At 44.3% G+C, this 87037-nt stretch carries 64 protein-coding genes and 1 tRNA gene; 38 read left to right on the top strand and 27 right to left on the bottom strand.

Features of this window, described 5'->3' with window-relative positions:
• Positions 1–54 precede the first annotated feature (54 nt).
• From D2U88_RS12865 to D2U88_RS12855, 3 genes are all read left to right on the top strand, one after another.
• Complete coding sequence (locus D2U88_RS12865; protein ID WP_119640974.1) at positions 55–1875, top strand: hypothetical protein; 1821 nt, start codon at positions 55–57, stop codon at positions 1873–1875.
• An 11-nt stretch (positions 1876–1886) separates the two neighbouring features.
• The gene (locus tag D2U88_RS12860; RefSeq protein ID WP_147378587.1) at positions 1887–2444 is read left to right on the top strand and encodes a hypothetical protein; all 558 of its coding nucleotides are present in this window, start codon (positions 1887–1889) and stop codon (positions 2442–2444) included.
• A gap of 155 nt (positions 2445–2599) precedes the next feature.
• Entirely contained in the window at positions 2600–3157 is a 558-nt protein-coding gene (locus D2U88_RS12855; protein WP_119640972.1) for a hypothetical protein, read from the top strand.
• A 520-nt stretch (positions 3158–3677) separates the two neighbouring features.
• Here the strand turns inward: D2U88_RS12855 and D2U88_RS12850 are convergent.
• Positions 3678–4286, bottom strand: coding sequence for a superoxide dismutase (locus tag D2U88_RS12850; protein WP_119640980.1), 609 nt, complete (start codon positions 4284–4286; stop codon positions 3678–3680).
• Between the two features lie 114 nt (positions 4287–4400).
• Between D2U88_RS12850 and D2U88_RS12845 the strand changes: the two genes are divergently transcribed.
• The 4 genes from D2U88_RS12845 to D2U88_RS12830 all read left to right on the top strand — a co-directional run bounded on the left by D2U88_RS12845 (position 4401) and on the right by D2U88_RS12830 (position 13012).
• Positions 4401–7529 (top strand): UvrD-helicase domain-containing protein, encoded by a 3129-nt coding sequence (locus tag D2U88_RS12845; RefSeq protein WP_119640971.1) that lies wholly within the window; start codon positions 4401–4403, stop codon positions 7527–7529.
• Positions 7530–7540: 11 nt separating this feature from the next.
• On the top strand, positions 7541–8734 hold the full coding sequence (kbl, locus tag D2U88_RS12840) for a glycine C-acetyltransferase (RefSeq protein WP_119640970.1): 1194 nt from the start codon (positions 7541–7543) through the stop codon (positions 8732–8734).
• Between the two features lie 123 nt (positions 8735–8857).
• Positions 8858–10216 (top strand): OmpA family protein, encoded by a 1359-nt coding sequence (locus D2U88_RS12835; RefSeq protein WP_119640969.1) that lies wholly within the window; start codon positions 8858–8860, stop codon positions 10214–10216.
• Between the two features lie 66 nt (positions 10217–10282).
• A complete protein-coding gene (locus D2U88_RS12830; RefSeq protein WP_119640968.1) occupies positions 10283–13012 on the top strand; it encodes a PD-(D/E)XK nuclease family protein in 2730 nt (909 codons plus the stop codon).
• Here the strand turns inward: D2U88_RS12830 and D2U88_RS12825 are convergent, their stop codons facing one another.
• From D2U88_RS12825 to D2U88_RS12815, 3 genes are all read right to left on the bottom strand, one after another.
• Positions 13013–13720, bottom strand: coding sequence for an SDR family oxidoreductase (locus D2U88_RS12825; protein ID WP_119640979.1), 708 nt, complete (start codon positions 13718–13720; stop codon positions 13013–13015).
• A gap of 80 nt (positions 13721–13800) precedes the next feature.
• A tRNA-Ala gene (locus D2U88_RS12820) sits at positions 13801–13874 on the bottom strand.
• A gap of 56 nt (positions 13875–13930) precedes the next feature.
• The gene (locus D2U88_RS12815; protein ID WP_119640967.1) at positions 13931–14728 is read right to left on the bottom strand and encodes a universal stress protein; all 798 of its coding nucleotides are present in this window, start codon (positions 14726–14728) and stop codon (positions 13931–13933) included.
• Positions 14729–14781: 53 nt separating this feature from the next.
• Here D2U88_RS12815 and D2U88_RS12810 point away from each other — a divergent pair, with 53 nt between their 5' ends.
• The 4 genes from D2U88_RS12810 (at position 14782) to D2U88_RS12795 (ending at position 18346) form a co-directional block, all read left to right on the top strand.
• A complete protein-coding gene (locus D2U88_RS12810) occupies positions 14782–15282 on the top strand; it encodes a GNAT family N-acetyltransferase (RefSeq protein ID WP_119640966.1) in 501 nt (166 codons plus the stop codon).
• Positions 15283–15294: 12 nt separating this feature from the next.
• Entirely contained in the window at positions 15295–16629 is a 1335-nt protein-coding gene (locus D2U88_RS12805) for an MATE family efflux transporter (RefSeq protein WP_119640965.1), read from the top strand.
• Between the two features lie 81 nt (positions 16630–16710).
• Positions 16711–17478, top strand: coding sequence for an enoyl-CoA hydratase/isomerase family protein (locus D2U88_RS12800; RefSeq protein ID WP_119640964.1), 768 nt, complete (start codon positions 16711–16713; stop codon positions 17476–17478).
• Between the two features lie 100 nt (positions 17479–17578).
• Positions 17579–18346, top strand: a complete 768-nt coding sequence (locus D2U88_RS12795; RefSeq protein WP_119640963.1) for a UDP-2,3-diacylglucosamine diphosphatase — start codon at positions 17579–17581, stop codon at positions 18344–18346.
• Here D2U88_RS12795 and D2U88_RS12790 read toward each other — a convergent pair.
• From D2U88_RS12790 to D2U88_RS12775, 4 genes are all read right to left on the bottom strand, one after another.
• The gene (locus D2U88_RS12790; protein ID WP_119640962.1) at positions 18343–19599 is read right to left on the bottom strand and encodes an MFS transporter; all 1257 of its coding nucleotides are present in this window, start codon (positions 19597–19599) and stop codon (positions 18343–18345) included. The two genes, D2U88_RS12795 and D2U88_RS12790, sit on opposite strands and share 4 nt — an antisense overlap.
• Positions 19600–19605: 6 nt before the next feature.
• Positions 19606–21294: a single-stranded-DNA-specific exonuclease RecJ gene (gene recJ, locus D2U88_RS12785; RefSeq protein ID WP_119640961.1), complete on the bottom strand. Its 1689-nt coding sequence runs from the start codon at positions 21292–21294 to the stop codon at positions 19606–19608.
• Positions 21295–21304: 10 nt separating this feature from the next.
• Positions 21305–21988, bottom strand: coding sequence for a lysoplasmalogenase (locus D2U88_RS12780; RefSeq protein ID WP_119640960.1), 684 nt, complete (start codon positions 21986–21988; stop codon positions 21305–21307).
• A 67-nt stretch (positions 21989–22055) separates the two neighbouring features.
• Entirely contained in the window at positions 22056–22478 is a 423-nt protein-coding gene (locus tag D2U88_RS12775; RefSeq protein WP_119640978.1) for an OsmC family protein, read from the bottom strand.
• 55 nt (positions 22479–22533) lie between these two features.
• On the opposite strand from D2U88_RS12775, the gene D2U88_RS12770 reads away from it, so the two are divergent.
• Positions 22534–23136 carry a carboxymuconolactone decarboxylase family protein gene (locus D2U88_RS12770; RefSeq protein WP_119640959.1) on the top strand — a complete coding sequence of 201 codons (603 nt, stop codon included), beginning with the start codon at positions 22534–22536 and terminating at the stop codon, positions 23134–23136.
• Between the two features lie 3 nt (positions 23137–23139).
• Here the strand turns inward: D2U88_RS12770 and D2U88_RS12765 are convergent, their stop codons facing one another.
• The 5 genes from D2U88_RS12765 to D2U88_RS12745 are packed head-to-tail and all read right to left on the bottom strand — an operon-like array spanning position 23140 to position 27364.
• Positions 23140–23721, bottom strand: coding sequence for a uracil-DNA glycosylase family protein (locus tag D2U88_RS12765; protein ID WP_119640977.1), 582 nt, complete (start codon positions 23719–23721; stop codon positions 23140–23142).
• A 47-nt stretch (positions 23722–23768) separates the two neighbouring features.
• Positions 23769–24938, bottom strand: coding sequence for a DUF819 family protein (locus D2U88_RS12760; RefSeq protein ID WP_235855786.1), 1170 nt, complete (start codon positions 24936–24938; stop codon positions 23769–23771).
• On the bottom strand, positions 24904–25935 hold the full coding sequence (locus D2U88_RS12755; protein WP_119640957.1) for a succinylglutamate desuccinylase/aspartoacylase family protein: 1032 nt from the start codon (positions 25933–25935) through the stop codon (positions 24904–24906). The genes D2U88_RS12760 and D2U88_RS12755 overlap by 35 nt, the downstream gene beginning before the upstream one ends.
• A 30-nt stretch (positions 25936–25965) precedes the next feature.
• Positions 25966–26637: a 16S rRNA (cytidine(1402)-2'-O)-methyltransferase gene (gene rsmI / locus D2U88_RS12750; protein WP_119640956.1), complete on the bottom strand. Its 672-nt coding sequence runs from the start codon at positions 26635–26637 to the stop codon at positions 25966–25968.
• A gap of 49 nt (positions 26638–26686) precedes the next feature.
• Entirely contained in the window at positions 26687–27364 is a 678-nt protein-coding gene (locus D2U88_RS12745) for a hypothetical protein (protein WP_119640955.1), read from the bottom strand.
• A 156-nt stretch (positions 27365–27520) separates the two neighbouring features.
• On the opposite strand from D2U88_RS12745, the gene D2U88_RS12740 reads away from it, so the two are divergent.
• From D2U88_RS12740 to arfB, 7 genes are all read left to right on the top strand, one after another.
• Positions 27521–28165 carry a thymidine kinase gene (locus D2U88_RS12740; RefSeq protein ID WP_119640976.1) on the top strand — a complete coding sequence of 215 codons (645 nt, stop codon included), beginning with the start codon at positions 27521–27523 and terminating at the stop codon, positions 28163–28165.
• Positions 28158–29267 (top strand): alanine racemase, encoded by a 1110-nt coding sequence (gene alr, locus D2U88_RS12735; protein WP_119640975.1) that lies wholly within the window; start codon positions 28158–28160, stop codon positions 29265–29267. The genes D2U88_RS12740 and alr overlap by 8 nt, the downstream gene beginning before the upstream one ends.
• A 74-nt stretch (positions 29268–29341) precedes the next feature.
• Complete coding sequence (gene mscL, locus D2U88_RS12730; RefSeq protein WP_119640954.1) at positions 29342–29749, top strand: large-conductance mechanosensitive channel protein MscL; 408 nt, start codon at positions 29342–29344, stop codon at positions 29747–29749.
• A gap of 190 nt (positions 29750–29939) precedes the next feature.
• A complete protein-coding gene (locus D2U88_RS12725) occupies positions 29940–30953 on the top strand; it encodes an aspartate-semialdehyde dehydrogenase (protein WP_119640953.1) in 1014 nt (337 codons plus the stop codon).
• A 76-nt stretch (positions 30954–31029) separates the two neighbouring features.
• Positions 31030–33183 (top strand): prolyl oligopeptidase family serine peptidase, encoded by a 2154-nt coding sequence (locus tag D2U88_RS12720; protein ID WP_119640952.1) that lies wholly within the window; start codon positions 31030–31032, stop codon positions 33181–33183.
• Between the two features lie 124 nt (positions 33184–33307).
• A complete protein-coding gene (locus D2U88_RS12715) occupies positions 33308–34303 on the top strand; it encodes a sulfate/molybdate ABC transporter ATP-binding protein (RefSeq protein ID WP_119640951.1) in 996 nt (331 codons plus the stop codon).
• The gene (arfB, locus tag D2U88_RS12710) at positions 34281–34685 is read left to right on the top strand and encodes an alternative ribosome rescue aminoacyl-tRNA hydrolase ArfB (protein WP_119640950.1); all 405 of its coding nucleotides are present in this window, start codon (positions 34281–34283) and stop codon (positions 34683–34685) included. The genes D2U88_RS12715 and arfB overlap by 23 nt, the downstream gene beginning before the upstream one ends.
• Positions 34686–34688: 3 nt before the next feature.
• On the opposite strand, the gene D2U88_RS12705 is transcribed toward arfB, so the two are convergent.
• The 3 genes from D2U88_RS12705 to D2U88_RS12695 are packed head-to-tail and all read right to left on the bottom strand — an operon-like array spanning position 34689 to position 37860.
• Positions 34689–35132: a 3-oxoacyl-ACP synthase gene (locus D2U88_RS12705; RefSeq protein WP_119640949.1), complete on the bottom strand. Its 444-nt coding sequence runs from the start codon at positions 35130–35132 to the stop codon at positions 34689–34691.
• An 11-nt stretch (positions 35133–35143) separates the two neighbouring features.
• Positions 35144–36496 (bottom strand): sensor histidine kinase, encoded by a 1353-nt coding sequence (locus D2U88_RS12700; RefSeq protein ID WP_119640948.1) that lies wholly within the window; start codon positions 36494–36496, stop codon positions 35144–35146.
• Positions 36496–37860 (bottom strand): sigma-54-dependent transcriptional regulator, encoded by a 1365-nt coding sequence (locus D2U88_RS12695; protein ID WP_119640947.1) that lies wholly within the window; start codon positions 37858–37860, stop codon positions 36496–36498. The genes D2U88_RS12700 and D2U88_RS12695 overlap by 1 nt, the downstream gene beginning before the upstream one ends.
• Before the next feature lie 202 nt (positions 37861–38062).
• Here D2U88_RS12695 and D2U88_RS12690 point away from each other — a divergent pair, with 202 nt between their 5' ends.
• The 17 genes from D2U88_RS12690 (at position 38063) to D2U88_RS12610 (ending at position 73681) form a co-directional block, all read left to right on the top strand.
• Positions 38063–39406 carry a TolC family protein gene (locus D2U88_RS12690; RefSeq protein ID WP_119640946.1) on the top strand — a complete coding sequence of 448 codons (1344 nt, stop codon included), beginning with the start codon at positions 38063–38065 and terminating at the stop codon, positions 39404–39406.
• Between the two features lie 8 nt (positions 39407–39414).
• On the top strand, positions 39415–40665 hold the full coding sequence (locus D2U88_RS12685) for an efflux RND transporter periplasmic adaptor subunit (protein ID WP_119640945.1): 1251 nt from the start codon (positions 39415–39417) through the stop codon (positions 40663–40665).
• A gap of 71 nt (positions 40666–40736) precedes the next feature.
• The gene (locus tag D2U88_RS12680; RefSeq protein ID WP_119640944.1) at positions 40737–41432 is read left to right on the top strand and encodes an ABC transporter ATP-binding protein; all 696 of its coding nucleotides are present in this window, start codon (positions 40737–40739) and stop codon (positions 41430–41432) included.
• Between the two features lie 30 nt (positions 41433–41462).
• Positions 41463–43844: an ABC transporter permease gene (locus D2U88_RS12675; protein ID WP_119640943.1), complete on the top strand. Its 2382-nt coding sequence runs from the start codon at positions 41463–41465 to the stop codon at positions 43842–43844.
• A gap of 32 nt (positions 43845–43876) precedes the next feature.
• A complete protein-coding gene (locus D2U88_RS12670) occupies positions 43877–46258 on the top strand; it encodes an ABC transporter permease (RefSeq protein WP_119640942.1) in 2382 nt (793 codons plus the stop codon).
• Positions 46259–46286: 28 nt separating this feature from the next.
• Positions 46287–48701, top strand: a complete 2415-nt coding sequence (locus D2U88_RS12665) for an ABC transporter permease (protein ID WP_119640941.1) — start codon at positions 46287–46289, stop codon at positions 48699–48701.
• A gap of 31 nt (positions 48702–48732) precedes the next feature.
• Complete coding sequence (locus D2U88_RS12660; protein ID WP_119640940.1) at positions 48733–51132, top strand: ABC transporter permease; 2400 nt, start codon at positions 48733–48735, stop codon at positions 51130–51132.
• A 9-nt stretch (positions 51133–51141) separates the two neighbouring features.
• The gene (locus tag D2U88_RS12655; protein ID WP_119640939.1) at positions 51142–53520 is read left to right on the top strand and encodes an ABC transporter permease; all 2379 of its coding nucleotides are present in this window, start codon (positions 51142–51144) and stop codon (positions 53518–53520) included.
• 21 nt (positions 53521–53541) lie between these two features.
• Complete coding sequence (locus tag D2U88_RS12650; protein WP_119640938.1) at positions 53542–55929, top strand: ABC transporter permease; 2388 nt, start codon at positions 53542–53544, stop codon at positions 55927–55929.
• 30 nt (positions 55930–55959) lie between these two features.
• Positions 55960–58392 carry an ABC transporter permease gene (locus D2U88_RS12645; RefSeq protein ID WP_119640937.1) on the top strand — a complete coding sequence of 811 codons (2433 nt, stop codon included), beginning with the start codon at positions 55960–55962 and terminating at the stop codon, positions 58390–58392.
• Positions 58393–58410: 18 nt separating this feature from the next.
• Positions 58411–60861, top strand: a complete 2451-nt coding sequence (locus D2U88_RS12640) for an ABC transporter permease (RefSeq protein WP_119640936.1) — start codon at positions 58411–58413, stop codon at positions 60859–60861.
• Between the two features lie 39 nt (positions 60862–60900).
• Positions 60901–63318: an ABC transporter permease gene (locus tag D2U88_RS12635; protein ID WP_119640935.1), complete on the top strand. Its 2418-nt coding sequence runs from the start codon at positions 60901–60903 to the stop codon at positions 63316–63318.
• A 35-nt stretch (positions 63319–63353) separates the two neighbouring features.
• On the top strand, positions 63354–65663 hold the full coding sequence (locus tag D2U88_RS12630) for an FtsX-like permease family protein (protein WP_119640934.1): 2310 nt from the start codon (positions 63354–63356) through the stop codon (positions 65661–65663).
• 30 nt (positions 65664–65693) lie between these two features.
• Positions 65694–68096 (top strand): ABC transporter permease, encoded by a 2403-nt coding sequence (locus D2U88_RS12625; RefSeq protein WP_119640933.1) that lies wholly within the window; start codon positions 65694–65696, stop codon positions 68094–68096.
• Between the two features lie 28 nt (positions 68097–68124).
• On the top strand, positions 68125–70539 hold the full coding sequence (locus D2U88_RS12620; protein WP_119640932.1) for an ABC transporter permease: 2415 nt from the start codon (positions 68125–68127) through the stop codon (positions 70537–70539).
• A gap of 11 nt (positions 70540–70550) precedes the next feature.
• Positions 70551–73001, top strand: a complete 2451-nt coding sequence (locus D2U88_RS12615) for an FtsX-like permease family protein (RefSeq protein WP_119640931.1) — start codon at positions 70551–70553, stop codon at positions 72999–73001.
• A gap of 17 nt (positions 73002–73018) precedes the next feature.
• A complete protein-coding gene (locus D2U88_RS12610) occupies positions 73019–73681 on the top strand; it encodes an ABC transporter ATP-binding protein (protein WP_119640930.1) in 663 nt (220 codons plus the stop codon).
• 111 nt (positions 73682–73792) lie between these two features.
• Here D2U88_RS12610 and D2U88_RS12605 read toward each other — a convergent pair whose 3' ends face one another.
• The 7 genes from D2U88_RS12605 to pdxA form a co-directional block, all read right to left on the bottom strand.
• Positions 73793–74911, bottom strand: a complete 1119-nt coding sequence (locus D2U88_RS12605; RefSeq protein ID WP_119640929.1) for an NAD(P)/FAD-dependent oxidoreductase — start codon at positions 74909–74911, stop codon at positions 73793–73795.
• Positions 74912–74946: 35 nt separating this feature from the next.
• Positions 74947–76305, bottom strand: a complete 1359-nt coding sequence (accC, locus tag D2U88_RS12600) for an acetyl-CoA carboxylase biotin carboxylase subunit (protein WP_119640928.1) — start codon at positions 76303–76305, stop codon at positions 74947–74949.
• Positions 76306–76394: 89 nt separating this feature from the next.
• Positions 76395–76880, bottom strand: coding sequence for an acetyl-CoA carboxylase biotin carboxyl carrier protein (gene accB / locus D2U88_RS12595; protein ID WP_119640927.1), 486 nt, complete (start codon positions 76878–76880; stop codon positions 76395–76397).
• A gap of 26 nt (positions 76881–76906) precedes the next feature.
• Complete coding sequence (locus D2U88_RS12590) at positions 76907–77902, bottom strand: beta-ketoacyl-ACP synthase III (protein WP_119640926.1); 996 nt, start codon at positions 77900–77902, stop codon at positions 76907–76909.
• A gap of 174 nt (positions 77903–78076) precedes the next feature.
• On the bottom strand, positions 78077–78277 hold the full coding sequence (rpmF, locus tag D2U88_RS12585) for a 50S ribosomal protein L32 (protein ID WP_119640925.1): 201 nt from the start codon (positions 78275–78277) through the stop codon (positions 78077–78079).
• Between the two features lie 6 nt (positions 78278–78283).
• Positions 78284–78817: a YceD family protein gene (locus D2U88_RS12580; protein WP_119640924.1), complete on the bottom strand. Its 534-nt coding sequence runs from the start codon at positions 78815–78817 to the stop codon at positions 78284–78286.
• Positions 78818–78927: 110 nt separating this feature from the next.
• Positions 78928–79980, bottom strand: coding sequence for a 4-hydroxythreonine-4-phosphate dehydrogenase PdxA (pdxA, locus tag D2U88_RS12575; protein WP_119640923.1), 1053 nt, complete (start codon positions 79978–79980; stop codon positions 78928–78930).
• Positions 79981–80038: 58 nt separating this feature from the next.
• Here pdxA and D2U88_RS12570 point away from each other — a divergent pair, with 58 nt between their 5' ends.
• The gene (locus tag D2U88_RS12570; protein WP_119640922.1) at positions 80039–80629 is read left to right on the top strand and encodes a riboflavin synthase; all 591 of its coding nucleotides are present in this window, start codon (positions 80039–80041) and stop codon (positions 80627–80629) included.
• On the opposite strand, the gene D2U88_RS12565 is transcribed toward D2U88_RS12570, so the two are convergent.
• The gene (locus tag D2U88_RS12565) at positions 80626–82434 is read right to left on the bottom strand and encodes a sodium:solute symporter family protein (RefSeq protein ID WP_119640921.1); all 1809 of its coding nucleotides are present in this window, start codon (positions 82432–82434) and stop codon (positions 80626–80628) included. The two genes, D2U88_RS12570 and D2U88_RS12565, sit on opposite strands and share 4 nt — an antisense overlap.
• A 68-nt stretch (positions 82435–82502) precedes the next feature.
• Between D2U88_RS12565 and D2U88_RS12560 the strand changes: the two genes are divergently transcribed.
• Positions 82503–83258 (top strand): sulfite exporter TauE/SafE family protein, encoded by a 756-nt coding sequence (locus tag D2U88_RS12560; protein ID WP_119640920.1) that lies wholly within the window; start codon positions 82503–82505, stop codon positions 83256–83258.
• Between the two features lie 74 nt (positions 83259–83332).
• Here D2U88_RS12560 and D2U88_RS12555 read toward each other — a convergent pair whose 3' ends face one another.
• From D2U88_RS12555 to D2U88_RS12545, 3 genes are all read right to left on the bottom strand, one after another.
• Complete coding sequence (locus D2U88_RS12555) at positions 83333–85948, bottom strand: M14 family metallopeptidase (RefSeq protein ID WP_119640919.1); 2616 nt, start codon at positions 85946–85948, stop codon at positions 83333–83335.
• 208 nt (positions 85949–86156) lie between these two features.
• Positions 86157–86810, bottom strand: coding sequence for a gluconate 2-dehydrogenase subunit 3 family protein (locus tag D2U88_RS12550; protein WP_119640918.1), 654 nt, complete (start codon positions 86808–86810; stop codon positions 86157–86159).
• On the bottom strand, positions 86810–87037 hold a 228-nt coding region (locus D2U88_RS12545), incomplete at its 5' end, for a GMC family oxidoreductase (protein ID WP_220473502.1). The genes D2U88_RS12550 and D2U88_RS12545, both read right to left, overlap by 1 nt.

Here is an 87037-nt window from a genome sequence, read left to right as displayed (position 1 = left end):
TGTATGTTGTACCCCACAACTACCTTACTGTTTGATAACTTAACCTGACAAGGCATGAAAAGACTATGCTTGTACCCCATCGGGCTGCTGATGTTCCTTCTTCTGTTGAACGCATGTAGCCCTGGGGAGACACCGCCCCAAGAGGACGACCCAAAAGAACAGGACTCCATTCCATTAGATATCTCACTGGAACAGATGTCACTGCAGGATCTGAATGACGAACCTGTTCGTACGGCGATTTCCCGCTTGTCATCAATGGGCGGGACAACGACTTCCAAAAACATGGGTTCCGATCTTTATGGTTTTACCGTGGACACTTCCATGGTAAAGGTCATTACGCACGATGATGTGACATCCTATACTTTTCCGATAAAAAGGGACCGCAACGATGGCAGTTTCTTCGAGAACCTGGTGCTACAGCGGAATCCATCGGGCAACCTGCAGGCTTTTCTGGTCAGGTACCACCTAAAGGATGGTATCCGTGCCCTTGCCGAACACGGCTCCTTTTCCTTTGAGGGGAGAAGGGAACTGTTCTCCTTGGACCTGGAAAGACTGGATGTTGGCATTGTTGAAAAGAACGACACTTGCTATGACGTGGTGGAATTATGGTGCCACTTTGGGGGGACCGATCACCCCGCAGGGGAGATGTGCATTTTGGAGGCACAGCTCACGGGCGACGACCGGCTCTTCTACAAGGAATCCATGGTCTGTTTGATTGGGGGATCCGGTAGCGGCATTCCCGGGGAACCTGATCTGGGAAATGGGGAGGGCGGCAACGGTGGCGGGGCCGGGTTCGAGGACCCCTATATCATCACCGCGCCCACAAATGTCTCCCTCTACGAATTTCAGCTCAAGGAATTTGCCAGTGGAAAGCTGTCCCAAGCAGAAAGGGGATATTACAATTCCGACTCCAACATCAAGAACATCGTGGACGGATACCTGATCGACAACGGGGTCACCAACCTGGCCATGTTCAAGGCCAAGAACCACCTTTCCCTGGGACACGACCTCTCCCTAACGCCCCAACAGTTCGTATGGTATTTCCAGCACAGGGACTCCGGTGAAGTCGAGGACCTGAAGCAGTACCTGCAAGATCAGTCCAACTCCGCAAAGGCAAAAGCATTTGGGAAGGAGAGCATAAGCGCATGGATGGATAACGGAGAAGTGGATTTTGAGGAAGAGATCATTTATGATGCGGAACTACTGGACTGCCAAAAAACTGTTTTAATGGCCCTTAAGAACACTCCCGAAAGCAGGATATCGGAGATTTTGAATGATTTTTCCGGGGAAGGCCCCAATTCCAGAAACTATGGTTGGAAAGTGAAGACGGGTAATTTGGGTATCGGGGAAGCTAATGCCATAACTGTAAATTTCGGTGATTTAGCAGTAACGACTATAAACAATAATCGGATGGCCAATGCCACGGACATAAAGTTGGCCGCCACCTTTATCCATGAGGCCATACATGCCTGGCTGAGCTTTCATTTTAACCAAGAAGAACCAGGGAATGTTTATGAAGAGTATGTAGAATATTATAACGCTTACATTAATAAAGAAGCAAATGCAAACAATATCGGGCATAATGCTATGGCCGATGTATTCAGAAATCGGATAAAAAATGCCATAAGGGCCTATGGTGAGAGCAAAGGATATGTCATAGACAATTTTGTATATGAGGCTCTGGCATGGGGTGGATTAACCGATATGCAGATAATACAGAATAATATAGAATCGACAATCACCCATCCAAAGTTCTTAGAATATGTTCCAAACGCCAATACACGCTCTCAAATCTTGAACATTTTAAATGCGGAGCGGCACAACCAATTGGGTTTTGGCAATGCCGTTCCAAAAGGACAGCAACCTTGTAATTAAAATTATATAAAATGAGACTTTTATTTTTATTCATAACCGTATCAGTGTTGAGATGTAGTGCTCAAAAAAGCAGTCAGGAACTTTCAAGAGAAGAATATGAAATTGTGAATGCTGTTCTTGATGATTATGGCTTGAAAAAGTTTTTGCTCGACGATGAAGACTACCACTATGACCTATCATTAAGTTTCAAGGTATATATTCATTGGTATATCAAGTATTTGGAAACTGGAAAAAGTGGTCCACCAACAAGTAAGGATATACAATGGATTTTGAACAGTAATGATATTAGTTTTATCTCTGTGAACCTCGAATATGATACTGTTAGGATAAAATGGGACAAGTACAAATTGAATCGTCCCGAAATACTCTATGCATCTGAGCATCCGGAGTTGTTAAATTCCACTGACGTGCCAAGATTGGGTCTAATCCATATTTCAAAACCCTATTTAAATAGGAAAAAAAATAAGGCTGTTATTTTTATTGTCAGGGATGCTGGTTATTTAATTTTAGTTGAGAAAATAGATGACAAGTGGCAACTCTGTGGTAAAATCGAATATATGTCTTCATAAAGTGAATTGCGCATCCAAAGTTCTTAGAATATGTTCCAAACTCAAATACACGATCACAAATCCTGAACATTTTAAACGCAGAACGGCACAACCAATTGGGTTTTGGCAACGCCGTGCCACAAGGACAACAGGCATGTAATTAAAACTATTAAAAAATGAGATTTATATTTTCCTTGTTTGCAATAACTTTTTTGTGTTGCAAAGCTCCAAAGAGCAATAACACAATTACCAATGAGGAATATGAAATTGTTAACGAGGTACTAAATACAGTTCGCTCAAAACAATTTATATTCATTGATGACAATTATAATTATAACATCGATTTTGCCTTAGGAGCTTATAAAAATTGGCAGCAAAAGCACAAATTGGGAAAGATAACACCTATGGCAAGTGAGGATATTGAATGGATATTGGACCATGATGAAATCGAGTTCATTTCCAAAATGATAAAATCAGATACCATAAAAACAAATTGGGATAGAGCACGAATTAAAAACCCAAATTTAGTTTATGCTTCTGATCGTCCTGATTTGGTAAAGTCAACTGACTTGCCTAGGCCCTCTAAGGTCCATTTGTCTAAACCCTATCTAAATAAGGACAAAACCAAAGCAATCATCATCAGAATCATCGAAGGGCACGGATATTTGATTTTGGCTAAAAAGGTCGATGGTAAGTGGCAGCTCTGTGGTGAAATCGAGTATATGGTTTCATAGCAAATAAGATTTAATTTTTCATTAGCCATAGCCGTTAGGGTTTGTCGGATATAATCCATAAAAAACGTGCAACTTTCTTGATTTTTATCAATTATTCAACACATATGAACACTTCAACCAAATAAAGGGAGTTTCATCTAAAAGCTTGTTGGGCAAAATGCCTCTTGCCGTACATTTGGAGGACCATAGCATAAGTAGGTTAAGTTCATGGTAAGATTTGGGGAAAGAAGGCGGAGAACACTCCGCCTTCTTTATGTTTGACTACCAACGATTTATCCATTTTATCGACGAACTGCACGTTTTATTTTTCCCCAGAAATTCAAAAATTTATCCCAAAACCTTTGTTATTTTACACAATACCAGTATTTTAGTCTCGCCATAGCATAAGTAGGTTAAGTTTATGGTAAGATTTGGGACGAAAAGGGCGGGGGCTTCCTCGCCCTTTTCTATTTTATAAACTTTGTGCAATAAAAAAAGCCGTGCACTAGGTACACGGCTCTTCATTTTTAAGAAGTATCCCTTATTTGGCAGCCTTATAATTCTCGGCCACTTTATCCCAATTGATTACATTGTAAAAAGAGGAAATATAGTCGGGTCTTCTGTTCTGATAGTTCAAATAGTAGGCATGTTCCCAAACATCCAAGCCCAAAATGGGTTGTCCGCCACAGCCTACACCTGGCATAATGGGATTATCTTGGTTGGGAGTGGAGCAGATGTCCAATTTACCTCCTGGGTGAACACACAACCAAGCCCATCCCGAACCAAATCGGGTAGCGGCCGCGGCTGAAAATTTTTCTTTGAATGCATCAAAGGAACCAAAGGCCGCATCAATGGCGCTGGCCAATTCTCCCGTAGGGGCACCTCCTCCATTTGGGGACATGATTTCCCAGAAAAGCGAGTGGTTGTAAAATCCTCCTCCATTGTTCCTAACGGCCATATTGGTCATATCCAAGTTCGTAAGAATATCCTCGATGGACTTTCCATCCAAATCGGTGTCCTTAATGGCATTGTTCAAATTGGTGGTGTAGCCGTTGTGGTGCTTGGTGTGGTGGATTTCCATGGTCCTAGCATCTATATTCGGTTCCAATGCATCGTATGCATACGGTAATTTAGGTAATTCAAAAGCCATAATAATTCTGTTTTTTGTGTTATTACTAATTATGGTAAAAATACGGGTTTTAACAAACATATTCCGCTAAAACCATGTTAACTTGAGGTCGCTAATCCTTATTTTGCGGGAAAAATGGCTTTGGAAGGTTCCAACTTTAAAATATACAGTGCTTCTGCAGGTTCGGGCAAGACCTATGCCCTTACCAAGGAATACCTAAAACTGTTGTTGGCCCACGATTTTCCCTTGAAGTTCAGACAGATTTTGGCCATTACCTTCACCAACAAGGCCGTGAATGAAATGAAAACGCGGATCTTGGATAATCTTCAGGGGTTTGGATTAGAAAAAGTGCCCAAAAAACAGGAGTCACTGTTCCAAGAGCTATGCCAAGAACTGACCCTGAGCGCGGAACAATTAAGAACCCGCTCCAAGCTTATCCTTAAAAGGATTTTGCACAACTATTCCTTTTTTGAAATATCCACCATAGACAAGTTCAACCATAAGATCATCAAGACGTTTGCGCGTGACCTACATCTTTCTCAAAATTTTGAAGTGGAACTGGACCTTGACCTCCTTTTGGAAGAAGCTGTGGGCCGACTATTGGAACGCGCAGGAAGTGATGAAGAATTAACAGAGGTGTTGATTGCTTTTTCCCTAGAAAAAATAGATGATGACAAAAGTTGGGACATCACACGGGATCTCATCGAAATGGGAAAACTGCTTTTTCAGGAAAACCATGCCGAACATGTGGAGCCTTTAAAATCGAAATCCATCGGTGATTTTCAGGATATCCAAAAGAATATTTCCATCCAAATGGAAAAAATAGGATCGATCATAAAGGACAAGGCCGAAGCCGCCCTCCTCGAAATGGAAAACCAAGGTTTTGATTTTGCTGACTTTCCAAGGCAAACCCTCCCAAACCATTTTAAAAAAATGGTCGAGGGTGAATTGAGCCCCAGAGTATTGTACACCAGCAAAACGCTGGAACCTAGTTTGGTTGAAGGCAACATTTTGAAGGCCAATGATAAACGGGATGCGTCATCGCTGGCCAGCACTTTGCTGCAGGCCTACTTGACAATCAAGGAAGCCATTTATCGGCATAGCTACTTGAAAAATATCTATGGCAACATCGTGCCCATGACGGTACTGAACGAAATCGCCAAAGAGATCAAGAACATTGAACTCGACAAGGACATTATCCCCATTTCATCCCTGAACGCCATCCTCTCCAAAGAAATCAAGGACCAGCCTGTTCCGTTCATTTATGAACGAATGGGCGAAAAATACCGCCATTACTTTATCGATGAGTTTCAGGATACCTCAAAAATGCAATGGGACAATTTGGCTCCCCTGATCGGCAATGCCTTGGAAAGTGAAAATGAGAGACATGAGCATGGCTCCCTGTTTTTGGTGGGTGATGTGAAACAGGCCATTTACCGCTGGCGGGGTGGCAAGGCCGAACAGTTTTTGGATCTTATGAACGGAAAATCGCATCCTTTTGTAGTAGAGCCCAGCATCCATTCATTAGGCACCAACTGGCGTAGTCATGATGAAATTGTGGGCTTCAATAATGCTTTTTTCACCACCGTATCCCCTGTACTCGAAAATGAAGATTATAGAGACTTGTTTTTAAAGGATTCCCATCAAAAGACCAACAACAATCCTGGCGGTTATGTGCAGTTGACCTTTTTGGACAAGGATACCGAAGAAAAAGATCAGGTGTATTGCAACGCTGTACGGGAAACCATCCAGCAAATACTCTCTGAAGGGTATTCCTATTGGGATATCTGCATCTTGGTGCGTGATAATAAAAATGGCATGCTCTTGGCCGATTTTTTAGCAAGGAACGACATTCCGATTATTTCTTCAGACGCCCTCCTGCTGGCCCACAACGACAAGGTGGGATTTTTGATCGCCATCCTCAGGATATGCGAAAATGCCAACGACCGTGAAGCCGCTTATCAAATATTGATGTATCTGTCCCAGGGCGAAAAGGACATTCATGGGTTCATTTCAACAAACATGGACCAAATGGAACGCTTTCTTGCCCAAGAATATGGGTTCCTTATCTCAAAATTAAGGGGACAATCCGTGTTTACCTTGCTGGAAAAAGCCATTGCCGAATTCAATCTAGGTAAGGATTCCATTGCCCATATCACCTTTTTGATGGATGAGGTACTGGATGTGGAAAAACGCGAAGGTCCAAGTATACATGCCTTTCTTAAATATTGGGAAGTAAAAAAATCATCCCTTTCCATAGCAGCACCGGATGACGTGAATGCCGTTCGGATCATGACCGTACATAAGGCCAAGGGACTCGAGTTTCCTTTTGTCATCTTTCCTTTTGCCAACGCTCTTCTGGATGACAAAAGAAAGAAAAAGAAGGCTTGGGTGCCAGCGACACCAACGGAATCTGATTTGGGTTTGAAGGAGTTCCTTATCAATATGAACAAGGATATGGAGGCTTTCAATGAGGTCACATCCGATATCTATATGGACGAAGCCCAAAAATCAGTGCTGGATGCCATGAACGTGCTTTATGTGGCCCTTACAAGGCCCATAAAAGGCCTTTTCATTTTCACCGAAACGGGGAAAGATGTGGGTTCCGTTCAAGAATCCCTTTCCTATTCCGATCTTTTTCAGGAATACCTTAAAAGTAAAGGCCTATATCAAGAAGCCCAGCTTACCTACAGTTTTGGGTCATTCCCCAAAAACTTGGAAAGTCAACCCCATCCCGAAGCGGATGAAAACCATATCACCTATATCACCAGACCAAAAGGGGATACTGGGTTTATTATTTCCACCAAATCGGGAAGATTGTGGGACGATGAACGCATTGAGGCGATTGAAATGGGGAACGTTATCCATTTTGCACTGAGCCAGATCAAATATGCAGAGGAAGTTCCCCAAGTGATTGAAAATCTTCAATTCAATGGATATTTCTCCAAAGACGCAGCAAAGGATATGGAGGATAAACTTTTGGAAGTGGTCAACCATCCACAACTGAAGGACTTTTTTAGGGAAGACCTGCAGATACTGAACGAACAGGAAATCCTTACGACATTAGGTATTTCTCTGCGACCGGACAGAATTGTGATCGCGGGAAACCAAGTCACCATCTTGGATTACAAGACCGGGAAGCCATCACCATCACACAAAGAACAGATCATGCAGTACGCCGATGTGCTAAAAGAAATGGATTATGAAATCAAACATGCCATTATTGTTTATATTGACCAAAAAATAGAACCTGTATTCGTTTAATTGATACAACCATGTACGGAAAAATAAAAGAACACTTGGCCAATGAGCTGGAAGCCATAAAAGAAGCCGGCCTTTTTAAAAAAGAACGCATCATCACCTCTCCCCAAGGGGCAGTTATCAAAATCTCCACGGGGCAGGAAGTCATTAATTTTTGTGCCAACAATTATTTAGGGCTATCCTCCCATCCCGAAGTGATCCAAGCAGCCAAAGATATTATGGACACCCATGGCTTTGGCATGTCGTCGGTCCGGTTCATATGTGGCACCCAGGACATCCATAAAGAACTGGAGCAAAAAATCGCTGATTTCTATGGTACCGAGGATACCATATTATATGCTGCCGCCTTCGATGCCAATGGAGGAGTCTTCGAACCCTTATTGACCGAAGAGGATGCCATCATCTCGGATTCCTTGAACCATGCCTCGATCATTGACGGGGTTAGGCTCTGCAAGGCCAAACGGTATCGCTACGCCAATAGTGACATGGCCGATTTGGAGGCGCAACTCAAACAAAGTGAAAAAGACGGCGCCCGTTTCAAGATTATCGTAACCGATGGGGTCTTCTCCATGGATGGACTTGTGGCCCCTTTGGATAAAATCTGTGACCTTGCCGATAAATACGATGCCATGGTCATGATCGACGAGTGCCATGCTGCAGGGTTTATTGGTGAAACCGGACGCGGCACCTTGGAGGAAAAAGGTGTTATGGGCCGTATCGATATTATCACGGGAACACTAGGAAAAGCCTTGGGAGGTGCCATGGGAGGTTATACCACCGGGAAAAAGGAAATCATAGAAATACTGCGCCAACGCTCGCGCCCCTATCTGTTCTCAAATTCCCTGGCGCCGGCCATTGTGGGTGCATCCATCAAGGTTTTTGAAATGTTGGACAAGGACACTACGCTTCGGGACAAACTGCAGAGCAATACGGAATACTTCAAAAAAGGAATGAAAGAAGCCGGTTTCGACATTATTGATGGGGATTCTGCCATTGTTCCGGTGATGCTCTATGATGCCAAGCTATCCCAAAAAATGGCCGATATGCTATTGGATGAAGGCATTTATGTGATCGGATTCTTCTATCCTGTAGTACCAAAGGGCAAGGCCAGGATACGGGTACAGTTGTCCGCGGCCCACGAAAAGGAACATTTGGATCATGCAATAAATGCATTCATCAAAGTAGGAAAATCGTTAAAAATCGTCTAAAATCGTTGAAATGCAGCAAAACTGCTGGTAAATGAGTCAAAAAAAAAGAAATTTAGATTTTGTTAATAAGTCTTAACAACTTACATTTGCTGCTGATAAACACTTAAACTTAAAATTTTGAGCATGAAACATCTTAGCAAATTATTGGTTGTTGCCTTAGTTTTTGTAGGGGTTAACAGCATACAAGCGCAAGACGAGAATAACCCATGGCAAGTAAGCATTGGGGTTAATGCGATAGACGCTTATCCTACCAACGATAGCAACAATCCATATTCAAGCAGTACATTGTTCGATGAGTACTTCAATGTATCTGACCACTGGAACATCTTGCCTTCTGTTTCTTACGTTGGCGTTTCCAAGTATATTGGTGATGGTTTCTCTGTAGGTGCAAGAGGTTCTTTGAACAGAATCGAAAAAATTGGAGATATGTCTGTTGATGACCTTTCGCACTATGCTATCGATGGTACAATCAAATACAATATCCTTAAAAATACAACTATCGATCCTTTCGTAGAAGTGGGCGGTGGTTATACTTGGATCGATGAAATTGGTGCTGGAACCGTAAACGGAGGTGTCGGTGTTAACTTTTGGTTTTCCGAAAATGTTGGTCTGACTCTTCAAACACAATACAAGCATGCTTTTGAAGATTATCTTGTACGTCACTTCCAACATATGGCTGGTATCAGCATCAAGTTCGGTGGTACCGATACTGATGGTGATGGTATTTACGACAAAGATGATGCTTGCCCAGAAGTTGCTGGTTTGGAAGCTTTCAATGGTTGTCCTGATTCTGACGGTGACGGTATCGAAGATTCTAAAGATAGCTGCCCTAACGCTGCTGGTCCAAAAGAATTGAACGGTTGTCCTGATTCTGACGGTGATGGTATCGCTGATAAAGACGATGCTTGTCCAAGCACTCCAGGTCTTGCTTCTCTAGCTGGATGTCCTGATGCTGACGGTGACGGTGTTGCCGATAAAGATGACGCTTGTCCAAACGAAGCTGGTCCTGCTGCCAACAAAGGATGCCCATGGCCAGATTCTGATGGTGACGGTGTTCTTGACAAAGACGATCAATGTCCAGAGGTTGCCGGTACTGTTGCTAACAACGGTTGTCCAGAAGTAACCGAAGAAGTTCAAAAACAATTGAACGATTACGCTAGAACTATCTTGTTCGATACTGGTAAATCTTCCATCAAAGCAGAATCTACTTCTGTAATGGTTGACATCATCCAAATCTTGAACGAGTATCCTAACGCCAAGTTCACTGTAGAAGGACACACTGATAGCCAAGGTAGTGATGCTACTAACCAAGCACTATCTGAAAAGAGAGCTAACTCTGTTAGGGACTTCTTGATCGACAAAGGAATTTCTGCTAGCAGATTGACTGCCATTGGTTACGGTGAATCCAAGCCAATCGCTACCAACAACACAAGAGCTGGTAGAGCACAAAACAGACGAGTTGAAATCAACTTGGTGAAATAATAAAGGAAAGCAAAAGTTTTCTTTGAAAAGGCCCTGCAAATGCAGGGCCTTTTTTATTTTTAATACATGCACGAAACCTTTCTAGAATATGTTCTGGATGACCTGGAAAAAAAGCAATTGCCTATTGCTTCATGCACCTTTGTGCTACCCAGTAAACGTTCCGGGACCTTTTTAAAAAGACATATTTCCCAAAGGCTCGAACAAAATATCTTTTGTCCACAGATCCTGTCCATCCAGGATTTTATTGGGGACATTTCAGGTTTAAACCAGGCAACCAATATAGATTTGCTCTTGTTACTTTTTGATGTCTACAAAAATTCAGGCATTAAACAGCATGATGATTTTTCCTCTTTCATCAAATGGGGGCAGACCTTGCTATTGGATTTTAATGATATTGACGGGTATTTGATCCCCGCAAAGGATATCCTCAATTATCTCTCCGCAATCAAGGAACTCAACCATTGGTCCCTTAAAAAGGAAAAAACCGAAATCATTGAAAACTACCTTCAACTCTGGGGTAGTTTGGAGCGAATATACCAGGAGTTCACCTCAACTTTGCTGGAACAGAAAAGGGCCTACCAAGGTTTGGTTCAGCGAGTGGCCGTGGAAAAATTGGACAAAAGCCATGTGGCCCATCCCGAACATCCTGTAATTTTTGTGGGATTCAATGCCCTAAACAATGCTGAGGCAACTATCATTCAGCATTACCTAGAGCATGGCAACACATATGTCTATTGGGACATCGACTCCTATTTCCTGAACGACCCTGTACACGATGCAGGACTGTTCATCAGAAATTACCAACGGGAATGGCCCTATTATATCCATCAATCTAAAATTGAGCCCCAAAACAGTTTTCTTACTGAAAAGCACATTGAGATAACCGGGGTCCCGAAAAGCATCTCCCAAACGAAATACGTAGGTCAGCTCTTGCAACGAATGGATTCTGAAAAAGGCGTAGACCTGCAAAACACCGCAGTGATCCTTGCAGATGAAACTTTGTTGGACCCCATGTTGAAAGCCGTTCCCAAAGACATTGACCATGTGAACATCACTATGGGTCTCCCTTTGAATAAAACTGTGCTATACTCCTTCTTTTTAACCTTTTTAGAAGTCAACATTGGTGTTTCGGATAGAGGGTGGTTCTATAAAAATGTGTTGGAGTTGTTGGCCAATCCTTATTTGTTGACCATCTCTTCCGCCCAAAAAATCGATTTTGCCAGATTGATGGCCAAGGATATCAAAGAAGGGAATTGGTTGTATGTTACGGAGAGAACGCTCACCAAATATGAAGGTGTAGAGGAAACGCTCTCCATTCTTTTCCCAAAAAAAAGCATCAACCCAAAACAATGGATCCACAATAGTTTACAACTGATCCAGAAATTGAAGGATATCTATCAGGCCCAACAAAACTCCCTAGAGCTGGAATACCTGTACCGGTTCTATTCCCTGTTCAATCAATTGGACCAATACCTGGATGGTGTGGATTTTGTGTCAGAACTGAAATCGGTCAAAAACCTGTTCAAGCAATTGGCATCAATGGAAACCTTGGATTTTATCGGGGAACCCTTGACAGGTCTTCAGATCATGGGGATGTTGGAGAGCCGAAACCTAGACTTTAAAACCGTCATCATCACTTCGGTTAATGAGGGAATCCTACCTTCGGGCAAGTCCAACAATTCCTTTATTCCGTTTGATGTAAAGCGGGACTACAGCCTCCCTACCTATAAAGAAAAGGACGCTATCTATACCTATCACTTTTACAGGCTCATACAGCGGGCCAAAAACGTTTATATTATCTACAATACCGAACCCGATGTACTTGAGGGAGGAGAAAAAAGCAGACTTATCACACAATTGTTGACCGATGAAAATCTAAAGCCCTACATTCACCATACCATTTCATCCCCGCAGGTGAAAATTGACCCCAGACCACCTGTGGAACTATTTAAACAAGGTGCATTGCTGGAGGACATCAAGGCGTTTGCCCTAAATGGGTTTTCCCCTACTTCTTTGACCAATTACATCAAAAATCCCATTGATTTCTACACTAGGAATATTTTGAAAATCAATGACTTGGAAGAAGTGGAGGAGAACATTGCAGCCAATACGTTCGGCACCATAGTCCACGACAGTTTGGAGCAATTGTACACGCCTTTGGTCGGAACGCTATTGACCAAGGACAATATTTCCGCCTTAAAGCCGAAGGTTTCAGCCATTGTTGAACAGCAATTTCAGGGAACCCTAGCAGGAGTTGACATTAAAAAAGGGAAGTACCTTTTGGTGTACAATGTCATCGTGAAGTATCTCACCAACTTTATCGAGTTGGAACTGGAAGAGGTGAAAAAGCACCAAATAAAGTTGTTGGCCTTGGAGCAGAAATACGTGGAAAAGCTAAACATTCCTTCCTTGGATTTTCCCATCACCTTGAAAGGTACTTTGGACCGCGTGGATGAAGTGGATGGAACTCTACGCATCATCGACTACAAAACCGGCAAGGTAGAGCCGAAAAACGTGAAAATCACGGATTGGGAAGAACTCATCACCAATTATGACAAAAGCAAGGCCTTCCAATTGCTTTGTTATGCCTACCTGTATGCCAAAAAACATCCCGTTCAGCAGATGAAGGCAGGCATTTATTCCTTTAAAAGTTTGAGTCAAGGATTGTTCTCCTTCACCGAAGACAAAAATCCAATTATTGATCAGCAGACCCTTTCAACTTTCGAAAGGTACTTGAATCGTCTTATCTGCGAAATCTGTGCTGTTGAAATTCCCCTGACCGAAAAAACGGATTGATTATTTCAAATCGGGGCGAGTAGGACGTACCTCAATTTTGCTGGGCAAGGTCCGTGGGTGCATCAACAACAAGTCCACCACCAATTGTCCAATATCCTCTGGTTGTATTTTCCAAGCATCTTGATCCGAGGGTACATGATCGTTAAAATGGGTGGCCACGGAACCTGGCATTATGGTGGTTACCTTGATGTTGTACTTTCTAAGATCCAACATGGCAGCCTGGGTAAAACCTACTACCCCAAACTTGGTAGCGTTGTACCCGGCGGCGGTTGCAAAAAAGTTGGTGCCCGCCAAACTGGCCAAGGTCATATAATACCCTTCAGACTCTTTGAGTGCCTCCACAGACGCTTTCAAGGTGTGGAAGACCCCATTTAAGTTGGTGTCGATCATTTGGTGCCAGTCCTTATCTGACATTTCATCAATTGGGGCAAAATGTCCAACCCCAGCATTGGCCATGACCACATCCAATCGTCCCCATTTCTCCAATACGGCTTTTACCGCCTTCACTTCATCTTCCAACTTGGATACATCGGAGACCAATCCCAAAACATTATCATTGTTGAAGTTTTTTAAAGCTTCTTCTACGCTTTTGGGACTTCTCCCACTAATGGCCACTTTCATGCCTTGCTCCAAAAGGCTTTCCGCGATTCCATATCCTATTCCTTTTGTGCCCCCGGTAATGTAGGCCACTTTTCCAAGTAAACTCATGATAATGTATTTTGAAGTAAAGTTTAAAAAAGAGAAGGGCAAAAACAAAAAAACCATCCTAAAGGATGGTTAATGTTTAGTGGAGAATACCGGATTCGAACCGGTGGCCTCTTGCATGCCATGCAAGCGCTCTAGCCAACTGAGCTAATCCCCCAAAGAGAGCGCAAAGGAAATACTTTTTCTGAAAGTATCAAAATTTACGGCCCTTCCTTAATCTTTTTTAACGCTCAACACCAATACGGGCACCGGCACATAAAATTCCGACTTCAGAATGGTGTTCTTCTCCCAAAGCTTTTTGAAGAACCCACGTTTTCTTCTAAAAACACACAGCATATCCGGATGCTCTTCATGGTAAAACTCGGTCACTCCCAAATAAGTGGTAGCATTTTCGGTAATGGTCAGTTTCTTGCTCAAATCCAAAAGGGCGGTGTTGACCTTTAGGTCATCCTCGGAATACCCCGGTCTTTTCACCAACAAAAGGCTTACCTCCGACTTAAACTTGTTCTTGATGGTCACTAACGGACTCAGAATACTGCTCCTTTTCAAAATACCGGATCCAAAGGCGGTCATTATCTTTTTGATCGGCTTAAAAGTGGTCCCTTTGGGCACGATCAAGGTTGGGATGTCGGTCTGTTTGATGATTCGTCCCGAAGTATTTCCCAAATACAGTTCTTCTTGGATATCATTGCTTCTTGGCGCGATAATGATCAGATCGATACCAAGTTCTTTGTTAATATCGTTCAGACCATCCACAATATCTCCATTATAGGTGGCAATCTTAATCTCCACATGCTTCGTGTCCACTTGGTCGATCACCTCCTTCAAATGCTCCTTACCGCTTTTGGCCACTTTTTCTTCCACATTCGCCAAGCTCCCCACTGCTGTGGTAACCGAAAATACATCCATCACATAAATCTTGGCACCAAAATTTGTGGCAAAATCAACGGCATATTGCAATGTTTTTGAAGAATCCGGGGAAGTCCCGATCGGTACAAGAATGTTGTTCATGGTTTGGCGATTATGATTAAACCTTAAATTTACAATTAAATTGAAACGAATCAATGATACGACGCGCAAAGATATCTGAAATACCCGATATCTTATCCATTACCCGATTATGTGCCCTAAAAATGGAGCAAAACGGCATTTATCAGTGGAACGAGCATTATCCTTCCAAAGCAGCTTTTCTTAAAGATGTGGAACGGGAAGAACTGTATGTCATCGAGGAAAATGGTTCCGTATTGGGCACCATTGTGGTTTCCACTTTTATGGACGAGGAATACCGACCCATCCAATGGCTCACCCCAAATGGCAACAGCACCTACATCCATCGTCTTTCCGTGCACCCCGAGCATCAAGGTAAAGGCTTGGCACAACAACTGATGGATTTTGCAGAAGATTATTCCAAAAAGAATCATTTTGTCTCCGTACGCTTGGACACCTTTTCACAGAACCAGCGAAACCAGCTATTCTATGAGCAAAGGGGCTATCAAAAGTTGGGGGACATCTTCTTTCCCAAACAAAGCGAACATCCCTTTCATTGTTACGAATTGGTGCTGTAACTTGCCAACGATTTGAGCACACAGGTAAATTTTAAGACCATCAACCAATTGGCAATCCCGGCCACCATATCGGGCATTGCGGAGCCGATTCTTTCCATTACGGATACGGCCATTGTGGGCAATATCCCAACGGATAGTCTGGAGTCGTTGGCCGCGGCGGGTATTGTGGGTTCGTTTTTGTCGATGCTGATTTGGGTCTTGGGACAGACCCGTAGTTCCATTTCCGCCATCATATCTCAATATTTGGGGGCAGGAAGGTTGGAAGAAGTAAAACATCTTCCCGCTCAGGCCATTTTCTTCAACATTTTGTTGAGCGTGGTGGTGTTGGTCTCCACGGTTTTTGTCATCGAGGAAATCTTTACACTCTTTAATGCTGCTGGAAAAATATTGAATTACTGTGTCTCTTATTATTCCATTCGGGTTTGGGGATTTCCGTTGACGCTTTTCACTTTTGCCATATTTGGCATTTTTCGAGGCCTGCAGAATACCTTTTATCCCATGGTCATAGCCATTATTGGGGCGGTCTTGAACATTGGCCTCGATTTTCTTTTGGTCTATGGAGTGGAAGGATGGATTCCTGCCATGTATCTGGAAGGTGCTGCATGGGCCAGTTTGATCTCCCAAGCCATTATGGCCCTTTTGGCCTTTGCCCTATTGATGAAAAAAACCGAAATCAGCATGAAGTTGGTCTTCCCGCTCAATAAAGAACTGAAACGGGTCGTTTTTATGAGCCTCAATCTTTTTGTCCGTGCCATTGCTCTTAACGTAGCTTTGATCCTGGCCGTTCGCGAAGCCACCGCCCTGGGTGATCGTTTCATCGGGGCACACACGATTGCCATCAACCTATGGTTGTTCGCAGCATTTTTTATTGATGGTTTTGCAGCTGCCGGAAACAGTATGGGCGGAAAACTTTTGGGAGCAGGCGATTACGATGGGCTTTGGAAATTGGCCAAAAAAATTGTGTTGTATGGCATGATAGTCAGTTTCATTTTGATGATGGGCGGATTCCTCTTCTACCACCCAATTGGTCATCTTTTTTCCAACGACACCTTGGTGCTTGATACCTTTTACGGCATATTCTATATCGTGATTTTTGGATTGCCCATGAACACTCTGGCTTTTGTGTTTGATGGACTTTTCAAGGGATTGGGAGAAATGAAATATTTACGGAATGTGTTGCTCACTGCAACCTTTTTGGGATTTGTGCCCTGTCTCTATCTCGGTAAATTTTTGGGGTGGGGTTTTTATGCTATTTGGGTAGCCTTTGTCATTTGGATGTTAATTCGGGGGTTTGCTTTACTTTGGAAATTTGATAGAAAATTCAGGCCCTTGGTTCAAAACCCGTAATTTAGCAGCGTCAAAGGTCAGACATCAGATTCAAGACAGCTGATAATTGTTTATTGCTCATTGTAAATTGTTCATTGAAACATGTCCACAGATAGAGTCAACGGAAGTTTATACACCAAAATAGAAAACGGAATCGCCACCGTGGAGTTTGGCCATCCTGCCAGTAATTCCTTTGTTTCTGAATTGTTGGACCGATTGACCAAAGAGTTTGATAGGCTTGCGGTTAACAGCGAGGTGTCCATTATTGTCCTAAAATCCGAAGGTGATCGCGCCTTTTGTGCTGGGGCATCCTTTGATGAACTCGTAGCCATTTCCAATCTTGAGGAAGGCAAACAATTTTTTAGTGGATTTGCCAATGTCATCAATGCCATGCGTAACTGTCCTAAGCCCATCATCGGGCGGGTACAGGGCAAGACCGTTGGCGGAGGGGTCGGTTTGGCAGCGGCCTGCGATTATGTACACGCCACTGTGGAAGCCGCCATCAAATTATCGGAGATCTCCATTGGAATCGGGCCGTTTGTGATTGCCCCGGCCGTAGAGCGAAAAATGGGCAAGGCTGCGTTGGCCGAGCTCTCCTTATATCCCACGGAGTGGAAAAATGCGTATTGGGCCAAGGAAAAGGGACTATATGCCAAAGTTTATGACTCCATATCGGAAATGGACAAGGAGTTGGACATCCATCTTCAAAAATTGGCCACTTACAATCCCGAAGCCCTATCAGAAATGAAGAGGGTACTTTGGGAAGGAACCGAACATTGGGACAAGCTCCTTTTGGAGCGCGCCGAGGCTTCCGGAAAATTGGCGCTGTCACCAAACACTAAAAAAGCATTGGAAAAGTTTAAAAAATAAATATAGAAAAATGAGAAGTATCTTCCCCCTATTGGTCGTGGTCCTAGTTGTGGTCTATGTAGTCAATAAAATACGCAACGACAGAAAGTTCAAAAGATAGATGAAGGATATTACCTTGCCGGAAGGCAAAAAGGTCTATTTCGCAAGTGATAATCACCTCGGGGCACCCACCCGAAAGGACAGTCTGCCGCGGGAAAAAAAGTTCGTGGCTTGGCTGGATTCCATCAAGCATGATGCACATGCCATTTTTTTGATGGGCGACCTCTTCGACTTTTGGTTTGAATACAGGACCGTTGTCCCCAAAGGGTTCACACGTACCTTGGGCAAATTGGCGGAGCTTTCGGATATGGGTATCCAAATTACCTATTTTGTGGGCAACCATGATCTATGGATGAACGGTTATTTTGAGGAAGAGTTCAACATTCCCGTATACCACAAACCACAACAGTTTTTGATCAACAATACTTCCTTCTTCATTGGACATGGAGATGGACTAGGTCCACATGACAAAGGGTTCAAACGGATGAAAAAGGTGTTCACCAATCCAGTGGCCAAATGGTTTTTCAGGTGGCTGCACCCTGATTGGGGTGTTCGTTTGGGGCAACATCTATCCGTGAACAACAAGATCATTTCCGGGGAGGCCGATGCCACTTTTTTGGGCGAGGACAAAGAATGGCTCATCCTGTATGCCAAACGAAAACTGGAACAGCAACATTACGATCACTTCATTTTCGGACACAGGCACCTTCCGTTAGAGATCCAACTCAATGAAAAATCTACCTATACCAACTTAGGCGATTGGATTTCCTATTTTACCTATGCCATTTTTGATGGAAAAAAATTGACTTTGCAGAAATTGGAAGCTTAATCCTTTTCGTGCTCGTCAATATCCTTTTGAAGATCCAACCTTCTAAATGTAGGCGAAATGATGGCGGTGGTACCCACTGTTAAAATGGTCATGCATCCTCCAAACACCACTGCGGTAACGGTACCCAATAATTTTGCGGCTAAACCACTTTCAAAAGCCCCCAACTCATTGGAAGAACCCACGAACATTGAGTTTACCGAAGCTACCCTTCCCCTCATATTGTCAGGTGTCTTCAATTGTAGGATGGTCTGGCGGATAATCATGGAAACCCCATCCACCGCTCCACTGAGGAACAACGCTACAACGGAAAGCCAGAACAATTCGGAAACCCCGAATACGATGATACAAATTCCAAAAGCAAATACGGCCAGCAACAATTTTTTTCCAGCATTTTTATGTAGTGGAAAACGCGTGGAACCCAACATGGTGAGAGATGCTCCAATGGCCGGAGCGGCCCTTAAAATGCCAAATCCTTCAGAACCTACGTGTAAAATATCTTGGGCATAAACAGGCAATAGCGCCACGGCCCCACCAAAAAGTACTGCAATCATATCCAAGGTCAGTGCGCCAAAAATGGCCTTGCTGCCGAACACGAATTTGAGACCGTCCTTCAAGCTTTGAAAAACAGGTTCCCCGATCTTAGGGTTCAAAATGGGTTTTTTTGGTATTTGAAAAAGAAAGAGTAGCGCCATCAAAGAAAATCCGAAAATGACACACATGCTCCAATGCACCCCAATCCAACTGATGGAGAAACCGGCCAATGCAGGACCCAATACCGAGGCCAATTGCCAAGTGGAACTACTCCACGTGGCTGCGTTGGGATATATTTTTTTGGGAACGATCAAAGCGATCAAGGAGAATATCGTGGGACCTAAAAACGAACGCACCAATCCCCCCAAAAATACCAAGGCATAAATGGAATAGAGGATTTTTTTCGGTGCCCAAGATTCCTGTAATCCTGGCCAACTCAACACAAACAATCCCAGACTTATCACGGAAAATCCTGCGATACAAGTCACCAAAAGGTTGCGCTTTTCCCGTTGATCCACGATGTGACCAGCAAACAAGGCCATTCCCACAGCGGGAATCACCTCCATCAGTCCGATGATACCCAAGGAAAGGGGATCTTTGGTCAAGGAATATACTTGCCACTCGATTACGATAAACTGCATGGACCACGCAAATACCATGGCAAAACGAACCAATAAAAAAATGTTGAACTCCCTATATCGGAGCGCGGCGTATGGATCCATAAATGTCTAGCGAATGTCTCTTAGTTTCAGTTGAAGGCTCACCGTTCCGTTCCATTCATTTTCATCAAGCGAAAATACGGCATCGAAAGGTTTTACACTCTTCACTAGACCCATTTTATTTCCAAGATTGAACCCAATGGCACCAATCGGTGTTGACCCATTCTGATAGAGGGCACATTTTAAATGTTTTTCGTCTTCCCCAACTCCACGTGCGTAACCAGAATCCTTTAGTCCCTCGGCCATAAAAATCGGGGTCATGTTCCCAGGACCGAATGGCGCGAACTGTTTTAGGATGCGCATCAATTTAGGTGAAATTTGGTCCATCTCTATCTTGGCATCGATGCTGATTTCGGGTTGCAACAATTGTGGGTCGATGGAGTCTGCCACTACTTTTTCAAACTGTTGCTTGAAGGTTTCATATTGTTCCTCAAGCAGGGTCAGTCCAGCCGCATACATATGCCCCCCAAACTGTTCCAAACAATCGGAGCACTCTTCCAAGGCGTTGTAGATATCAAATCCTTTTACGGATCGCGCCGAAGCGGCCAGTTTATCGCCACTTTTGGTAAAGACCAAAGTAGGTCGGTAATAGGTTTCGGTGAGTCGGGACGCTACAATTCCAATGACACCTTTATGCCAGTTTTCGTTATAGACCACAGAAGTAAAGCGCTCTTCTTCCTGGTTATTCTGAATCTGTAATAGGGCTTCTTCGGTAATTTCCTTGTCCAAACTTTTGCGCTCCACATTGAAGGACTCAATTTCCTGGGCATATTTTTGCGCAGTGGCCAAATCGGTTTCTTTCAATAAGTTCACGGCATGTTGACCGTGTTTCATCCTTCCTGCGGCATTGATCCTTGGTGCCAGGATAAAAACCACATCGGTAATGGTCAGTTCTTTTTTATTCACCTGATCCAAGATGGCCTTAAAACCAATCCTAGGTGATGCATTGATGACCTGCAATCCAAAGTAGGCCAACACACGGTTTTCACCCGTTATGGGAACTATATCCGCAGCAATGGCCGTGGCCACCAAATCCAAAAGCGGGACCAGTTGTTCTATGGTGATTCCCTTGGATACACCCAAGGCCTGTATCAATTTAAACCCAACCCCGCAACCGCAAAGCTCTTTGTACGGATAGGAACATGCCTCTTGTTTGGGGTCCAAAATGGCAACGGCATCAGGCAAAATGTCTCCCGGTCTATGGTGGTCACAAATGATGACATCAATACCTTTTTCCTTGGCATATTGTACTTTTTCCACCGCCTTTACGCCACAGTCCAAGGCAATGACCAAGGAAATATCGTTATCCTCGGCAAAATCGATTCCTTGGAAAGAAATTCCATACCCTTCCGAGTAACGATCGGGAATATAGGTGGCCACATTGGGGTAAAACTCCATCAGAAAGGAAGACATCAACGCTACGGAAGTGGTGCCATCCACATCGTAATCGCCATAGACCAAAATGTTCTCCTCATTTTCCATGGCCTGCTCAATGCGAACAACCGCTTTGTCCATGTCCTTCATCAAAAAAGGATCATGCAAATCGGCAAGCTCAGGACGGAAAAAGGCCTTGGCCTCTTCATAATTGGTAATGCCTCTTTGCAAAAGCAACTGTGCTATCAGCTTTTCAACTTTGAGTTCCTGGGAAAGATTGTCAATATCTTCCTGGGTAGGTTTCGGTTTCAGGGTCCAACGCATGGTTTTTGTATTAGCTTATGACAGATTTGGGTGATTCTTCTTGCATTTCAAACCTTTTCATCAGCGAAAAAGTGATGCAGATATGGGCGAGGTAATAGGTTGGCGTAATCAAAAAATCGAAGGTGTGGTAATCCATAAATTCCTTAAAGGAAATGATGGTATCGGAAAATAAAATCATGATAATCCCAAAGATATAGCTCCACTTAACCACTCCGTTTGCCCCCATACCAACCGATGCTCCAAGTGAAAAACAGGAAATCAACAAATAAATCAAAGAGGCAACCATTAATACCATATCGGTAAAGGTCGGGTACAGCATCACAAAAAAGAATATGAGATACGCTGCCAGTACCACTCCCGTGAATGCCCATTTGATCCTTCCATTCATAAGGGCGTAGGCCAGATAGCCTACATGGGCCAGAAAGAACAATGCAATCCCTTTTACGAACATCATGCTGTCCCCGTTCATGTTGGAGAGAAGCCAATCCCCGATAATGGAAAACAGGAATGCCGCAATAATCATCCAAATGTCCTTGAACATTTTGCCTTTTTGGAACTGAAGCATCATTAAAATGATGATGCCCATTCCTGCCGTGCCGGATTTATAAAGAAAGTTGGAGGTAGTAACCCCTAATATGGCCAATATGCATGAAACCAACAACAACCCATAAACCCAATTTTTTCTTAGCCACATTTTGATAGACTTTTAAATGTTGATAAATTAAAATAGGAGCCAGGGGTTATTGTCCTAAACGTTGCACCTATTTATGGTGGTACAAGATTTTGATGTCCAATTTGGCAAATTTTCGGAACATTTCCATCACCCCACAATATCTTTCCACAGAAAGATCAACGGCTTTTTTCAGTTTGTCCTCTTTAAGGTTTGAGCCAGAGAAATGGTATTCGATTACCACAGAATCGTAATATTTAGGATGTTCCTCGGTAAGGTTTGCTATGGTATCTATTTTGAATTCATCCACTTCCAATTTCATTTTTTGGATAAGGGAAGCGACATCCAGACCTGAACAACCGGCCAAAGAGGACAACATCAATGCCTTGGGCCTCAAACCCGAGCCATCGCCACCGCTTTCGGGTCCCGCATCAATCTTTAAGGTATGCCCAGAGGGGTTGTCGCTTTCAAACGCCATTCCACCTAACCAAGTGGTTGTGATATGATTTGTCATGAAGTCAAATTTTTGTTTCTTGTATAGTCCAAAAATACGATTAAAAATATCATCCATGGCTTTAGTAAATCCCCTTGACCCGAATCACGATCCGGAAACCAAAAAACTGGCCGAATTCTTTAATGAAACCTTGGGGTTTTGCCCCAATTCGGTATTAACGATGCAACATCGGCCAGCCATTTCAAAAGCCTTCATCAACCTCAACAAGGCGGTGATGGCCAATGAAGGTCGCGTGACCTCTGCCCTAAAACGAATGATTGCCTGGGTGAGCAGCAACGCCACAGGATGTCGCTATTGTCAGGCCCATGCCATTAGGGCCGCTGAACGCTATGGTGCCGAGCAGGAGCAATTGGATAATATTTGGGAATACCGCACCCATCATGCCTTTTCGGATGCGGAACGTGCCGCACTCGATTTTTCGTTGGCCGCTTCGCAAGTCCCAAATGCCGTTACCAAGGAAATCAAGAATCGGCTATACCAATTTTGGAACGAAGGGGAAATTGTGGAAATGTTGGGGGTTATCTCCTTGTTTGGCTACCTCAACCGTTGGAACGATTCCATGGGGACTTCCATTGAGGATGGGGCCGTGGAAAGTGCTGAACAGTTTTTGGGAAAACATGGTTGGGAAAAGGGGAAACATGATGGGTCTAAATACTAAGTTTTAGGCCTCGGTCCGTAGATGGTGTGCAATTATGTCTTTCAACTCCGGCAACACTTCTTCCCCAAACCAAGGGTTTTTGCCCAACCAAAACCGATTTCTGGGTGATGGATGGGGCAAGACAAAATATTGAGGCAAATATGCTTTGTAGTTTTTAACGGTCTCGGTTAAATTCTTCTGTCTTTCATTTCCCAAGTAATAGCGCTGTGAATGCTGCCCTATCAGAAGTGTCAGTTTCAAATTGGGCATTTTCTCCAAAAGGGATTGGTGCCACAGAGGTGCGCATTCCGGTCGTGGAGGCAGGTCGCCAGATTTTCCCTTACCGGGATAACAAAATCCCATGGGCATTTGTGCAATTTGGGTCTCATCATAAAACTCCTCGTCCGTTACATCCATCCATTTGCGTAACTGTTTTCCGCTTTGATCATCCCATGGAATACCGGTTTGGTGGACTTTGGTTCCGGGAGCATGTCCGATGATAAGAATCCTTGCCTTTGGGTTTGCGGCAACAATAGGTCTTGGGCCGAGCGGCAAATGCTCCGAACATGCCTTACAATCTCTAATCTTTTCCAATAACGCTTCCACAATCGGCAATTTATAAAAAGGTCGTGGTGACAAGCACAACCTATCCCCTAAACCATGAGTTTTTCCAGCAAAAAAATGGTGAGCATACCCCAAAAGGTACCTGTGGCCATACTCAAAATGGCAAGAATGATCGCATGGGGCATCCAACTGGGTCTATAGGCGGAGGTAACTGCAGGAGCAGTGGCAATCCCTCCTACGTTTGCCATGCTCGCAATGGGCACCCAGGCCATGTTCACATTCAAAAGTTTAGCTATCATCAGCATAAAAATAAAATGTCCCGCAAGCCAAATCAGCAAGAAACCAAAAAAGGACAGATCAAACCCGAATAGGGCAAACTGGAGTTTCAATCCTAAAATCGACATGACCAACAATATCAAGATAGTGCCCAACTTAAGAGTAAACCGAAAATTCCATCGGGGCACAAAATTGCCCAAGGCCAACCCTAAAAAGGACAATATCACCACTTTGGCCACAAACAATTCCAATAGAAAATTTATCATGAAAACCGCCAAGAGTAAGATGCCTACACACCACCATGGCGACAAAAACAAGTCCTTTTGTTCGTTGATCCTTTCGGGAATCTCGGTATCCGTTATCCTAAAAAGCTTGTTCAGGCCATTACTTTTTTTGATGGTCTGAAACATCAGAATAGTCCACACGTTGACCAAAATATTGTCCATGACCAACACGGAAAGAAAAACATCTTCTGGACAATTCACGAGCTCTTTGAGCACCAATTGGCTGGTACTGCCCCCTATCCAACTTCCCACGATGGGTGGCACGCCTCTCCAATAACCATGTACCGACAGGGTGTTGGCGATCAGTTCCGTTTCTTCAAAAAGGATAACAAATAGTACAGGAAACAGTGCAATAAAAAAAGATCCCGACACAAAGACCACAATGGGTTTGTATCCAATGGACCTTAATTGGCCCAAGGACAAACTGGCCATTACGGCAACTATGGTCAACGGTATGAAAAAATCCTTGCTAAGATCATGGATGTTGGATTGGGAAAAGTCCCATCCAAATACATGGCTGATAATGGCGGGAATGATATAGGAGAGCAAAATTGCGGGCACCCAATCAAAAATGGATTTGACCCATTTGTGTTCCCAACGGTCCAAAAAATAAACACAGACCACCGTAAACACTGTTATGCCCCAAGGAATCCAATCCATGACCTTATTCCAAAATACCCAAATGAATAATCCTGCCACCGGAAATATTGACCGGGTTGCTGCTTTTACCGATTACAATGCCATCTTCAGGGGCGTTGACTTCTTCAACCACTTCGCCAAAAGGATCTTTTAGAATACCGATAGGGTCTCCTTTTTTTACTTTTTGTCCCAAATCCACCAATACATCCAAATACCCTCCCTTTTGGGTAAAGATCCAGTACGATTTGGAACATACGTTTCTGGCAGGAGGAATGGTCACGGTACCTTGGGTAAAGCCGAGCCATTTAAAAAGATCGGTAACTCCCTTGGTGCCCCGTTCGATCATATCTTGTTGGTACACCTGGGGATTTCCGTATTCCAAGGTGATACTCTTTACACCTTTGGATATGGCATACGCCCGCATGGTCAGCCCGCTGGCTTCGCCAAAACTGGCAACCCCTTTGTTGGAAACAATAATGTCCGGCTCCAAAATACGCAGCATGGTCGACAAGGTATCCTCCTGCATATCGCCACGCCCGTACAGACTGTTTACCCGCCCGAAACTTGCCGTGTGCAAGTCCACATGATAGTTGAAAAGGGGAATCACCTTTTGGGCAATTTGATAGGCCATTTGTTGGGAACGGTTGCCATCTTTCTTTCCGGGAAACAGACGGTTTAGGTCTTGTAGGTCGATGAATTCGCGTTGAGTGTTGGCAATGGCCAAGGGGTTCAGTCCCGGAATGGCCACCACGGTCCCTTTCATTTTGGCTGCATCTAAAGAGGCTATCACGTTCTGAATGATGGGAATCCCGTTCAGTTCATTGCCATGGATGGAGGCTGTTAGTCCGATTACTTCTCCTTCACTGAATCCTTTGGCAATGATCACGGGAATCAGGATCGGATTGGAAAATCCATCATCCCCCAATTGAAGCCAAATGTTGTTTATGGTACCAGCCTTGTAATCCGAAAGGTTGATCTGGTCCACAATGGGGTATTTGTTTTGACCGATAAGCGCCGAACAAATCAAAAAGAAACAAGCAAAGACCTTGGTTTTCATAGGGTTGGAATTTAGAAATAAATATAGTCTTTATTTCTTGCCGCCGACCACTACCACAAATTCTCCTTTAGGAGGTTTTTCAGTAAAATGTTGAAGGACCTCTTCCATAGTACCTCTCACGGTTTCTTCGTACAATTTGGTGAGTTCCCTGGAAACGGAAACAGGCCTATCCTCCCCAAAATATTCCACAAATTGGGCAAGGGTCTTCAAGAGTTTATGGGGCGATTCGTAAAAAACCATGGTGCGGGATTCTTCCGCCAATTGTTGCAAACGGGTCTGACGTCCTTTTTTTATGGGCAAAAACCCTTCAAAAACGAAACGGTCGTTCGGAAGTCCACTGTTCACCAAGGCGGGTACAAAGGCCGTGGCGCCGGGCAAACATTCCACCTCAATATCGTTTTCCACACAGGCTCGGGTCAATAAAAATCCAGGGTCTGAAATAGCAGGGGTTCCCGCGTCGGAAATCAAGGCATATGTGGCACCTCCTTTAAGTTTTTGGACCAAAGCTTCCACCTGCTTGTGCTCGTTGTGCATGTGATGGCTTTGCAGCGGTGTGCTGATATCGAAATGCTTGAGCAGTTTACCACTGGTTCGGGTATCTTCCGCCAACACCACATCCACCTCCTTCAATACCTTGATGGCCCGGAGGGTCATATCTTCAAGATTTCCTATTGGTGTTGGAACCAGATACAGTTTTCCCATACACCAAAGGTACTAGCTTCTTGTTAAAATGGAATCTGAAAAGTAAAAATTAGGCGAACCTTCTTTCAATCAAAGAAAAGAACCGGGCCTCATACTCTTCCTTACCTTCCCAGTTGTTGTACTCCGGTTTTACCATATTGTTGATGAAGGATATGGAACGTTCCTCGGTATCGATGGTATTCAACTGCGACAACACCCTGGTATAATCCTCCATGCTGTTATTGAACAAGTGCTTCACAAAGGCAAGCTTATCATTTAACCCTACCTGAAGGTCCTTGCCCAATTTATCGTTCAAGGATTTTGAAGGATTGGATGAAGACGTACTCGTTGGAGTAACGATTTCCTTATCATTTTTAATGAACTCCGGTTTGGCCACAAACTCTGCGAAAACCTGTTCCAACGCAGCATCGGAAGGCATTTCAGAAACCATGTGTTTGATGGTGTCCATCCCTGGCGTCATGATGTCCTCGTCATGTGGATTGCTTTCGGGCACGGCAATATTACCGCTCAACACGGCATTCGCCATTTTTTCAAACCTTGAAGCAATCACATTTTTGGAAACATCGACCTGAACATCGGCCAACTTTTCGTCAATGAATTTGAGAACGGCCAACTTTTCGTAGATTTCCTTGGCCTTGTCATATAATTGGGCTAGGTCGGAATCCTCTCTCGCCGTAATGATCTCTGTAGATAGTTTTATCAATTCTTCCCGCAATTTCCGTATCATAGCTAATTTCTTTCCTATAAAAATAAAATCATTTTGCCAATCCCCCTATGAACAAAAGGTTAAAATTCAATTGAAAGAGAGGGGTACATTTTTTTACTAGCTTTGTGCTTGTCCCAATATAACGGGAAAACACACAATTTCTTTCAAAAATACGGTATGTTTCTCGAAAACACGGTAAACCATAAAGAACAGTTTGGATGGATTGAGGTAATATGCGGTTCCATGTTTTCTGGAAAGACCGAAGAACTCATCCGACGACTGAAAAGGGCACAGTTTGCCAAACAGAAAGTGGAGATTTTCAAGCCCATTGTGGACACCCGTTACCATGAGGAAATGGTGGTGTCCCATGATTCGAATGAAATCCGATCTACCCCTGTACCTGCGGCGGCAAATATCCGTCTTTTGGCTGATGATTGTGACGTGGTGGGTATTGACGAGGCCCAGTTTTTTGACGATGAGATTGTGACCGTATGTAATGATTTGGCCAACCGCGGCGTTCGCGTAGTGGTTGCCGGTTTGGATATGGACTTTAAGGGCAACCCTTTTGGACCCATGCCCGCACTTATGGCCACTGCCGAATATGTAACCAAGGTACATGCAGTTTGCACCCGCACCGGAAACCTGGCCAATTACAGTTTTAGAAAATCCCGGAATGACAAGTTGGTACTTTTGGGCGAGACCGAAGAATACGAACCCTTGAGCCGAGCCGCATTTTTTAAGGCCATGCTAAGGGAAAAGGTAAGTCAAATGGATGTGGAATCGGAAGAAATAGATCCCAAAAAAGATGGATTCAATGGATAAGGTCGGCGAAACCACTTTAGTGCTGGACCTTTCCGCTCTGGAACACAATTTCCATTATTTACGATCCAAAATAGCCCCGACCACCAAATTTATGGCTGTGGTAAAGGCGTTTGCCTATGGCAGCGACATGGTGGCCATTGCCAAAAAATTGGAAAGCTTGGGTGTGGATTATTTTGCCGTGGCCTATGTTGGGGAAGGTTCGTTGCTCCGCAATGCTGGTATCAAAACCCCAATTTTAGTGCTCCACCCATTGGCCGTAAATTTTGAAGAGATGATAGACCGTTGTCTGGAACCCAACATCTATTCCCTAAAAATTTTGGAACAATTTGTTTCAGCAGCCAAGACAAAAAACCAGGAAAATTATCCCATCCATATCAAGTTCAATACCGGGCTGAACCGCTTGGGATTTAAAAAAGTGGACATCGATGTGCTGGTGTCCCATTTAAAGGGTAGCAAAGAGTTGAAGGTAGTCTCCACTTTTTCTCATTTGGCTGCATCCGAAGACCCTGATGAAAAGGCTTTCAGTAACAATCAGATTAATTCCTTTTTGGCATTGAGTGATGAACTTTCCCAAGAGCTGGTCCATATTCCCATGCGGCATATGCTCAATACTTCGGGTATCATCAATTATCCCGAAGCCCAATTTGAAATGGTCCGAAGCGGTATCGGCCTGTATGGTTATGGAAATGAAGCTGCTGTGGATGCTGAACTGAAACCCATTGCCACCCTGAAGACCATTATATCCCAGATCCATGAAATTCCGGCCAACGAATCGGTGGGGTACAACAGGGCCTTCAAATCTGAACGTGCTCGAAAAACCGCTACATTACCTATCGGGCATGCGGATGGCATTGGTAGACAGTACGGAAAAGGTAAAGCATCCGTACTGATCCATGGGAAAAAAGCCCCCATCATCGGGAATGTGTGCATGGACATGATCATGGTAGATGTTACGGACATTGACTGTGCCGAAGGGGATGAAGTCATCGTTTTTGGTCCCGAAAGTTCCGCGGAACAATTTGCTTCTTCGGCCCAAACTATTTCCTATGAAATTCTCACGGCCATTTCCCAGCGGGTGAAACGCCTCGTTTTAAATCCTTGATTTTATCCAAATTGTTAAGGACAAATCGCTTTTTTCCTTAATTTGGTTATGATTAACCAATACTTGACTATAAAATGGGATTTCTAAAAGAGTTTAAGGACTTTGCAATGAAAGGAAACCTGGTGGATATCGCCGTAGGTTTCGTAATGGGTGCCGCTTTTAACAAAGTGGTTTCATCCTTCACAGGTGGAATTGTTTCGCCGTTGATAGGCCTATTGTTCAAATCGGATTTCAACGATCTGAAATACGTAATTACTCCGGGTACCGTGAACGATGCTGGGGAAACGGTCGGTGAGATTGCCGTACTGTACGGAGCATTCCTGACCAATGTAATCGACTTCTTGATCGTTGCCTTTGTCATGTTCATGATCGTTAAGGGCGTGAACAAAATGAAAAAGAAGGAAGAGCCTGCACCAGAAGCTCCAAAAGGGCCTACCCAAGAGGAGTTGTTGGCAGAGATTCGCGATTTGTTGAAGAAATAAGAATCGTACGTATCGATAAAAACGGTACGACCGCTACACCACAATAATCATTAAAAACCATCAATGTGTTTCGCAGATATGTTGATGGTTGTTTTATTTATAACATTTTGTTATTTTTTGATTATTCAATATGAAAAAGCTTGTTTAAACCATTGACTGGACTACCTTTGCGAGAAGAAATTAGATTACGATGAAAGTAGCAGTTGTTGGAGCCACCGGAATGGTCGGCGAAGTCATGTTGAAAGTATTGGAAGAACGCAACTTCCCCATAACCGAATTATTGTTGGTCGCCTCGGAGCGTTCCGTGGGCAAAAAACTATCCTATAAAAATGAAGAATACACGGTAATTGGTTTGGCCGATGCCGTTGCCGCGCAACCCGATATCGCCATTTTTTCCGCAGGTGGGGACACTTCATTGGAATGGGCACCAAAATTTGCTGAAGTTGGTACTACGGTAATCGATAACTCTTCAGCCTGGAGAATGGATCCCACCAAAAAATTGGTGGTACCAGAAATCAATGCGGATACGTTGACCCCCGAAGACAAGATTATTGCCAACCCCAATTGTTCCACCATTCAACTAGTGATGGTGTTGGATCCCTTGCACAAAAAATACCAAATGAAACGTGTGGTGGTCTCCACCTATCAATCCGTTTCCGGAACCGGTGTAAAGGCCGTGCAACAAATGGAAAATGAAGCCGCTGGCATCGAGGGAGAAATGGCCTATCCGTATCCCATCAACAGAAATGCATTGCCCCATTGTGATGTGTTCCTCGAAAATGGGTACACCAAAGAAGAGATGAAATTGGCCCGTGAGCCCCAAAAAATATTGGACGATCGTACCTTTTCCGTTACGGCAACGGCTGTTCGTATCCCTACAGCCGGAGGGCACTCCGAGTCGGTGAACGTGGAATTCCACAACGATTTTGATCTAGCCGAAGTACGTAAAATATTGAGCGAAATGCCAGGGGTGGTAGTTCAGGATAACACGGCCACCAATACCTACCCTATGCCTATGTTCGCCAATGGAAAAGATGAGGTTTTCGTGGGGCGCATCCGAAGGGACGAGACCCAACCCAACACCCTGAACATGTGGATCGTGGCCGATAACCTAAGAAAAGGGGCCGCTACCAATGCCGTTCAGATTGCGGAATATTTGGTAGAAAACAATCTGGTTTCCAATACTTCCGAAGCCATTTCATAAAATTCGTTAAAGCTTTTCAAGCAGCTGATAGAATTGTTTGTTTTATGGTATTTTTATCAGAATCAATCTGATAAAAATGAAAAACGCAAGTCTATTGGCTGTTATCGTTTTACTGACGGCCTGCCAAAAAACCACTAAAAGAGAACCCATTACCGTGAACTATCCCACTACTAAGAAGGTCGACACGGTCGACACCTATTTCGGAACCGAGGTACAAGACCCCTACCGTTGGCTGGAAGATGACCGTAGCGCCGAAACCGAGGCTTGGGTTAAAGAGCAAAATGCAGCAACCTTCGGGTACTTGGAAAAAATCCCATTTCGGGAAGATTTAAAAAAGCGCCTGGAAAAATTGTGGAACTATGAAAAAGTGGGTTCCCCATTCAAAGAGGGTGACTACACCTACTATTATAAAAACAACGGCCTGCAGAACCAGTACGTGGTCTATCGAAAAAAGGACGATGGCAAAGAGGAGGTCTTCCTAGATCCCAATACTTTTTCCGAAGATGGCACTACTTCGCTGATGGGCCTCAGTTTTACCAAGGATGGTTCCAAGGCGGCCTATCTGATTTCCGAAGGAGGTAGTGACTGGCGAAAAGGTATCGTTATAGATTCCGAAACGAAAGAAGTTGTGGAAGACACCTTGGTCGACATTAAGTTCAGTGGCATTTCATGGAAAGGAAACGATGGTTTCTTCTATTCCAGCTACGACAAACCAAAAGGAAGTGAACTTTCAGCAAAAACGGACCAGCATAAACTGTATTATCATCAATTGGGAACACCCCAATCCGAGGACAAAATCATTTTCGGTGGAACTCCCGAGGAAAAACACCGGTATGTGGGCGGGTATGTGTCCGAAGACCAAAAATATTTATTCATATCGGCTTCCATATCCACTTCGGGCAACAAGCTATACCTGATGGATCTTTCAGAAGCAGACCCAAAATTGGTCACTATTTTGGATGATACCGATTCCGATACTTATGTCATCGATAATGAAGGTTCCAAGCTTTACTTGGTTACCGATCGGGATGCTCCCAATAAAAAAGTGGTGGTAGTGGATGCTTCCAACCCAACTCCGGACCATTGGGAAGACCTAATTCCCGAAACCGAAAACGTGCTAACTGCTGGCACTGGCGGAGGCTATTTCTTCACGGAATATATGGTCGATGCCATTTCTAAAGTATTACAGTATGATTACGATGGAAAATTGGTGCGCGAAATCAAATTGCCCGGTGTAGGAAGTGCCGGAGGCTTTGGCGGCAAAAAAGAAGACAAAGATTTTTATTTCTCCTTTACCAATTACAACACTCCGGGATCTTTGTACAAGTACAATGTGGAAACTGGGGAGTACGAGCAGTATTGGAAACCCCAAATCGATTTCAATCCAGACGACTATGAGTCCAAACAGGTTTTCTACACCTCCAAGGACGGTACCAAAGTCCCTATGATCATCACCTATAAAAAAGGATTGGAACTCAACGGTAAAAATCCGACCATTCTGTATGGTTATGGCGGATTTAATATCAGCTTGACCCCTTCCTTCAGCATCGTGAATGCCGTTTGGATGGAGCAAGGTGGTGTTTATGCCGTGCCCAACCTGAGAGGTGGTGGGGAATATGGTAAAAAATGGCACGACGCCGGGACCAAGCTCCAAAAGCAAAATGTGTTTGATGACTTTATTGCCGCAGCGGAGTATTTGATATCCGAAAATTATACTTCCAAGGAATATTTGGCTATCCGTGGGGGATCTAACGGTGGTTTGCTTGTAGGTGCCACCATGACACAGCGACCTGATTTAATGCAAGTTGCCCTACCCGCTGTTGGGGTCATGGACATGTTGCGCTACCACACCTTTACCGCTGGTGCCGGATGGGCCTACGATTATGGAACTTCCGAGGATAGCGAAGAAATGTTCAAATACATAAAGGGCTATTCCCCTGTCCACAATGTGAAGGAAGGCGTTTCCTATCCGGCCACTTTGGTCACCACTGGCGACCATGATGACCGTGTAGTACCGGCACACAGCTTTAAATTTGCGGCAGAGCTGCAGGAAAAGCAAGCGGGAACTGCCCCAACCTTGATCCGCATCGAAACCAATGCGGGCCATGGCGCGGGAACCCCTGTGAGCAAGACCATAGAACAGTATGCCGATATCTTTGGGTTCACCTTTTACAATATGGGGTATGATGAGCTTCCCAACCAAGCCGTGTTGAAAGAGTTTAAAGATTAAGGTCCAACAAATAAACTTTTTGTCAGTTCGAGCGCAGTCGAGAACCTCATGATTCATTTTGTGATGGTCCACAGGCTTCGACTGCGCTCAGCCTGACAACTAAAATCTCATATCAATAGAGATAATGCTAAAAGTCCATATCGATTCCTTTGGTTACAAGGACCAGAACATTCTGGAAGACATTTCTTTTGAAGTCGCCAAAGGCGAGCATTTAGCCTTGATGGGCGAAAGTGGTTCCGGAAAAAGTACTTTGTTGAAGATTATTTACGGACTACTGCATGTGGAAAACGGTTCCATTTTTTGGGGCGAAACAGAAGCTTTGGGTCCCAATTTCAACTTAGTGCCCGGGGAACCCTACATGAAATACCTTGCTCAGGATTTTGACCTGATGCCTTTCATCACAGTGGAAGAGAACATCGGTCAATTTCTTTCTGTTTTTGAACGCGAGACCCATCAACAACGCATTGATGAGCTTTTGAAATTGATCGAAATGGAGGACCATGCCAAGACCAAGGTACAGTTTCTCAGTGGGGGTCAACAGCAACGGGTGGCCCTGGCTAGGGTTCTGGCACAGGAACCAGAAGTGCTTTTGTTGGACGAACCTTTTGGACATATCGATAATTTTAAACGGAACTCCCTGCGCAGAAACCTGTTCCTATACCTCAAGCAGAAAAGCATTACCGTACTTACCGCTAGTCACGACCCCAACGATGTGCTGCCCTTTGCCAAGCGAACATTGATCTTGGAAAAAGGACGCATCATTGCGGACCAAAAGACCAAAAAACTCTTCAACACCCCGCCCAATTATTACACGGCCTCCTTATTTGGTGAAGTAAACCAGGTTCCTATCAAACTGCTAAAGTCCTATGCCGAAATAGATCGGTCCGTTTTGGTCTATCCCCATGAATTCCAAATTTCAAAATCATCAGGGCTAAAGGTTGAGGTACAACATTCCTTTTTTAAGGGGAGCCATTATTTGAACGAAGGAAAAACGGAAGATGGAACCACACTCTTCTTCAATTCGGATAAAAAGCAAATCCTTGGCAAGACCATTTTCCTTAATGTATCTTTGAAGACCATCAACAAACGTCTTCGCATTGGACAAACAGCAAATACATAGGGAGCTTACCTTCAAGGCCGTACGAAGCAGCGGTGCCGGTGGCCAACATGTGAACAAGGTTTCGTCCAAAGTGGAACTTTCCTTCAACCTGCCTGTTTCTGAAGGTTTGACCGACATGGAAAAGGAGCGACTTCAATCCAAATTATCATCAAGATTGACCAATGAAGGGGTCTTGATCCTTCAGTGTGATGAGGCCCGGAGCCAGCACAAAAACAAAGAATTGGTGGTAAAACGCTTTTTCGATATTCTGAAAAAAGGCTTGGAAGTCCCCAAAAAACGAAGGCCGACCAAACCGACCAAGTCAGCCGTGGAAAAAAGGCTCAAATTGAAAAAAATGTCTGCGGAACGAAAGGCTTCCCGAAGAAAACCCAATCTGGATTGACCATCATGCCACTTCCAAAATGGTGTAGGTATTCCCATTGAAAACAAAACTGTCCCCTTTTTTCTTATCCACCAGTAATTGGGCAATGGGCGCATTGATGGAAATGCAGTAGACCATGCCCTTGTCATATTTATATGTCCCAGCAGAAATGGCAATAAAATAGTCTGCAAAACTTGTTTTCACCAAGCATCCTGCACCTACCGTTTCCGACTTTCTTTCAATATTTATTTTCTTTAGGATTTCCCGGGTCTTCTCCAGTTCCTGTACTTGCTGGGCCAGTTTTTCCTGTTCCAACTGTACCATGGCCCTGCCGGTTTCGTGCTTGTCGCCCGTGGAATTTTTGGTTTCAGAATCCAGGGATTCCTGTAGGTCGTCGTTACTTTGTTTGAGACGGCGGGCACGCTCGTTCACGTAGTCCCAACAAAATTTCAAAAGCTCTCGCTTCATCAATACTATTTTTAGGCAAATGTAAGTCGAAAATGGGTTTCCTTGTACGGAACGGATCTTACTTGTATGCCGCCTCCGTGCAATTGTACTACTCGCTTGGAGAGGCTGAGCCCAATTCCTGTACCCTCACTCTTGGTGGTGAAAAAAGGCACAAAAATTTCATCCATTACCTCGGGGGAGATTCCTGGGCCATTGTCCAGTACATCGATATACTTTGTGCCGTTGTGATCGATCCCGGCAGCCATGATCACTCTTCCGTTGTCTATTTCCCCAACAGATTGTAGGGCATTCTTGGCCAGGTTGATAAGCACTTGGGCAATTTGTTTTTCATCAATAAAAAATTCAAGGTCTTCCGGATCACAAACCACTTTAAAGTCGCTTCCTCCCCCCTGTAGCCTTGCCGACATCAACACATCGATTTTTTCCAAGAGATCTTTCCCTTTCACAAGGGTCTTGTTAGGTTCGGGAACATGCAACAAACTTCGGTACGATTGAACAAAATCCATCAAATCCCCACCTTGTTCCTTGATTACTTCGAGCCCCTTGAGCGTATTCTTTATCTGGCTTTCCTCCAGTTCCTCCAAGGGAGTGATCTTTCCGTTATTCCGATAATATTTGATAATGGAATCCGATATGGAGGCAATCGGGGTTATCGTGTTCATGATCTCGTGGGTCAATACCCGGATGAGGCGTACCCAAGATTCCGTTTCCTTTTCATCCAATTCTTTATGGATGTCCTGTACCACTACCAAAAGCAAGGATTGACCATCCAGAGTCAAGGGAGTGGACTTGAGAGCCAACTGGGTTTGTTCGCGTTCATTCGACAGTTGGAATAGTTTTCGCTCAAAAGGTTGAAACGATTTGAAGATATGGTACAGGTTCTCATCTACCTGCAACAATTGTTTGATATGGTTCAAAGGAGTGTAATCCAATAACTTTTCCAAGGTTGGATTGGCGAACATGATATGACCTTTCTCGTTATAGGTCATGATCCCGATGCTCGCCTGCTTTAAAATCTCTTGATAGTATTGTTCCCTGATCTGTAGTTGAAGGTGTACCTCTTGGATCAGACCGTTGACCCGGTTCAGGCTTTGGTTGAGTTCCTTGAAGGATTTAATGGTCACCCTTTCCGGAAACCGCAATGTAAAATCCTCATTTCGGATGGCATCAAAAAAATAGGCTATTTTCCTGTTGGTACTATTGATGAAGGAAATCAGGGAAAAGACCTGTACGGTCAATAGGATTACACAAAAACCAAAAGTAAAATACCACTGTTCCACCAAGGAAAAGGCCACGAGTATCGCTGTCAAGGTCAACAGCAAAACCCTTATGATCAGTTGTATATAAAAGTTTCTACTGGCCATCAGTCACCCTTTTTCTTCAACTTGTTATAAAGTGTCTGCCTGGATACCCCCAATTGCTCCGCTGCCGCACTATAGTTCCCCTCATGTTGTTCCAAAGCTCGCGAAATCATCTGCTGCTCCATTTCATTCAATGTCAAGGGCTGATTGTCAAAAGACTGTGATGGCTTGGCATGCAACAAAAAATCGGAAGGTTTCAGCACATTTCCATCGGACAGGATAACCGCACGCTCCATGGTATGCTGCAGCTCTCTAATGTTCCCCGGCCATGGGTATTCCATCAATTTCTCTTGTGCCACATTGTTAATCCGCAGTCCCGGTTTATCATATTTGTGGGCAAATTTTTTCAGGAAAAAATCCGCCAAGACCAAAATATCATCATCACGGTCCCTCAAGGGTGGCACTTCAATATGAATGGTGTTGATTCGATATAAAAGATCTTCACGAAAAAGCCCGTCCACAACCATTTGTTCCAAGTTGCAATTGGTGGCACATACCAAACGTATGTCCACTTTGATCGGTTTGTTGGAACCCACCCGTACCACCGACCTATTTTGAATGGATGACAATAGTTTGGCCTGCATTTGGAGGGAGAGGTTTCCAATTTCGTCTAGGAACAAGGTGCCTTGGTGGGCCGCTTCAAATTTTCCTGCGCGATCTTCCTTGGCATCGGTAAAGGAGCCTTTTGTATGTCCGAAGAGTTCGCTCTCAAAAAGATTTTCGGCAATGGATCCCATGTCCACATTTATAAAAACCTCTTCTTTTCGTACGGACAATCGGTGCAGTTCACGGGCAATGAGCTCCTTACCAGTCCCATTTTCTCCTGTGATCAGTACATTGACATCGGTCTTCGCCACCTTGGCCACAAGGTTCAATACAGCGGTAAGGGCCTTGGACTGCCCAATGATGAAATTCCTGCCTTCGTTAATGACCTGTTTCAGGTTGTTCTCTTTTTTCTTTAGGTTGTAGATTTCCTGTTTAGATTTCCGCAGTTCGTAGGCCGATTTCACCGTGGTCATGAGCCGTTCGTTGTTCCAGGGTTTCAATACAAAATCGGACGCTCCCTGCTTCAGGGCTTTTACGGCCAGGTCCACTGCCCCATAAGCCGTCATCATGATCACGGAGGTATTGGGAGACTTCTTCTTTATTTCATTGAGCCAAAACAGCCCTTCGTTCCCAGTATTCACACCAGCGGAAAAATTCATGTCCAAGAGCACAATATCAATGTCCTCCATGTTAGGGAACGAAGAAATCTGATTCGGGTTAAAAAGCGTCTGTACATTTTTGTATTCGAACTGAAGCAAAATCTCCAGAGCACTCAACACGCTTTTATTGTCGTCTATGACTAAAATCTTGGCATCTATCATGATCCTTGGCTCAAAAAGGAAGTTAAATCTACAAATTGGACGTATACGGTCCGACAAAGTGTAAAATATTTGGACATTTTTTGTACAATATTTTTACACCTCCCTTTCTTTTTATATCATTAATACCATATATTTTATTGGTTATTAGATGTTTATGTTTTTGGCATAAGAATAGTGATCAACTTGGCACAGCAAATTGCATATGAACCTTAAAACATACATTTCAAGTATCTTCTTTCTAACCTCATTGTTTGGGTTTTGCCAAGAAACCTGGACATTGGATGAGTGCGTGGCCTATGCCATTGAACACAACCTTCAGGTAAAGAATACCAACTACAACAACGATTCCAGTAAAGAGACCTATCGGCAATCCATCCGAAACCTTTTGCCAACGGTGAATGGGTCCACAGGTTATACCATCAACTATGGTAGAACCGCCGACCCCAATACCAACGACTACGTGAATACCGAGTTCTTCAGCAACAATTATTCGGTTGGCGCCAGTCTGGATATCTTCAACGGATTTCAAAAACTGAATAACATAAGGGCCTCCAAATTTATCTTCAAAGCAACCCAAGAGGATGTGCTTCAGCAAAAATTCCTATTGGCCTTTAGGGTGATGAGCGCCTATTATGATATCAAATTTTATGAAGGTTTGGTCGCCAATTCTTTGGAGCAACAGGAAATTTCGCAATCCAATTACGATTTGGTAAAAAAACAAGTAGAGCTCGGTATGATGGCCGGTGCCGACCTTTATGAAGCTGAATCCAACTTGTTGGGAGACAAACTTTTGGTGACCCAGAACAAAAATCTATTGGCCAACGCCAAGTTGATCCTATTACAGGAAATGAACCTCAACGAAGAAACCGACATTGTCTTGCAAGAAACTCTGGAATCCGATTCCCCCGAATCGGAAGAAGATATGTCATTGGATTCCTTATACCAAACCGCAAGAGGCTTTGTTCCTTTGGTGAAGTCCCAGGAATATAGGGTAAACGCCGCGAAGAAACAGCTACAGGCCACCCGAGGAAACCTGTTGCCTTCCTTATCCTTGACTGCCGGTTATTCCACGGGGTATTTTGAGACCCAAACCGATAGTGATACCGGGAAAATTATCCCGTTCAAAACCCAGTTCAACGACAACGCTTCCAAGTACGTTGCTGCACAATTGAGTATTCCCATCAGTAATGGATGGTCGGCCCACTCCAGAGTAAAACAGCAAAAAATAGCCTATTTGCAAGCCAAGAACAACCTCGAAATCCAAGAGCAGGAATTGTTCAAATTGTTGCAACAACTGGTTCAGGATAACCAATCCTTTATGGCGGAATACGAACAGAGTAACCAAAAAGTGAAGGCCCAAGAATTGGCTTTTGAAATTGCTCAAAAAAGATATGAAAAAGGGCTCATCAACGCCTTGGATCTTTTCCAGGCCAAAAACCTCTACGGGGTGGCCCAGAACGAAAACCTACAGGTAGGACTCAAATTAAAAGTCAACCAAAGCACCATTGACTTTTATAGCGGCCTACCCATATTTAACATCAACTAAGAACAACCATGGATATACAATTAGAAAAAAAGAAAGGACTTAAACCCAAACATTACGGCTACATCGCCCTTGGTGTATTGTTACTGTTCGTGGGCTGGAAATTGATTTTCGCCAGTTCCATGTCCACCTTTAGGACCGAAAAGGAGCGACTTTCCATAGCTTCGGTGACTGCGGGTAAGTTCGATGATTACATTACCATAAATGGTAACGTGGCTCCTATCGCCACCATTTATATGGATGCCTATGAGGGTGGAAGGGTATCCGAAAAACTCATCGAGGAAGGTTCCATGGTCAAACAGGGGGATATCATCCTGAAATTGGAGAACATGAACCTGTATGAGCAGATCTTGGCCAGTGAAAGTAACTTGGCGTTAAAGCAGAACGACCTTCGTTCTACCAAGCTCACCTTCGATTCCAGGCAGGTGGAAGGCAAAAAATCCTTGGCCACCGCCCAGTACGATCTGCAACGGTTAAAGCGAAACTATGAGCAAAACCAAGAACTATATGATGGGGAATTGATTTCCAAAGAAGTCTATCTAAAAGCCAAGGAAGATTACGAACTGGCGAAAAAACAATACGAAATTGTAAAGTTACAGACCGAACAGGACGACCAATTGAGGGAAACTTCCCTGAAAGGTTTGGATACCGATTTGGAGCGGATGCGCAAGACGCTTTCCATGGTATACGAACGGTTGGACCACCTGAACGTTCGCGCTCCAGCAGATGGTCAGTTGGGGTTTTTGGATGCCGAAATCGGGCAGAACATTGCCCAAGGTCAACGTATCGGACAGATTAACGTATTGACCGATTTCAAAATTGAAGCGGACATTGACGAGCACTATATCGATAGGGTAAAACGTGACCTATCCGCAACTTTGGAGCGTAATGGAAATGAGTACGGCCTACGTCTTCGCAAGGTATATCCTGAAGTACGCAACGGTAGGTTTAGGGTAGATCTAGTGTTCACCGGAGAAAAACCAGAAACCATCCGTGCCGGACAAAGCTATAACATCAGACTGCAATTGGGCGAATCCAATGATGCACTCCTGCTGCCAAAAGGAGGCTTCTTCCAGAGTACAGGTGGGCAATGGGTTTTCGTAGTGGACCCCAATGGCAACGAGGCCATAAGACGTAACGTACGATTAGGAAAACAAAATTCAAGATACTATGAGGTCCTTGAGGGGCTTCAACCAGGAGAACAGGTCATTACCAGCAACTACGACAGTTTTGGTGATGCAGAACGGATCGTATTAAAATAATCCGTGAAGTGTAACATCGATCAAATTAAAAGAGTCTTTAAGTAAACCGCAGAAAAACAACCACTAAAGAAATGATACAAATCCAAAATCTCAAAAAAAGCTTCCGAACGGAAGAAGTCGAAACCTTAGCCTTGAACGGGGTAAACCTTAAAGTGGCCGAAGGGGAGTTTGTGGCCATCATGGGCCCATCAGGATGTGGAAAATCAACCTTGTTGAACATCATCGGCATGTTGGACAATCCTACTGATGGCAGCTACAAATTTGCGGGTCATGAAGTGGGGGGGCTAAAGGAAAGCCAACGTACCCAATTAAGAAAGGGAAACCTTGGGTTCGTTTTCCAGAGCTTTAACCTTATCGATGAGCTTACCGTTTTTGAAAACGTGGAACTTCCTTTGATCTACCTTAAAATGAGTAAGGCAGAAAGAAAGGAAAAAGTCCAAAAAGTGTTGGAGCGTATGAAGATTGCCCACAGGGAAAAACACTTTCCGCAACAGCTTTCCGGAGGACAGCAGCAAAGGGTAGCCATAGCCCGAGCCGTAGTGACCAACCCAAAACTGATCTTGGCGGATGAGCCTACGGGTAACCTGGATTCCAAAAACGGTATTGAGGTGATGAACCTGCTTACCGAGCTCAACCAAGAGGGCACCACCATTGTAATGGTAACGCACTCGGACCGCGATTCGCACTATGCCCACAGGGTCATCAACTTGTTCGATGGTCAAATTGTGACCGAAAGCCAGAACAAGCCCATGGGTGCCATGGTGTAGGAGTTTAATCATCAATCAAAAATCCCAAATATGTTTAAGAACAACCTAAAAGTCGCTTGGAGAAACCTGAAATCGAACAAACTGTTTTCAGGAATCAACATTATTGGACTTTCCATGGGGCTGACCATCGTCATGCTCCTTTTTCTGTTTATTTCCCATGAGAGGAGTTTCGACTCCATGTTTCCCAAAAAAGACCGGATCCAACGAGTTCTCTTGAAAACTGATGGTGATTTTGGTTTTGAAACCTGGGCCACGGTACCTCCTGTAACCGCTTTGGCCATGAAGGAAGAAGTGACCAATGTGGAAAGTGCGGCAAGGTTGTTAAAACATAATTTTGGTAGACCCGCCTCCTTGCGCATAAACAACCAAAACTTCACTGAGGACCTTTTTTATTGGGTGGACAAGGAGTTGTTGACCATTTTCGATATTGAACTGGTAAAGGGGGATGCGGCCACAGTTTTGGACAGGCCGAGCACGGTCATTCTTTCCGAAACAGCTGCACAGACCTATTTCAACCAGGAAAATCCGATTGGCCAAACCATTTTGGTGGACAATGATCGTGAGCTTGAGGTGACCGGGGTATACAAGGATTTTCCTGATAACAGCACATTTGATGCAGAAATCATGGCCTCGAGTAATGGATATTGGTTCTACAAAAATGATTCTTGGTCAAATGCCAGTTTTGAAACCTATTGCCTATTGAAAGACAATGTTTCAGTGGATGCCACCCAAAAACAGATAGACCAAATGCTGGAGGCAAACCTCCCTAAGGAAAACCAATGGTACTCCTTCGGTTTACAACCCTTGAGCAAAGTACACCTATATTCCGCCTCTTACGGAAATTCATATGCGTCCCGCATTGGCGATATCAATGAAGTTCGCAACCTGACCTATTTGGCCATTTTGATCCTTTTAATTGCCTGCGTTAACTATATGAACCTCACCACGGCACGTTCCCAAAAGCGTTCCAAGGAAGTGGGCATCAGCAAAACCTTAGGAGCCTCTTCGGAGTCTTTAGTGGGTCGGTTTTATGTGGAAACCGGATTAATCACGGCCATTTCCATTGTTTTGGGTGTTGCTTTGACGATGTTGTTGTTGCCCAGCTTTAATGGTTTAACCGATCAACACTTGACCATGGACCTGTTGCTCAACCCAACCTTTGTGTTGGCTGCATTGGGGGTTTGGCTTGTAACGACTTTGTTTTCTGGATTGTACCCTTCCATGTACCTGTCCAGATTTTTGCCCAAGGAAATCCTATCCCCTTCTTTAAAGCGAGGAAAGGGAAATGTGGTCATTAGAAAAGGCCTTGTAGTGATGCAATTTGCCGCCTCTACCGCATTGATCGTAGGCGTGATGGTCATCTACCAACAAACCCAATACATCCAAAATAAAAACCTTGGTTTTGCCGCAGACAATGTCATGGCCATTTCCATAGGTGGATTGCGTGGCGACGAAAATCGTAACGCTTTGGAGCAAGAATTCAAAAACCTCTCAGAAGTTACCGCAGTATCCATGGCCCAAGGATATCCTGGCATGGATGTAAGTGGACGAACCCTTCGAAAAAATGACACGGAAGAACAAGGTCTGAACATTCAGACCAATGTGACCGATGCAGGTATCGTAGATGCCCTTAAGCTACATCTTTTGGCCGGCAGTAGCTTGCCCAAGTTCAAAAGTGAAAAGGATACATTGGTGGAAGTTGTGTTGAACAAAAAAGCTATCGATTATTTAGGATTCTCCCCAGAAGAGGCCATCGGCAAGGAGGTATATATCGGAATTCCCAATACCATAGTAGGGGTGGTGGACGATTTCAACTACGAATCGTTGCACCAACCTATTGGTGCCTATGCATTCAATAACAGTACAAGTGAAGGCAAATCATTCATGTTAGTACGTTTTAAAACAGGGAATTTGGCCAATACGGTTGCCGACCTTAAAAGTACTTTCACCAGAATTGTTCCCAATCTAGATTTCAACTATTCTTTTTTAGATCAAAATATTGCAAGAATGTACGCTCGGGAAAAGCGGGCGGGACAGATCAGTATCGTGTTCTGCATCCTGGCCATTTTTGTAGCGGCATTGGGCCTTTTTGGTTTGGCAGCTTATACGGCAGAGCAACGCAGAAAGGAAATCGGCATTCGAAAAGTATTGGGGGCCTCCGTGGGCAAAATCAGCCAAATGCTTTCCATGGATTTTGCCAAGTTGGTGGTTATTGCCTTGTTCATAGGATTCCCTCTCGCCTACTTCTCCATGGAAAACTGGTTACAGGGATTCGCCTATAGAATTGATCTGCAATGGTGGGTTTTTGCCCTTGCAGGTACCATTGCCCTGGGCATTGCCTTGTTGACCGTAAGTTTTCAATCTATCAGGGCCGCCCTCACCAACCCTACTAAAAGTTTACGTGCCGAATGACATAAAAAACATCATCATAAAAACAAACCATCATGATCAAGACACATCTTAAAATAGCTTGGAGAAACCTTAGGAGAAATCCTTTGTTTTCATTGATAAATATTCTGGGGCTTTCCACAGGACTGGCCAGTGCTTTTTTAATCTTTTTCTGGGTCACTGATGAAATGACGGTCGATACGTTTCATGAAAATGACCAAAACCTTTATCAAATATTGATGAAGAGCGAGGAAAATGGAGTAATCAGAGTTCATGAAGGTACACAAGGGCCCCTTGCAGAAGCATTGGAAAAAGATCTGCCCGAGGTTGAAGATGCGGTGACCGTTATGAATCTTGAGAGGGAGGGAATGGCAATCACTTTCTCCGATGGGGAGAATACTTTCAAAACGGAAGGGCTATTTGCCAGTAAAAACTTTTTCAATGTGTTTTCCTTTCCCCTGATACGAGGCTCCATTGATCAAGTGCTTCAAGATAAGGATGCCATTGTTGTTTCCGAAAACTTTGCCTTAAAACTGTTCGGTTCTGTTGACAAAGCCCTAAACCATCAAATAAAATATAGCTTCTTTGGCAAAGAGCAGAGCGGAAAGATTACAGGTGTTTTTGAGGACGTTCCTTCAAACTCTACCATGAAGTTCAGTTTCATAGGGACCAAAAAGAAATTGCTGGAAGACATTTGGACAAACGGAAAAGAATGGTACAATACCGGCCCACAAACATACCTTGTCCTCAAGCCCAACACGGACCAGGCGGCCTTTAATAAAAAAATAGACCGGTTCGTAGACAAGTACCTTGATGGTAACATGTTCAGTCTTTTCACAAGAAAATATTCAGATGCTTACCTAAAGGGCAATTATGTGGATGGTATTCAAAGTGGTGGCAGAATTACCTACGTTAGGCTTTTTTCTTTCATTGCCATTTTGGTCCTGCTCATTGCCTGTATCAATTTCATGAATCTTTCCACGGCCCGCGTTAGCAGGAGATTTAAGGAAATCGGCATCAAGAAAACGGTAGGGAGTACCAAAAGAACACTGGTGGTTCAGTTTCTAACAGAATCGATTTTCCTAACATGCCTTTCTTTGATATTGGCCCTTTTATTGGTCTTTTTGTTGATTCCTGCGTTCAACTATGTTTCAGGCAAAGAACTGGATCTTCAACTTATTTTCCAAAATGCCCCAGTATTGATTTTGGCCACATTGCTTACCGGATTGATCTCCGGAAGTTATCCAGCATTTTATTTGTCCGGCTTTAGTCCATTGGCAACACTTAAAGGCGCCTTTAAGACCCATGGCGGGGAACTTTTTACACGAAAAGGCCTGGTGGTCTTTCAGTTTATGGCATCCCTAGTCCTGATCATATCGGTATTGATCATAAACAACCAGCTCAACTTTGCGCTCACAAAACCCATTGGTTATCAAAAAGATAACATAGTCCAAATAGATCTTGAGGGCAAGGCCTATGACAACATCCCTTTTTTCTTCGATGAGGTTGAAAAAGTAGAGGGTGTGGAACGTGTTGGTGGACTTAGCCAGAGTATTGTCCGGGAAGACGGCGGGTCTTCCACCTACGGCATTGACTGGGCCGGTAAGCCAGCGGATCTTGAGGTAGATTTTATTGTTCGCGATGTGGATGAAAACCTGACACAGACCCTTAACATAGAAATGGTGGAAGGGGAATCTTTTAACGCAAAACTCGGTTCTCCCGAGTCTTACGTAATATTTAATGAGGAGGCCATACGGATAATGGGGTTGGAAAATCCTGTTGGGCAAAAAATCAATCTTTGGGGAGAGGACAAGACCATTCTTGGGGTCATGAAGGATTTTCATACCGCCTCCGTCATGCAACCCATTTCACCCGTGGTTTTTAAGTATTCCTCTAACCATTTGGCTTTGGCAATGGTGCGGATCCATTCCGGATCGGAAATGAAGACCATTGAAAACATAAAGCGATTGTATACAGATTATAATCCTGGTTACAATTTTAATTTCACCTTTCAGGATCAAATGTTCAATGCCCAGTATTCTTCGGAACAGCGAATCTTATCGCTTTCCAAGTATTTTGCCATTCTTGCCATTTTCATTTCCTGCCTTGGTTTGTTCGGATTGGCAGCTTTCAACAATGAAATGCGGGTGAAAGAAATTGGCGTGCGTAAGGTGTTGGGTTCCTCCACCTATGCAATACTGCAATTACTTTTCCTCGATTTTCTAAAACTTGTTTTAATTGCCATATTGATCGCCTCTCCCGTTGCATGGTACCTTATGAGTGGCTGGCTCCAACAATTTGCCTATAGAACAAACATCGGATGGGCCGTATTTGCCATAGCAAGTATCTTGACCATTCTCATTGCATTGGTAACCGTAAGTTTTCAAGCCATCAAAGCAGCAAGTGCCAATCCTGTAAAAAGTTTACGTACCGAGTGAGATAACATCATCAATCAAAAAAAACATCATGTTTAAAAACCATTTACGGATCGCCTGGCGAAACATCAAAAAGGACAAGCTCTTTACCACCATTAAAATTGGTGGTTTTGCCGTTGGGATAGCAGCCTGCCTTTTAATAGCCCTTTTCATCAAAAATGAATTGAGCTATGACAACCATTACAAGAACAAAGATCGCATCTACCGTGTGGTCATGCAAGGGGTAATGAACGGAGAGTTATTAAAAAGTGTTCATTTTCAACTCCCCTTTGCCGAAACCCTGCAATCCACCTTTCCTGAAATTTTGGAAGCCGGCAAAATAAACATGAGCGAGCTTTTTGGTGCGGGCAGAAGACCTTTTCGCCCTGTGGGCACTATGCAAAACAACTTTGAGGACGGTTTCATCTTCGCCGATCAAGGGGTTTTTGATATTTTGGAGTTTGAATTGTTGGAAGGCAATCCCAAGCAAGTCCTCACCAATCCACAAAGTGTGGTACTGACCGCTTCCAAGGCAGCCAAATATTTTCCAGAGGGCCATGCGGTGGGCAAGACCATATTTCTTGATGACAATTCCAACAGGCCCTATACGGTCACCGGGGTCATTAAAGAGAACCCTTCGGAAAAAACCCATCTCGACTTCAATTTTCTATTGGCCATAGAGGATACCAACATGAGTTGGTCCAACACAAACTACTTTACATATTTGCTGGTCGATAACAATACCGACATCCCTGCTTTGGAGAAGAAAATGGTCTCCATACTAGAGGAATATGTTATCCCGACATATAAGGAAAGGATGAGGAGCGCGGATTTCATGGAGGTCTTAAAAACGTTGGAATACAAGTTACAGCCTGTTACAGACATACACCTAAAATCCGACATCAAAATGGGTGATGGGCTACGGCACGGCGATATCCGTTTTGTTTGGCTCTTTGCGGCCATTGCCATTTTTGTGTTGTTGTTGGCGGTCATCAACTTCATCAATCTATCCACAGCTAAATCTGCCAATAGGGCCAAGGAAGTGGGTCTCAAAAAAACAGTGGGAGCCTTCCGGGGCAATTTGGTAAGCCAATTTTTGACCGAATCGGTCATCTACAGTTTTATATCCTTTGTTATTGGAGTATTGTTGGCATGGGCCTTATTGCCAACCTTTAATTCCATAGCAGCGAAACACATTGTAATGCCATGGGCAGATTGGTGGTTTTTACCTGTGGTCCTTGTGGCAGCATTGTTGGTCGGAATTTTGGCAGGCCTATATCCCGCCTTCTATCTCTCTGCTTTCAAACCCGTGAACGTGCTAAAAGGCACCTTGAGTACCGGCAGTAAGAGCGGTAAGTTGAGAAGTGGCTTGGTGGTGTTTCAATTTACCACATCGGTGGTATTGATCATAGGCACCTTGATCATCTATAAACAGATGAATTACATCATGGATAAAAAATTGGGCTTCAACAAGGACCAAGTATTGGTTATCAAAGGAACCAACTTGTTAAAAGACAATACGGAATCCTTTAAGGAACGTCTTCTTGGACTATCCGACGTGAAATCTGTGACCGTAAGCGATTATCTCCCGGTAGAAGGATCCAAACGCAACGGAAACACTTTTGGTATGATCAACGAGGGCAGCCAAGAAATTTCGGTGCCTGCGCAGATATGGCAGGTAGACTACGATTATATTGAAACTCTTGGCCTCCATGTAAAGGAGGGAAGGGCATTTTCAAAGGACTTTGCCAGTGACTCCACCGCCATTGTGATCAATACCACCATGGCCAAGGAACTTGGTCTTCAAAATCCGATTGGCAAACACATCAACAATGGGCGCGACTGGACCATAATCGGGGTGGTGGAAGATTTCCATTTTAAGAACCTAAAGGAAGATATCGCCTCCCTATCCCTTGTGATCGGCAATAGCCCAAGTATGATTTCCATAAAATTGAACAAGAGAGAAACCACCCAGGCCATTGCTTCAGTAGCCTCCATTTGGCAGGAATATGTGCCACAACAGTCTTTTGAGTACACCTTTCTGGACCAAGAATTTGCACACATGCACGACGATGTGCAGCGCATGGGAAAAATATTCAACAGCTTCGCGCTTTTTGCCATACTTGTGGCCTGTTTGGGCCTGTTCGCACTATCGGCCTTTTTGGTGGAACAGCGAAAAAAGGAAATCAGTATTCGATTGGTTTTGGGTGCTCCGTTCAAAAGTATTTACCAGTTGTTGACCATGGATTTCATGAAACTGATCTTGATTGCGATCATCATAGCCATCCCCATTGGGTGGTACATGATGAGCCGCTGGTTGGAAGACTTTGCTTATAGAATAGATGTTCAATGGTGGGTATTTGCCTTGGCGGGAGGTATCTCCTTAGGTATTGCATTGCTTACCGTAAGTTATCAATCCATACGGGCGGGGCTGGTGAATCCAGCTAAAAGCTTAAGGTCAGAATAGATCATAAATCATCAATCAAAAACGAACCATCATGTTAAAGAATTATTTAAAAATTGCCTGGAGGAACCTTACCAAACATAAGGGCTATACCATCATCAATGTTGGTGGCCTTGCATTGGGCATGGCCGTTACCTTAATCATCGGACTATGGGTGAAGGATGAACTGAGCCATAACGATTATTTCACCAACAAAAACCAGATTGCCCAGATTTACCAATCGCAGACCTTCAATGGGCGGACGGGCACAGGTCCTGCCATTCCCCGGCCTTTGGAAAAAGCTTTTAGGGATGGTTATATGGACAACTTCAAGCATTTAGTGATGTGCTCTTGGAACAACTCCCAATATTTAAAATATGGGGAAACCAGCATCTCGCGTGATGGCAATTTCATGCAGCGCGAAGCACCCGAAATGTTAGATCTTAAAATCCTGAAAGGTGAAAAAGATGGGATTCGGGAAATCAATTCCATCATGTTGAACGAATCGACCGCAAAGGCCCTTTTTGGCGACGAGGACCCTATTGGAAAGACCATTGAGGTCAACAGCCAATACGACATGATGGTAACGGCCGTGTATGAGGACATTCCCTTTAATGCCTCCTTCAACGATACGGAGTTCATCATGCCATGGGACAAATATGTTTCCGTGAACGAATGGATAAAAAACGCAGAGGACCAATGGGGAAACAACTCCTTCCAAATGTTTGTGCAGATTGCGGACAACACCACCATGGAACGGGTGACTTCTACCGTAAAAGATGTTAAGAAAACCCTCAACAAGAACACGGAGGAATTCAACCCCCAATTGTTTCTCTTCCCCATGAAGGATTGGCATCTACGTGGGAATTTTGAAAATGGAAAACAAGTTGGGGGGCGAATCAAATATGTTTGGCTGTTTGCCATTATCGGGGCCTTTGTGCTGCTTTTGGCCTGTATCAACTTTATGAACCTGAGTACGGCCCGTTCCGAGAAAAGGGCCAAGGAAGTGGGTATCAGAAAATCCATAGGGTCACAACGCAACCAATTGATCAACCAATTCTTGGGAGAATCCTTTTTGGTGGTCCTTTTTGCTTTTGTGATCGCGGTATTGATTGTGGTGATTTCCCTGAGCGGTTTCAACGAGCTTGCCAAAAAAGAAATGTCGTTCCCATGGGGTTCGGCAGGATTTTGGGGAGCCTCTTTGGCTTTCATTCTGTTCACGTCCCTTTTGGCGGGAAGCTATCCCGCCCTATATCTGTCCTCTTTTAGACCTGTAGATGTTTTGAAGGGAACATTTAAGGCGGGCAAACATTCCGGATTGCCAAGAAAAATCTTGGTTGTGGTTCAGTTCACTGTGTCCGTGGCCTTCATTATCGGAACGGTCATCGTGATGCAACAGATCAACTATGCCAAGAACAGGCCCATTGGTTATGACAAGGAAGGGTTGGTCCAAATACCGACCATGAGCCAAGATTTTACTGGCAAATTCGAGTTGATGCGAGATGAGTTCATCAAGTCTGGCGCCGTTATGGAGATGTCCACCTCCAGTGCTCCTACCACCAATATTTGGTCCAACCGAAGTGGTTTTAATTGGGAGGGCAAGCCAGAAGGTTTTCAGGAAGATCTCGCTTGGACCGAGGTTTCCCCAGAATATGCCAAGAGCCTAAACCTAAAGATTGTGGAGGGAAGGGACTTTTCACGGGAATTCCCATCCGATTCCAATGCAGTGCTCATCAACGAGACCGCTGTTAAATATATGGGGCTTAAAAACCCGATAGGCCAGTTCATCAAAGATGATGACGAGGAAGACCCCAATCCACCCCTAAAAATTATCGGCGTGGTACAGGATATGATTGCCCAATCACCCTATGAACCGGTAAAACAAGGCATGTATGTGTTTGACAAATATGGCAACGGCTCTTATTACAATTTGAGGTTGAACCCCAAGCAAAGTGCCAGCCAAAACTTGGCCATTATTGAGCGGGTGTTCAAGGAACATTTCCCCAATATTCCATTCCAATATGATTTTGTGGACGAAGAATACGCCGAAAAATTTGCCTCAGAAGTACGTATCGGCACACTATCCGGAATCTTTACGGCCTTGGCCATTTTGATAAGCTGTTTGGGGCTCTTTGGCCTTACCTCTTTTGTGGCCGAGCAACGCACCAAAGAAATTGGGGTGAGAAAAGTTTTGGGAGCCTCCGTGTTCAACGTTTGGAACATGCTTTCCAAGGATTTCTTGAAACTGGTGATCATCTCCTGTTTCATAGCGGTGCCTATTGCCTATTACGTAATGAACGGTTGGTTGCAGGAATATCCATATCGAGTGATCCTGAAGTGGTGGATCTTTGGCCTTGCCATGCTAGGTGCCATGTTGGTCACGGTAATCACGGTAAGCTTCCAGGCCATCAAAGCGGCACGTTCTAATCCAACAAAGAGTTTAAGAACCGAATAAATAATCGTCATGATAAAGAACTATCTGAAAATAGCATGGAGAAATTTGGTGAGAAGCAAGGTGTATTCATCGATAAACATTGTTGGTCTATCGTTGGGACTTGCTGCATGCATGCTGATAGTTTTATACATAGGTCATGAATACAGTTATGACAAGTTTCATGAAAATGCAGATAATATTTATCTGGGCGAAACTGAAATAACATTTGGCAAAGATCCCATATACATGCCCTACATGGGCTATTCTAAAGGTCCGGAAAGCAAACAGGAAATTCCTTCCATAGAAGATTACCTTCGGTATAAAAAGAATTTTGAGAACGTTACCATCCAGAATCCTGAATCACCCGAATTAAAATTTTCCGAAGATAATTTCTTGTTTGCCGATTCCAATTTTTTTGACTTTTTCACCTTTCCTTTGGTTCAGGGCAACAATGGCCATGTATTAAAAGCCCCTTTTTCAGTGGTTATTTCACAAAATATTGCAGAAAGGTACTTTGGAGGGCAAAATCCGATTGGAAAGACATTTTTATATAACGACCAATATATTTTTACGGTAACCGGGATTGCGCAAAATGCTCCCTCCAATTCTAGCATTGATTTTGATTTTGTGGCTTCCATTTCCAGTATGGCATCCATGGAGGAGTACAAAGAATCCTTAAATAACGATTATTCCGATTTCACCACTTATTTCTCTTTGGACAAATCAGCAGACCCTGCGCTTGTGGAGGGGGCAATACTCAATATTGATAGTCAAAAAACAGGTGGTGAGGGCGATGTAAACAAAAAATATCTTCTCAGACCACTTACAAGTTTACATTTTGGGAGAGACTTTGCCAATAGTAGGTATATAAAAATATTTCCGTTGGTGGCCATCCTAATTTTACTTCTTGCCCTTGTAAATTACGCGAGTCTCTCCACGGCACGATCCACAACTCGATCCAAAGAGGTTGGTGTCAGAAAAGTGTTAGGTGCCCACAGAAAAGCCATTGCATTACAATTCTTTTTTGAATCGGCATTGTATACGGTCATTTCATTTGTGTTGGGATATTTTCTCTGTTTAACGGCACAACCATTCTTTTTTGGCCTTTTGGACATTCAAATGGACAATTCGTTTTTATATGCCCCACAGATGCTTGTGTCCCTTGTGGTATTGCTCATCTTGACCATTTTGCTTGCGGCCACCTATCCCGCAATACTATTGTCCGCTTATAGACCAATGGTTGTTTTACACGGAAAATTAAGTGCGCAGAACAGCGGTGCGAGCATTAGGAAGTTCTTTACCGTTTTTCAATTTGGCATTTCTATTATACTGATCATTTGTGCCATCGTAATCGATCGGCAAATGTATTTCTTCAGGCATGTAGACACTGGTGTCGACAGGGAAAATATTGTGATGTTGCCTTTTTCCGCTGCTGCTGGAAAGCATGTTGAACCTTTTAAACAGGAAATACAAACTATTCCCGAAGTCTTGCAATCCAGTATCGCAATTCTTCCATTGTACAAGGGACATAATATGATGGGGGTCAAAAGTAACACTGATGATGAAATGATCTTTTTGCCAACACTCACTGTTGATGAAAATTTTATTTCGATGTTGAATCTGAAATGGGAAACTCCCCCTATCGATTCTCTTTTACTAAATGGCCGAAAAACTGTTGCCATCATTAATAAAATGGCCATTGAAAAATTAAATCTTGAGGGAAATCCGATCAACCAAAAAATAAACGGACAATATGAGATTAATGGGGTTTTAAAAGATTTTGTCTATACCTCGCTCCATCATAAAATTAATGCACTGTGCTTATTGGTAAGCAAGGGCGGTGATGAATCTTCTCCATGGGCAGAATATGGCGGGGTCGTCTATGCCAAAATCGCACCTAAATCCAACATCCCCTCTATCTTACAGCAAATGAAAGCGGTTTATGAAAAATACGATGCCGAAAAACCTTTTGAATACCATTTCTTAAATGAGACTTTTGACGCACAGTACAAGGCAGAGGATCGTCTGACAATGATTTTCAGTGCCTTCACGGGTCTTGCCATATTGATTGCGGTAATGGGCCTGTTTGGTCTGGCGACTTTTATTGCTTTACAGCGAAGAAAAGAAATCGGCATCCGTAAGGTTTTGGGAGCTTCTGTAAAGAGTGTAACCGCACTTTTATCCATAGATTTTCTGAAGCTTGTGATAGTCGCCATCATTATTGCATCCCCCGTGGCATATTGGTCCATGACCCAATGGTTGCAAAATTTTGCCTATAGGATATCCATAAGTTGGTGGATGTTCGTCATAGCCGCTATAGGCACCTTACTTATTGCTTTGTTCACCATAAGTTTTCAATCCATAAAAACCGCTACGGCCAATCCAGTAAAGAGCCTGCGAACCGAATAATAAACTAAAAAACGAACCATCATGTTTAAGAACAACCTAAAAATAGCTTGGAGAAACCTTGTAAAAAGAAAGGGGTTCTCATTTATCAACATTCTAGGACTTACCATGGGTTTTGGTTGCAGTATTTTGATATTCCTTTTTGTTCAATTTCACTTGCAGTTTGACAATTTTCATCAAAATGCCGACCGAATCTACCGGGTGAATACCGAGGAACACCGGGATCTTATCGATTATGAGGCCGCAGTACCCCCAGGTTTCGCCAATGCTTTCAAACAGGATTATGACTATGCCGAAATCGTGGCCAAAAGTGCGGATCGCGATAATTGGCTCATCACCTTGGATGAAAATGGAGTAAAAAAACAGTTAAAGGCAGACATTGCCTTCACTGAAACCGGATTTTTCAAAATCTTTAATTACCCTTTGGTGGATGGTTCCAATGCGGCTCCCATTTCAGAGCCCAATACGGCCTTGATTACGGAACAGATGGCCCAAAAGATGTTCGGCGGGACAGACCCCATCAACAAGACCTTTGTACTGGAAAATGGAGAAACCATAAAGGTGACCGGAGTGCTGAAAGATCTCCCTAAAACAACACTGACGAAGGCACAGGTTTTCCTCTCTTTCGATACCTTAAAGAGTTATGATGAGTTTATGTCTTCCGAAAGCTGGGGAGGTATCAATTCTTCATTGCATTGTTATGCGCTCATGCGGCCCAACCAGAATATTGCCCAAATCGAGGAGCAATTGCAAGGGTACGTGAAAAAGTTCCGGCCCAATTCCAAAAACGTACACCACTATAAACTTCAGGCCCTTAAAGACATCCATTTTGACGATCGATACAGTGGTGGCATCGACGCGAAATCACTATGGATATTTTCATTCATCGGGCTTTTCATTTTGGTCGTGGCCAGCATCAACTTTATCAACATCTCCACGGCACAGTCCGTTAACCGATCAAAGGAAGTTGGGGTGCGCAAGGTTCTTGGCAGCTATAAACGTGAATTGTTCTGGCAATTTATGGCGGAAACGCTCATCGTCAGTGTTCTTGCCTTGGTTTTGGGTATTGCTTTGTGTTTGTTGGTACTGCCCTCCTTCAACACTGTATTTGACCTGGAGCTTTCCTTCAAGGAACTGTTGAATCCTACGTTTTTAGGTTTTGTGGTGCTCTTATTGGCGTTGGTCACCTTATTGGCTGGCAGCTACCCTGGTGTGCTTTTGGCAAGGATCGCGCCGGTTCTGGCCCTCAAAAGAAAACTGTCCCACAATGATACCGGAGGCTATCTGACCCGTAAGACACTCGTGGTCACCCAATTTGTAATTTCCATCGTACTCATTATCGGTTCCATAGTGGTAGGCAAACAACTTAAATATGCCATAAAATCAGACCTCGGTTTTGCAAAGGATGGTATTGTGATGGTTGAAATTCCTGATCAAATCGAAGCCCCCCAACTCCAAGGCCTCAAAGAAAGAATCATGCAAAATTCGGGCGTGGAAAACCTTACGGCCTGTTTTGCCTCACCTGGAGCCGGCGACAACAATTGGGGTACAAGCGTCAAGTTCAACAACCGACCGGAACCTGAGGAGTTCAACATTCAGGTTAAAGGAGGTGATAAAAACTATTTGGATGCCTTTGACCTAAACCTAGTGGCCGGTCGCAATTTCTTCGAAAAGGATTCGGTGGACGAAATGATTGTCAATGAAGAATTTATGAGAAAAGTAGGGGTTTCCAATCCCAATGATTTGCTCGGCAAACAAATTAACGTAAGCTCTGGCTTTGCCAAAGGTAAAATTGTTGGCGTAGTGGCCGATTTTCATGATGGTGATTTCCATGAAAAAATAAGTCCCATTTTCATTGCTCCAGAACCAAGACTGTACAATGAACTGGCCATAAAGATCAACATGGCTTCTGCCAAAAACGCGTTACAGCATATTGAAAGTGAATGGTCCGCAGCGTTTCCCGATTATGTTTTTGAATATGATTTCTTGGATGACCGTGTTGCGGAACTCTATCAAACCGAGCAACGCTTCCTTTCCCTTATCGGAATTTTTTCGGGTCTTGCCATTTTTATCGGCTGTCTCGGTATTTACGGGCTCATCCTCTTCTTTGTGGTACAGAAGACCAAAGAAATTGGCATACGGAAAGTATTGGGGGCCGGGGTTACCAACCTCGTGGGGCTCGTCATGCAGGATTTCCTGAAACTGATTCTCATTGCTGGTGTAATCGCCACGCCGATCGCTTGGTACTTTATGAACCAATGGCTCGAAAATTTCGAGTATAGAACTCCCCTCAACTGGTGGATATTCGTCCTGGCCGTGGCCATCATCATGGCCATTACCTTGTTGACCATCAGCTACCAGGCCATTAAGGCGGCCATCGCCAACCCCGTCAAAAGCCTGCGCATAGAATAACACATCAAAAAACGACAAACACAAAAAATCATGTTCAAGAACAACCTAAAAATCGCCTGGAGAAGCCTAAAAAAACAGCCGTTCTTCACTTTCCTCAATACATTTGGATTAGCTATAGGAATGGCTGGTGGGCTTTTGCTGGGGCTTTACATTTATGATGAACTCAGCTACGACACCATGTTTGCCGATGCAGACCGCATCTACAGACTCAATGCGGATATGAAGTTCGGCGGCAAAGAAGAAAGACTTGCGGAAGTTTCCGCTCCCATGGCCCAAGCCATTTTGAACGATATTCCCGATGTGGAACTCGTTACCCGGTTCAGGGGTGTGGGCAGTGTGTTCATCCGTCCACAGGATGCCCGGAGCAATGTTAGGGAAGCTTCAGTGACCTATGCCGATTCTACTTTTTTCAACATGCTTGGCATAAAGCTTTTGTATGGTGATGAAAAATCGGCACTTGTGGAACCCAATACCTTGGTTATGACCAAAACGGCCGCTGAAAAGCATTTTCCCGTTGATCAGGCCATTGGAAAAACTGTAGTGTTGAACGATCAAGATGTGTATACCGTAACGGGGGTCGTTGAGGATTTACCGGAAAATTCATTTCTAAAGGACAGGGGGCTGCTCCTTTCCATGGCAGGGTATGAGGATTCCAGGCAGGCAGAATGGGGAAACCACAATTATTATACCCTGATCAAACTATTGCCAGGTACTAAAGTCGAGAACATACAGAATGGCCTGCAAAATATGGTGGGCAAATACCTGATTCCCTATGCACAAAGATTCTTCCCTGGCATTACGGAACAGCAGTTCATTGATTCCGGGAACTATATGTACTACTCCACTATCCCATTGACAGACATTCATTTATATTCCAAAAGGAGTCCTGAGTTCAGTGCGGTGAGTGATATCAAAAACGTATATATTCTCGGGGCCATCGCGTTGATTCTGCTCGTATTGGCCAGTGTCAACTTCATGAACCTATCCACGGCGCATTCCCTGAAAAGGGCCAAGGAAGTAGGTATTCGAAAGACTTTGGGCTCCCAACGAAGCAGTTTGATCGGGCAGTTTTTGACTGAATCCGGATTGATTGCCATGGGCTCTTTGGTATTTGCCGTTATTATCGCGGCAGCCGTTATGCCCTTTTATAATGACCTTAGCGGAAAGGAACTGGCCATACCCTTTGCCAATCCATTCTTTTGGTTGATTCTACTTGTGGCAGCGTTGGCCCTGGGGTTCCTTTCAGGCAGCTATCCCGCACTTTTCATGTCCCGTTTTGTAGCCGCTAAAGTGCTCAAAGGACAGGGTGATAATTCCATTGGAGGAGGCCGTGTACGCAACGCTTTGGTAATCCTTCAATTTTCGATTTCCGTATTCCTGATCATGGGAACTTTGACGGTCTTTCAACAATTGCAGTACATTCAGGGGAAGGACCTTGGTTACGCAAAAGATGAAGTTTTAGTAATTCAGGGTGTGAACTCCCTGGAAGGGAAGCGGGAGGCTTTTAAGGATGCCGTGTTGCGTCTCAGCCAGGTCAATACAGCCACATTGAGCAGTTATCTACCAACACCATCATCCCGAAGCAGTGGCACTTTTATGCGCGCCGAGGACCAAAGCATGGAGAAAGCACTGAACATGCAGGAATGGCAGGTAGATGAGGATTATCTTTCCACTATCGGTCTTTCTTTGGTGGCCGGAAGGAATTTCGACCCAGATCATTTTGCAAGCGATTCCTCCGCCATTCTCTTAAATGAAAAGGCCGTGGCCATCTTGGGCAAAACCCCAGAAGAGGTTATTGGTTCCCAATTTATCAATGATTTCCAAGATGGTTCCATCATCACCGTAATCGGAGTGGTGAAGAACTTCCATTTTGAATCTTTACGGGACGAGGTATCGGCCCTTGGGCTGTTCTATGGGGCGGACTACGCCAGTAATTTGGCCATAAAGCTACATGGTGGGGATGTTTCCCGAACCCTATCGGAAATCGAAAATGCGTGGCGCGACCTTGCCCCTTCACAGCCTTTTGAACATTATTTCATGGATGATTCCTTCAACACCAGTTATGAAGCGGAGCAGCGATTGGGCCAGATCTTTATGATATTCACCGTTCTCTCTATCATCATTGCCTGTTTGGGGCTTCTTGGACTTGCCGCTTTCAATGCCCAAAAAAGGGTGAAGGAAATTGGGGTTCGCAAAGTTTTGGGAGCCAAGGTCGGGCAAATAGTGTTCCGCCTTTCCATGGATTTCCTGAAACTGGTAGTGCTCTCCGTGGTCATCGCCCTTCCATTGGGCTGGTATGCCATGGACCGCTGGTTACAGGATTTCTCGTACCACATCAACATCCCATGGTGGATTTTTGCCCTATCGGCACTCATGGCCGTTGGCGTTGCGCTCTTAACGGTAAGCTACCAAAGTATAAAGGCAGCTATCGTAAATCCTGTAAAAAGCTTGAGAACCGAATAATCGACCAAACACAAAAACATGTTTTTTAACCATTTAAAAATAGCATGGAGAAGTATTTTTAAGAACAAACTCTTTTCTTTTATCAATGTAATCGGGCTTTCCATTGGGCTTTGCGCCGCCATGGTCATCGGGGCCATTGTATACTACGACTTTTCCTTCGATAAGTTCCATCCGGACCAGGAACGTATCTATCGGATTGTCTCGGTATTCAAATCCAAGGATAGTGAATTCTCCAACCGCGGGGTGGCCATCCCTTTGATGCATACCTTTCAGGAGGGTGTTGCAGGAGTGGAGGTTACCGCCCCCTTCATGAATGTCGGATTTGCCAAAGTAGAGAACAAAGAAGCCGATTTGAATTTTAGGAACGTTCAAAATTCTATCCTGGCCGACGATGCTTATTTTCAAATCTTTCAATATGAATGGTTGGCCGGCGATAAGCAGTCCGCTCTTTCAGCTCCCGCCCAAGTAGTGCTTTCACAAAAGAAGGCCGAAACGTATTTTCCGAATACCCAACTGGCCGAAGTAGTGGGTCGCACCCTTATCTATAACGACTCCATAGCGGCAAAGGTTACGGGGGTTGTAGCCGATTTTAAAGAAAATACCGATTTTAAGTTCACTGAGTTTATGTCTTTGGCCTCGTCCAAAATGTTTGGTCAACAGGATATTACCACGGATGACGAATGGAACAGCACCAGTTCCGGGGACCAACTTTTCATCAAGGTGAAAGATTTGGCCAGTACACCTGCTATCCAATCACGGTTGGATGCCCTTGCCGAGGAACATAAAAACAATGAGCCATGGGCCGTTGATGATCAGCGGTTGTTTCAGCTTCAATCCCTTGCCGAAATCCATTTTGGAGGTAAATACGGGGATTACCCCTTTAACAATTCCAACCATGTTGCCAGCATGTCGGTCCTCAAGAGCCTTGCCTTTGTGGCTTTGTTCCTGCTGCTTTTGGGCTGTGCAAACTTCATCAATTTAAATTCTGCGCAAGCTTTGACCCGTGCAAAGGAGATTGGTATTCGAAAAACCTTGGGAAGTTCCAAAAAACAGGTGGTCCGTCAATTTTTAGGTGAAACTTTCATCCTAACGTCCATGGCGGCCCTATTGTCGCTATTATTGGCTCCAATGCTGCTGCGCCAGTTCGTTGATTTTTTACCTGCGGATGTGGACCTCTCGGTGCTTTACAGTTTCAAAGGAATTTTTGGTATCCTAATTCTTATCGGGTTGGTAAGTGTGCTTTCGGGATTTTATCCTGCCTTTGTTTTGTCCAGATTCAAACCCGTCTCTGTCCTTAAGGGTCAATTTGCAAAGGGCGACAAAGGCGTTCGGCTCCGAAAGACCCTTACCGTCTTCCAGTTTGTGGTAGCACAGGTTTTTGTTATCGCCACTATGCTGGTTGCCAAACAATTATATTTTGTAATGAACAAGGACATGGGGCTCAAGACAGATGCCGTTGCCTATGTGTATCTGCCTTGGAACGACAATTCCGAAGTGAAAAAGGAGCGGTTGTTCAACATGGTAAAGGAAGTCAAAGGGCTGTCCAACATCAGTTGGGGGAACAATCCTCCCGCATCAAACAGTGTTTCCTCCACTATGCTCGCCTATTACAAGGATGGTGCTGAAATGCACCAAGAAACCGAAATGTTGTGGGGCGACCTCAACTATTTGAAAACCTATAATATTCCCATGCTGTCCGGAAGGGAACGATTGAACGACAGCATCAAGGAATATGTAGTGAACGAGGCTATGGCCAAGGCCTTGGGCTTTCAAAACCCTTCGGATGTGGTCGGTGCTATGTTGAAATTGGACACTATGAACATTCCTGTAGTGGGGTTGATGAAAGATTTCAACCAGCGTTCCTTAAGGTCCAACATACGACCATTGGCCTTGACGGGAAATTGGAGGAACCAAGAGTATTCCAACTTCCGTAGTATCCATTTTGATCTTGGATCCAATTCCGAACAATGGCCGGAATCCATTAAAGAGGTGGAAAATGCTTGGGCTTCTGTTTACCCAGATGAAGAGGTCGAAGTGAGGTTTATGAGTGAAGTGGTGGAAGGCTTTTACAGGAAAGAACGCAGCACCGTGCAATTGTTGAAATGGGCCACGGGGCTTGCCATCTTGATCAGTTGTATGGGGCTTTTGGGCTTGGTGGTCTACACCACGGAACGTCGGGTAAAAGAAATAGGGGTCCGTAAAGTATTGGGTGCCAATTTGGCCCAATTGAACTTTCTGCTGTGCAAGGAGTTCTTATTGCTAGTGGGTGTGGCCTTTGTCATTTCTGTTCCCATTTCATGGTACCTCATCCAAGAATGGATCCAGAGTTTCGCTTACAAGACTTCCCTCAGCTGGTGGGTATTCTTCGCCAGTGGAATGGGTATGGTGCTGGTTGCCTTGATCGTGATCGGCGCAAGGACCTATAGGACCGCCAATATAAATCCGGTGGAAAGCTTAAGGACAGAATAATTTTATGCTGCCCTTCACGAACAAACAAAAACTTAATGCATGTATAAACTCTATCTAAAAATAGCGAGTCGATACCTCTTCAAGAACAAATTATATTCTTTCATCAACATCTTTGGGTTGACTGTTGGGATTGCTTCCTTCATACTCATCATGTTGTATGTGAACCATGAGCACAGTTATGACAAATTTGAAGGCTCCGACCGTGTGTATCGCGTATACATGGACTATCTTGAAGGAGGAAAATATGTTCCCGGAGATGCCAATGCCTACATTGTAAGTGGCCCCACGCTCCAAGAACAGTTTCCCGAGATTGAGGAATTTGCAAGGCTGAGGCGATTGGGTGAAGTGGTACTGTTGCACGATGACGGGATTTTTGACCATATTACCGCTTCCTTGGCAGACCCTACATATTTTGATGTATTTGGTCGCTCTTTGGAAAAAGGGGATGTAACCAATGCCTTGAATGAGCCCTATTCCATTGTACTGAGCACCGCTTTGTCAAAAAAAATCTTTGGTGACGCAGACCCCCTAGGAAAGACCTTGAAAATTGCAGGATCGGACGACTTGTTGTTCACCGTAACGGGGACAATGGACAATAAAGGATACAATACCCATTTAAAAAACGATTTTCTGGTTTCCCTCAAAACCTTTTATACCTGGGAAAGATTTAAACAGGACTGGGATTATACGTGGAACCAAAATGCATATTTCACCTATATAAAGGTTGATAAAAATGCCGATGTTGCCCAGTTGGGGCAAAAAATCATGGACTATGTCCCAGAGGGGCTGAAAAACGAAAGGCACCATATTGAACCCATTGAGGACATACACCTGAATTCCAACAAACCCTATGAGGCAGAAACCAACGGTAATGGCAATAATGTTCGGTTTTTGGCCATTATCGCTTTTATTACCCTTCTACTCTGTTGGATGAATTACATGAACCTTTCCAGCAGTAAATCGTTGGAACGTGCCAAGGAAGTCGGCATTAGAAAAGTTGTTGGGGCCAAAAAACCTCAACTGGCCCTTCAATTTCTTTTGGAATCGTCGCTGTTGAATATTATCGCCATTGTTCTTGCCGTGTTGAGTGTCTATATTCTGCTTCCAAGTTTTAATGCCCTGGTGGAGCAAGATTTAGGGTTGGACAAGGCACAATTGATGTCCCTTTTGCCCTATTTGGCCATTATGTTGGTCGGTGCTTCTTTGGCTGCTTTTTATCCCGCATTTGTACTTACCAGGTTCAAGCCCACCAAGGCCCTGAAAGGAAAAGCACAGACCTCTTCTGGGGGGGCATTCTTTATCAAAGCCTTGGTCGTGTGCCAATTTGTGGCCACTATCGCCTTGTTGATCGGCACCTTTATGGCCAATAAGCAGATCCATTTTCTCAAAAACCGCCCTATTGGGGCCACTTTAGACCCCGTGATTGCCTTAAAAGGACAGGTACTCAATAAAACATCCGACTCATTGTTCAATTTAAGTTTTGATGCGCTGGAGGATGAACTCAGAAAAAGTCCCTATGTAGCCGAGGTTACGGGAGCAGGAACCTATCCAGGGGATTCTTTTGACAATTTAAACTCCAATATGGGGATTACGTTCCCAAATGGGAAAACGGATGAGAAGCATATCTGGTACAATTATAGTGCAGGGCCCGAATATTTTGATGTAATGGGAATGGAATTCGTTGCCGGAGGTCCGTTCAGACAGACCAGTCAAAAATCGAGCAACAATGTTGTGATCAATGAAAAGATGGTGCATTTCATGGAAATCCATGATGTGGAAAGTGCCGTTGGAAAAACCATTAAGTACTGGGGAACAGATTGGACCGTGGCAGGGGTAATCAAAGATTACAACCATTCTGGAATGAAGTCCCCTGTGGTGCCAATGGTCATAAGACATACAAGAAATTCCCAGAACGTTTTGGTAAAATTGGACAGAAAGGCCATGACCATGGGAAATACCGAAAAGGCCTTGGATGACATGAGCAGGATATGGCACCAGATTTTCCCGGTAAGCACCTACAACTACACCTTTTTAGATCAGAAATATGAGGCGCTCTTTAAAGATGAACAGAAGTTTGCCAAGGCCTTTCAGCTTTTTACCGTGCTCGCCATTCTAATCGCCTCCTTGGGCTTGTTTGGGCTAACATCATATACCTGCCTACAACGTACTAAGGAAATTGGGATCAGAAAGGTCAACGGGGCGACCATTACCCAAATCCTTTCCTTATTGAACAAGGATTTTGTGAAGTGGGTCGGGCTGGCCTTTGTCATTGCTGTTCCCATTGCATGGTATGCCATGGACAAATGGCTCAGTGTTTTTGCCTATAAAACCCCTTTGAGTTGGTGGGTATTCGCGTTGGCGGGAATATTGGCCTTGATGATTGCGCTCCTTACCGTAAGCTGGCAAAGTATTAAAGCTGCGATGACCAATCCGGTTGAAAGTTTAAGAAATGAATGATCCCAATCAAAAGAACCATTAAATGAAAATGTGACATGTTAGGATTAAAATCATACCTGAGGCATCTTTCTAGGAACAAAATGTACACAACCGTGACCGTTTTGGGGTTTGCCCTGTCGCTCACCTTTGTGCTGTTGCTTGGGGTCTACATCCAAAGCGAACTGTCCGTTGACGATTTCCATAAGAACAAGGACAGAATATACCGCTTGGAAAATGAAACCGTGGATTTCTCCCCCCCGATCGCGACCGATCTAAAACAGGAATATGCAGAAATTGAGGATTTCACGAGGGTGTTAAATGTTTCAGGTAGAATATCCACATCGGGAAGCCAGAAACTAAAATTTGATTATTTGGGGGTCGACCCTGGTTTTTTTAACATGTTTTCGTTTCCCCTGCTTTATGGCGAATCTGAAGATGTGCTCCAGACCGAGGATGGCATTGTGCTCTCCAAATCCATGGCATTGCGGTTATTTGGCACTTCCAATGCCGTCGGAAAGTCTGTTTTCATCAATACAGAACATAAGTTTACGGTTACCGGTATTATGGACGACTTTCCAGAGAACACCCATTTCAATAAGCAGGATGCCTTGGTCAATCTGGGCGCCTTTAAAAAAATCTTTGGGTTTGAGGGCATTATGGAAGAATATGGCTGGTGTTCTATAAGCATTTATCTGATGGCCAAGCCCAATACCAACCTTCCTGCCAAGGCCCCACAGATTTTGGAGAATTTCAAAAAGAGTTTCTGGTTATATCAAGATAGTATTGCAAAAACAGTGGAGTTCACCCCATTGAAGGAACTGTATTTTAGTAATAAAGTAGGAAATGGAACCAAAAGTAACAGCAGAACCATGGTCATGGTGCTTTCTGTTATCGTTTTCATTATCCTTTTACTGGCCGTTGGAAACTACATCAACTTAACCATTGCACAGGCTACCTTTAGGGGCAAGGAAGTGGCAGTGAAGAAATTATTGGGCGGATCCAAGAAACAATTGATCCGTCAATTGGTAGCCGAGTCCTTTGTACTGTGTTTTGCTGCCGTCTTAATCTCCTTTCTGTTTGCCAAATTGTTGGAGCCTACCCTGAATTCCCTTTTGGAAACCAATTTGAACCTTAACCATGCCCTTACCCTAACCAACATTGTGGTGGCACTTGGCATGCTGTTCTTGATCGGCTTTATCTCGGGTATTGTCCCCGCTTTGAAGATTTCAGGTTTCAAACCCATTGAAGTAGTGAAGGGAGAATTGCGGACAAAGGCAAAAAGTGTCTATGCCAAGGCCTTCATCACGTTCCAGTATACTGTGGCCATTTCCCTATTGGCATGTAGTTGGATCATTCTTAAACAAACGGATTATCTCAGAAACAAGGATTTGGGATTCAACAAGGACAATATTGTCCATTTGCAATATTTAGGAGGTACCAACCAAAAAAAGGCCATTAAAGACGAACTTCTAAAAATTCCCGGTGTAAAAGACGCTTCCATAACTTGGCAAAGCCCTTTGAGCGGAGGCAGTAACCAGACTTTCAATTACGAGGGAAAACCAATCAGTTTTCAAGAATTTGCAGTGGATTCCGCATTTTATGATGTGTTTGACATCAAGGTCATGCCAACGGATGTGGCCTATTCACACAATGGGGTTGTCCTGAATGAGGCTGCCCTAAAGACGTTGGGCATCACGGACAATCCTGTTTCCTTCAAAATGGAAGAGAACGAGGTGCCTATTTTAGGGGTCGTAAAAGACTTCAATTTTAAACAATTACGGGACAATATTGGGCCTCTCATGTTGCGTCAACAAACACCCGGATTTTTTGCGGACAATATTTTTTTAAAAGTGGACGGGCAAGGAATTGTAAACACCATCAACCAAGTAAAGTCCACTTATGCAGGGATTGTCGGCGACGTGGAATTCGATGTTCAATTTGTGGACGAGACCATAGATCAATGGTACAAAAAAGAAGAGCGCACAGGAAAGATCATCAGCTATTTTACCTTTCTGGCGGTCATCATCTCCTCCATGGGCATCTTGGCCATGGCCACTTTCTATATGCAGCAACGGAAAAAAGAAATTGGCGTGAGAAAAGTGAACGGTGCCACCATTGGTGGTGTAATGATGCTTTTGAACAAAGATTTCGTGAAATGGGTGGCATTGGCATTCCTGATCGCCGTACCCCTTTCTTGGTACGTCATGCATAAATGGCTCGAAGGTTTTGCCTATAAAACAAATATGAACTGGTGGGTATTCCTGTTTGCTGGAGTACTGACCATGCTTGTGGCTTTGTTCACGGTGAGTTGGCAAAGTTGGCGCGCAGCATCGGCAAACCCAGTGGATGCATTAAAGCAAGAATGATTTTTTGGTGAAAACGATAATGAAACAACGATGAACAATTTAAAATTGGCATTCCGCAGGTTGTTCCGAAAAGGGGAACATGCCTTTACCAGGATCATATCTTTGACCGCAGGGCTGGCATTCGGGATATTGCTCCTTTCCGAGGTGCTGTACTATTATAGTTATGATAGTTTTTATCCGGATGCAGACCGCATTTATGTGGTGCACGAAAACTTTAAGATGGACAAATCCTCGGACAAATTGGAAAGTTTCCCAAGGGTAAGCGGGGCCATTGCTCCGGGCCTTAAAGCAGAAGTGCCAGGTATAGAAGCGGCTACCCGTCTCAACTCCATTGGTGATCACGTTATCTATACTGATGACCTGAACAGTTATGACGCTAGCATTTCATTGGCAGATGAACATTTGTTCGATGTGCTTCCCATACCCATGATCAGTGGAAATCCACAAGAAATACTCAAGAGTCCCATGACCTGTATGGTCTCCCAAGAACTTGCGGAAAATATAGGAGGGGATGTTGTCGGAAAGGTTATCAGTATAAAGAACTATCCAAACAAAGAACTCACCATAGGTGGTGTGTTCAAAACCTTGCCCGAGAACACAAACTATACCTATGACATCTTGGTTTCCATGGTCTCAACCACCCAATTCTTTTCATGGGACGGTACCACCAACTGGATGGGCAATGATCGGTATTATGCCTGTGTAAAGCTGAGTCCTGGAACAAATCCGAAAGATTTGGCCCACGCTGTTCGTGCCATGCAGGTAAAGCATCAGGATATTGAAAAAATGGAAGAGGAACAACAAGGCATTGTACTGCAATATTCCTTCATGCCCATCAAGAAAATACATGTGGACAATGTGAAGGACATGATTGTTATCCTCTCCACTATTGCCCTGGCCGTACTGTTCGTTTCCTTGATGAACTATATTCTGTTGACTATGGGAACATTGGTTACGCGGGCCAAGAGTTCCGCTATACACAAAACCTGTGGGGCCGAGACAAAGAATTTACAGCAAATGATTTTTTCCGAAACCGCTGTCCTTTTTCTTGTTTCCATTGTAGGCGCCCTACTTATGATATGGGCACTTAAACCTATGGCCGAGGCTCAATGGGGACACAGCCTTTCTTCGGTATTGAATCCATACGTTATTGTTCCATTGGCATTGCTTGTGGTGTCTCTTATTTTCGTTACCAGTTATTTTCCTGGGCGATTTTTTTCACGTGTCCCCGTGGCCACAGCTTTCAGGGACTACCAACAAAAAAGAGGGAAATGGAAGCTGGTCCTGCTGTCTTTCCAATTCGTAGGGGCCACATTTATCCTCACTGTACTGGTTATTGTAACACTGCAGTACAACAGTATGAAAAATGCCGACCATGGTTATAGTGCCGAAGGTGTCTACTATGGCTCTACCGAAGGCATGGATGGTAACAAGCTCTCGACGGTTTTAAATGAATTAAGGGCCATGCCCGAGATCGAAACGGTTGGTTTGGGCTATGATGTGCCGATCAGTGGTGCATCCGGAAACAATGTGCTTTCACCTGATGAAAAACGAGATTTGTTCAATGTGGCCGATTTTTATGAAGCAGACGGCAACTATCTTTCCATATTGGGCATCAAAGTGGACGAAGGAGAGGATTTTACCAGTAAAGAAGCCATTGCCAATGATGTACTCATCAGTAAAAAAGGCGCCGAATTGTTAAAATTAAACAACGGGTGGACAGATGGTGTCCTTGGTAAGCAAATTACCGTTACCGAACATGGAAGCACCACCATTCGCGGGGTATTCCCCGATTTTGTGGTTCGCTCAATATCTGACCCGGATGTAAGGCCCTCTGTGTTTTTTTATCTGCCGGAAGAACGATTTGAACAACTGAAAATTGAAAATCCCTCCATGTCCTTTAATATTATGGTCAAGGCCCATGAAGGGGCTCAAGAAGGGCTTATGAGCAAAATTACTGAGGTCTTTAACTTAGGTTTTCCGTATGATGATGCAGAAATCAAAAGCCTTGAGGCGGAACAATTGAATGCCTATAAAGGGCAAAAAGGATTCCGTAATGCCATGCTCATTGGAAATATTATCATCCTATTGGTTACCATCATCGGATTGCTGGGCTATACCTTCAATGAATCTGCCCGACGTAGAAAAGAACTCGCCATTAGAAGAATTAATGGGGCAACCCTCTGGGACATATTAAAAGCATTTATTTCCGATTTGGAATATGTGGCCGTACCCGCTGTTCTCCTTGGATTGATAGGCGCTTGGTTCACTGCTGACAAATGGATGCAAAATTTTGCCTTCAAGGTTCATCTACATTGGGGACTCTTTGCGGCTTGTAGCCTATTCATATTACTATTGGTGGCATTGATTGCGGGTATAAACTATACCCGTACAGCCAATCAAAATCCAGTGGACGCGCTAAGACAGGAATAAATTAAAATTCATCATTAAAAAAGACACCATGATTAAGAACTATTTAAAAATCGCTTGGAGAAATTTATTGAAGAATAAAGTCTTCACCCTAGCCAATATTGTGGGGCTTACCTGCGCCTTTGCCGTGGCCATTCTCTTGACCATGACGGCCCTTTTTGAACTTTCCTATGATCAATTCAACGAGAACAAGGACTCTGCCTATCAACTTTACCTGGCACATCAAACACCAAGAGGCCCTGAGATCAGTGTATCAAACCCTGTCCCCTTGGCCCCTGCCCTTGAAGAAGAGGTGCCGGGCATAAAACATATTGCCCGTTCAGTAAGCGAAGATGTCTTGATAACATATAACACCAAGGAACTGAGTTTGGATGCCGAATATGTAGACCCTTCTTTTTTTGATATTTTCACCTACCCGACCCTTATGGGGAACTCTGAAAATCCCTTGCCCAACAAGAATTCGGTAGGGGTTACCGAGGAAGGCGCCAAAAAAATATTCGGAACGACCGATAACATAATTGGCAAGACCATTTCTCTAAAAATTGGCAGGGAAGAACAGCCCTTTACCATTGCTTCCGTACTCGCGGACACGCCCAGCAACAGTAGTGTTGACTTTGAAATTGTGGTGCCCTTTGAGAACCATCCCGAATACCTGCCCAACAAGGATAGATGGGACTCACAGTTCCATCCTATATATCTTCAACTGGAGAAAGGAGTTTCCGTGGCACAATTTGAGGAAAACACGATTCCCTTTACAACCCTTCACTATAAAGGAGGCATAGAAAGCGATATCCGCGATGGAGCTCTTCCAAATGCCGATGGGAGATACAAACAATTTCACTTGATGCCCATCACCGATAGACATTTTGCTTCATACACTACTGGTACAGCCAAAGTAATCCGTATTTTTCCATACATGATCTTGGGAATTGCCTTGGTGATCATCTTCATCGTAAGTGCCAATTTCATCAACATGAGTATTGCACTAAGCGAAAAACGATTGAAGGAAATTGGAATGCGCAAGACCCTGGGGGCCATTAAAAAACAACTATTCTTTCAATTTTGGTTGGAAAGTCTTTTGGTGTTTGCCGTATCCGTACTATTGGGGATGGTGGTAAGCAACCTCCTCCTGAACCCGTTCAAGACACTTTTTAACACCAAGGCTTCCTTTGCCGACGTTACACAGCCTAGTGTGCTTATCCTTTTTACCCTTGCCGTCTTCATCATTACACTCATTGCGGGAGGCTACCCAGCTTTGTTAATGAGTAAATTAGGTACCCTTCGGGCCCTTAAGGGAAAATTGGATGTGGGCAAGAACCGATTGCGCAATGGGCTGATTGTCCTTCAGTTTACCATTGCCATTCTTTTGATCACGGGAACCTTGGTACTGCATGGTCAAATTGAATTTATGCGCAACAAGGATTTGGGGTACAATAAAGAGCAGGTGGTCTCCATCCCATTAAATGGAAAAAAGAACGGTTATAGTGTAGTGGACCTACTCCGTGATGAGCTCAAGAACAATCCCGATATCGTCAGCGTTTCTGGGGCCGACAACAATTTGGGGAGGGGCCGAGATGGTAGTCAATCCAGCAGCATGATGGGTTTTGACTATAAGGGGCGGGGCGTAGTTACCAATGCCTTGACTGTAGACTATGACTATGTAAAGACTTTGGACCTACAGTTGGTTGCCGGGCGTATGTTCGATAGGGATTTCGCCACCGATAGCCTTAGCTTGGTCATCAACGAATCCATGGCCAAACAGCTTGGGGACGAAGACCCACTTTCCATAACCATTCCCATGGATGACAATGTTACCTATTCCGTAATCGGTGTGGTCAAGGACTTTAATTTTCAAGATATTAGCAGAAAAATACAGCCTTTGACATTGTTCATGAACAAAGATTGGGACCTTTATTATGCTTATGTGAAAGTGGCCCCTAAAAATGTTGCCAAATCCTTTGACGCCATCAAGGATGCATGGGAAAAAGTAGAGCCGCAGGCAGAGTTTTTAGGCTCTTTTTTGGATGAGAACGTGGACCGTACTTTTAGGCGTGAAAAGACCATGGCGACCATCATCACCAGCGGAAGCATCTTGGGCATTCTGCTAAGCTGTATCGGACTGTTTGCCATTTCCATGTTGGTAGTGGCACAGCGCACCAAGGAAATAGGCGTGCGTAAAGTAATAGGCGCCAGCATCTCTTCCGTAGCGTTACTCCTCACCAAGGATTTCTTGAAGTTGGTGGGCATTGCCTTTTTGATTGCCACACCAATTGCATGGTACTTTTTAAATGAATGGCTGCAGAACTATGCCACCCATGTAAGTTTAAGTCCCCTGTTCTTTTTGGGAGCTGGACTATTGGCCACCCTCATTGCCTTTATTACTGTGGGAACACGTACCATAAAAGCGGCCTCCGCCAATCCCGTAAAAAGTTTAAGAACCGAATAATACCTGCCGCCATGATCAAAAAATATCTCATTACAACATTTCGTCATTTACATCGAAAACGATTGTTCACTGCTTTGAACATTTTTGGTCTGGCCATTGGCATCAGTGTTTGTTGGGTCATCTATCGCATTGTTTCATACGAGTATAGCTACGACAAAAACCTGGTCCAAAAGGAAAAAATCTATCGGGTTGTGTCGGGCTTTGTGTTTGACGAAAAAGAAAGCTACAACGGAGGCGCCTCAAAACCTCTGTACCAAGGTATTCGTGAGCAGATGGATGGATTGGAGCATGTCGTCCCTGTATTTGAAAATACATTTAGGAGTGTCGAGGTAGACAATCCGCCTGGGAGTCCATTAAGATTTGATGACCAAAAAGGAGTGGCCGCGATTGATTCTGCTTACTTTAATTTTTTGGAGTACCGCTGGCTCTCGGGAACCAAATCTTCTTTTTTGGATAATCCCAATAGTGTTGTGCTTACCGAAGATAGGGCCAAACAGTATTTCCCTGACCAGACACCAAATGAGATTCTGGATAGGACCATAACCTATTATAGTTATAGGGATACCATTACCCGAACGGTGGCTGGGGTAGTGGCCAATTTGCCGCAACCCACGGAGTTCAATTCACAAGAATTTGTGCCGCTGCCCTATATTGCATATGACTTGAATATATGGACAAACACCAATGGTTCGGATAGACTTTATCTTCAACTTGACGAAGCTTCTAACCCTGCAATCATTGCTGAGCAAGTTGATGATATTATTCAACGTAAAACCAAGGAATGGAGAGATCAATCGGAAAACACCTTCAATTTTAAACGTTGGATAGAATTACTGCCTTTGGGTGAATCTCATTTCGCAACCCATATTAGGGAGAGCAATATTAGAAAAGCGAGTAAACCTGTTCTTTATGGATTGATGGGCGTTGCCCTATTCCTTTTGGTGCTGGCCTGTATCAACTATATTAATATGAGCGTTGCAGGCATTCCTCAGCGCACCAAGGAAATTGGGGTTCGCAAGACCTTGGGTAGCAATAAAAAACAGTTGATCACCCAATTTTTATTGGAAACCTTGGTGACCACCGTTTTGGCCGGAATCTTATCCCTTGTATTGACTAAGTTGGTTTTTTGGTTGCTGAAAGATATTATTCCCGAGGGGATAACACCGTTCGCAAATATCCTTGAGTATATCGGTTTCCTTCTTTTATTAAGTGTTTTGGTGGCTATTCTGGCTGGTTTGTATCCCGGTTGGTTGATTACTAGGGTCAATGCCATCAATGTTTTTAGAAGTACTTCCCTACAGACCAAGGGCAGTAAAGGGTTTAACCTGCAAAAAGCACTGATTGTATTTCAGTTTGTCATTGCCTTGGTATTCATTACATCCGCCCTCATCATTGGCAAACAATTGCAATACTCCATCAAATCGGATATGGGTTTCAACAAAGACGCCGTTGTTTTGGTACAGGTTCCTTATAAATATGCTTTTGAAGATAAATATGATGGCAAACAATTCCCCCTGTTGGAAGAGCTCAAAACGATATCCGGCATCCAAAATGTCTCCTTAGGTGCAGCTCCCCTTTCGGAAGGATATGCATCAAGCGCATACGAATATAGTGAAGAAGGAAAGCCGGCCATCTCTAGACAGGTTTTCAAAAAATGGGTGGATACTTCGTATGTAAATCTATACAACTTGAAAGTGTTGGCGGGAAGAAATCTCCATGAGTCCGATACACCAACGGAATATGTAATCAATGAGACAGCGGTAAAGGCATTTGGTTTTGCCTCGCCCCAAGAGGCTTTGGGAAAATTCATTGGCCAGAAAGACGAAAAGCTTCCCATTGTGGGTGTGGTCAATGACTTCCATATGCGCGATTTCTATGAATCCATAGACCCCATGGCCTTTCAAATGGAAAAAAGTAACCTTACAAACTTCAATATAAAACTGACATCCAACACCAATCAATGGCAAAACACTTTAAGTGAAATTGAGCAGAAATGGTATCGCTTTTATCCGCCGGAAAGTTTTTCCTATACTTTTTATGACGAATCCATAGAGCAGATGTACAAACAAGAAAAGCAATTGGCCACTTTGGTGAACTTGGCTACATTTGTTTCCATATTCATCAGTTGTTTGGGGCTGTTCGGCCTAGCTGTGTTGACCGCCTTTCAGCGCACCAAGGAAATAGGGATACGAAAAGTTATGGGAGCTTCTGTTGAGGGAATTGTCCGTTTACTTTCCAAAGAGTATATTGTATTGGTCATTATTGCTTTGGTATTTGCTTCGCCCATTGCCTGGTTTGCCATGGACAAATGGCTTGAAAAATTTGCCTATCGAATAGAAATAGAGTGGTGGATGTTTTTGTTGGCTGGTGTAGCCGCGATTGCCATTGCCTTGCTAACGGTAGGTTATCAGGCCATTAAAGCGGCCATTGCCAATCCCGTAAAAAGTTTAAGAACCGAATAGAATAAAAAAATCATATCATGCTATTACAACTGAACAACATATTCAAATGGGTCAACTCTGGGGGCCAACGTATCTTTTTGTTGAAAGACATCAATCTCGAAGTAGAGGAAGGGGAGTTCATTTCCATTATGGGGCCCTCGGGGTCTGGAAAATCCACTTTGCTCAACGTCATCGGGATGCTTGATGCCTTTGACGAAGGGGAGTACAATTTTCTGGAGGAATCGGTACATGACCTCAAGGAAAAACATCGAGCCAATCTGTACAAGGAATATATCGGTTTTGTGTTCCAATCCTACCATCTGTTAGACGAGTTGACTGTTCAAGAAAACCTTGAAATGCCCTTGATCTATAAAAAATTCAAGGGGTCAGAACGCAAGGCCATGGTGGCCGATATGCTCGATAGATTCAGCATCGTAGGTAAAAAGGATCTGTTTCCAGCGCAGTTGAGCGGGGGGCAACAGCAACTGGTGGGTATTGCACGGGCACTTATTTCCAATCCAAAGTTAATTTTGGCCGATGAGCCTACAGGTAATCTCAACTCCAAACAAGGGGAAGAAATCATGGAGCTTTTCAAACAATTGAACGAAGAAGGTGTTACCATCATTCAAGTGACCCACTCCGAGAAAAATGCGGAATATGGTTCACGTATCATCAACCTATTGGATGGAAGGATGATCTGAGAAGAAAGATCAAGTGTCAAGAGACAAGAATCAAGACCAAGTGGTCCCAATTTGTGGGTATTCGTGCAATTCGTGTCAATACCTCTTGCTTTATAGCGTAAATTTCCTGTCTCAATCGGCCAATTCGGCTAGTTCCTTGCCAACAAGGCTACCCAAGGCCACTCCCATACCGCCTAGGCGGACGCCACAAAATATGGCGTTGGAAATACGCTTTATTATTGGGGTCTTTTGACCCCCAACTCCCATGATGCCGCTCCATCTTCGGTCTATTTTTACCTGTTGATGGGGCAGTATCATCTGCTCAAGCAAATCTTCCAGTTTTTCTTGGATGATAGGAGTCTGTCCAAATTCAGCGGTTTCCTCAGTCTTAAAATCGAGGTTCCGGCCACCCCCAAAAAGAATGCGGTCATCAATATTCCTGAAATAATAATAGCCTTCGTCAAAATGAAAAGTTCCCTTAATCTTCAAATTTTTGATGGGCTCCGTCACCAACACTTGGGCACGTGCCGGTCGAATGGTTTCAGTAGGTAAAAGTTTCGAAGCAAAACCATTGGTGGCCACAAAGACTTTTTTGGAAGAAAACTCAAAATCCTTGGTGACAATTGTTGCACCAGACCCCGCTTCCTGAACGGTATCCACTTCCACACCATTCAAAATGGGAATGCCCAAGGAAAGGCATTTTTGGATGAGTGCTTGCATCATCTTCCCTGTATCCAATTGTCCTTCAAACTGATGGGTAATGTATTGTTCCTTAATGTTCCCGAAACCAAAAATATTGTTGTTCGTCACAAACGGGTTTTGTCCAAAAACAGGTTGAAGCATCTTGTTCAATCTCTCGATTTCCTGTAAGCAATTTTCGTACAATTCGGGGTTGTGTTCTACAAAAAGTTCATGTCCTCCATGCTGCTCAAAGCCGATGGCCTGGTCACCTAAAAGTTGGCGAAGATATTGGATACCGTCCCAGCGTCTTTGCACCAATTGCACCACTTCTTCCTCGGAATGGGACTTGAGATCGGACAAAATCTCGGAAATGCTTCCAAAACAGGCAAAACCGGCATTCTTGGTACTTGCTCCTTGGGGAAGACTTCCTTTTTCCAACACCAAAACAGAACTCTTGGGATGCTTCTGCTTAAGATGAATAGCACAGTTCAGCCCAACAATCCCGCTCCCGATAACGGTAAAATCCACATGGGAGAACCACGTCTTATATTCCCAATAGCTCAGTTGCATAAAATAAAAACCCCGACTTGCATCGGGGTCTCAAATTAATGTTCGTCTTGATATTTTGGGTCCATCTTGAAACCTTCCATGAACTTGGTGGTATAGTTACCCGCCAAATAATCGGGATGGTCCATCAACTGTCGATGGAACGGAATGGTCGTTTTAATACCTTCGATCACAAACTCGTCCAAGGCTCTTCGCATTTTGTTGATGGCCTCTTCCCTGGTCTGGGCCGTCGTAATCAATTTAGCGATCATAGAATCGTAGTTTGGCGGAATCACATAACCACTGTACACGTGTGTGTCCAAACGAACCCCATGACCTCCAGGCGTATGAAGGGTCGTAATCCTTCCTGGCGATGGCCTAAAGTCGTTATAAGGGTCCTCGGCATTGATCCTACACTCGATGGAATGTAATTTTGGATAGTAGTTCTTCCCAGAAATCGGCACACCGCCAGCAACCAAAATCTGCTCACGGATCAAATCGTAATCCACCACTTGCTCGGTAATCGGGTGCTCCACTTGGATACGGGTGTTCATCTCCATAAAGTAGAAGTTTCGGTGTTTGTCCACCAAAAACTCTATGGTTCCAGCTCCCTCATATTTGATGTATTCCGCAGCTTTAACGGCCGCTTTACCCATTTCATCACGAAGAGAATCTGTCATAAATGGGGACGGGGTCTCCTCGGTCAACTTTTGGTGACGACGCTGCACGGAACAGTCCCTTTCTGAAAGGTGGCATGCTTTTCCATATTGGTCACCCACCACCTGAATCTCAATGTGACGGGGTTCCTCGATAAGCTTTTCCATGTACATTCCACCATTGCCAAAAGCGGCTGTGGCTTCTTTTACGGCGCTTTCAAAGTTCTTTTCGATTTCTTCTTCGGACCAAATGGCACGCATACCCTTACCACCACCGCCGGCAGTGGCCTTAATCATTACGGGATAGCCCATTTTCTTGGCTTCCTTTTTAGCGTGTTCCACATCCTTTAATAGTCCTTCGGAACCCGGAACCGTGGGTACTCCTGCTTTTCTCATGGTTTCCTTGGCCGTGGCCTTGTCTCCCATTTTTTCTATCTGTTCCCCAGAGGCACCGATAAACTTGATATCGTGCTCGGCACAAATCTTGGAAAATTTGGCGTTTTCGGATAGGAACCCATATCCTGGGTGAATGGCGTCTGCATTGGTAATTTCAGCAGCGGCAATAATGTTGGGAATCTTCAAATAGGATTCGCTGCTGGGTGCAGGACCTATACAAACAGCCTCGTCCGCAAATCGTACATGTAGGCTTTCCTCATCCGCTTTGGAATACACCGCAACGGTCTTGATGCCCATTTCCTTACAGGTACGTATGATACGCAAAGCTATCTCTCCCCTATTTGCAATCAATATTTTTTTAAACATAGAATACAATTTTAAATTCTGGATTCTAAATTTTAAATGGTTTTAAATAACTAACACTTAGTCACTTAAAATTTAGCACTTAAAATTATCTATGATGGGTCTACCAAGAACAAAGGTTGGTCAAATTCCACAGGTGAGGAATCATCCACCAATACCTTAACAATTTTTCCTGAAACTTCGGACTCGATATCGTTGAAAAGCTTCATGGCCTCAATCACACATAATACATCTCCTTTGCTGATGGTGCTACCCACTTCCACAAAAGCGGGTTTGTCCGGTGATGGTTTTCTGTAGAATGTTCCTATGATAGGGGATTTTATGGTAATGTATTTGGAATCTTCCGTCTTGGGGGCTTGGGCGGCCGGAGCGGCTGCCTCCGTTGCAACTGGCGCTTGTGCGGCCGGAGCGGCCGGTGCATGTGCCATTGGTATTTGTTGCACAATCGTTGTTTCTGGATAGTTTGAATCGGATCCTGTGCGGATGGTGATCTTAAAGTCCTCCATCTCCAACTTTACCTCACTGGCACCCGATTTGGCCACAAACTTGATTAAATTCTGAATTTCCTTAATGTCCATCGAATATGTTTTTGTTAGTTGTGTGATTAAGAATTATAGGCCCATTTCAAATATATGGCTCCCCAAGTAAATCCGCCTCCGAAAGCGGCAAAAATTAAATTGTCGCCTTTTTTCAATTGCTTCTCATAGTCGAACAACAACAAGGGCAATGTGGCAGAGGTGGTATTTCCGTAGCGGTCAATATTCACCATGACTTTTTCGGGCTCTACACCCATTCTGTTGGCCGTGGCATCGATAATCCTTCTGTTGGCCTGGTGCGGCACCAACCATTGCACATCTTCATGGGTGAGGTTGTTCCTTTCCATGATCAAGGCGGACACATCGGCCATATTGGAAACGGCAAACTTGAACACGGATTTGCCGTCCTGGTATACAAAATGTTGTTTGTTCTTAACCGTCTCTTCAGACGCCGGTAAAATGGAACCTCCCGCATCAATCTTAAGGAACTGCCTTCCTATCCCGTCTGAACGGAGGTATTCATCCTGCACTCCCAATCCTTCCTCGTTGGGTTCGAACAATACGGCACCTGCACCATCCCCAAAAATGATACAAGTGGTCCTATCTGTATAATCGAGAATAGAGGACATCTTGTCCGCCCCAATCAACAACACTTTTTTGTATTTGCCAGACTCAATATAACTTGCCGCAGTGGACATGCCATATAAAAAGCTGGAACACGCCGCTTGCAAATCGTAGGCAAAAGCGTTCACTGCACCAATTTCAGAGGCCACGTAGGCAGCTGTTGCCGCAACCGGAAGATCCGGAGTGGCAGTGGCCACCAACACAAAGTCTATTTCCGATGGGTCAACGCCGCTTTTTTGAATCAAATCTTCTGCGGCCTTGATGGCCATAAAAGATGTTCCGGCATTTTCCTCTTTTAAGATTCTTCTCTCTTTGATTCCAGTTCGTGTGGTTATCCATTCATCATTGGTATCTACCATGGTTTCCAATATTTTATTGGAAAGAATGAAATCTGGAACATATCCTCCTACAGCTGTAATCGCTGCCGTTGTTTTCTTCATTTTTAGCCTCTCTTTATTGTCAAAAACTTTGAAATTTGACCCAAAAGCGGTGAAAATTAGTCAATTTATATGACTTTCCCGTTAAAAATGGCCCGTTTTTAAATTTAACTATGGTCCATAAAAAAACTCCCGTTGTTACGCAACGGGAGTCGGTCTATTTTATAGGAAATGCGATTAAGCCGCAGTTTCTTCCTCTGCTTTGTCAATCAAAACCTGACCTCGGTAATACAATTTACCTTCGTGCCAGTGCGCTCTGTGGTACAAGTGCATCTCACCTGTTACACTGTCTTTGGCGATGGTAGGCGCAACTGCTTTGTAATGGGTTCTTCTCTTGTCCCTTCTGGTTTTTGATGTCTTTCTTTTAGGATGTGCCATTATAACCTATTTATCCGTTAGTAACTTTTTTAAATCGTCCCATCTGGGATCTGTTTTTTCTGCTGGTTTTTTGTTCTCTTTTGGCTGGAGTTCTTCCAGCTTGTCCAAGATGTCCGATTTTAGGGTGCCGTCCTCAACTCCAGGGTGGACCCGTTTCTGTGGAACGGCCAGCACCAACATTTCATAGATGTACTGTGCAATGTTGATTTGATATTCACCATGGGGAATGATCAAGATTTCATCATCTTCATCATTGTACTCCTCTCCAAATTTGATGACGAGATGCAATTCCGATTCGATAGGTTGATCAAAGGGTTCCCCTGTAAGGTCACAGTCCACGTTGACGGTTCCCTCAGCCTCAATCCTCAATTCCATCATGTTGCTCATCTTTTCCAAGATGGCCTTGGTGTGGATTGAAGCTCCGTTAAACTCTTGGTAATCAAAAGATTCAAAGAACGCATTGTCAATCTCGTACACAAATTCATGTTTTCCCAACTTCAGACCTGAAAAAGGGATATTAAACTCTTTCAGCTTCATCATTTCTACACTTAAGGTTTGTGTACCAGCCTCTAAAGGCGGGTGCAAAGATACTACTTATTTACAAAACTGCAATTCCAACACCAACAAATATCCACATTTCGCGCAACTTTTTAGCCGCCGCGCTTCACCTTTTGCTTTTGAAGTGGATTTTTGGTCAATTCCATATACTCCATCCGGTTCCTAAATACCTGAATTGCAGTGAATACCGCTTCCTTGAACGAACTCTCGTCCGCCTGGCCTTTTCCCGCAATTTCATAGGCGGTTCCGTGATCGGGCGATGTTCGCACCTTGTCCAATCCTGCGGTATAGTTCACTCCTTTTCCAAAGGAAAGGGTCTTGAACGGAATCAGTCCTTGATCATGATAGGCCGCCAATACGGCATCAAAATTTTGATGGGTATTCGACCCGAAAAAACTATCGGCAGAATACGGCCCGTACACCAGAGTGCCTTTGTTGAACAGTTCCTGAATCACCGGTTTCAATATCTTATCGTCCTCTTCCCCTATGGTTCCATTGTCGCCGCTATGCGGATTGATTCCCAATAAGGCAATCTTTGGCCTGCGGATCCCAAAATCCATTTGAAGCGATTTTTCCATGATGGCAACCTTATTTCGAATCAATTTTGCCGTAATGGCCTGTGCCACATCCTTTACCGCAATATGATCGGTCAACAATCCCACACGAAGCGAGTCCGCGACCATGAACATCAGGCTTTCTCCTTTCAGTTCTTGGGCCAAATAATCGGTATGGCCTGGAAATTTAAAATCGTCCGACTGTATGTTGTTCTTGTTGATGGGAGCTGTAACCAACACATCGATCTCGCCTTCCTTTAGTGCTTTCACAGCCGCCTTCAGGGATTGAATGGCATACATGCCTCCTTCCTTGGTGGCCTGTCCGTATTCAATATGCGGAGCCTCTTTCCAGACGTTCACAATGTTGATCTTTCCTTCCAAGGCTTGGGAAGCATCCCTTACCCCGTTGAAGGTGATATCGATTCCCAAATCGTTCTTTTGTTGGGATATGGTCTTGTTCGATGCAAATAGGATCGGGGTACAAAAATCCAACATTCTTGCGTCCTCAAAGGTTTTGAGTGCCACTTCGCACCCGATGCCGTTGATGTCCCCAATGGAAATCCCCAGCTTTATTTTTTGCGTTTCCTCCATATAATCAATGCCGTTATGGCTACTTTTGCAATACAAAACTAGTCAATTAATAATACACATGTTCACAGGGATCATAGAGACTTTGGGGAAAGTTGAAAAGCTTGAAAAAGAAGGGGGTAATCTGCACATCACCATTTCTTCGGATATAACATCGGAACTGAAAATAGACCAGAGCGTGGCCCATAACGGAGTGTGTTTAACCGTGGTTTCCTTGAGGGATGACCAATATACCGTTACCGCCATAGAAGAAACCCTGAACAAGACCAACCTTGATGAACTCACCTTGGAAAATGAGGTGAACCTGGAGCGTGCCATGGTGCTGGGCGCCCGTTTGGACGGCCATATTGTTCAAGGTCACGTGGACCAGACAGCCGTTTGTGCCTCCATTGAACAAAAGGATGGCAGCTGGGTCTTCACTTTTACCTATAATACCGACCTCAACAATGTGACCATTGAAAAAGGATCCATTACCGTGGATGGGGTTAGCTTGACCGTTGTGGATTCCCAAAAAGACCGCTTTAGTGTGGCCATCATTCCTTATACCTATGAGCACACCCGTTTCCATACCTACAAAGTAGGCACAACGGTTAACCTAGAGTTCGACGTAGTTGGAAAATATGTGTCTAGGCTGTTGGAACTTCGGGATTAAAAAACGTTTTTCATTCCTTTCCAAACCCTTAAGAGCACAAAGGCGGAAACCACAACCAAGGCAGTAAGGCCCATGGCCAACTTGTAATCTCCATAAATCCAATACCCTGTGGCAAACATAATGGAGTAAATCAGCACAACACCGGCCAGCATGGCCTTTATGCCTGATGGCACACTCCATTTTTCATTGGTCTTGACGATTTCCACATGTTCTTTTTGGGCTTCATCCACAACCTTGGCCCATCCTGGACCGCCAGGCTGAATCTTTAGATAGAAACTTCGCAGTACCTCTTTGCTTTCAGGTTGGGTAACAAACGTGGCCGTTAACCATATAATAGAAGTGACTACCATAATAAAAGGTAAATCGGCCCACTCTGGGAAAACTCCCGTTTCTGGGGCAAACAAAACTTCTCGTAGGGAAGTGGTTTCCAATAACACTGCCAAAATTCCCGAAGAAAACATGGCGGTAATCTCGCTCCAGGCGTTGATACGCCACCAGAACCAGCGTAAAATGAAGATAAGTCCCGTACCCGCGCCGAAGGACAACAATAGGTTGAACACTCCCATGGCATCCTGTAGGGCCAAGGCCAAAAATGCACTCAACACCATTAATAGCACCGTGGACAACCTCCCCACGTTAACCATTTGTTTTTCCGAAGCATTAGGGTTTATCTGCTGTTTGTAAAAGTCATAAACGATATAGGACGAACCCCAGTTCAACTGGGTAGAAATAGTAGACATATATGCGGCTACGAGGGAGGCCAGAACAATCCCCAAAAGACCCGTAGGTAATTTTGTCATCATTGCAGAATATGCCAAATCATGCCCCAATTTATCTGGTGTGACATTGGGGAATGCTTCATGGATACTGGCAACATCGGGATAAATCACCAACGAGGCCAAAGCCACCAAAATCCATGGCCATGGACGAAGGGCATAGTGCATGATATTAAAAAAGAAAGTGGCGCCAATGGCATGATTTTCATTTTTTGCTGCCAACATTCGCTGTGCGATATAGCCCCCGCCCCCAGGTTCTCCCCCTGGGTACCATGAACTCCACCATTGGACCGCCAAAGGTATGATCAATGCCGTGATCAGTGCTTTTTTATCGTTGAAATCAGGAAGTATGCTCAATTTCCCTTTTACATTCTCATTTTCCAGCACTGCTTGCAAACCACCTACTTCTGGTAGATTAACCAAATAAATTGCTGCCCCTATGGCTCCGGCCATAGCCACAAAAAAGAGAAAGAAATCACTATAGACCACACCCTTAAACCCGCCTAGGGCACTAAAAATAACGGTTATTAGGCCAGCACTTACCACCGTAACCCAAGGATCTAGGCCCAACATGACGCCCCCTATTTTGATGGCCGCCAAAGTAACCGAGGCCATGGTGATCACATTAAACAGTACACCAAGATAAATGGCCCTGAACTTTCTTAAAAAACTCGCGGGTTTACCTCCATATCGAATGGCATAAAACTCCAGATCTGTATTCACATTGGATTTCCTCCAAAGCTTTGCATATACAAAAACGGTCAACATCCCCGTCAACAAAAAACACCACCAGCCCCAGTTGGCGGAAACCCCATTGGAGCGCACCAAATTGGTCACCAAATTAGGGGTGTCCGTAGAAAATGTGGTGGCCACCATGGACAGTCCCAAGAGCCACCAGGGCATACTGCGCCCCGATAAAAAGTATTCTGCTGAATCCTTTCCGGATTTTTTGGATACGTAGATCCCGATAAAAAGTACTAGGGCAAAAAACCCGAAAATGATAATGTAATCTATAAGATGAAGTTCCATACGTTTGGTTTGGCAAGAGATAAAGATAGTTTTTTTGGGTTACTTTTGTATACGACCAATGCTTCTTCATGTTACTTTCTTCCCTTTCCGATGTTTCAATAACCGCTTGGACCATGGCCGCCACCGCAGTTTTCCTCATGGGTGTGTCCAAAGCAGGCCTCAAGGGAATGTCCATTTTTAATGTAACCCTGATGGCACTTGCCTTCGGTTCCCGCGCTTCGACCGGACTTTTTATTCCCTTATTATTGGTAGGTGATGTGTTTGCAGTGGTCTATTACAATCGACATACCCAATGGAAATATATTTTGAAGTTTATTCCCTGGATGATCCTTGGCATCTTGGTCGGGGCGATGATCGGTAAGGACCTTCCGGAAAGAGAATTCAAATGGGGTATGGCCATTGTTATTTTTTTGAGTTTGGGCATGTTGATCTGGTGGGATAGGAGAAAATCGGAAAAAGTGCCCACCCATTGGTTGTTTTCCGGCTCTATTGGCATCTTGGCCGGCATTTGTACCATGATCGGAAATTTGGCCGGAGCCTTCACCAACATTTTCTTTTTGGCCATGCGCTTGCCAAAAAACGAATTTGTGGGTACCGCTGCATGGTTGTTCTTGATCACCAATCTTTTTAAACTTCCCTTTCATATTTGGGTTTGGAACACCATTTCCGAGGAAAGTCTCGCTATCAACCTACGGTTGCTCCCCGCCATTTTTGCTGGGCTCTTTTTGGGTGTGTTCTTGGTGAAAAAAATCAACGAAAAAAATTACAAGCGCTTTATTTTGATCGTAACGGCCATAGGTGCCATTGCGATTCTTTTTAAGTAGTATAGCACATCATAGATGAAATAAAAAAGCCCCATCCAAATGGATGGGGCTTTTATACCTATATAAGGTTCTTCCTATTCCGAAGCGCCTTCATAAATTGCATTGAAAATCAATTTGTAGGTTCCCCTTGGTTGCCCACGGAACTGTGGCCTGAAGGCAAACAAAATGCAGTTGCCCTTACCGTACTTGGCCTCAACCAAGGCAGGTTTCTTGGCAATGTAGCGCTCTTCACCCATGGCCCAACCACTCATCAACAGGTTCTTGGCTGCATACGTGGCAATGACTTTTACATCAGGGGCTGGGGCATCCTTGATGTCCTCTTTGCCTCCCTCTCCAGATTTTCTTTGCTTGTCGATCACAAAAGCACGACTTCTATTGAACGAAACCGCAACGGTGTCCTTCATCCCGAACGCCAAAGGATTCGTGGTGTCAATCCCTGTTCTGATCAACGATCCGGGAATAAAGAAGTCTTTGCTGTCCGCACCTTCCACTGCATCACGCAAAGGCAAGCCAAATTGTTCTATCACAAAATCACTGGCCTCATCAAAAGCGATCAAGGTACCTCCTTCTTCCACATAGTTGCTCAATGCCATGGAACCGTCCAATCCAACACCACCTGTAAACTGTTCGGGCATATCCAATACGCTGTTGCCATGCAAAATGGAGCCAGGTCTTTGGGACGGTATGATGATGGCGTCGTATTTGGACAAATCCTTCATTTTGATATCCTTGTCATGAAGGGTATCAAGATCAAAAGCGTACTCGTCCATCACAAAACGGGTCCATCCTTCATCCATATTGGATACCCAAGATTTATAGAGTCCAACTTTTGGTAAGTGTATCTTGGTCAGTTGTACTTCCGGCTTGGCCATCAATCCGGTGAATTCCAAACCATACTCCTTGGCCAAAGATTCCATTAGGGTCTTATCGCCAGAAACCACAAAGGACCCTGCGGGAAAGGTCTCTTTTCCAGATTTGAACTCCGTCATGGCCCTGTAGGCCGTTCCTCCAGCCTTCAATATTTTATTGGTGGCAGCCACGGATGCATTGGTGTTCACACTAAGGGCATATCCGAAAGATCCATTTTTGTTTACGCTTCCTTCATAATAATCCACCTGTCCTGAAACTTTTTCGGTTGGAGCTTTGAAAGGTTCCGCAATCTTGTCCACATCGATGCCCATTTGCATAGGTAAGGTCCATCCGGCCAAATCATAAGGGGTGTCCGGTGGCCCTCCTGGATACTGAAAACGCGTGGGATAGTTTTGCTTTTCCATCAAATCTATCAAGTAGGGTCTAAAGGCTTGGCCTGCATAAATCACGTATGAACCTTTCTCATATTTTTTATCATTGACGGTGAAGTCTTTGGTGGCCCTTTCAATTTCAATACCACCACGCAGCAATACGTTGACCAAGTTTACCGCTTCAAAGGAATCCCATTGGTTCTTATCGATGATGTATGCAAAAAGTCCTTCTGTTTCTCCTTTCTCGATAGCGGACCTACCCATTCTATATATATTGTATAGGTAGCTGCTTCTGCGGTCGGCCGCCAAATCCAAAGTGGCCCATGTACCTACCAACATATAGTCCACAGCATCCCTGAAGTGTGATTCACCACCTTTCCACGGGTCTGGGTACATGATGTCGGTTCCATCGGTCGGGGTGGTTCCCGCAACCGTTTTGGGAAGCTTTTCCGGATCATAAAACCTTGGTGTCGGCGTTGTATGTCCTGTTTCGGTAAGAATACCGATCATGTTGTGGTAATAGGGAACGGTTCGGCCCCCACCATTCCAAAACATGGTGTAGTTGTTATCGGCAATCGCGCCAGGCATGTTTTCCAACGAAAAACGCTTGGACATGGCCGAGCCCACTTCACTAACCGCGGAGGTAACCGCAGGATGAATGTTCGGGTTTACGGGATCTGCATAAGGGGGAATGGAAATCTTGGTCCAAGCCGGTGAGGATTGGTGATGGTTGTACACAATCTGTGGGTACCATTCGTTGTACAATATTTTGGTCACGTTATAGGTTTCCGGCATGTTGTTCATAAACCAGTCCCTATTGTTGTCGTGGCCCATGTAGTAATGATACAAGATGGGCGGACGGGAGGTTTCATAAGGGGTTCCCAAATTTTTTCGGTACCAGTCCACTACAATATCCAACCCATCGGGGTTCATGACGGGCATGAGAAGTGTGATCACATTTTCCCTGATCCGTTTCATTTCTGCTGTTTCGGAAGTGGCCAAGGTATACGCCAGTTCAGAAGTCATCTGTCCGTGGGCCAATTCTGTGGAGTGCATTCCTCCATCGACCCAAACGATGGCCTTACCTTCTTCCGATAGTTTTACCGCCTCGTCATCACTGATACGAGCACGGGCCAATTTGGCACTGATGTCCTTCCATTTGTCAAGCTGGGCCAAGTTTTCTTCCGTAGAAATAAATAGAAGGTACATTTTGCGGCCAAGGACGGTTTCCCCAAGTTCGATTTTTTTGACGCGGTTGGAAGCATTGTCCAACTTGGTCAAGTAATCTTCTATTTGGGCATAATCCGCCAATTTGTAGTCGTCTCCTACCCGAAAGCCGTACACGTCTTTTGGGGATGGCACATTTTGCGCAACCATGGATGAAGCGCATGCCAAAGACATCGTTGCTGAAAACAGCAATGCCTTGAGGTTTGCAATGTTAAAAGTCATTTTTTTGAATTAGTTAGAATTGAACTGAAAATTAAGCATTTGTAGGGAGGAAATTAAATGGTGGAGCATTCAATTGCCTTTACCGATACTTTTTTTGTGGGTTGGTAATCAAGCAAGTTAAAAATCATCAAATTGTCAGGTTTCCTTTTTTATTTTAAAAGGGCCGCCCGGTTTGGGAGGCCCTTTTGTTTGTCGTATGTCCCTGTGGCTATTCGGACCATGCCTTTCCACCGGTGAGTTCCTGTAGGTCCCCACAGGGGATGTACTCCCCGGGGATGGGCAGGTAGGCCAGTACCTCCTCGCCGACCTTCTCCGAGGACTTGTAGGCCCATGTGGCCAGGTCCCTGAGCTCGTTGGCGAAGGTATAGCGCGCCACCTCGTCGTCCAGGGTGGCCTCGCCCCCCTGCATGATGGCCTGCATGTAGTCCATCACCGCCTCGTTGTGCGCCTGTTCCTCCTCGTCGGTGCGCTTTTTCAGGTAGGTGGCGAGCACCGGCTCGATGTCCGCTGCTTCCAGCTCCGCCAGCTCCGTCTTGCCGGAGTCCTCCAGTGCCCTGTCGTAGAACTTCTCCATCTTCATCATCACGAAGTCCCTCTGGTCCAGGGGCATCACCTCGTCCAGGTAGGAGTCGATGAAGGCGTGCACGTTCACCTCGGTGGCCGAGGGGGTGTCGGTCCTGGGAAGGATCACGTCCAGGGTGGTGGCCAGGGCCTGTCCCTGTCCCTTGTCCAGAAAGCCGGGCGTCCATTCCGCATAGGCAGGTTTGTCCTTGCAGCCCTGGAGCAGGCTTAACAGTGTGGGGGTCGCCACGGCGTAGCCGAAGGCCATCCCCATGTTCTTGAGTGCTGATCTTCTTTCCATTAGATGTTTCCTTTTTTGAGTTCCTGGGCGGCATGGTTGGCGGCCCTTGCGGTGAATGCCATGTAGGTGAGCGAGGGGTTCACGCAGCTGGCAGAGGCCATGAAGGCGCCGTCGGTCACGTAGACGTTCTTGCAGGTGTGCACCTGGTTGTTCCCGTTCACCACGGAGGTCTTCGGGTCGAGGCCCATACGCGCCGTACCCATCTCGTGGATACCCAAACCGAGGGC

Origin of the sequence: Flagellimonas aequoris, from assembly GCF_003584165.1 — a bacterium.
Taxonomy (GTDB): domain Bacteria; phylum Bacteroidota; class Bacteroidia; order Flavobacteriales; family Flavobacteriaceae; genus Flagellimonas; species Flagellimonas aequoris.
The sequence above is the reverse complement of the archived record's forward strand: the minus strand, read 5'-3'. Positions and strand labels throughout refer to the sequence as shown.

Coding starts and splice junctions, on each gene's coding strand:
- D2U88_RS12865 (WP_119640974.1), top strand. CDS start 55: ATGAAAAGACTATGCTTGTACCCCATCGGGCTGCTGATGTTCCTTCTT.
- D2U88_RS12860 (WP_147378587.1), top strand. CDS start 1,887: ATGAGACTTTTATTTTTATTCATAACCGTATCAGTGTTGAGATGTAGT.
- D2U88_RS12855 (WP_119640972.1), top strand. CDS start 2,600: ATGAGATTTATATTTTCCTTGTTTGCAATAACTTTTTTGTGTTGCAAA.
- D2U88_RS12850 (WP_119640980.1), bottom strand. CDS start 4,286: ATGGCTTTTGAATTACCTAAATTACCGTATGCATACGATGCATTGGAA.
- D2U88_RS12845 (WP_119640971.1), top strand. CDS start 4,401: ATGGCTTTGGAAGGTTCCAACTTTAAAATATACAGTGCTTCTGCAGGT.
- kbl (WP_119640970.1), top strand. CDS start 7,541: ATGTACGGAAAAATAAAAGAACACTTGGCCAATGAGCTGGAAGCCATA.
- D2U88_RS12835 (WP_119640969.1), top strand. CDS start 8,858: ATGAAACATCTTAGCAAATTATTGGTTGTTGCCTTAGTTTTTGTAGGG.
- D2U88_RS12830 (WP_119640968.1), top strand. CDS start 10,283: ATGCACGAAACCTTTCTAGAATATGTTCTGGATGACCTGGAAAAAAAG.
- D2U88_RS12825 (WP_119640979.1), bottom strand. CDS start 13,720: ATGAGTTTACTTGGAAAAGTGGCCTACATTACCGGGGGCACAAAAGGA.
- D2U88_RS12815 (WP_119640967.1), bottom strand. CDS start 14,728: ATGAACAACATTCTTGTACCGATCGGGACTTCCCCGGATTCTTCAAAA.
- D2U88_RS12810 (WP_119640966.1), top strand. CDS start 14,782: ATGATACGACGCGCAAAGATATCTGAAATACCCGATATCTTATCCATT.
- D2U88_RS12800 (WP_119640964.1), top strand. CDS start 16,711: ATGTCCACAGATAGAGTCAACGGAAGTTTATACACCAAAATAGAAAAC.
- D2U88_RS12795 (WP_119640963.1), top strand. CDS start 17,579: ATGAAGGATATTACCTTGCCGGAAGGCAAAAAGGTCTATTTCGCAAGT.
- D2U88_RS12790 (WP_119640962.1), bottom strand. CDS start 19,599: ATGGATCCATACGCCGCGCTCCGATATAGGGAGTTCAACATTTTTTTA.
- recJ (WP_119640961.1), bottom strand. CDS start 21,294: ATGCGTTGGACCCTGAAACCGAAACCTACCCAGGAAGATATTGACAAT.
- D2U88_RS12780 (WP_119640960.1), bottom strand. CDS start 21,988: ATGTGGCTAAGAAAAAATTGGGTTTATGGGTTGTTGTTGGTTTCATGC.
- D2U88_RS12775 (WP_119640978.1), bottom strand. CDS start 22,478: ATGACAAATCATATCACAACCACTTGGTTAGGTGGAATGGCGTTTGAA.
- D2U88_RS12770 (WP_119640959.1), top strand. CDS start 22,534: ATGGCTTTAGTAAATCCCCTTGACCCGAATCACGATCCGGAAACCAAA.
- D2U88_RS12755 (WP_119640957.1), bottom strand. CDS start 25,935: ATGAAAACCAAGGTCTTTGCTTGTTTCTTTTTGATTTGTTCGGCGCTT.
- rsmI (WP_119640956.1), bottom strand. CDS start 26,637: ATGGGAAAACTGTATCTGGTTCCAACACCAATAGGAAATCTTGAAGAT.
- D2U88_RS12745 (WP_119640955.1), bottom strand. CDS start 27,364: ATGATACGGAAATTGCGGGAAGAATTGATAAAACTATCTACAGAGATC.
- D2U88_RS12740 (WP_119640976.1), top strand. CDS start 27,521: ATGTTTCTCGAAAACACGGTAAACCATAAAGAACAGTTTGGATGGATT.
- alr (WP_119640975.1), top strand. CDS start 28,158: ATGGATAAGGTCGGCGAAACCACTTTAGTGCTGGACCTTTCCGCTCTG.
- mscL (WP_119640954.1), top strand. CDS start 29,342: ATGGGATTTCTAAAAGAGTTTAAGGACTTTGCAATGAAAGGAAACCTG.
- D2U88_RS12725 (WP_119640953.1), top strand. CDS start 29,940: ATGAAAGTAGCAGTTGTTGGAGCCACCGGAATGGTCGGCGAAGTCATG.
- D2U88_RS12720 (WP_119640952.1), top strand. CDS start 31,030: ATGAAAAACGCAAGTCTATTGGCTGTTATCGTTTTACTGACGGCCTGC.
- D2U88_RS12715 (WP_119640951.1), top strand. CDS start 33,308: ATGCTAAAAGTCCATATCGATTCCTTTGGTTACAAGGACCAGAACATT.
- D2U88_RS12705 (WP_119640949.1), bottom strand. CDS start 35,132: ATGAAGCGAGAGCTTTTGAAATTTTGTTGGGACTACGTGAACGAGCGT.
- D2U88_RS12700 (WP_119640948.1), bottom strand. CDS start 36,496: ATGGCCAGTAGAAACTTTTATATACAACTGATCATAAGGGTTTTGCTG.
- D2U88_RS12695 (WP_119640947.1), bottom strand. CDS start 37,860: ATGATAGATGCCAAGATTTTAGTCATAGACGACAATAAAAGCGTGTTG.
- D2U88_RS12690 (WP_119640946.1), top strand. CDS start 38,063: ATGAACCTTAAAACATACATTTCAAGTATCTTCTTTCTAACCTCATTG.
- D2U88_RS12685 (WP_119640945.1), top strand. CDS start 39,415: ATGGATATACAATTAGAAAAAAAGAAAGGACTTAAACCCAAACATTAC.
- D2U88_RS12680 (WP_119640944.1), top strand. CDS start 40,737: ATGATACAAATCCAAAATCTCAAAAAAAGCTTCCGAACGGAAGAAGTC.
- D2U88_RS12675 (WP_119640943.1), top strand. CDS start 41,463: ATGTTTAAGAACAACCTAAAAGTCGCTTGGAGAAACCTGAAATCGAAC.
- D2U88_RS12670 (WP_119640942.1), top strand. CDS start 43,877: ATGATCAAGACACATCTTAAAATAGCTTGGAGAAACCTTAGGAGAAAT.
- D2U88_RS12665 (WP_119640941.1), top strand. CDS start 46,287: ATGTTTAAAAACCATTTACGGATCGCCTGGCGAAACATCAAAAAGGAC.
- D2U88_RS12660 (WP_119640940.1), top strand. CDS start 48,733: ATGTTAAAGAATTATTTAAAAATTGCCTGGAGGAACCTTACCAAACAT.
- D2U88_RS12655 (WP_119640939.1), top strand. CDS start 51,142: ATGATAAAGAACTATCTGAAAATAGCATGGAGAAATTTGGTGAGAAGC.
- D2U88_RS12650 (WP_119640938.1), top strand. CDS start 53,542: ATGTTTAAGAACAACCTAAAAATAGCTTGGAGAAACCTTGTAAAAAGA.
- D2U88_RS12645 (WP_119640937.1), top strand. CDS start 55,960: ATGTTCAAGAACAACCTAAAAATCGCCTGGAGAAGCCTAAAAAAACAG.
- D2U88_RS12640 (WP_119640936.1), top strand. CDS start 58,411: ATGTTTTTTAACCATTTAAAAATAGCATGGAGAAGTATTTTTAAGAAC.
- D2U88_RS12635 (WP_119640935.1), top strand. CDS start 60,901: ATGTATAAACTCTATCTAAAAATAGCGAGTCGATACCTCTTCAAGAAC.
- D2U88_RS12630 (WP_119640934.1), top strand. CDS start 63,354: ATGTTAGGATTAAAATCATACCTGAGGCATCTTTCTAGGAACAAAATG.
- D2U88_RS12625 (WP_119640933.1), top strand. CDS start 65,694: ATGAACAATTTAAAATTGGCATTCCGCAGGTTGTTCCGAAAAGGGGAA.
- D2U88_RS12620 (WP_119640932.1), top strand. CDS start 68,125: ATGATTAAGAACTATTTAAAAATCGCTTGGAGAAATTTATTGAAGAAT.
- D2U88_RS12615 (WP_119640931.1), top strand. CDS start 70,551: ATGATCAAAAAATATCTCATTACAACATTTCGTCATTTACATCGAAAA.
- D2U88_RS12610 (WP_119640930.1), top strand. CDS start 73,019: ATGCTATTACAACTGAACAACATATTCAAATGGGTCAACTCTGGGGGC.
- D2U88_RS12605 (WP_119640929.1), bottom strand. CDS start 74,911: ATGCAACTGAGCTATTGGGAATATAAGACGTGGTTCTCCCATGTGGAT.
- accC (WP_119640928.1), bottom strand. CDS start 76,305: ATGTTTAAAAAAATATTGATTGCAAATAGGGGAGAGATAGCTTTGCGT.
- accB (WP_119640927.1), bottom strand. CDS start 76,880: ATGGACATTAAGGAAATTCAGAATTTAATCAAGTTTGTGGCCAAATCG.
- D2U88_RS12590 (WP_119640926.1), bottom strand. CDS start 77,902: ATGAAGAAAACAACGGCAGCGATTACAGCTGTAGGAGGATATGTTCCA.
- rpmF (WP_119640925.1), bottom strand. CDS start 78,277: ATGGCACATCCTAAAAGAAAGACATCAAAAACCAGAAGGGACAAGAGA.
- D2U88_RS12580 (WP_119640924.1), bottom strand. CDS start 78,817: ATGATGAAGCTGAAAGAGTTTAATATCCCTTTTTCAGGTCTGAAGTTG.
- pdxA (WP_119640923.1), bottom strand. CDS start 79,980: ATGGAGGAAACGCAAAAAATAAAGCTGGGGATTTCCATTGGGGACATC.
- D2U88_RS12570 (WP_119640922.1), top strand. CDS start 80,039: ATGTTCACAGGGATCATAGAGACTTTGGGGAAAGTTGAAAAGCTTGAA.
- D2U88_RS12565 (WP_119640921.1), bottom strand. CDS start 82,434: ATGGAACTTCATCTTATAGATTACATTATCATTTTCGGGTTTTTTGCC.
- D2U88_RS12560 (WP_119640920.1), top strand. CDS start 82,503: ATGTTACTTTCTTCCCTTTCCGATGTTTCAATAACCGCTTGGACCATG.
- D2U88_RS12555 (WP_119640919.1), bottom strand. CDS start 85,948: ATGACTTTTAACATTGCAAACCTCAAGGCATTGCTGTTTTCAGCAACG.
- D2U88_RS12550 (WP_119640918.1), bottom strand. CDS start 86,810: ATGGAAAGAAGATCAGCACTCAAGAACATGGGGATGGCCTTCGGCTAC.